Annotated in this window: 99 protein-coding genes and 1 pseudogene (1 of these 100 running past the window's edge); 49 read left to right on the top strand and 51 right to left on the bottom strand. The window is 55.6% G+C overall.

Features of this window, described 5'->3' with window-relative positions; translation table 11 throughout:
- From H6F57_RS01850 to H6F57_RS01840, 3 genes are all read left to right on the top strand, one after another.
- Window positions 1–152 carry the 3' end of a hypothetical protein gene (locus H6F57_RS01850; RefSeq protein WP_190630546.1) on the top strand. The gene continues 490 nt to the left of window position 1, outside the view, so the window shows 152 of its 642 coding nt (coding positions 491–642); its start codon lies beyond the left edge, outside the window; it ends in the stop codon at window positions 150–152.
- A 65-nt stretch (window positions 153–217) separates the two neighbouring features.
- On the top strand, window positions 218–1102 hold the full coding sequence (locus tag H6F57_RS01845) for a hypothetical protein (protein ID WP_190630543.1): 885 nt from the start codon (window positions 218–220) through the stop codon (window positions 1100–1102).
- A gap of 387 nt (window positions 1103–1489) precedes the next feature.
- On the top strand, window positions 1490–2041 hold the full coding sequence (locus H6F57_RS01840; RefSeq protein WP_190630541.1) for an opioid growth factor receptor-related protein: 552 nt from the start codon (window positions 1490–1492) through the stop codon (window positions 2039–2041).
- Window positions 2042–2054: 13 nt separating this feature from the next.
- Here H6F57_RS01840 and H6F57_RS01835 read toward each other — a convergent pair whose 3' ends face one another.
- The 4 genes from H6F57_RS01835 to H6F57_RS01820 form a co-directional block, all read right to left on the bottom strand.
- The gene (locus tag H6F57_RS01835) at window positions 2055–3746 is read right to left on the bottom strand and encodes an alpha/beta hydrolase (protein WP_190630538.1); all 1692 of its coding nucleotides are present in this window, start codon (window positions 3744–3746) and stop codon (window positions 2055–2057) included.
- 122 nt (window positions 3747–3868) lie between these two features.
- The gene (locus H6F57_RS01830; protein ID WP_190630536.1) at window positions 3869–5050 is read right to left on the bottom strand and encodes a hypothetical protein; all 1182 of its coding nucleotides are present in this window, start codon (window positions 5048–5050) and stop codon (window positions 3869–3871) included.
- Between the two features lie 122 nt (window positions 5051–5172).
- Window positions 5173–5613, bottom strand: a complete 441-nt coding sequence (locus tag H6F57_RS01825; RefSeq protein ID WP_242025004.1) for a VOC family protein — start codon at window positions 5611–5613, stop codon at window positions 5173–5175.
- A gap of 42 nt (window positions 5614–5655) precedes the next feature.
- Window positions 5656–7332, bottom strand: coding sequence for a hypothetical protein (locus H6F57_RS01820; RefSeq protein WP_190630533.1), 1677 nt, complete (start codon window positions 7330–7332; stop codon window positions 5656–5658).
- Between the two features lie 341 nt (window positions 7333–7673).
- On the opposite strand from H6F57_RS01820, the gene H6F57_RS01815 reads away from it, so the two are divergent.
- Window positions 7674–8030 carry an iron-sulfur cluster assembly accessory protein gene (locus tag H6F57_RS01815; protein WP_190630531.1) on the top strand — a complete coding sequence of 119 codons (357 nt, stop codon included), beginning with the start codon at window positions 7674–7676 and terminating at the stop codon, window positions 8028–8030.
- A 62-nt stretch (window positions 8031–8092) separates the two neighbouring features.
- Window positions 8093–8509, top strand: a complete 417-nt coding sequence (locus H6F57_RS01810) for a hypothetical protein (protein WP_190630529.1) — start codon at window positions 8093–8095, stop codon at window positions 8507–8509.
- A gap of 79 nt (window positions 8510–8588) precedes the next feature.
- Here the strand turns inward: H6F57_RS01810 and H6F57_RS01805 are convergent, their stop codons facing one another.
- Complete coding sequence (locus tag H6F57_RS01805; RefSeq protein WP_190630527.1) at window positions 8589–9242, bottom strand: DUF305 domain-containing protein; 654 nt, start codon at window positions 9240–9242, stop codon at window positions 8589–8591.
- A gap of 391 nt (window positions 9243–9633) precedes the next feature.
- On the opposite strand from H6F57_RS01805, the gene H6F57_RS01800 reads away from it, so the two are divergent.
- Window positions 9634–13632 carry a magnesium chelatase subunit H gene (locus tag H6F57_RS01800; RefSeq protein ID WP_190630524.1) on the top strand — a complete coding sequence of 1333 codons (3999 nt, stop codon included), beginning with the start codon at window positions 9634–9636 and terminating at the stop codon, window positions 13630–13632.
- Between the two features lie 126 nt (window positions 13633–13758).
- On the opposite strand, the gene H6F57_RS01795 is transcribed toward H6F57_RS01800, so the two are convergent.
- Window positions 13759–13944, bottom strand: a complete 186-nt coding sequence (locus H6F57_RS01795; RefSeq protein ID WP_190630521.1) for a DUF4278 domain-containing protein — start codon at window positions 13942–13944, stop codon at window positions 13759–13761.
- A gap of 495 nt (window positions 13945–14439) precedes the next feature.
- On the opposite strand from H6F57_RS01795, the gene H6F57_RS01790 reads away from it, so the two are divergent.
- The gene (locus H6F57_RS01790; RefSeq protein WP_190630519.1) at window positions 14440–15096 is read left to right on the top strand and encodes a class I SAM-dependent methyltransferase; all 657 of its coding nucleotides are present in this window, start codon (window positions 14440–14442) and stop codon (window positions 15094–15096) included.
- Window positions 15097–15242: 146 nt separating this feature from the next.
- Here H6F57_RS01790 and clpB (H6F57_RS01785) read toward each other — a convergent pair whose 3' ends face one another.
- The 7 genes from clpB (H6F57_RS01785) to uvrC all read right to left on the bottom strand — a co-directional run bounded on the left by clpB (H6F57_RS01785) (window position 15243) and on the right by uvrC (window position 26833).
- Entirely contained in the window at window positions 15243–17927 is a 2685-nt protein-coding gene (clpB, locus tag H6F57_RS01785) for an ATP-dependent chaperone ClpB (RefSeq protein ID WP_190630516.1), read from the bottom strand.
- A gap of 220 nt (window positions 17928–18147) precedes the next feature.
- On the bottom strand, window positions 18148–19752 hold the full coding sequence (locus H6F57_RS01780) for a diguanylate cyclase (protein ID WP_199294665.1): 1605 nt from the start codon (window positions 19750–19752) through the stop codon (window positions 18148–18150).
- Window positions 19745–20569 carry an alpha/beta hydrolase gene (locus tag H6F57_RS01775; protein ID WP_190630507.1) on the bottom strand — a complete coding sequence of 275 codons (825 nt, stop codon included), beginning with the start codon at window positions 20567–20569 and terminating at the stop codon, window positions 19745–19747. Before H6F57_RS01775 ends, H6F57_RS01780 begins: the two co-directional genes overlap by 8 nt.
- Before the next feature lie 550 nt (window positions 20570–21119).
- Window positions 21120–22148 carry an ABC transporter permease gene (locus H6F57_RS01770; RefSeq protein WP_190630506.1) on the bottom strand — a complete coding sequence of 343 codons (1029 nt, stop codon included), beginning with the start codon at window positions 22146–22148 and terminating at the stop codon, window positions 21120–21122.
- A gap of 124 nt (window positions 22149–22272) precedes the next feature.
- A complete protein-coding gene (locus tag H6F57_RS01765; protein ID WP_190630504.1) occupies window positions 22273–23940 on the bottom strand; it encodes an ABC transporter substrate-binding protein in 1668 nt (555 codons plus the stop codon).
- 117 nt (window positions 23941–24057) lie between these two features.
- Entirely contained in the window at window positions 24058–24537 is a 480-nt protein-coding gene (locus H6F57_RS01760; RefSeq protein WP_190630503.1) for an ABA4-like family protein, read from the bottom strand.
- Between the two features lie 397 nt (window positions 24538–24934).
- Complete coding sequence (gene uvrC, locus H6F57_RS01755) at window positions 24935–26833, bottom strand: excinuclease ABC subunit UvrC (RefSeq protein WP_190630499.1); 1899 nt, start codon at window positions 26831–26833, stop codon at window positions 24935–24937.
- A 311-nt stretch (window positions 26834–27144) separates the two neighbouring features.
- On the opposite strand from uvrC, the gene H6F57_RS01750 reads away from it, so the two are divergent.
- Entirely contained in the window at window positions 27145–27345 is a 201-nt protein-coding gene (locus H6F57_RS01750; RefSeq protein ID WP_190630498.1) for a hypothetical protein, read from the top strand.
- A gap of 122 nt (window positions 27346–27467) precedes the next feature.
- Here the strand turns inward: H6F57_RS01750 and H6F57_RS01745 are convergent, their stop codons facing one another.
- Window positions 27468–27878 (bottom strand): response regulator, encoded by a 411-nt coding sequence (locus H6F57_RS01745; protein WP_190630496.1) that lies wholly within the window; start codon window positions 27876–27878, stop codon window positions 27468–27470.
- A gap of 260 nt (window positions 27879–28138) precedes the next feature.
- Entirely contained in the window at window positions 28139–29326 is a 1188-nt protein-coding gene (locus tag H6F57_RS01740; protein WP_190630494.1) for an LL-diaminopimelate aminotransferase, read from the bottom strand.
- 246 nt (window positions 29327–29572) lie between these two features.
- Here H6F57_RS01740 and H6F57_RS01735 point away from each other — a divergent pair, with 246 nt between their 5' ends.
- Window positions 29573–31123, top strand: coding sequence for a GGDEF domain-containing protein (locus H6F57_RS01735; protein ID WP_190630492.1), 1551 nt, complete (start codon window positions 29573–29575; stop codon window positions 31121–31123).
- Between the two features lie 95 nt (window positions 31124–31218).
- Here the strand turns inward: H6F57_RS01735 and H6F57_RS01730 are convergent, their stop codons facing one another.
- The 4 genes from H6F57_RS01730 to sufR form a co-directional block, all read right to left on the bottom strand.
- The gene (locus H6F57_RS01730; RefSeq protein ID WP_190630490.1) at window positions 31219–31992 is read right to left on the bottom strand and encodes a PspA/IM30 family protein; all 774 of its coding nucleotides are present in this window, start codon (window positions 31990–31992) and stop codon (window positions 31219–31221) included.
- 149 nt (window positions 31993–32141) lie between these two features.
- Window positions 32142–32411 (bottom strand): hypothetical protein, encoded by a 270-nt coding sequence (locus H6F57_RS01725; protein WP_190630488.1) that lies wholly within the window; start codon window positions 32409–32411, stop codon window positions 32142–32144.
- Between the two features lie 269 nt (window positions 32412–32680).
- Window positions 32681–34120, bottom strand: coding sequence for a Na+/proline symporter (locus tag H6F57_RS01720; RefSeq protein ID WP_190630485.1), 1440 nt, complete (start codon window positions 34118–34120; stop codon window positions 32681–32683).
- A gap of 376 nt (window positions 34121–34496) precedes the next feature.
- Window positions 34497–35159, bottom strand: a complete 663-nt coding sequence (gene sufR / locus H6F57_RS01715; RefSeq protein ID WP_190630483.1) for an iron-sulfur cluster biosynthesis transcriptional regulator SufR — start codon at window positions 35157–35159, stop codon at window positions 34497–34499.
- Window positions 35160–35361: 202 nt separating this feature from the next.
- Here sufR and H6F57_RS01710 point away from each other — a divergent pair, with 202 nt between their 5' ends.
- From H6F57_RS01710 to H6F57_RS01675, 8 genes are all read left to right on the top strand, one after another.
- Window positions 35362–35721: a ferredoxin-thioredoxin reductase catalytic domain-containing protein gene (locus tag H6F57_RS01710; RefSeq protein WP_190630482.1), complete on the top strand. Its 360-nt coding sequence runs from the start codon at window positions 35362–35364 to the stop codon at window positions 35719–35721.
- A gap of 65 nt (window positions 35722–35786) precedes the next feature.
- A complete protein-coding gene (gene sufB / locus H6F57_RS01705) occupies window positions 35787–37226 on the top strand; it encodes a Fe-S cluster assembly protein SufB (RefSeq protein ID WP_190630480.1) in 1440 nt (479 codons plus the stop codon).
- A gap of 243 nt (window positions 37227–37469) precedes the next feature.
- Window positions 37470–38258 carry a Fe-S cluster assembly ATPase SufC gene (gene sufC / locus H6F57_RS01700; protein WP_190630477.1) on the top strand — a complete coding sequence of 263 codons (789 nt, stop codon included), beginning with the start codon at window positions 37470–37472 and terminating at the stop codon, window positions 38256–38258.
- 11 nt (window positions 38259–38269) lie between these two features.
- A complete protein-coding gene (sufD, locus tag H6F57_RS01695) occupies window positions 38270–39583 on the top strand; it encodes a Fe-S cluster assembly protein SufD (RefSeq protein ID WP_313933668.1) in 1314 nt (437 codons plus the stop codon).
- 28 nt (window positions 39584–39611) lie between these two features.
- On the top strand, window positions 39612–40883 hold the full coding sequence (locus H6F57_RS01690; protein ID WP_190630473.1) for a SufS family cysteine desulfurase: 1272 nt from the start codon (window positions 39612–39614) through the stop codon (window positions 40881–40883).
- Between the two features lie 125 nt (window positions 40884–41008).
- Window positions 41009–42760, top strand: coding sequence for a dynamin family protein (locus H6F57_RS01685; protein WP_190630470.1), 1752 nt, complete (start codon window positions 41009–41011; stop codon window positions 42758–42760).
- On the top strand, window positions 42757–42954 hold the full coding sequence (locus tag H6F57_RS01680; RefSeq protein ID WP_190630469.1) for a DUF4089 domain-containing protein: 198 nt from the start codon (window positions 42757–42759) through the stop codon (window positions 42952–42954). Before H6F57_RS01685 ends, H6F57_RS01680 begins: the two co-directional genes overlap by 4 nt.
- On the top strand, window positions 42951–44324 hold the full coding sequence (locus tag H6F57_RS01675) for an AtzE family amidohydrolase (RefSeq protein WP_190630467.1): 1374 nt from the start codon (window positions 42951–42953) through the stop codon (window positions 44322–44324). Before H6F57_RS01680 ends, H6F57_RS01675 begins: the two co-directional genes overlap by 4 nt.
- Window positions 44325–44378: 54 nt before the next feature.
- Here H6F57_RS01675 and H6F57_RS01670 read toward each other — a convergent pair whose 3' ends face one another.
- The gene (locus H6F57_RS01670) at window positions 44379–45269 is read right to left on the bottom strand and encodes a polyphosphate kinase 2 family protein (protein WP_190630465.1); all 891 of its coding nucleotides are present in this window, start codon (window positions 45267–45269) and stop codon (window positions 44379–44381) included.
- A gap of 192 nt (window positions 45270–45461) precedes the next feature.
- Between H6F57_RS01670 and H6F57_RS01665 the strand changes: the two genes are divergently transcribed.
- Entirely contained in the window at window positions 45462–46358 is an 897-nt protein-coding gene (locus H6F57_RS01665) for a DUF72 domain-containing protein (RefSeq protein WP_190630463.1), read from the top strand.
- A gap of 36 nt (window positions 46359–46394) precedes the next feature.
- Here H6F57_RS01665 and H6F57_RS01660 read toward each other — a convergent pair whose 3' ends face one another.
- Window positions 46395–46616 carry a DUF4327 family protein gene (locus H6F57_RS01660; RefSeq protein ID WP_190630461.1) on the bottom strand — a complete coding sequence of 74 codons (222 nt, stop codon included), beginning with the start codon at window positions 46614–46616 and terminating at the stop codon, window positions 46395–46397.
- 485 nt (window positions 46617–47101) lie between these two features.
- Between H6F57_RS01660 and H6F57_RS01655 the strand changes: the two genes are divergently transcribed.
- Window positions 47102–47380, top strand: a complete 279-nt coding sequence (locus H6F57_RS01655; protein ID WP_190630459.1) for a hypothetical protein — start codon at window positions 47102–47104, stop codon at window positions 47378–47380.
- Between the two features lie 89 nt (window positions 47381–47469).
- On the opposite strand, the gene H6F57_RS01650 is transcribed toward H6F57_RS01655, so the two are convergent.
- The gene (locus H6F57_RS01650) at window positions 47470–49203 is read right to left on the bottom strand and encodes an ABC transporter permease subunit (RefSeq protein WP_190630458.1); all 1734 of its coding nucleotides are present in this window, start codon (window positions 49201–49203) and stop codon (window positions 47470–47472) included.
- Window positions 49204–49223: 20 nt separating this feature from the next.
- On the opposite strand from H6F57_RS01650, the gene H6F57_RS27075 reads away from it, so the two are divergent.
- From H6F57_RS27075 to H6F57_RS01635, 3 genes are read left to right on the top strand one after another with little or no spacing between them, the layout of a single operon-like run.
- A complete protein-coding gene (locus tag H6F57_RS27075; RefSeq protein WP_199289931.1) occupies window positions 49224–49550 on the top strand; it encodes a hypothetical protein in 327 nt (108 codons plus the stop codon).
- Between the two features lie 16 nt (window positions 49551–49566).
- Window positions 49567–50961 carry an argininosuccinate lyase gene (argH, locus tag H6F57_RS01640; protein WP_190630455.1) on the top strand — a complete coding sequence of 465 codons (1395 nt, stop codon included), beginning with the start codon at window positions 49567–49569 and terminating at the stop codon, window positions 50959–50961.
- Entirely contained in the window at window positions 50961–52196 is a 1236-nt protein-coding gene (locus tag H6F57_RS01635) for a tetratricopeptide repeat protein (protein ID WP_190630453.1), read from the top strand. Before argH ends, H6F57_RS01635 begins: the two co-directional genes overlap by 1 nt.
- A 141-nt stretch (window positions 52197–52337) precedes the next feature.
- Here H6F57_RS01635 and H6F57_RS01630 read toward each other — a convergent pair whose 3' ends face one another.
- From H6F57_RS01630 to H6F57_RS01620, 3 genes are all read right to left on the bottom strand, one after another.
- On the bottom strand, window positions 52338–52982 hold the full coding sequence (locus tag H6F57_RS01630; protein ID WP_190630451.1) for a late competence development ComFB family protein: 645 nt from the start codon (window positions 52980–52982) through the stop codon (window positions 52338–52340).
- Window positions 52983–53337: 355 nt separating this feature from the next.
- Window positions 53338–55953, bottom strand: a complete 2616-nt coding sequence (gene clpB, locus H6F57_RS01625) for an ATP-dependent chaperone ClpB (RefSeq protein WP_190630449.1) — start codon at window positions 55951–55953, stop codon at window positions 53338–53340.
- Between the two features lie 185 nt (window positions 55954–56138).
- Window positions 56139–58238 carry an FAD-dependent oxidoreductase gene (locus H6F57_RS01620; protein ID WP_190630446.1) on the bottom strand — a complete coding sequence of 700 codons (2100 nt, stop codon included), beginning with the start codon at window positions 58236–58238 and terminating at the stop codon, window positions 56139–56141.
- 435 nt (window positions 58239–58673) lie between these two features.
- Here H6F57_RS01620 and H6F57_RS01615 point away from each other — a divergent pair, with 435 nt between their 5' ends.
- Window positions 58674–59234 carry a redoxin family protein gene (locus H6F57_RS01615; protein ID WP_190630444.1) on the top strand — a complete coding sequence of 187 codons (561 nt, stop codon included), beginning with the start codon at window positions 58674–58676 and terminating at the stop codon, window positions 59232–59234.
- Between the two features lie 92 nt (window positions 59235–59326).
- The gene (gene katG, locus H6F57_RS01610; RefSeq protein ID WP_242042919.1) at window positions 59327–61666 is read left to right on the top strand and encodes a catalase/peroxidase HPI; all 2340 of its coding nucleotides are present in this window, start codon (window positions 59327–59329) and stop codon (window positions 61664–61666) included.
- A 344-nt stretch (window positions 61667–62010) separates the two neighbouring features.
- On the opposite strand, the gene H6F57_RS01605 is transcribed toward katG, so the two are convergent.
- The 5 genes from H6F57_RS01605 to H6F57_RS01585 form a co-directional block, all read right to left on the bottom strand.
- On the bottom strand, window positions 62011–62757 hold the full coding sequence (locus H6F57_RS01605; RefSeq protein WP_190630442.1) for a DUF5677 domain-containing protein: 747 nt from the start codon (window positions 62755–62757) through the stop codon (window positions 62011–62013).
- Window positions 62758–63120: 363 nt separating this feature from the next.
- The gene (locus tag H6F57_RS01600) at window positions 63121–64191 is read right to left on the bottom strand and encodes a 3-deoxy-7-phosphoheptulonate synthase (protein ID WP_190630440.1); all 1071 of its coding nucleotides are present in this window, start codon (window positions 64189–64191) and stop codon (window positions 63121–63123) included.
- 99 nt (window positions 64192–64290) lie between these two features.
- Window positions 64291–64776 carry a GNAT family N-acetyltransferase gene (locus H6F57_RS01595; RefSeq protein WP_190630438.1) on the bottom strand — a complete coding sequence of 162 codons (486 nt, stop codon included), beginning with the start codon at window positions 64774–64776 and terminating at the stop codon, window positions 64291–64293.
- 370 nt (window positions 64777–65146) lie between these two features.
- On the bottom strand, window positions 65147–65755 hold the full coding sequence (locus H6F57_RS01590; RefSeq protein WP_313933665.1) for a CPBP family intramembrane glutamic endopeptidase: 609 nt from the start codon (window positions 65753–65755) through the stop codon (window positions 65147–65149).
- Window positions 65756–65988: 233 nt separating this feature from the next.
- A complete protein-coding gene (locus H6F57_RS01585; RefSeq protein WP_190630436.1) occupies window positions 65989–68160 on the bottom strand; it encodes a PAS domain S-box protein in 2172 nt (723 codons plus the stop codon).
- Between the two features lie 216 nt (window positions 68161–68376).
- Here H6F57_RS01585 and H6F57_RS01580 point away from each other — a divergent pair, with 216 nt between their 5' ends.
- Together H6F57_RS01580 and H6F57_RS01575 are read left to right on the top strand one after the other, a co-directional pair.
- Window positions 68377–69093 (top strand): response regulator transcription factor, encoded by a 717-nt coding sequence (locus H6F57_RS01580; protein WP_190630435.1) that lies wholly within the window; start codon window positions 68377–68379, stop codon window positions 69091–69093.
- A 111-nt stretch (window positions 69094–69204) separates the two neighbouring features.
- Window positions 69205–69600: a DUF2294 domain-containing protein gene (locus tag H6F57_RS01575; RefSeq protein ID WP_190630433.1), complete on the top strand. Its 396-nt coding sequence runs from the start codon at window positions 69205–69207 to the stop codon at window positions 69598–69600.
- Between the two features lies 1 nt (window position 69601).
- Here the strand turns inward: H6F57_RS01575 and H6F57_RS01570 are convergent, their stop codons facing one another.
- Window positions 69602–70030 (bottom strand): response regulator, encoded by a 429-nt coding sequence (locus H6F57_RS01570; protein ID WP_199289930.1) that lies wholly within the window; start codon window positions 70028–70030, stop codon window positions 69602–69604.
- A 420-nt stretch (window positions 70031–70450) separates the two neighbouring features.
- Between H6F57_RS01570 and H6F57_RS01565 the strand changes: the two genes are divergently transcribed.
- Window positions 70451–71935 carry a TldD/PmbA family protein gene (locus H6F57_RS01565; protein ID WP_190630431.1) on the top strand — a complete coding sequence of 495 codons (1485 nt, stop codon included), beginning with the start codon at window positions 70451–70453 and terminating at the stop codon, window positions 71933–71935.
- A 204-nt stretch (window positions 71936–72139) separates the two neighbouring features.
- Window positions 72140–73483, top strand: coding sequence for a TldD/PmbA family protein (locus tag H6F57_RS01560; protein ID WP_190630429.1), 1344 nt, complete (start codon window positions 72140–72142; stop codon window positions 73481–73483).
- Here the strand turns inward: H6F57_RS01560 and H6F57_RS01555 are convergent.
- Window positions 73480–74043 carry a hypothetical protein gene (locus H6F57_RS01555; protein ID WP_199289929.1) on the bottom strand — a complete coding sequence of 188 codons (564 nt, stop codon included), beginning with the start codon at window positions 74041–74043 and terminating at the stop codon, window positions 73480–73482. The two genes, H6F57_RS01560 and H6F57_RS01555, sit on opposite strands and share 4 nt — an antisense overlap.
- Before the next feature lie 50 nt (window positions 74044–74093).
- Between H6F57_RS01555 and H6F57_RS01550 the strand changes: the two genes are divergently transcribed.
- The 3 genes from H6F57_RS01550 to guaA all read left to right on the top strand — a co-directional run bounded on the left by H6F57_RS01550 (window position 74094) and on the right by guaA (window position 78138).
- On the top strand, window positions 74094–75101 hold the full coding sequence (locus H6F57_RS01550) for a hypothetical protein (RefSeq protein ID WP_190630425.1): 1008 nt from the start codon (window positions 74094–74096) through the stop codon (window positions 75099–75101).
- Window positions 75098–76222, top strand: coding sequence for a cobalt-precorrin-5B (C(1))-methyltransferase CbiD (gene cbiD, locus H6F57_RS01545; RefSeq protein ID WP_190630423.1), 1125 nt, complete (start codon window positions 75098–75100; stop codon window positions 76220–76222). Before H6F57_RS01550 ends, cbiD begins: the two co-directional genes overlap by 4 nt.
- A 368-nt stretch (window positions 76223–76590) precedes the next feature.
- On the top strand, window positions 76591–78138 hold the full coding sequence (guaA, locus tag H6F57_RS01540) for a glutamine-hydrolyzing GMP synthase (protein ID WP_190630620.1): 1548 nt from the start codon (window positions 76591–76593) through the stop codon (window positions 78136–78138).
- 41 nt (window positions 78139–78179) lie between these two features.
- On the opposite strand, the gene H6F57_RS01535 is transcribed toward guaA, so the two are convergent.
- The gene (locus tag H6F57_RS01535) at window positions 78180–78716 is read right to left on the bottom strand and encodes an AAA family ATPase (RefSeq protein ID WP_190630421.1); all 537 of its coding nucleotides are present in this window, start codon (window positions 78714–78716) and stop codon (window positions 78180–78182) included.
- Between H6F57_RS01535 and H6F57_RS01530 the strand changes: the two genes are divergently transcribed.
- Window positions 78715–78963: a UPF0175 family protein gene (locus H6F57_RS01530; RefSeq protein ID WP_190630419.1), complete on the top strand. Its 249-nt coding sequence runs from the start codon at window positions 78715–78717 to the stop codon at window positions 78961–78963. The two genes, H6F57_RS01535 and H6F57_RS01530, sit on opposite strands and share 2 nt — an antisense overlap.
- A gap of 341 nt (window positions 78964–79304) precedes the next feature.
- Here the strand turns inward: H6F57_RS01530 and H6F57_RS01525 are convergent, their stop codons facing one another.
- Window positions 79305–81293, bottom strand: a complete 1989-nt coding sequence (locus tag H6F57_RS01525; protein WP_190630417.1) for a protein-arginine deiminase family protein — start codon at window positions 81291–81293, stop codon at window positions 79305–79307.
- 550 nt (window positions 81294–81843) lie between these two features.
- Here H6F57_RS01525 and H6F57_RS01520 point away from each other — a divergent pair.
- From H6F57_RS01520 to H6F57_RS28225, 4 genes and pseudogenes are all read left to right on the top strand, one after another.
- Window positions 81844–82128: a hypothetical protein gene (locus tag H6F57_RS01520; RefSeq protein WP_190630415.1), complete on the top strand. Its 285-nt coding sequence runs from the start codon at window positions 81844–81846 to the stop codon at window positions 82126–82128.
- A 432-nt stretch (window positions 82129–82560) separates the two neighbouring features.
- Window positions 82561–83370 carry a deoxycytidine triphosphate deaminase gene (locus H6F57_RS01515; RefSeq protein ID WP_190630413.1) on the top strand — a complete coding sequence of 270 codons (810 nt, stop codon included), beginning with the start codon at window positions 82561–82563 and terminating at the stop codon, window positions 83368–83370.
- A gap of 44 nt (window positions 83371–83414) precedes the next feature.
- Entirely contained in the window at window positions 83415–83846 is a 432-nt protein-coding gene (gene dut / locus H6F57_RS01510) for a dUTP diphosphatase (protein ID WP_190630411.1), read from the top strand.
- A 176-nt stretch (window positions 83847–84022) separates the two neighbouring features.
- Window positions 84023–84221: pseudogene (locus H6F57_RS28225) on the top strand (DUF433 domain-containing protein).
- Between the two features lie 42 nt (window positions 84222–84263).
- Here the strand turns inward: H6F57_RS28225 and H6F57_RS01500 are convergent.
- From H6F57_RS01500 to H6F57_RS01480, 5 genes are all read right to left on the bottom strand, one after another.
- Complete coding sequence (locus tag H6F57_RS01500; RefSeq protein ID WP_190630408.1) at window positions 84264–84872, bottom strand: Uma2 family endonuclease; 609 nt, start codon at window positions 84870–84872, stop codon at window positions 84264–84266.
- Between the two features lie 178 nt (window positions 84873–85050).
- A complete protein-coding gene (locus H6F57_RS01495) occupies window positions 85051–85587 on the bottom strand; it encodes a GNAT family N-acetyltransferase (RefSeq protein ID WP_190630406.1) in 537 nt (178 codons plus the stop codon).
- 25 nt (window positions 85588–85612) lie between these two features.
- Window positions 85613–85855, bottom strand: a complete 243-nt coding sequence (gene nrtS, locus H6F57_RS01490) for a nitrate/nitrite transporter NrtS (RefSeq protein ID WP_190630404.1) — start codon at window positions 85853–85855, stop codon at window positions 85613–85615.
- A gap of 165 nt (window positions 85856–86020) precedes the next feature.
- Window positions 86021–87025: an NAD(P)/FAD-dependent oxidoreductase gene (locus H6F57_RS01485; protein WP_190630402.1), complete on the bottom strand. Its 1005-nt coding sequence runs from the start codon at window positions 87023–87025 to the stop codon at window positions 86021–86023.
- A 232-nt stretch (window positions 87026–87257) separates the two neighbouring features.
- Window positions 87258–87830, bottom strand: coding sequence for a peroxiredoxin (locus tag H6F57_RS01480; RefSeq protein ID WP_190630618.1), 573 nt, complete (start codon window positions 87828–87830; stop codon window positions 87258–87260).
- A gap of 254 nt (window positions 87831–88084) precedes the next feature.
- Here H6F57_RS01480 and H6F57_RS01475 point away from each other — a divergent pair, with 254 nt between their 5' ends.
- On the top strand, window positions 88085–88519 hold the full coding sequence (locus H6F57_RS01475) for a Fur family transcriptional regulator (protein ID WP_190630400.1): 435 nt from the start codon (window positions 88085–88087) through the stop codon (window positions 88517–88519).
- The gene (locus H6F57_RS01470; RefSeq protein ID WP_190630398.1) at window positions 88512–88772 is read left to right on the top strand and encodes a DUF6737 family protein; all 261 of its coding nucleotides are present in this window, start codon (window positions 88512–88514) and stop codon (window positions 88770–88772) included. The genes H6F57_RS01475 and H6F57_RS01470 overlap by 8 nt, the downstream gene beginning before the upstream one ends.
- Window positions 88773–88860: 88 nt before the next feature.
- Here H6F57_RS01470 and H6F57_RS01465 read toward each other — a convergent pair whose 3' ends face one another.
- Window positions 88861–89817, bottom strand: coding sequence for an SDR family oxidoreductase (locus H6F57_RS01465; protein ID WP_190630397.1), 957 nt, complete (start codon window positions 89815–89817; stop codon window positions 88861–88863).
- 76 nt (window positions 89818–89893) lie between these two features.
- Complete coding sequence (locus H6F57_RS01460; protein ID WP_073610864.1) at window positions 89894–89998, bottom strand: PetM family cytochrome b6-f complex subunit 7; 105 nt, start codon at window positions 89996–89998, stop codon at window positions 89894–89896.
- Between the two features lie 109 nt (window positions 89999–90107).
- Here H6F57_RS01460 and pdxA point away from each other — a divergent pair, with 109 nt between their 5' ends.
- Together pdxA and H6F57_RS01450 are read left to right on the top strand one after the other, a co-directional pair.
- Entirely contained in the window at window positions 90108–91190 is a 1083-nt protein-coding gene (gene pdxA, locus H6F57_RS01455; protein ID WP_190630395.1) for a 4-hydroxythreonine-4-phosphate dehydrogenase PdxA, read from the top strand.
- 124 nt (window positions 91191–91314) lie between these two features.
- Window positions 91315–93069 (top strand): ABC-ATPase domain-containing protein, encoded by a 1755-nt coding sequence (locus H6F57_RS01450; protein ID WP_190630393.1) that lies wholly within the window; start codon window positions 91315–91317, stop codon window positions 93067–93069.
- Here H6F57_RS01450 and H6F57_RS01445 read toward each other — a convergent pair.
- From H6F57_RS01445 to H6F57_RS01425, 5 genes are all read right to left on the bottom strand, one after another.
- Window positions 93056–94228 (bottom strand): glycosyltransferase family 4 protein, encoded by a 1173-nt coding sequence (locus H6F57_RS01445; protein ID WP_190630391.1) that lies wholly within the window; start codon window positions 94226–94228, stop codon window positions 93056–93058. The two genes, H6F57_RS01450 and H6F57_RS01445, sit on opposite strands and share 14 nt — an antisense overlap.
- Before the next feature lie 332 nt (window positions 94229–94560).
- Window positions 94561–95625, bottom strand: a complete 1065-nt coding sequence (locus H6F57_RS01440; protein WP_190630388.1) for a glycosyltransferase family 4 protein — start codon at window positions 95623–95625, stop codon at window positions 94561–94563.
- A gap of 153 nt (window positions 95626–95778) precedes the next feature.
- Entirely contained in the window at window positions 95779–96300 is a 522-nt protein-coding gene (gene uraD / locus H6F57_RS01435) for a 2-oxo-4-hydroxy-4-carboxy-5-ureidoimidazoline decarboxylase (protein WP_190630386.1), read from the bottom strand.
- A 53-nt stretch (window positions 96301–96353) separates the two neighbouring features.
- Window positions 96354–97514, bottom strand: coding sequence for a 5-(carboxyamino)imidazole ribonucleotide synthase (locus H6F57_RS01430; protein ID WP_190630384.1), 1161 nt, complete (start codon window positions 97512–97514; stop codon window positions 96354–96356).
- A gap of 200 nt (window positions 97515–97714) precedes the next feature.
- Window positions 97715–100000 (bottom strand): bifunctional (p)ppGpp synthetase/guanosine-3',5'-bis(diphosphate) 3'-pyrophosphohydrolase, encoded by a 2286-nt coding sequence (locus H6F57_RS01425; RefSeq protein ID WP_190630382.1) that lies wholly within the window; start codon window positions 99998–100000, stop codon window positions 97715–97717.
- Window positions 100001–100461: 461 nt separating this feature from the next.
- On the opposite strand from H6F57_RS01425, the gene patD reads away from it, so the two are divergent.
- From patD to H6F57_RS01410, 3 genes are all read left to right on the top strand, one after another.
- Window positions 100462–100803: a heterocyst frequency control protein PatD gene (gene patD / locus H6F57_RS01420; RefSeq protein ID WP_190630380.1), complete on the top strand. Its 342-nt coding sequence runs from the start codon at window positions 100462–100464 to the stop codon at window positions 100801–100803.
- 61 nt (window positions 100804–100864) lie between these two features.
- On the top strand, window positions 100865–101437 hold the full coding sequence (locus tag H6F57_RS01415) for a zf-TFIIB domain-containing protein (protein ID WP_190630378.1): 573 nt from the start codon (window positions 100865–100867) through the stop codon (window positions 101435–101437).
- A 112-nt stretch (window positions 101438–101549) separates the two neighbouring features.
- On the top strand, window positions 101550–103178 hold the full coding sequence (locus tag H6F57_RS01410) for an ABC transporter ATP-binding protein (protein ID WP_190630377.1): 1629 nt from the start codon (window positions 101550–101552) through the stop codon (window positions 103176–103178).
- A 101-nt stretch (window positions 103179–103279) separates the two neighbouring features.
- Here the strand turns inward: H6F57_RS01410 and H6F57_RS01405 are convergent, their stop codons facing one another.
- Window positions 103280–103606, bottom strand: coding sequence for a 2Fe-2S iron-sulfur cluster-binding protein (locus tag H6F57_RS01405; RefSeq protein ID WP_190630375.1), 327 nt, complete (start codon window positions 103604–103606; stop codon window positions 103280–103282).
- A gap of 119 nt (window positions 103607–103725) precedes the next feature.
- On the opposite strand from H6F57_RS01405, the gene cimA reads away from it, so the two are divergent.
- Window positions 103726–105444 (top strand): citramalate synthase, encoded by a 1719-nt coding sequence (gene cimA / locus H6F57_RS01400; RefSeq protein ID WP_190630374.1) that lies wholly within the window; start codon window positions 103726–103728, stop codon window positions 105442–105444.
- A 327-nt stretch (window positions 105445–105771) separates the two neighbouring features.
- Entirely contained in the window at window positions 105772–106137 is a 366-nt protein-coding gene (locus H6F57_RS01395; RefSeq protein WP_190630372.1) for a DnaJ domain-containing protein, read from the top strand.
- Between the two features lie 202 nt (window positions 106138–106339).
- Here the strand turns inward: H6F57_RS01395 and H6F57_RS01390 are convergent, their stop codons facing one another.
- The 3 genes from H6F57_RS01390 to H6F57_RS01380 all read right to left on the bottom strand — a co-directional run bounded on the left by H6F57_RS01390 (window position 106340) and on the right by H6F57_RS01380 (window position 108883).
- On the bottom strand, window positions 106340–107458 hold the full coding sequence (locus tag H6F57_RS01390) for a site-2 protease family protein (protein WP_190630369.1): 1119 nt from the start codon (window positions 107456–107458) through the stop codon (window positions 106340–106342).
- 288 nt (window positions 107459–107746) lie between these two features.
- The gene (locus tag H6F57_RS01385; RefSeq protein ID WP_190630367.1) at window positions 107747–108361 is read right to left on the bottom strand and encodes a ParA family protein; all 615 of its coding nucleotides are present in this window, start codon (window positions 108359–108361) and stop codon (window positions 107747–107749) included.
- A 156-nt stretch (window positions 108362–108517) separates the two neighbouring features.
- A complete protein-coding gene (locus H6F57_RS01380) occupies window positions 108518–108883 on the bottom strand; it encodes an EamA family transporter (RefSeq protein WP_190630366.1) in 366 nt (121 codons plus the stop codon).
- Window positions 108884–109095: 212 nt separating this feature from the next.
- On the opposite strand from H6F57_RS01380, the gene H6F57_RS27875 reads away from it, so the two are divergent.
- The 3 genes from H6F57_RS27875 to H6F57_RS01370 all read left to right on the top strand — a co-directional run bounded on the left by H6F57_RS27875 (window position 109096) and on the right by H6F57_RS01370 (window position 112284).
- Window positions 109096–109218 carry a hypothetical protein gene (locus H6F57_RS27875; RefSeq protein ID WP_277881769.1) on the top strand — a complete coding sequence of 41 codons (123 nt, stop codon included), beginning with the start codon at window positions 109096–109098 and terminating at the stop codon, window positions 109216–109218.
- 344 nt (window positions 109219–109562) lie between these two features.
- Window positions 109563–111434: a Mu transposase C-terminal domain-containing protein gene (locus tag H6F57_RS01375; RefSeq protein WP_190630363.1), complete on the top strand. Its 1872-nt coding sequence runs from the start codon at window positions 109563–109565 to the stop codon at window positions 111432–111434.
- 1 nt (window position 111435) lies between these two features.
- A complete protein-coding gene (locus tag H6F57_RS01370; RefSeq protein ID WP_190630361.1) occupies window positions 111436–112284 on the top strand; it encodes an AAA family ATPase in 849 nt (282 codons plus the stop codon).
- Between the two features lie 910 nt (window positions 112285–113194).
- On the opposite strand, the gene H6F57_RS01365 is transcribed toward H6F57_RS01370, so the two are convergent.
- Window positions 113195–114091 (bottom strand): tyrosine-type recombinase/integrase, encoded by an 897-nt coding sequence (locus tag H6F57_RS01365; RefSeq protein WP_190630359.1) that lies wholly within the window; start codon window positions 114089–114091, stop codon window positions 113195–113197.
- Between the two features lie 66 nt (window positions 114092–114157).
- On the opposite strand from H6F57_RS01365, the gene H6F57_RS01360 reads away from it, so the two are divergent.
- Window positions 114158–114622, top strand: coding sequence for a helix-turn-helix domain-containing protein (locus tag H6F57_RS01360; RefSeq protein WP_190630357.1), 465 nt, complete (start codon window positions 114158–114160; stop codon window positions 114620–114622).
- Window positions 114623–114956 lie beyond the last annotated feature (334 nt).

Raw genomic sequence — 114956 nt, 5'->3', positions numbered from 1 at the left:
GCCTAGCCCAGCTCAAGGGAGCGATTAACCCAGTCGCCAAACCCGCTGCGGCGCTGCCCCAGGCCCCCACCGCCGCTCGACCCAAGGACGGCTTTAAGTTGCCCAGGGTGAAGCTGCCGAGTCTGTCTCCCAGTCTTCAGCCTGCCTCCTAGGAAGTCAGCAATGCAAACGGTGATGACGGCAATCCAAAAACCAGGGCAGACCTAAGGAGTAAGTTGTGAGCAAAAAAATCTACGAAATTGTCGATAAGCTTCCCACTGGGGGCCTGACCGTGCGGGCTCTCAAGACCCTCGACACCTTTGTGCCAGGCCAATGGAATAACCTGGTGGGCTTTGACAACACCATCAAAACCGTCACGGGTGAAACCGACGAAGCCATGGTGCAGGCGATTGGCGAACGGGCGATCGCCCTTTTCAACGACAAAAAGCAGGGCTACCAGAGCGCCCTCTGGCTCTACGAAACCGTAGACTCGGCCTCGGGCCTGCTGGGAGCAGCGGCGCTAGCCAACCGCATTGGCCAAGACACCTTCCTGGGCTTTCTCAAAAACCTCTCCCCCAAGCCCGAAAAAGCCCAAACCATCGACCTGGTGGTGAAACTGGTGGCCGAGGTGGTGGCTTTCTGCAAAATTAGCGGCATCCCCGGCGACAGCCTGGGCGATTTTCTAGCCGCTCTGGGCGACTACAGCAGCGAGTCACTGGTGCGCATGGCCGCCCTAGTCAGCTTTGACGGCATCATTCCCCTAGGGGCTGACTTTTCGAGCAAGGCGCTCAACGCCATCAAAGGCATGGGGGCCAGCGATCTTGACAGCAACCAAACCTTCAAGGGCATCAAAAACGAAATTCCTGGCGGTAACGACAAAGCTAAGCTGTCGTTCATGACCGAGAGTTTTGAATCGACCAAGGGCTGGATGGATCGCTTTGTGACCGACCACAATATCACCCAGAGCGGTCTGGTCGACAACCTGGGCGGCTTTATTGAGGGCTCTAAGGGCAAGCTCGACTACCTGGGCGCGTTTCTCGACATGTCGGTGAAGTATTACGAGCACACCGGCACCCAAACCCTGGCCCGCCGCCTGATCGAGCGCGCCGTGGCGGAGATCTAACTCCCTAGCGTAACCATGCTTGGCAGAGACCTAAGCCTTGAGAACTAGGTGACAACCTGGCCAACCTGCTGGGCAGCGTGAGCGACTATATCACCTTGCTCAACACAGCCTTTGATATGAGTGGCAAGACACTCAAAGCCTCCTCACCGGCCAATTAAGCTCAAAAGTCTTGCTCCTGACGCCCGGCTGAATTCTCTCAGTCGGGCTTTTTTTGCGGCTACAGGTAGCTCCACGCCCTGCACGGAGAACACTATTGTCATGCTGCGGAGTAATTGGTAACGATGTAGATGAACACTATCTGTAAATACTCAAGTTTAAGTTCATTTGAGGGCTCTATTGGAATAGTCGCAGCCCAGAACAGTACATCTAGTTGTGAAGGGGTTAGCAATGAGTCAGGAAAAACAACTCACCGAGAAAATCGTACCGTTTTACTTAGGGGAGCAGCAAGATTCTCAAGGTCGCATGATTCAAGAGATGTGGGCTTGGAATTTTGAGGAATTAGAGTGCACTCATGATTTTATTCAGTGGCTATTTCCTTTGCCAGAAAGAAGCGCATTCAACTCTGATGCACCTATTGTCAATGACCAGGTAATCCAGGCTTTTCAAGGTGACTCGATACTACGTCAAAATCTACGGCGATCGCTCGCGGTGATGCTTCGGTTTTATGGTTTGCAACGTCAGGAAAGTAACGAAGGAAACATCGTTATCACCCAGTCGCAAGACTACCCAAACCGGCAATGGGAATGGGCGAACCCATTCAATCACAACTATCTTCGTATTACTCGCATCTTGAAGTGTTTGATGGGGTTTGGATTAGAGGATGAAGCCCAAGCTTTTTACGAGTGTTTGAGGCAGATCTATCAAGAAAGCAGCGATCGCATTGGAGATGAAACATTTCAGCACTGGGCAAATGCAGTCAAAGCTTCTGCATCGAGTTAAGTATTGCGATCGCCTATTCCCCCTTAGGTCGTTCCAGCGGGTTGAGTCTGTCGTTGAGGGGAGTATTCAACTGCTGATCGACCTCAACCCCAGCATTCACCATAAATAGGCGAAAGGGTTCGCCCTGGCTGAGGTAGCTGTCGTAGCCCGATCGCAGGTAAAGGCCATACTCAGGTCGGCGAGCCACGTAGCGACCGACAAAGGCTAGACCTAGGGCATTCATGTAGCGATCGATCACCTCCGGCTCGGCCAGGGTGAGCCCCGGCAGGTTAGACAACAGTCGCGATAGACCCGCGTCTAATGCCGAGACGTCAATGTGGGCCTGCCCTTCGATCAGCGCCAGGGAACGGTTCTCGGTGGTGTACCACGAAAAAGTGCGAAATTGCTCAAAAACGGCGGGGGTGGCGGGGTCGTGGCTGCCCGCAATCACCATCACGGGCACGTTTACCGTCGCTAGCCCATCGGGGCCAAAGACGCTGCTGTTGACCGGGTTGACTAGCAGCACCGAGTTAACCCGCGGGTCGCGAAAGCGGTAGGTTTCGCGAGGCAGCTCTAGCGCCTGACACTGCAACAGCAGCGACATATTTAGGTAAATGAAGTCGCCATCGCACACCTCTTGGAGATGGTCAAAGTTAAGCTCTGCCCCGGCCACTGCCAGAGCTGTATAGCCTCCTAATGAGTGCCCTCCTACCCCTACTTGATCAAGCTTGAGCCGCCCCTCAAACTCTGTGGGGTTGAGCCGCTCTAGCTCGTTGAGCACAAAGGTGATGTCGAGGGGCCGATCGATAAACTCCTGCACCTCAAACACATCGTTGCTAAGACCCGCCCGAAAGTCAGCCACCTGCTGGGCATCGCTGTCGGGGTGCTGGGGCAGCACCACCACAATGCCGTGGGAGGCCAGGTGGGAGGCCCACTGGTGCCGCGACTCAGGCCTAGAGGTCAACCCGTGGGAAAACACCATCACCGGAGCCTGACCGCGCCACTGGCGGGGGCGCACCACATCCATATAGAGCTGACGATCGCGCTGGGTATCGGTCAACTCAAACCGCTGAATTTGCACCCTCGCTGGGCCAGGAACGGTCAAATCGGCCAGATTGGCATAGTCAAGGGTAGGCTGCTGGGCGGCTTGGCTAACCGTGCTCTGCTCCAGTTGAACAATAGAATCAGTGGTGGCGTTGACGATGCGCTCGACGGCGCTGGCCACCGCCCGGGCATCGTTGATACTGATCTGCATGTCGGTGGGTAGCGATCGCACCACGTTGATAGCCGACAGCCCCTCCGGCGAAGTCGCTGCCTGAATCAGCGCCGCCCGCAACGACAGCTTGCCGTTGCCGCCAGCTCGGGTTTTGAGAATTACCCCCACCTGGTTCAGCAGCTCTTCACCCAGGCTGGTGTAGAGAAAACGAGACAGCAGCACCCCATCCACCTCTAGTGGGCGATCGAGGTTTTGACGCAGTTGCGCAACTTCGGCCTCGCTCAGCCCAACCAAATTGACGTAGAAGGCCAGGTCATCGGTGAGTTCTCCTGACTCAATAAGGGTTTCGAGGGAGCTGGTGCTCACCGATCGCTCTACCGGGCCGTAGCTAAAGAAAATTGCTTCCGCCGCCTGCACGGGCAGCCCGCTCAGCACAGTCAAGCCCAGACTTAGCCCTCCTAGAGCCAAGGTTCGAGGTCGCAGCCATCTCCCGACAGGTTGCCAGGTCATGCCGTCACTCCAAAAACGTTACTAAGAGCCGCTCCAGCTCAATTTTCACTCAAGATTCTGTCGCTTTAACTCTGCCCCTGAGCAGAGTTGAAGGGGCTGACCCCATGCATCCATTTGACCCACTACTGCGTGCGCCAATCCGCATCCGTCGACCGCAGCCGCCGCAAAATCACTATGTTTGGCCCCACCACCGGGTTGCGGGCCACTACTACGCCCTCGGGGTCGCGCAGTTGCAGGGTGCCAAATTTGAGCCCCTGGGCCTGGGCATAGATGTCTTGGGCAATTTCATTTTGCTGGTCACCGAGCAGGCCGTACCAAGCTTCGGCCACATTCACGCCTAGGGTATTTTCTGGCAGGTTCACTTCCACCGACTGAATCAACCCCGCCCCGTAGGAACGGCTGATGCTGCTAACTCGGTTTTGAATGTCGGTAATGAGGCTCTGCTCAGGCGTGGGTTCAACCACGGGGGCGGGTGCGGGAACGGCGGCTCGCTCCGCAGTAGGGACGGGGGCCGCAAATGGGTCCTCTACATCAGGTTCCGCCGCCGTTGTCTGAGGCAGGGGTTCTGAGGCCACAACCGGTTCGCCTCGCCTCGCGCCCAGAGGGTTCCAAAGGGCCAACAGCAGCATCAGCAGACCTAGGGCAATGGCGGTGAGCACGCCGTCTGAGAGCTTCCGCTGGAGATCGGGGGGCAGCTGCGATCGCACCCACCGCAGTCCTTTTTTCCACAGGGTTGCCCCCTCGGCCAGCAGCAGCAGCAGTTGGTCAACCACGCCTAGCTCCTTTGGTTGGTAGGGAATGCCGGTATCGGCCCAGACATCCTCTGCCGGGGACATTGGCCGCGCTCTTTTGGCGGCAACGGCTCTGTTAGGCATCTGACGCCGATCAATGTCGATGGGCTGGGGCTCTGGAGCCGTCACGGGCAGCGGGTCTTCTAAATTTTCTAAGTCGCTGTCGGTCCAGGGGGCTGCGTCTAGCGAGGCAGAGCGACCGTTGTTTGCGGCGGTGCTGTAGGGGGCAGTGTCGTCAGCCTGACCAGAGGCGCGATTGTCCTTCGGATACGTTTCACGATCCCCCACTACCGGCTCTGCTGGATCATCCTCCCCAACTAAATTTTGACTATTCAACCTGACAACCTCACCCTCGATCGCCTGAGGGAGGACAGCTTCCCCCTCAGCCTCGGCGCTGGGGTTGAAGCTGGTGGATAGGGATGGGTCAGCATCCCCTTGCCCCGATTGATCGGTGTGGCGCGGGGGCGGAATGGGCGGAATTTCTGAGGGAAAGTTGGGGTCTTGGGGTCTCATGGGTTAGCCCACCTGGCCACGATTACCGGCATACGCTGCGGGATACGCCCCAAAGGGCGTATCCCTTTCAATACTGCCACGTTTCCCAGGAATCTTAGGGCAGAAATCTGTGGGCCAAGCATTCAACCCGGCTCGGCCAGACCCTGGTGCAAAATTAGCCGATTGCCATCGGGGTCATAGGCATAGACCTCGCGGCCGTGGGAGGCCGTCAGCACCGGGGCGGGGGGCGCGTAGCCCAAGTCGGTGAGACGGGCGATCGCCCCCGCCAAATCTGTCACCTCCAAACATAGGCTCATCGCGCCACTGCTGGCGACAAACTGAGCTACTTGGTCAGCTTTAGGCTTAAAAATCGCTAGCCTCAGCCCCGGCAGCTGAAACTCGGCGTAGCGATCGCGCTGGTAGGGCCGGGCCGACTGATTGAGCAGTTCGCCATAAAAGCCTACCAACTGCTCAAAATTTACGCTGGCTAGGGCTACAAAAGCACTGGTGCAGCCTACAGATGCCTCAGCCAAAGCCTTCTCCACTAAGATTTTCTCGATGCTCCGTGAGTCAGCGGTGGGCATTGCCCACCCTACTCCTTGATCCATCTAGCCCTTCACCGCTCCCTAGTCCCGCTCCCACTCTGCTGCATACTGCAACATCAGCGGCGGCAGGTGCAAGTCCTTCGGTGTTTTACAGCGGGCTTCAAACACACCCAAAATATCCTTCACGCTGGGTTTGCCCTTGCTGCTGCCGGTAATGCCGCTGGCGATAATGACCGCACAGGCCCCCTTACACTCCTTCTGCCAGGTATTCCAGCGCTCTAGCAGGTGGCGATCGGTGCTGCCGTTGGTTTCATATTCGGCGAACAGGTGCAGTTCACCATCGCCGGTTTGCAGCATGCCCAGCTCAAAGGCCTCGCCGCTAAAGGGGTCGCTGCCGGGGTTAAAGCACACAGCCTGCACACCCTGGGCCTGTTGCAGCTGCTGAATTAAGGTCTTGGCCTTAGGACGCGAGGTCTGAATCAGCACCACTGGCAGATCGGGGGAGTCGGCGGTGCCATTGTGGGTCCATTTGCCCTCGAGACCCTGAAAGGCAATCGCTGAGTCATGGCGCAGATCGTTGAGCACCTGCTGCTGAAACTGGGTGAGGATAATGATGGCCCCCTCGGGCACATAGTCGTCGCGCAGTACCGGAAAATTAACCAGGCCTTCGGGGTCGTCGCCGAGGACATCATCGGCGTCGGCGGCCAGTTCTGCGGTCACTTCGGGCAGGGTTTTAACCGTTACCTTCAGCGGCGATGCGCCACCATTTTTCTCGGGGTTAGGGATTTTATAGCTACTCTGAAGCGCTTTGAGGGGAGGCTTTTCGAGCTGGGCCCGGTAACGAGTGATGAAGCGCTGCAGAGCCTCCAGCACCACCAAAAACGTGGCTCCTTCTTCGTCAGCCAGCTGGCTGCGCATGCCCTCTAGGGGGTGAATGCTGCCAAAGTCGGGCTGCACTGCCTCAGGGGCTGAGGCCAGCCAGCTCACAGGCTGGGGCATGTTGGGAAACGGTTCGTCGTCAAACAGCTCAAAGTTGAGAAACAGGCAGTCTTGCTCTAAAAAGGCCTCCTGCATCTGCTTGGGCGACTGCTGCCCCATCAGCACCCGCTGGCGAAACTGCTTGAGTGAGTCGAGGGAGCGATACATCAGCAGGCCATACTCTACGCCGCCCATGCCCAGCATTGACACGTAGAGGGTGTCGAGATCCCAGGTGTTTAGCTCCACGGCTAGCACCTGCTGCTCGTTGAGGGTGTTCCAGGGGGCGAGTTCCCAGATCTCCATGGCTTTGTCGATCATGGCCTCGGCATAGCGGGGGGGCAACTCGGCCTCGGTCATCTCGGCCGACTGCTGGAGGGCATTGAATAGCTCGTCGATCAGGGGCAGCTCGGGGGCGTAGTCAATAGCAATATCGAGCCCCTGGAGCGCCCCCCGCAGGTAAAACTGAATCTCGCGATCGCTAACCACAATCTTGTGCGGCCGCGCCGGGGCCAGGTTGCCCTGGGGTGACTCAATGGCCTGCAACAGCGTGCGCACCACTGGCTCATAGCCGCAGGTAGTGGGCACAATGGTCAGCCCTCGCACCGCGCCATGGCTGCTGTCAACCCAGAGAATGCAGTCGCTGGTTTCGGTATGGCGCTGGCGCAGGCCGGCGTCGTCATCCATCAAACCACCCACCGAACGGCGATCGCCCTCCCATACGCTGGCTACACGGGGCAGCCGCTTCAGACGATCGATGGTAATGCGGTTCAATCGAGTCATGGGCTAACGATAACGACAGATGGAACAGATGGTTAGGCGACCGCTGGCTTGAGCACAGCTTTGGTCAGCATAGCCAAGTTTAATCATCAACTGCCCACAGCAACTCAACCGCGAGCCCTTCAGTGCAGTCCCCTAAGTTGAGATACTGCACCTCAGCTAGCATCCCTCCCAGGGCAGGGGAAGCCCAGAGCGGCTGCTATAAACTATAGAAATTCTTGACGGTATCAGCTAAGCCTAGGCGACGAAAGTGTTAGATTTCAAAACAATTTAGGTTGCCCTGGCTGCGGTTGGGGTGACTCTGTCTATGATGGTAGAAGCTGTACTTACATCGAAAGGTTGCAATGGCTCAAGCCACCGAACAAACCCAAGGCATTTTGATGTCGGAAACGGCCCTGCGGCACGTTAAGGCCCTCCAACAGTCCCAGGGCAACAAAGAACTCTGTTTGCGGGTAGGGGTGCGCCAGGGCGGCTGCTCGGGCATGTCCTACACCATGGATTTTGAAGATCCCGCCAATATCAATGAGCACGACGAAGTCTACGACTACGAAGGCTTTCGCGTGATCTGCGACAAAAAGAGTCTGCTGTACCTCTACGGTCTCATGCTCGACTACAGTGACGCGCTGATCGGCGGCGGTTTTCAGTTCACCAACCCCAATGCCGTACAGACCTGCGGCTGCGGCAAATCCTTCGGGGCGTAGGGACATCCCACGGGGCTACATTCTGTGCTTTGCTGGATATCGCTTTAGATAGTTCATAGACTATGACTCAAACCGTAGAAACCCTGTTCGATGAAGGCATCGAGCGCTACAAAAAGGGCGAAGATCCCGCTGAGCTGATTCCCGTATTTAAAGAGGTGTGCGATCGCGCCCCCAAGAGTGCTGCTGCCTGGGCCTGCCTGGCCTGGCTCTACCTGTTGACCGACAAGCCCAATGCTGGCCTCAAAGCTGCCCAAAAGGCCGTCAAGCTCAACCCCCAAGACCCTCAAGGACGGGTAAACCTGGCGGTGGCTATGCTTGACGCAGGCAAGCCCGGCGTGCGCGAGCATGTCGAAATCGCTAGTCAAGTGATGACCGTCGCCGACGACCTGAAACAGGAAGTGATGGACAGCATCAATGACGGCCTGGTTCGCAAGCCCGACTGGAAGAGCCTGTCGCGCGTCAAGCAGTGGCTTGAGTAGTTAGATCAATAGGGGTTAGGTCTTGCTCCCTAACTTTTAAGAAAGCGCTCCCCCGATCGATCGGGGGAGCGCTTTTGACTTATTGCCCGTACCAGTCCTGTCGCCACTGCTCCATCTGATCGATCTCCGCCTGCTGAGAGGCAATGATCTCGTCGGCTAGGGCCTGCAGTTCAGGGCGATCGCTTTTTTCCTTCAAATCTTCCGCCATCGCCACCGCGCCCTCGTGGTGCGGAATCATCGCGTTGATGAAGCGTAGATCAAACTCCTCGTCGGCCCCGCCCAAATCCATATCCATGCGCATAGAGCTGATCATTTCCTCGCTCATGGCCATGTCGTGCTGCATTTCAGCGTGGTACATCATCGGCTCGGCGGGGGCATCGGGGTACCACTCGGCTCGCCAATCCTTCATTTGGGCAATCTCTACCCGCTGGGCCGCAATGATGTCTTCCGCCAGTTGCCGAATTTCGGGTCGCTGAGAATTCTCTAGGGCGGCTTCGGCCATCACCACTGCCCCCTCATGGTGGGGAATCATGCCGTCGATAAAGCGCAGGTCGTAGGTGGCGTCAGCGGGGCCCAGATCCATCCCGTGACCGCTGTGCATCATCTGCTCCTCAGCCCTGTCTCCAGTGACATGGCCTTCGTGCATGGCTTCCATGTTGCTAGTGCCGCAGGAGGCTAGCGGTACTAGGGTAGCTAGGGCTAGCATCGTCGCTAAAGGCTGTCTCAATCGCATAATTCATCTCCTAAATGCCTGATGGTTTAAGCCTACACATTCCAGCCCCCTGTAGAGTCAAGGGCTGAGAGAGCAAGCTATATTTCCTTCTTCAGTGTTTAATTAACACTTTGTTACGAAAATGAGAGGACTGATCTCGCTGTGCTGTAAATTTTGTTAACAAAGCCAAGGCTGATTTATTTCAAATTGTGTCACCTAAACGCCATAAGCCTTATCTAGCAAGGTTTTCTGATACAAACATGAAAGGCACCTTTGATTTTGCTTTCGTTACGAAATATTTCCTGTAGAGTTTGATGAAGCCTTTCTGCGGCCCGCCTCAATCGCTGTGACTCGATTCGGCAGCCGTAGCAGCCCCCAGCCTTAGCCAAAGCCACGAAAGGAGTTTTACTGCATGTTCACCCACGTCAAGCCCACTGTTCGCCACATTGCTCCCGATGATCTCAACGGGCGGCGTCTGGTCAAGGTGGTCTATGTGGTTCTAGAGCCTCAATACCAGAGCTCTTTGTCCTCGGCCATCCGGTCGATCAACGCCAACAACTCTCAAGTGGCCTTCGAAGTCAACGGCTACCTGATTGAAGAACTGCGCGACGCCAACAACTACGCGGCGTTCAAGCAGGATGTCGCCGAGGCTAACGTATTTATCGCCTCGCTGATCTTTATCGAAGACCTAGCCGACAAGGTCGTTGAAGCGGTTGCCCCTCTACGCGACGGCCTCGATGTGGCGGTGTGCTTCCCCTCCATGCCCCAGGTGATGCGCCTCAACAAGATGGGCAGCTTCTCCATGGCTCAGCTCGGCCAGTCGAAGAGCATGATCGCCTCCTTCATGAAGAAGCGGAAGGAGAAGTCGGGGGCAGGCTTCCAGGATGCCATGCTGAAACTGCTGCGCACCCTGCCCACGGTGCTCAAGTACCTGCCGGTCGAAAAGGCCCAGGATGCCCGCAACTTCATGCTCAGTTTTCAGTATTGGCTGGGTGGTTCCCCCGAGAACCTGGAAAACTTCTTTCTCATGCTGGCCGATCGCTACGTGATCACCGACAGCCAAATTGAGGGTGCCCCTCAGACCGAAAGCCTCGACTACCAAGAGCCCGTCACCTACCCGGACATGGGCATCTGGCACCCCATGGCACCGCACATGTTTGAGGATATTAAGGAATACCTCAACTGGCACGCCTCCCGCCGCGATATTTCTGAGGATCTCAAGGATCCCCTCGCGCCCACCATCGGTCTGGTGCTCCAGCGCACCCACCTAGTTACCGGAGACGAGGCCCACTATGTGGCCATGGTGCAGGAGTTTGAGTACCTGGGCGCGAAGGTGATTCCCGTATTTGCGGGCGGTCTAGATTTTTCTAAGCCCGTGAATGCCTACTTCTTTGACCCGGTAGACAACACCAAAACTATTGTCGATGCGGTGGTTTCCCTTACCGGCTTTGCGTTGGTGGGCGGCCCCGCCCGGCAGGATCACCCCAAGGCGATCGAAACCCTCAAGCGCCTCAACCGCCCCTACATGGTGGCATTGCCCCTAGTCTTTCAAACCACCGAGGAGTGGGAAGACAGTGACCTAGGCCTGCACCCGATTCAGGTGGCGCTGCAAATGGCGATTCCTGAGCTGGATGGGGCGATCGAACCGATTGTGCTCTCGGGCCGCGACGGTCTGACCGGACGGGCAATTTCGCTCCAGGATCGGATTGAATCTATCACCCAGCGGGCGATGAAATGGGCCAACCTGCGCCGCAAGCCCAAGCTCGACAAAAAGCTAGCCATCACCGTGTTCAGCTTCCCCCCCGACAAGGGCAATGTGGGTACCGCCGCCTACTTGGATGTATTCGGCTCCATCTACAAAGTGCTGGAGGCGATGAAGCAGAACGGTTACGACGTGCAGGATTTGCCTGAGTCGCCTCAAGCCCTGCTGCAAGAGGTGATTCACGATGCCCAGGCCCAGTACAACAGCCCCGAGCTGAACATCGCCTACCGCATGCCGGTGCGTGAGTACCAAGCTCTCACCCCGTATGCTGAACGCCTAGAAGAAAACTGGGGGCCACCGCCGGGCAACCTCAACACCGATGGCGAGAACATGCTGGTCTATGGCAAGGCCTTCGGCAATGTGTTCATCGGTGTGCAGCCCACCTTTGGCTATGAGGGCGACCCGATGCGGCTGCTGTTTTCCCGCTCCGCCAGCCCCCACCATGGGTTTGCCGCCTACTACACCTACCTGAACAAAATTTGGGGCGCAGATGCGGTGCTGCACTTTGGCACCCACGGGTCGCTGGAGTTTATGCCTGGCAAGCAGATGGGCATGTCCGGCACCTGCTACCCCGACAACCTGATCGGCAGCATCCCTAACCTTTACTACTACGCCGCCAATAATCCCTCTGAGGCCACGATCGCCAAGCGTCGGGGTTACGCCGAAACCATTAGTTACCTCACTCCTCCCGCTGAAAATGCGGGTCTCTATAAAGGACTTAAGGAGCTGAGTGAGCTGATCGGCTCCTACCAGGGCAACAAAGAGAGCGGTCGAGCGGTGCAGATCGTTAATGCCATCATCGAGACGGCGCGGATCTGTAACCTCGATCGGGACGTGGCGCTGCCCGAGGGCGATACCGGGGAGCTTTCTAATGAGGAACGCGACAACTTGGTGGGCAAGATTTACATCAAACTGATGGAGATCGAATCGCGCCTGCTGCCCTGCGGTCTGCACATAGTGGGCAAGCCGCCCACGGCCGAGGAGGCGATCGCAACGCTAGTCAACATCGGTAGCCTCGATCGCGAAGAAGAGGGCATCAAGAGCCTGCAGCGGATCATCGCTGAGAGCATTGGCCGTGATATTGATGATATCTACGGGAATAGCGATCGCGGCCACCTCGCCGATGTCCAACTCCTGTACGACATCAATCAGGGCGTTCGTGCCGCTGTTGCCGCCCTCGTCCACGAGCAGATTGACGCCGAAGGGCGCGTCTCCATGGTGTCGCGGCTGAATTTCTTTAACATTGGCCGCAAAGAACCCTGGATCAAGTCTCTCCATGAGGCGGGCTACAAGAACGTCGACACCGATGCCATCAAACCCTTGATGGAGTACCTGGAGTTCTGCTTGGAGCAGGTCTGTGCCGACAACGAACTGGGCGCCTTGTTGCAAGCCTTAGAAGGCGAATACCTGCTCCCTGGCCCCGGCGGCGACCCGATTCGCAACCCCGATGTGCTACCCACCGGCAAAAACATCCACGCCCTCGATCCCCAGTCCATCCCTACCACCGCCGCCGTGCAGTCGGCCAAAATCGTGGTGGACAGGCTGCTGGAGCGCCAGCGGCAGGAAAACGGCGGAGCCTACCCCGAAACCATCGCCACTGTGCTCTGGGGCACCGACAATATCAAGACCTACGGCGAATCCCTCGCCCAGATGATGTGGTTTGTCGGCGTCAAGCCCGTGCCCGACTCCCTGGGTCGGGTGAATAAACTGGAACTGCTCTCCCTCGAAGAGTTGGGTCGCCCCCGCATCGACATCGTGGTTAACTGCTCTGGGGTGTTCCGCGACCTGTTCATCAACCAGATGGCCCTGCTCGATCGCGCCGTGAAAATGGCCGCCGAAGCCGACGAGCCCTTAGAGATGAACTTCGTTCGCAAGCACGCCCTGGAACAGGCGGCAGAAATGGGGATTGGCCTGCGTGAAGCGGCCACTCGCATCTTCTCCAATGCTTCGGGTTCTTATTCCTCCAACATCAACCTGGCGGTGGAAAACAGCACCTGGGAAAACGAAGCCGAACTCCAGGAGATGTACCTGAAGCGCAAGTCCTTTGCCTTCAACTCCGACAACCCCGGTGTTATGGATAGCAACCGAGGCTTGTTTGAGTCGGCTCTGAAGACGGCAGATGCTACCTTCCAAAACCTCGATTCGTCGGAGATTTCTCTCACCGACGTGTCGCACTACTTCGACTCTGACCCCACCAAGCTGGTGGCGTCTCTGCGCGAAGACGGCAAGGCTCCGGCTGCCTACATTGCCGACACCACCACCGCCAATGCCCAGGTGCGCACTCTCTCAGAGACGGTACGCCTGGATGCCCGCACCAAGATGCTCAACCCCAAGTGGTACGAGGGCATGCTCTCCCACGGCTACGAGGGGGTGCGCGAGCTGTCGAAGCGCTTGGTTAATACTATGGGCTGGTCGGCGACTGCCGGGGCCGTCGATAACTGGGTCTACGAAGATGTCAACACCACCTTCATTCAAGACCCGGAGATGTGCAAGCGCCTGATGGATCTCAACCCCAACTCCTTCCGCCGCATGGTGTCGACCCTGCTGGAAGTGAACGGGCGCGGCTATTGGGAAACCAGTGACGAAAACCTGGAGAAGCTGCAAGAGCTCTACCAGGAAGTGGAAGACCGCATCGAAGGGGTGGAATAGACCCTATCGTTTAGCTGATATCCTTTTGCAAAGCCAGGACCCTTAAAGGGTCCTGGCTTTTTTGAGAACCGTTTTTTAGTTCTTGTGCGGTATGAGCCGATGGCCACTGCTTGTAGCTATAGGAGCTTACACCTGAGCCTGGTAAGAGCGACCCATAAAGCGAAGCGTAACTGGTGTAGTAGCCGCCACGGTGGCGCTGTGGTGTTTGCTGCTCCAGGCGACGCCCCGGTATTTGCCGGTTACTTCACCGTCGCGGGTTTCAACACTGGGCCACTGGCAATTGTATTCGGCACCAAGAAAACGTAGCTGCATAGGAGAATCCTGTTGTTAATGGGTGAATCTAAGCGAAGACGTGACCAATGCACTACAGGGCTGAGAAGAATTATGGCCTTGCTACGTTAAGAGGTCCTGATATAAAAATTAAATTGACAAATTTGTTACAGAAGTTTTTTCATCTTTTCTGAAAGAAATTTCTGAGCCTCTAAATATAGCGATGGCCACTGCGCTTAGGACGCGAATTACTGCCACTGACAAAAACAAGGGCGGCGCACTGGCGTATAGCCATCACTCTAAGGAGTTATGCAAAATGTCTTAGCTGAGCTGGCGATGGCTATAAAACACTACCCGCATTAAACACAAGCGAGGCTTGAAGAGAAAAGCCTGAAGAGTGGAGAAAGATACTGGCATGCTGGGTTAGCGTAGCTAATTCTTTGGCTACTGAGGCGGGCTGAGGTGTTAGGCTGCATGCACCTACAGAAGGTTTGAGAAGATGGCCATGGTCAGTAAGACTGAGCCTAGGAATAGGTCATGACCGGACAGCGGTGCCCGCTCTGCCACGGTGGGCAAGGGCAGGAAATCCACCGCGATCGCCCAGAACTGCGCCATCATCGCGCCTACTACCGCTGCGATCGCTGCAACCTAATCTTTGTGCGACCCGACAGCTTTCTTCCGTTCCAGGCCGAAAAAGCCGAGTACGACCTGCACCAGAACCACGCTCAAGACCTGGGCTACCGTCGGTTTCTGAGTCGCTTGGGGGATCCCCTGCTAGATTGTTTAGCCCCCAGTAGCCAGGGACTCGACTTTGGCTCTGGCCCAGGGCCAACTCTCTCGGTCATGCTTGAAGCGGCCGGTCACAGCGTCGCTCTCTACGATCCTTTCTACGCTGACGATCGCACGGTTTTTGCTCGCCAGTACGATTTTATTACCGCCACTGAAGTCATCGAGCACCTGCGCCAGCCTCGGATGGAACTCGATCGCCTCTGGAGCTGCCTCAAATCCGGTGGCACTTTAGGACTCATGACCAAACTTTCCCGTGACGATGCCGCCTTTGCTCGGTGGCACTATAAGAGCGATCGCACCCACATCTGTTTTTTCTCCGTGCAGACCTTTAATTGGCTGGCTGCCCGCTGGCGGGCAAAATTAACGATTCTGGGGCAGGACGTAATTCTACTGCGTAAGCAGTAGTGGACCTATGGTGGCTTTCTCCTTCAGAGACCCAGGTGAACAACTCCGCTCAGCCATTTCAACCGAATCGCACCTTGAGCGGAGCCGTAGGTATACCCGACCCAGGGAGGCTAGGTTGCGCCTGGGCTTAGGTGCAGATTGATGGGCTAACCCACCACCGACTCTACCTTAGTGGCTTCATCCTCTGCCGCCGCTGGAATTTCGGAAGCGGCGGGTTCGCGATGGTCAAATGCCAGTTTCCCATCCTGCAAGTCCACGGTGATGGTCGCGCCCTGGGTAAAGGTGGTCTCTAGAATTTTGGTGGCAATTGGGTTCTCCAGCAGCCGCTGAATGGCCCGCTTTAGGGGACGGGCGCCATAGACCGGGTCATAGCCGCTCTCGGCGATAAAGTCGATCGCCGGTTTGGTAATTTCCAATCCAATGGTCTGGTCGGCTAGGCGGCGCTGCACCCGCCGAATTTGCAGAGCTACAATCTTGCGTAGCTCGCTCTTGCGCAGCGAGTGGAAGAGAATGAGGTCATCCACCCGGTTGAGGAACTCGGGGCGAAACTGCTTTTGCAGCGCCTTGAGCACCTGGACGCGCATTTCGTCGTAGCGATCGTCGTCGCCCGCCAGCTCCAAAATGTGGTCGCTGCCCAGGTTGCTGGTCATGATCACCACGGTGTTGCGAAAGTCGACTCGGTGGCCCTGGGAGTCGGTGATGCGACCGTCGTCGAGCACCTGCAAGAGAATGTTGAACACGTCGGGGTGGGCTTTCTCCACCTCGTCGAGCAGCACCACTGAATAAGGGTGGCGACGCACCGCCTCGGAGAGCTGACCGCCGTCTTCGTAGCCCACGTAGCCGGGAGGGGCTCCTACCAGCCGCGATACGGCGTTTTTCTCCATGTACTCCGACATGTCGATGCGAATCAGCGCATCTTCGGTGTCGAAGAGAAACTCGGCCAGGGCGCGGGCCAGTTCGGTCTTGCCTACCCCGGTCGGCCCCATAAAGAGGAAGGACCCTAGGGGACGGCCCTGGTCGTTCATGCCAGCGCGGGCGCGGCGAATGGCGGCCGCCACAGCTTCTACGGCTTCATCTTGGCCGATCACCCGCTCGTGCAGGTGGCCTTCGAGCTGGAGCAGCTTTTGCCGCTCCGACTCCATCAGCCGGTTGACGGGGATGCCCGTCCACTTGGCGACGATTTCGGCAATGTCGGCCTCAGTGACCTGCTCACGCAGCAGGGTGTTGCCCTTGGCCTGCACTTCGACTAGCTGGGCCTCTAGGGTTTCGCGATCGCGCTGAATCTTCTCCAGACTGTCGTACTTGAGTTTGGCAGCCTTGTTGAGGTCGTAGGCGCGCTCGGCCTGCTCAATTTGTAGGCGAATTTGGTCTTCTTCGTCTTTGAGGGTGTGAATGGCGTCGAGGGCCTGCTTTTCGCTCTGCCACTGACCGCTGAAGGACTGCTGCTTGGCCTGGAGTTCGGTAATCTCTTGCTCAATGCGGCTGAGGCGCTGGCGCGAGGCCTTGGTCATGGAGCCGTTTTCGGCTTCCAGCGAGAGCTTTTCCATTTCGATCTGCATGAGGCGGCGCTCGATGCTCTCTAGCTCCTCGGGTTTGGAGGTGATTTCCATTTTGAGCTTGGCGGCGGCTTCGTCCACCAGGTCAATCGCTTTGTCGGGCAAAAAGCGATCGGCAATGTATCGATCAGAGAGCACCGCCGCCGCTACCAGGGCACTGTCGGCAATATCGACACCGTGGTAAGACTCGTAGCGTTTTTTTAGGCCCCGCAAAATGGAGATGGTGTCTTCAGCGCTGGGTTGGCCCACATACACCTGCTGAAAGCGACGCTCTAGGGCGGCGTCTTTTTCAATGTGCTTGCGGTATTCGTCTAGGGTGGTGGCCCCAATGCAGCGCAGCTCACCCCGCGCCAGCATGGGCTTGAGCAGGTTGCTGGCATCCATGGTGCCCTGGCCCGCCCCGGCTCCGACTACCGTGTGCAGCTCGTCGATAAACAGCACCACCTGCCCCGCAGAGTCGGTGACTTCCTTGAGCACCAGCCGCAGCCGTTCTTCAAACTCGCCGCGAAACTTGGCCCCGGCAATCAGCCCGCCGATGTCGAGAGAAATTAGCGTGCGACCCTTGAGCGATTCGGGCACCTCGCCGTTGATGATGCGCTGGGCTAGGGCTTCGGCAATCGCGGTCTTGCCTACCCCTGGTTCGCCAATCACCACCGGGTTATTTTTCGTGCGCCGCGACAGCACCTGAATCACGCGGCGGATTTCGTCATCGCGACCGATTACGGGGTCGAGCTTGCCGTCGCGGGCTAGCTGGGTGAGGTCAATGCCAAATTTCTCTAAGGCGTCGTACTGCTGCTCAGGATTTTGGTCGGTGACCTTCTGGCTGCCGCGCACCGCTTGCACCGCCGCCATCAGCTCGGGGCCTTCGACGTTGAAGCCCCGCAGCAGTCGCCGGCCGATGCGCTCGTCTTCCTGAAAACCCAGCAGCAGGTGCTCAACCGAGATAAATTTGTCTTTGAGGGTCTGTCGCGCCGCTTCGGCCCCATCGAGCATGCGATCGAGGCTCTGGCCCAGGTAGAGGTTGCTGTCGACGCCGGGGCGCACGCGGGCCTGGCGCTGGGCAAAGGTCTCTAGCTCGTCAAGAATCTGGTCACTGTCGAGGTTGGCCTTAGCGAGAATCTTGTGAGCCAGTCCGTCTTCTTCCTGATCGAGCAGCGCAATCAGTACGTGCTCGACCTCCATATATTGATGTTTGCAGCGGCGGGCCACGTCCTGGGCCTCAACGATGGCGTCCCAAGCTTTGGCGGTAAACTTATCCGGATCGGTTGGCTGCATAATCTCCGTGGGCGGGCAGGCTTGCGCTTTGCTTTTTGTAACGGTTGGACGTTCAGTATATCAGTTGGGCGCTGGGCTAGCTGTGCGGCCCTCTGGGGCCAGCATAGAGTGATTGCCCACCCAAACTGTTCAGCCCACTGCTCGTGGCCCTCTGCCTGCCAAACCTCCTAGGACAACTCATGGAGTTCTGGAGGTTAACTCAGGGGTGGTAGGGCAGACTTTATCTAGAGTCAGACATGATCGGGTCAAACACCACCGAGCGGTTGCGTCCCTGCTGCTTGGCTCGGTAGAGGGCCTGGTCGGCCTGCTGAATGAGCACCGTAGAGGTGAGTTTCTGAGAGGGGATGAGGGTACTGATGCCTAAACTAATTGTAATCTGGGAACCTACTGCTGAGGCATGGTGAGAGATGGCCAAGGCCGCGATCGCCTGATGGATGTGGCGAGCCACCGCGATCGCCCCTTTCTGAATCGTGTTGGGCAAAATGATCGCAAACTCTTCGCCACCGTAGCGAGCCAGCAGATCGGTGGGGCGACCTAACACCTTTTGGGCGGCCTGGGCAATGGCATAAAGGCAGTCATCGCCCGACTGATGGCCGTAGGTGTCGTTGTAGTACTTGAAGTAGTCAACATCAAACAGTAGCAGTGAGAGGGGCAGGCGATCGCGGCTGAGGCGAGCCCACTCCTGCCCGAGGCGATCGCTAAAGCGGCGACGGTTGGCAATTTGAGTCAGTGGATCGATGTGGGCCATCTGCTCCAGCAGATCCGTGGCGCGGCGTAGTTCAGCGTTGATCTGGGTCATTCGCACCTCGGTACGCTGGCGCTCTTGCAGTTCACTCTGCAACCGTTGAACCAGATCGGCCTGGTGAATAGCGATCGCCAGCTGCGCTGCAATGGATTCTACCAGCTCGACCTCAACCCCTTGCCAGTAGCGCGGTCCCGAGCAGTGGTGAATTACAATTAGCCCCCACAGGTCGGCCTCCTTTTTCAGGGGCACTACCAGACTGGCCTGCACCTGAAACTGGCTAAACAGCTGGCTGTGCTCGTCCAGCAGCCTCATTTCGTGAATATCTCGAATGGCCAGGGTGCCAGCGTTGTGGCGAATGCCTTGGTAGTGTTCGCCAAATCCGTGGTGCGGCACCTGGGCCACCATGACCGCGTCTACCCCTGGGGCCACCGCCTCCGACACAAAACTACCGCCTGCCGCCTCATCGGCGGTGGTGAAGCGGTAAATGCCTACCCGGTCAGCGGCCAAACACTGGCGAATTTCCTGGGCTGCGACGGCAAAAATTTGCGTCAGATCGAGCGATTCTCGAATGTGCTGGGTAATTTGCCCTAGCGCTACGGCCCGCTCGTACTGATGCTTAAGGGTCGCCTCGGCCTGCTTTTGGGCGCTAATCGCCGCCTCGGCCTGCTTTTTGGCTCGCAAAATTTCGTCTTCGTACTGCATGCGCTGGCGAATGGGAATCACCACACAGTCGTTGATGGCGTCTCCCTGGCGCTGCCGCCGCACCCCGTTGGCCAAAATGGGAATATCTTGCCCCGATCGCGATCGCAGCGAAAAGTAAATTTCTGTCACTGCCCCCTGCACTCGCAGCATGGGAAACACGTGGGTCTGATAAAAAATGCGGCTGGCCACGGGCAAAATAGCCACAATGTTTTTACCCTGTAACGCCGCCCGCTCCCAGCCGAGCAGCGTCAGCAGCGTGGCGTTGGCGTACTCAATCACGCCGTCGTCGCGCACTGACAAAAATCCGCAGGGAGCTTGGTCGAGCAATGGGTCTATGCCCTGGGGTGCAGACATTGGGGTAGAACTGCGGTTAACCATAGGCTGAACTCAGACTGGCCGCCTCCAAATAAGTTTTTATCAGCTGAATGGTTTCGTCGGGATGGCTCATGTGGGGACAGTGGCCTGTGGCTTTCATGCGCGTCAGGGTGCTGTGGGGCAAATGCTGATGCAGGTACTGCCCCACTTCATCGGGGGCGATCGAATCGTCTTTACACTGCAAAATCAGGGACGGCACCGGTACTCTGGCCAAATCGCGGCGGTTGTCGCCATAGAAAGTGGCTTTGGCAAAGCGCGTGGCAATGGCGGGGTCGGTGGAGCAAAAGCTCTCCTCAAGCTCTTGGGTGAGCTGGGGGCGATCGGCGTTTTGCATCACCACTGGGGCCAAAAAGTGCGCCCAGCCAATGTAGTTTTTCTCCATGATGTCGAGCAACTGATCGATGTCTTCGCGGTTAAAACCGCCGAAGTAGGATTCATCGTTGATGTAGCAGGGCGACGGGCCAATCATCACCAGCCGCTCAAAGCGCTCGGGGGCTGCGATCGCCGCCAACAGGCCAATCATGCTGCTCACCGAATGGCCCACAAAGATCGCCTGCTCTAAATCTAACGCCGCACAGATGTCCAAAACATCTTGGGCATAGCCCTGCAGATGGCTGTACCGCTGCGGATCGTAGGTAGCCAAATCTGATTGCCCAAACCCCACATAGTCAAACAAAACCAGTCGATAGTCGGCGGCAAAGGCAGGGGCCACAAACCGCCACATTTTTTGATCGCAGCCAAAGCCGTGGGCCATCACTAAGGGCTGCTGCCCTTGGCCCATTACCTTGACATTGTTGCGGCTTAAAACATTTACTGGCATAGCCTACCTTTGGGCTGAGCCCCACATCTATTTAGCGTGCCCAGTTGCCCAAAGGCGAAAGAAGACACGTGAATTTCTAAACCTGTCTTTAGAAGACTTAAATTACTGTTGATTTTCTCAACAATTAGTTGTCGATTTCGCAACCAAGGGTATTAAAAAATAGTCCTCACCTCACCGCTCTGCTCCTCCACTCCCAGGCTACACCTCGGATTTGCCAAACGGGGCAAAACGCTCAAAATGGCGGAGATAGCAAAAGAACGTAGGTAGAAGAGCGAAAAATTAACCAATGCCCGATCGGCTCGAATCCTACCATCTTGAGCTGTCTTACCCTAAATTTCACCCGATTGGCTGAATGTTTAGACCAAGTCGAATGGTAGTGCAGCTAAACGACTGGCTAGAAGAATTGGGGAAAGCCATAAGTCAGTCGGAGGCATTCTAGTCTTCTCGGGGGCAGAGCCTCACACTTTATGGTTCTTAACGTTTTACGCTTTTGGTGGGTTGCGATCGCAGCCATTCAGGCATCTAGGCAACTCAACTGAAGCCAGCCGGTTTAATAGCGAATTCGAGGGTCAATATAGGCATTCAAAATATCGATCGCAATGCTGATCACCGCCACAATCATGGCAAAAAACACCATCAGCCCCTGCACCACCGGGTAATCGCGCTGAGAGATCGCTTCATAGAGGCGGTTGGCCAGCCCCGGCCACGAAAACGTCACCTCCGTGAGCACAGCCCCCCCCAGCATGGAGGCAAAGGTCAACCCCAAGATCGTAATCACCGGAATCATCGCATTCTTCAGCGCGTGCACCAGCACAATGCGCCGCTCTGGAATGCCTCGTGCTCTGGCCGCCTCCACGTAGTCTGCTGCCAGAGTCTGCTTGAGGTTGACCCGCACCATGCGCTCAAATACCCCACTGATTAGAATCCCGAGGGTGAGACTGGGCAAAGCCAGGTAATACAGGGTGGTGAAAAATGCGCCAAAATCGAGTGTCAGCAGGCTATCGAGCAGGTAGAGTCCAGTCGGCCCGGTCGGAGGCGTGGCCCGCAGCGGGTAGCGGGTACCAATGGGGAACCAGCGCAGCTGCACCGCAAAAATGAGCTGCAAAATCATGCCAAACCAGTACATGGGAATGGCGTAGGTAACAATGCCAAACAGCCGTCCCCCCGCATCCAGCGGCGAGTTAGGGCGTGAGGCTGCCAGGGCACCGACGCCAACCCCCACCACCGTGGCGACAATCATACCGCACACCGTCAACTCGACTGTGGCGGGAAAGTGTGCCCGAATAATTTGCCACACGGTCTGTCCCTGGGTTGCCAGAGAAGACCCGAGATCCAGCCGCAGCAGATCCCCCAGGTAGCTTAGGTATTGAATGAACAAGGGCTGATCTAGCCCAAGCTGTACCCGCAGCGCATCCTTCGCCGCCGCCGGAGCCCGCGCCCCTAACAGCGCATCTACTGGGTCGCCCGGCGTCGCCCGCAGCAGCAAAAACACCACCGTAGTGATGGTCAAAATCATCAACGGGGCCAGCAGCAGCCGAGTGAAGATGTAGTAGCGCAGAGCGGCAGAGCGAGAGGCCATGGGGGAGTAGGGGAAAGTGGGAAAGAGAAAGTTTTGAGGGTTTAGTTTTGAGTTTTAAATTTTTGGCTGAGGCCCGAACTCAAAACTCAAAACTCAAAATTTAGAACTCACGGTCTTCTCCAGCTCATCCCCTCGAAATTTTCCACAGCAAAAACTGCTGCGTTGGCTCCACGGCCACACCTTCTATGCCGTCTTGGGCAAAGACGTAGTCTTTGTTTTGCCACAGGGGCACGTAGGGCACATCATCGACCATCATCTGCTGGAGATCGGCGATCACCTGCTGGCGGGCGGCGGGGTCTTGCTCGGCCTGCTGTTTAGCCACTAGCTGATTGGCTTCGGGGCTGTAGTAAAACGAGCCGTTGGCCTGGGAAGGCCCCTCTTCACAGAGATTGTTGCTGCCTGTTTCGCAGCTCATAAAGGGTTGGATGAAGGTGTCGGGGTCGTAGTAGTCGGGGTACCAGTTGGACAAAATGATGGGATAAATGCCTTTGCCCACGTTTTCCCAGAGGGTAGCCCCTTCAGTATTTTGCACGTTTACCGTCACCAACCCCGGCAGGCCTGCCTCGATCGATTCTTTGAGGGTGTTGGCGACAATGCTGCGGGTGGTAGAAGCCGAGGGATACCAGATCTCTAGCGTGAGCGGATTGGCCTCTGAGAACCCAGCTTCGGTAAGCAGAGTTTTGGCTTTGTCAAAGTCGCCGTCGCCGTAGGCGTCTTTAAACACCGGTTTAGCAATGTCAAAGCTGGCGGGAATCAGGCTGTAGAGGGGCTCAGCCTGACCCTGGAAGACGCGCTCGTTGAGCAGGGGGCGATCGACCATGGCGGCGATCGCCTGACGCACCTTAACATCGTCTAGCGGCGCAATCTTTTGATTGAGCGCCATGTAGTTAATCACATTGGTGCCTGCCTCGATCACCTGCCAACCGCCGGAGCTTTCTTCCCGCTCTAGGGCCGCCACCTGCTCGGGGTCGAGGGTTTGATAGGCAATGTCAAGGCCGCCAGTTCTAAAGGTGTTGTAGAGGTTGGCGGGGCTGGTAAAGATTTGAATATCGATGCCCTGGTTGGCTGGGGCATCGCCCCAGTAGTCGGGGTTGACGTCGAGTTTAATCGAGTCGCTGGTGAAGCCCGATAGCTTGTAGGGGCCGGTGCCCACAAAGCTGTCGGGCTTAAAGCTGCCCGTGCCAATCTCGTAGCTCTCAGGTGAGACCGGGGTGACGCCCGAAAAGCTCAGCAATGCTGGAAACGCCGCAAAGGGGGTTTTGAGGGTAAGGGTGAGTTCGGAGTCACTGGTAGCCTCGACGGTGGCAATTTTGTCGGACAGCAGATAGGCAGGGCGACCGCCATTTTCCATAAACCGCTGGACGGAAAAGGCCATCACCTCGGCATTGAAGGGGGTGCCATCGTGGAAGGTGACATCATCTCGCAGGGGAATGGTGTAGGTGAGGCCGTCTTCGCTGACGGTGGGTAGCTCAGTGGCCAGCTGGGGTACTAGGTCGGTGGTGCCGGGATCGTAGGTGTAGAGGCGATCGCCCAGGTTGTAGAGCAAAATGCCGGGAAAGGTCTCGTAGGCGTCGGCTGGGTCGAGGGTGCGGGCGGTCAGGGTGGTACCAATGGTAATGCGGCCATCACCGCTGCCAGCGGGGGCATCGGCAGCGGGTTGGTCGTTGCCGGCGCAGCCCAGGGCGATCGCAAATACTAGCCCAAACAGCCCTACAAACTGCACCACCCGCCGCCAAGGCTGCCGTGCCCAAATTCCCTTGCCTTTACCCATCCACGACACCAAAGAACTCATCAGGTTTTATCTAACTAACTGGCCAACACTGGGATAGTTGTATCACCCTTTGGGGACTAGGGGGAGTGGGGGAGTGGATGGGTAGGGGGTGGATGGGTAGGTTATCCTTCTTATCCTTTACCCCTCACTACCTACGGCCTCACTGACTTTTCCAGTTGCAAACCGCTGCCACACTGCGTCTGTGACCAGGTGTGACAGCAGACCTAGGGGACCTGCGAACAAGCACAGGGCGAGGGAATGGCGAGTGAATACGCCGCTTTCCTGGCCTTGCCAGTAGATCCAGCGGCCGACAAATAGGTCGAAGGCAAGAAAGTGGACCCAGCCGGTGGCGGTGACGTGGGGCTGGGCAAAGATGGCTGCTAAGTCACCCAGGCTGAGGTTGGGGTTAGAAAGGGCTTCGATGCCTTCGACGTTGGTAAAGCTGGTAATGAAGAGAAAGAGGTATAACCCGGCTAGGGCGGCAAAGGGGAGCAAGGAACCCATGACGGTGCGGGTGAGTTTGGTGTTGGGCACTAGCACCATCAGGGTCCAAAAGGGCAGCACGAAAAGGTTGGCACCGCTAAATAGCAGCTCTAGCAGGTTGGCATCGACGGTCATAGGAAGAGAGGTGTATAGAACTGTCTTTCAGTGTAAGCAGTTCCTGTAGAGTGCATTGGTGCAGCAATACGCTATCTACTCGAGCTACAAGTCCCATACCAAAAAACTGGGGAACCTAGCTACGGTAGGGTGGGCACTGCCCACCAAGCTGAGGGCCGTAGACCTCGGGACAAAGCCAGATTGACCGCTGGGGACAATCGAAATCTTCCCAGACCCCACTCGACCAGGGCCGTACCGCCGCCCTGGTCCCAACGGAAAGGAGGAATCGATCATCGGTTTAAACCCTTGTCTTGCAAATGGGTCTGCAAGTAACATTCAACTCTGCGGTTACAGCCCTCAGCTTGACTCTTCTCTCTTCCCCATCTCTCTCATCTTCCCCATCTCCTCACCTACTCCCTTACACCATCTCCTCAATCTCTTCAGCCTGGGGATGAAAGTACTCGTAGATTTGCTGGGCCAGCTGGGGGCCAATGCCAGGGACGGTGGCCAACTGCTGGGGGCTGGCTTCGCGAATGTAGTCGATGGAGCGGAAGGCAGCGAGCAGCTCTTTTTGGCGGTGCTGGCCCAGACCGGGGATTTCGGAGAGGCGCGATCGCCGCATTCGATCTGTCCTCTTTTTCCTGTGAAAGCTAATGGCAAAGCGGTGGGCCTCGTCACGCAGGCGGCGCAACAGCTGCACGCCGGGCTGCTCGGCTTCGGTGGGCAGCGGAATGGATTCGCCGGGCAGGAAGATTTCTTCGCGCTTTTTGGCTAGGCTAACGACGTTGATGTCTTGCAGCAGGTTGAGTTCTTTCAACACCTCTACCACCGCCGAGAGCTGGCCTTTGCCGCCGTCAATCATCACTAGGTCGGGCCAGTCGGGGTTGCCCAGGCGTTGCTTGGTGGGGTCGGTGGCGTAGCGGCGAAAGCGGCGGCGAATGACTTCGGCCATGCTGGCAAAGTCGTCGGAGTGGCCCGGTTTGACCTCGGGGTTTTTGATTTTGTAGTGGCGGTAGTGCTGCTTAGCGGGCATACCATCGACAAACACCACCTGGGAGGCGACGGCATCGGACCCCTGGATGTGGGAGATATCGTAGCCTTCGATGCGCTTGGGCAGGTCGGGCAGGTCGATCGCGATCGCCAGATCTTGCAAAGCCTGAATGTTGCGATCGGCGGCGGCCTGGGTACGGGCTAGCTCGTACTGAGCATTGCGCTCGACCATCTCAATCAGGTCGGCTTTGGTCTGGCGCTGGGGCACCTCGACGGAAACTTTGCGGCCCCGCCGCTGGGTGAGATATTGGGTCAGCATGTCGCCCTCGGGCAACTCGTGCTGAGCCAGAATCAGGGCTGGAATTTCGACCGCTTCCACGGTTTGGTAGTGATCCTCCAGCACCCGCTGGAGAATTTCGCCCGGCGTGCCTGACTCAGCATCGGCCGTGAAGCCTAGGCGGCCCACCAGACGGCCGGCTCGCACCTGAAAGATTTGCACGCAGGCGTGTTTGTCGTCGGCCGCCAGGGCGATCGCATCCCTCGACACTGTATCGTCGGGTAGGGCCACCTTCTGATCGGCACAGAGCCGCTCTAAGCCCCGAATTTGATCGCGCAGTCGGGCCGCCAGCTCAAACTTGAGGTCTTCTGCCGCCTTCTCCATTTGAGCGGTGAGAATATCCACCAGTTCGGTAGTGCGGCCTTGGAAGACCATGACGACGCGCTGGAGGGTCTTGTGGTAGTCTTCCGGCGAAATGAGCTGTTGGCAAACACCGGGGCAGCGGCCAATGTCGTAGTTGAGGCAGGGGCGATCGCGGTGCACCGGCTGGGGCCGCTGCCGTAGCGGAAAGATGCGCTTAACCAAATGCAGAGTGCTGCGTAGCAGGCCCACATCGACGTAGGGGCCGTAGTAGCGATCCTTCAGGCTCTTGCGCCGCTTGCGGGTGATAAAAATGCGGGGGTAGTCTTCCGACCAGGTGACGCAGAGGTAGGGATATTTCTTGTCATCCTTCAGCAGCACGTTGAAGTGGGGCTGATTCTGCTTGATTAGGTTGGCTTCTAGCGCCAGAGCCTCGGCCTCGGTATCGGTAACGATAAATTCGATATCGACGATTTGCATCACCATCACGGTAATGCGCGGCATGTGGCCGTGAAAGTCGCGAAAGTATGACCGCACCCGCGTGCGCAGACACTTCGACTTGCCGATGTAGAGCGTCTGGTCGCGGCCGTCTTTCATAAAGTAGACCCCCGGCTCTCTGGGGATCTCTTTGAGCCGCGCTTCGAGGCGCTCGGGGTCGTTAACTAGGGTAGTGGGTTGAACCGAAGTCACAGGCGCTAGGGGTTAAACCTTTGTACTAACCAGGATAGCGGCAATTTCATGCCGCAAAATTTTCCTGGGCAAACGGTTTCCCGTCACAAAAAGGAGTGATATGTTTGGATGACAGGTCGGCCCGCTACCGACCTCAGTATTTATGCAGAGTTAAGCAGGTTGTTTATATACCTGCTTCATAGGCGCTTTCGATCCCGGCTAGAACTGTAAAGATTGATTTTGTAAGCCATTCTTTCTGGAAACCTCTCGCCCTTGATGTAGTTAGTATTACATCCTGTTCCTGATCGTCACTGTCACTAGACCCTGCCCATATGACTCCCCAAGAATTTGAAACTCGCTATCGCGAGCAAATTAGAGACATTCTCAACCAGCTCCAATCGGCGATGGCGACTTCGTCCCAGCTTGAGCACACCATTACGGATATTGGCGCAGCCGTTCAGCTGTTGAGCCGAGATGTAGAGCGCTATCTGGCCGAGCAACAGTCGGGGTCGGGGGGCGGTAGTCTGTCGTAGCGTCGGTTCGCGTTTAAGCAAGAATTCAAGGAAACGTTGGCGGGTCGAAACGTTGAAAAATTACCGTTTCAACCCGCCAGCCTTTCGACTAGTAGGTCAAATCTAAGCTTAAACTCGGTTGCTCACTCTGACTGAGGCGATCGCAGAACAGTGTGAATCGCCTGGGTGAGCCGTTGAAGGGCAATGGGCTTAACTAGATATTGCTGTGCCCCCAATGCCAGGGCGCGCTGCTGGTCTTCGGCAAAGGCATAGCCCGACACAACGATGACGGGCAAATGTTGCCATAGAGCAGACGAGCGCAGCTGTTGGAGCAGGGTATAGCCATCAATTTCGGGCAGCCCCAGATCGAGCAGTAGCAGATGGGGCTGAAACTCTTTTAGATGCTGTTGTAGGTCTAGCCCATGGGGCAGCGCCAGCACGCTAAACCCAGAGTAGGTAAGGTAATCGGCAAAAAATAAACGGTTGCCCCTGTCGTCTTCTACCACAACGATGCGAAGCTGACCATCAGCAGTGCTGGATGGAGATGTCACCATTACCCTTAGATCCTACTCTGAGAACTGGCACCACCAGAACCGCGAGTCGTTCTGATTACCCAATGCGTTGCACCCTGGATACTAATTAATGGCGTAGCCCAGCATGAGGTCAAAGCTGGGCAACTTAATGCAATCCTTATCTGGATTACTACAATCTTAATCGGTGCTTTATTGCGGCTTTGATTGCTGTAACGACTTCTACGGATTTATTTACAGCACTACTTTGGCATTAAGCACCAATTGCGGCCCATTCTCTTGTCCTAAGGAACGTTGGTAGCGCTATCGGGCAAGAACTCAGCAATGCGGGCGATCGCCGCTTCTAGCACATCTGGCGGATGCACTAGGGCAATGCGTACATAGCCCTCGCCCGCCTTGCCAAAGCCCACGCCGGGGGCCAGGGCCACCCCGGTCTGCTCGACCAGGCGCAAGCAAAACTCCTTAGAGCGCTCACCCCAGGGGGCGGGCAGCTTGGCCCAGAGATACATGGTGGCCTCAGGTTTAGGCACTGCCCAGCCGATGCGGTTTAAGGCGGCTACCGCCGTGTCGCGCCGCTGACGAAAGGTGGCGACCATGTTGTGCACGGTGTCTCGGGGGCCAGTGAGGGCGGCGATCGCCCCCCGCTGAATGCCGAGATACTGATTGAAATCTACGTTGGCCTTGATCTGGCGCAGAGCGGTAATGATCGCTGCGTTGCCGATCGCATACCCCACCCGAAAGCCCCCCATATTGTAAGACTTCGACATGGTAAAGAATTCGATGGTACAGGTCTTGTCGGGGTCGGCCTGGAGGGCCGATACCGCTGGCTTTCCCGTAAAGGTCAGGTCAACGTAGGGAAAGTCGTGAGCCAGCACCAGGTTGTGCTGCTGGCAAAAGGCCACGGCCTCTTGCCAAAATTCCAGCGAAGCCGTGGCGGTGGTGGGGTTGTGGGGATAGCTCAGCACCATCAGCCGCGACTGCTCCAGCACCGCCAGCGGAATGTCGGCAAAGCGGGGTAAGAACCCATCCTCAGCGTGCAGGGGCATAGGATAAATCTGCCCGTTGGCCAGGTACACCCCCCCGGCGTGGGAGGGGTAGCCGGGGTCCATCAGCAGGGCAAAGTCGCCGGGGTTAAGTACCGCTAGGGGGAGGTGGGCCGTGCCCTCCTGGGAGCCAATCAGCAGCAGCACCTCGGTTTCAGGATCGACGGCTACATCAAACTTATCGGTATACCAGCGCGCGGCGGCTTCACGAAACGCTTGGGTACCTGAAAACAGGCAGTAGCCGTGAGTGCTGGGATCATTCAGGGCAGCGGCGATCGCCTCTAGCACATGGGGCGATGTCGGCAAATCTGACGACCCCAACGACAGATCAACAATCGATTGGCCCGTCGCGCGGGCCGCTGCCTTAGCCCGATCCATATCGGCAAACACGTTGGCCTGTAGAGGCCTCATCCGTTGGGCAATTTGCATGGTGCTGGGAAAGTTAGGTCAGTTTGCCGCTCGTGAAACAGAGTTGATCGGAGCTAGTTGATCAGGGAACACTCATTATAAAACCTTTGTTTTGCCCCGGTCTCTAGGGATGACTGAATCAGCCTCAGTCACGTGTTACCTCCCCTTACGCTGAGGTCAGCGACTGATAACCATCGGCATAATACAGTCATCAGCGATCGGGCCCTCTACAGCTTTAATGCTCTTTTATCCTGGTGGTTTCTCTACATGCACCAAGTTCAACCCACGTCGTTAGGAGATGCTTACCCAGCCCTGTGCAACTTCTTGCGGCTCGCCTCATTGACCTTGTCTGCCCCTCAGCTAGCGCTAACGGTTCAGGTAGGCGACGACTGGCGCCATGGCGGGGTGATGAACTACGGCCAAATGCCTGCTGTCACTCTGCGGGAGGTGCTGTCGAGCCAGCCGATGGAGGCAACATGCCTAGAATGCGATCAACTTTCCCTCAGCACCCATAGCCAATCGGGCCTACACCCTGAGGTCAGCCCAGTACCGGTGCTGGTGGGCCGTCTGCACAGCGCTGACTATCGGTATCACTTTACGATTTATGTGCCTGGGTTGGCTGTAGACCGGCTGAGCGAGGTACAGGTCAAAACCCTCCAGTACCTCACCCAGCAGCTGCTTTTGTGCCTGACTTTAGCCCAACCCTCTATCCCAGTGGCGCTGCCTAAGGTGACGCCCCAACTGGCCACGAGTGCGCCCCCCGACGGCGTCGATTTTTTGTCGCGGGTGGTGGCGCTCAACCCCGGTGGCGCTGTCTACGATCGCGTTCAGCACGGCCATCCCCGCTTGGCCGATCTGGTGGCTCAGCTCCAGTCGTGCCTGTCTTACAAACAGTTAGGCCAGCTGTTAGGCACCTTTTTACCCTATTTTTTCCCGCATCAGTCGGGGCGGCTGGTGCTGTTTTCGACCCCCCCTGACAGTTTTACAGTACTCACTGAGTGGGGCGATGCTAAACCCCTAGCTGTGGTAGAGCAGCAGTGTTGCTATTCTCAAGGGCAGCTTTTGGACCCGCCGTCTAGCATTGGCCAAGAGTGCAAACAGTGCCAGGTAACCCATTGCCCTCAGCAGATGACTAAGTGCATTGTGCTCGGCTTGATCAATGACACCACTTGTATTGTGCAGCTGGTGCAAACCGAGGCAAACCCTTTTACTTCGGTGCAGACGGCGCTGCTGAAAAAGCTGTCGGAGCAAATTTTGTTTGTGATGCAGCGGCTGCTGCTGCTCGAAGATCTGCAAGACCAGGCCCTAAAAGATCCGTTGACGGGGTTGCTCAACCGCCGCCATGCCGAGGCCGTGCTCAACAGCCTGTGTCAAGCCAGCAAACAGCAAAATATCAGTATTATTCTGATCGACATCGACCATTTCAAATCTATCAACGATACTTACGGACACCCGGCGGGCGATGCCGTGCTCAAGAATATCGGCATGCTGCTGCGGGGCCACGTGCGCGCTCAGGACATTGTCTGTCGCTACGGCGGTGAAGAATTTTGCATGGTGCTACTCGATACCACCCCTGAAGTCGCGCTAAAGCGAGCTGAAAAAATCCGTCGAGCCGTGAAGTACGTTACCAATTCATTCAACGGTCAGACGCTGCCACCAATCACGATCTCTTTAGGCGTGGCCAGCTTTCCCGACCACAGCGAAACCCCATACACCCTGGTGCCCCTAGCTGATAAGGCGCTGTACTGGGCCAAAAACCACGGGCGCGATCGCGCCATCAGCGTTGACCACATGCTCTCTAGTGCTGAGTGCTCTTAAACCCTTGGCCCTGGGTGACATTGGAGATTAGCAGGTGCAAGGTTTAGGATTCAAGGGGCTGCCTGTGACCCTAAACCTTGTACCCGTCTAAAGGTCTAATCAAGCTTGTCAATCTGCGATCGCAGTTGCTCTAGCTCGGCATCCACCTCGGTCGACTCGGTAGCGGGGATGGCTGTCCCAGCGGCGGGCAGCTGCGCCTGGTCGACCGTGCCCCCCGATAGCTGAGCCTTCATCGCCGCCAGTTCATCATCTACATCGCCACCAGCTTCGAGGGACGCAAACTGACTCTCCAGGTCGGCTCCGGCTAGCTCCACCGCCGCCTGGGATTTAGCCTCCATTTGCAGCACCTTTTCTTCCATGCGTTCAAAGGCCGCCATGGCACTGCCGGTGTTGAGGCTGCTGGTAGTGTTTTGCAGCTGCTCGTTGGCCTTGGCGGCACTGGCCCGAGCCTTGAGCATGTCTTTTTTGGTCTTGGCCTCAGATAGCTTGCTCTCTAGGCCAATCAGGTTGCGCTTGAGCTGATCAACGGTGGCGCTTTGGCCATCCAGCTGAGTCTTGAGGGCAACGGCGGTTTCAGCCTGGGTTTTCTTGCGCAGCAGCGCCTGTTTGGCCAGTTCGTCATCGCCTTTTTGTAGGGCGAGCTGAGCCCGCTGCTGCCAGGTGTTGGCCTCGCTGCTAGCCTTTTCGTACTGCTGCTGCACTCGCTTCTGGCTGGCGATCGCCCCCGCTACCGCCTGGCGCATCTGCACCAAGTCTTCCTGCATGTCAATGATGGCCTGTTCCAGAATCTTCTCTGGATTCTCCGCCGAACTCACCGCCGCATTCAGGTTAGAGCGAACCACTCGGCTAACGCGATCAAATAACCCCATGACGTGCTGCTTCCTTAATCTATGGTGTTGCGATGGTCTCTACTTAGTTTACAGAAAGTGAGGGAGGATCGGGTTCAAGGTGGGGGATCGAGGTTTAAGGTTTAGGGTCTAGGGCCATCCTTGAACCCTAAACCTTGAACCCTAAACCCTTATCCTTCCAAATTCTCCGCATCCCACTTCAACACAGACGCATTCACCCCTTGCTCGCGCTTGAGTTTGGCGTCTTTTTCAAACCACTGGACAATCTGCACGGCGGTTAGGGCTTCGATCGGGGTATTGGTATCGGCGGCAATGACTCGCAGCAGCTTGCTGGTGGAGATAGTGAGCCGGGCCAAAAATTTCTCGGGGGACGACAGCAGTGCTTTATCAACTTCCGCCGATTCTTCTGGGGTGAGAAATTGGAGCGATTGGTCAAGCATGGTTCAAGGCGGGGAAACGTCAAAGGACAACGATAGCGATCGCCGGATCGGTTAGGACAGCCTGGATCACCCTGGGTTGCGATGGCTGTAGCCATGGCGCCGCCTCGGTTTTTGCTGAGGGGTAAGGGCTCTGATCCTAAGTGCGGTGGTCGCTATATATCCATACTGTCAGACTCAATTGAGGTTAGCAAAAGCTTTAGAAAAAAGAGAAAAGCGGCTTCTGGGGTATCCCTGGAAGCCGCCTTTATTTGGAGAGGGTTGCTTTAGATCTACGTCTCAGGCAGAACTTTGGATGCTTTAGGGCTCGAACTGCCGAGCCAGGCCCCCAGTAGATAGCCCGCTGTACAGAGCAGCAGGCCGTAAATATTGATCCCCAGATCGACGGCGTACTTGCCGCTGCCCAGGCTCACCCAGGCTGGAAAGATGGGGGCACCGATGACGTTTTCGGTTACCCGTAGCACACCAAAGATCATCCCTGGCCAGAAAGCAAGGTGGAAGCTTAAGGCACCGGCTCTGGGCAAAAAGGCCAGCAGAAAGATGGGGGCCAACCCCATGACCATGGTGCCGCTGATGGTGGTGGCCAAAATGATCGCCGGGCCAATGCGATCGCCCATGTAAATACTCAGCAGAGGCACGTTGCCCAGCAGGGCGATCGCAACAATCCACCAGCGGCCAATGCGGGCCTGGCCTTCGGTGGGGGCACCCTTGCGGTGAAACCAGTCGCGCGCCCCGACCTTAGCCACACTCGAAAAGGTCGAGTCGAGGGTAGACCCAGCGCTGGTGAGCATAATGGCGTTAAACACCAGCAGCATGGGCAGACCAAACAGTGCTGGCACCGTTAGGCTTGGCGACCCCTCAGCTCCTACGGCGCGCGCGTATAGCCCCACACTGCTAAACAAAACGATAAAGCCGCCGCTGACGATGCCCGCCCAGATAAAGGCTTTAAACATGGTGCGGGGACCGGTGATAAACGCGCGATCGGTCATCACCGGGTCGTGGAAGGGGTAGCTAAAAATTTGTACAAAGGCTAGACCGCAGAAGGTGAGGGCAGCACTGCGGGTGTCGGCATCCACCACGGGTAGACCTTCACGGGCTAAGCCAGGGCCAATAGTGGCCAAAATCACCACTAGCAGCACGGCGGCCAAGACCATCTGCGCGCCATCGGTGAGCAGGCTGCTGCGCAGGCCTCCCAGTAGGGTGTAGTAAACGGTAAACAGGGTGACGACAGCCGCCGCTAGCCAATATCCAGCGCTGCCCTCGGGGCCAAAATATAGCGAGAAGACCTTGGTATTTGACCACACCTCGTTGAGCAGGCGAATGGCGATCGCCAGCAAAAACAGCCGCGAACAGACCTTGCCGTACTTGCTAACCAAAAACTCTGGAATCGAGCGATAGCCACCCCGGGTGCGGAGAAAATAGAGGGCGATCGCCGCCGTCACAAAGCTTAAGTAATAGATAGAGTAGCCAATGCCGCCCAGCACCCCAAAAGACTGGCCCAGGCTGGCCGCGTTGTCGATCGATTTGGCAAAAATCCAGGAGATGGCGGCGCTGGCCACCAGCAGCCACATTCCCGGAGCCTGCCCGGTGCTCGATTGGCCCTCAAAAAACTCCGGCGGGCTCACCCGATCGGGGGTAGTCTGGCGCACCAGATAGAGCAAAAATCCGCAGTATCCGGCGAGTAGAGCCCAGGTGAGGGTGTTTTCAACCATAGGTAGCGTCCCTAAAATAGCGTGACATGAGAATTGGGCTAATCAAAACTCTAGGCGGCAACGTCTAAGTCGTCTAGAACTCTGTCCTAGATTACGAACGGCCCCAGGCTGAGGATGAAATTATCGGGTTAGCGTCACAGGCAAGCACGATCTGACCACCCGTTCACTCGGCACAGGTCGTCCACCCCCCGGTCAGCAAAGCCGCCTGCAATGCTTGAGGCCGTGACACTGCCGCGATCGCTGCTAAGAATTGGTTGAGCGCTACCCTATCAGGGCTGACTGAATTTTTGCTGAGAGTAAAAGATTACAGCTATGGGAAGCAAAGCTCCGCCCTCAAGCTGGGACGACGCCATCTCCTATTTCCTGGTCGTGTCTTCTAGTCGCGCCCCTGCACCAGGTAGCCGCAGCGATGCTCACCCTTCACCAGCCAATGGGTGCGCTGCACTGTGCAGTCGGTTAACGCCACCTGAAACATCTCTAGCTCGTGGCCGCAAACGCTGGGGAACGACTCCGCAATGTGGGAAATAGCACAGTTATATTCGGTGATGATGTAGCCAGGGCCGGTCTGGCGCACATCGCCGTCGCTAACCTCGTGCCACTCAGACATATAACCCTCGGCCTGGCGAATCTGCACCAGCCGAGCCACCCGTTCGCCTAAGCTGCCAGTGCCGATGCGATCGCGATACTCCAGCGCCTTGCGCTCCCACTGTTTACGCAGCATGGTGCCCACCTGCTCTTGGCCCATGGTGGCGGACAGGGTATCAAGCAGAGAAATCGCAAACTCATCGTACTTAGCGGGGTAGCGATCGCGCCCCTTAGCGCTGATCTGATACAGGTGGTTGGGTCGCCCCATGCCCTCCTGCACCGCTCGATGCTCAATCAGTGCTTCTGCTTCTAAGTCTTTTAGGTGGCGACGAATAGCCTGGGCACTCACCTCAAAGTGCTCTGCCAAATCATGAGCTGTCGCTTCGCCCTGCCTGAGCAGGTACATCAAAATATCGTCTTTTGTAGAGGTAGAGGGTTGCTGCACAGAGGTCATGGCGTTGGCCCACAGTAAGACTTATAGAGGACATAGCCACAGCAGACTATACCTACTCAGACCAGGGCTATCCCAGTCCATCGGACGATAATCTACTTTGACAACCTTTATGTTGTTAAACTAGTCTAAGATTTAGTTAGACAACTTAAAAGTTGCTTTAATTGTATAAAATTATTGGGCTGTGTAGCGTACCAATCCTGCAATGACTGACCCTAACCCCAACCAAGCCACCGATAAGAATCTAGAGCTCATGCGCAACTTTGCCCAGAGCTACGCCAAGCGCACTGGCACCTACTTCTGCTCCGACGCTGGTGTAACGGCGGTGGTGCTCGAAGGTCTAGCCAAACACAAGGATGACCTCGGCGCACCCCTGTGTCCCTGTCGCCACTACGAAGATAAAGGGGCTGAGGTTAAAGCCATCTACTGGAATTGTCCCTGCATCCCTATGCAGGAACGCAAAGAGTGCCACTGCATGCTCTTTCTCACCCCCGACAACCCCTTCGCGGGCGAGCAGCAAGACATCACCTTCGAAACCATCCGCACCGAAACCAATAAGTTCTAGGCGATCGCCCGTTCCGCCAAATTTCTGTCTACTCCGATTGTGCAGCCCGTTCAAAGAGTCGCGTCATGAGTGCTTCCGTTCAAACCCTTGTTAGCCAGCCCTATAAGTACGGCTTCACCACCGACATTGAGTCCGACGCCATTCCTCGCGGCCTCAGCGAAGACGTGGTGCGCATGATCTCAGCCAAAAAGAACGAGCCAGCCTTCATGCTGGAGTTTCGGCTGAAGGCCTACCGCAAGTGGCTGACGATGAAAGAGCCTGCCTGGCCCAATGTTAAGTATCCGCCCATCGACTACCAAAACATCGTCTACTACTCGGCCCCTAAGACTCAGCCCAAAAAGCTCGGCAGTCTGGACGAAGTAGACCCCACCCTACTCGACACCTTCGAGAAGCTGGGCATTCCTCTGTCGGAGCAAAAACGCCTGGCTAACGTGGCAGTCGATGCCATTTTTGACAGTGTGTCGGTGGCCACCACCTTCAAAGAAAAGCTGGCAGAGTCGGGCGTCATCTTCTGCTCGATCTCCGAGGCGCTGCAAGAGCACGCCGACCTAGTGGAGAAGTATCTGGGCACCGTCATTCCCGTTGGCGACAACTACTTTGCGGCGTTAAACTCGGCGGTGTTTAGCGACGGCTCCTTTGTCTACATTCCTAAAGACACCCAGTGTCCGATGGATTTGTCGACTTACTTCCGCATCAACAACGGCGACTCGGGCCAGTTTGAGCGAACCCTGATTGTGGCCGAAGCGGGTAGCTCGGTGACCTACCTGGAGGGCTGCACCGCCCCCATGTATGACAGCAACCAGCTCCACGCTGCGATCGTCGAACTAGTGGCCATGGATAATGCCAGCATCAACTACTCCACCGTGCAGAACTGGTATGCGGGCGACGAAAACGGCAAGGGCGGCATTTACAACTTCGTCACCAAGCGCGGCCTCTGCGCCGGGAAAAACTCTAAGATCTCTTGGACCCAGGTTGAAACCGGCTCGGCCATCACCTGGAAGTACCCCAGTTGCGTGCTCGTGGGCGACAACTCCGTGGGTGAGTTCTACTCGGTGGCGCTGACCAACAACATGCAGCAGGCCGACACCGGTACCAAAATGGTGCATGTGGGCAAAAATACCCGCAGCACCATTATCTCCAAGGGCATTTCGGCGGCGAACTCAAAGAACAGCTATCGAGGCCTGGTGAAAATTGGGCCAAAGGCCACTGGGGCGCGCAACTACTCTCAGTGCGACTCGATGCTGATCGGCGATACTTCCAGCGCCAATACATTTCCCTATATTCAGGTGCAGAACAGCACTGCCCAGGTTGAGCACGAAGCCTCGACCTCCAAGATTGGGGAAGACCAGCTCTTCTACTTTGCCCAGCGGGGCATTTCGCCGGAAGATGCGGTGTCGATGATCATCAGCGGCTTTTGCCGTGATGTGTTTAACAAGCTGCCCATGGAGTTCGCCGCCGAGGCGGACAAGCTGCTGGCGCTGAAGCTAGAGAACTCGGTGGGATAGATGAGTGGATGGGTTGCCTCCCTCACCCCCAACCCCTTTCCTCGTGGGAGAGGGGAGCCAGAGTTCCCAGTAGGGTGGGCACCGCCCACCACTTGAGACTCTCCAAAAGTGGGAAATTCACCAACAGAGAATCTCTAAAGTCGACAGTGGATGGTGGGTATTGCCTACCCCACGAAGACGAAAATCTAAAATTTCAACGTGCAGGAGCATGGTGGGCGGTACCCACCCTACGGGAAAGGAACCATGATTAACGACAACAGCGAAATCATTCTCTCGGTGCGCGACCTCCGCGCCACTGTAGATGACACCGAAATTCTCAAAGGCCTCAACCTAGAGGTGCGGGCCGGTGAAATTCACGCCATCATGGGTCTCAACGGCTCGGGTAAGAGCACGTTCTCTAAGGTGCTGGCGGGCCATCCCGACTATGAGGTTACCGCTGGAGAAATCCACTTTAAAGGACAGGACGTTCTTGAGCTAGATCCCCACGATCGCGCCACCACCGGCATCTTCCTTGCCTTTCAGTACCCGCTCGAAATTCCTGGGGTGAGTAACCGTGATTTTTTGCGGGTGGCCTTTAACGCCCACCGCAAAGCTCGGGGCGAAGAAGAAATTGACGTGTTTGACTTCGATGACCTGATCGAAGAGAAGCTGGACTTGGTGAAGATGGATGTGTCGTTTCTCGATCGCAGCGTCAACGAAGGCTTCTCGGGCGGCGAGAAAAAGCGCAACGAAATTCTGCAAATGGCGCTGCTAGAACCGGCCCTATCTATTCTGGACGAAACCGATTCGGGGCTCGATATTGACGCACTCAAAACCGTGGCAGGTGGGGTAAACCAGCTGGCCAACGCCGACAACGCCGTGGTGCTGATTACTCACTACCAGCGGCTGCTCGACTACATCGTGCCTGATTTTGTGCATGTGATGGCCGATGGCCGCATTATCACCACGGGTGGCAAAGACCTGGCTAAGCAGCTAGAGTCGCGCGGCTACGAATGGGTGCTGGAGGAATTTCGCACGGGGATGACGGCGTAATGGCGAGTTCTGTGTCTGACGTGAGCGTGCTAAAAACGGCTGACCAGCGCGATGCTTACCTGAAGGGGCTGGTGCAGACCGCCCAGGCAGCGTTGCCCGAGAACCTGGCCCTGGCGGAGGTGCGATTGCGCGCCGCCTCCTTCCTCAACGAGCAAACCTTTCCCTCAACCCGGCAGGAAGACTGGCGCTTCACTGACCTGTCGGCAATGTTAGGCATCGACTTTGCCACCGCTGGGGAGCCTTCTGTCACTGAGGCTGATATCGCTGAGCTGCGCCTGCCAGAAACCGCTGGCGCTCAGGTGGTGGTCGTTAACGGACGAGTCAGCCGTGAGCTGTCTCAACTCAATGGGTTGCCAGAGGGGGCGATTGTTGGTTCGCTGGGCGATCGCCCCGAACTTCAAAGCCAATTGGCCGATCGCCTCGCCCAGACCAGCGGCAATCACGAAGTGTTTACAGCCCTAAACACCGTGGGCTTTGCCGATGTCGTGGTGGTTTGGCTGCCTCGCAACCAGGTGGTTGAAACCCCGATTCAAATTATTTACCTGTCCCAGACCCAAGGCGATGCTCTGCTCGTTCAGCCCCGTTGTTTAGTGGTGGCTGAGTCGGGTAGCGTCCTTACCTTAGTGGAAGACTACTGGGGCAATTCAACGGCAACCCACTTCACCAATGCCGTCACCGAGTTGTGGCTCGACGCCAACGCCCAAATTACCCATAGCCGCATCGAGCGAGAAGGGGCGGGCACCTTCCACATCGGCAAGACTGTGGTAACCCAGGCCCGCGATAGCCAGTACATCGGCACCGCTGCCGGGTTTGGGGCCAAACTGGCCCGCCACAACTGGGAGGTCTACCAAACCGGCGAGCAAACCACCACCAGGATCTACGGATTGGGGGCGATTACTGGCACCCAGCACACCGATACCCACAGTTTGGTGGCCCTAAGCCACCCTCATGGGACCGTGGAACAAGAGCACAAGGCCATTGTGGATGGCAAAGCCCACAGCGTTTTTAACGGACGCATGGCTGTAGCTCAAAAAGCCCAGCTCACCAATGCTAGCCAGCTCAACCGCAACCTGCTGCTGTCTGATACCGCTCGCGTAGATACTAAACCCCAGCTCGAAATCGTGGCCGACAACGTCAAGTGCGCCCACGGAGCGACGGTGAGCCAGCTTCAGTCGGACGAGATTTTTTACCTGCAAAGTCGCGGCATTAATGCTCCCCAAGCCCAGCGATTGCTGATCTATGCTTTTGCTATGGAGATTTTAGACAGGATACCGGTTGAAACGCTGCGATCGCGCTTAGCTGCCACCATCACTCAGTGGTCCTGACCCTCTACCCATCCACCCCCTCACTCCTATGACCGTCGCCCAGGAACTCACCCTCGCCGCTAAGGTTCGTGCCGACTTCCCGATTCTGCATCAGGAGGTGAATGGTCAGCCGCTGGTGTACCTCGACAACGCCGCTACCTCGCAAAAGCCCAAGGCGGTGCTAGACGCGCTACAGCACTACTACCAAAACGACAATGCCAACGTGCATCGGGGGGTGCACAACCTCAGCGCTCGGGCCACCGAGTCCTACGAGGGCGCGAGGGATAAAGTTGCGGCCTTTGTCAAGGCCACCAGCCGCGACGAGATTGTGTTTACCCGCAACGCCAGCGAAGCCATCAACCTAGTGGCTTACGCCTGGGGCATGAGCACACTGCAAGCAGGGGATGAAATCATTCTCTCGGTGATGGAGCACCACAGCAACCTGGTGCCCTGGCAGTTTGTGGCCCAGCGTACCGGAGCGGTGCTCAAGTTTGTGGGGCTAACCGCTGATCAATCCTTTGACCTAGACCAATACCGTGAGATGGTCAATGACAAGACTCGTCTGGTGACGGTCAACCATGTTTCCAACACCTTGGGCTGCATTAACCCAGTAGAAGAGATTATCGACCTTGCCCACCACCACGGGGCTAAGGTGCTAATCGACGGCTGCCAAAGCGCGCCCCACCTGCCGCTTAACTTGCCTGCCCTAGGCTGCGACTGGTTCGTTGCCTCGGGCCACAAGATGTGTGCCCCTACCGGCATCGGGTTCCTCTACGGCAAGCTGGAGGTACTGGAGGCCATGCCCCCCTTTATGGGTGGTGGCGAAATGATCGCCGACGTGTTTTTGGACCACTCCACCTACGCAGCGCTGCCCCATAAGTTTGAGGCAGGCACACCGGCGATCGCAGAGGCGATCGCCTTAGGGGCAGCCGTAGACTATCTCTCGACCCTGGGCATGGACAACATCGCTGCCTACGAGCACGAGCTGACGGCCTACCTGTATCAGCAAATACAGACCATTCCTGAAGTCACCCTCTATGGCCCGCTTCCCCAGGCTGACGGCAGCGGACGGGCTGCCCTGGCTACCTTCACTGTTGAGGGCGTCCACGCGCAAGACTTATCTACCCTACTGGATCAGTCGGGCATTGCCATTCGCTCAGGCCACCACTGCACCCAGCCGCTGCACCGTGTTTTAGACGTAGACTCCACTGCTCGGGCGAGTCTCTATTTCTACAACACCAAAGCCGAAATCGACAGCTTTATCGCTGCGCTCAAAGACACCATCGACTTTTTCAAGGGCGTGTTTGAAGACGACGATTAAGAATGGCCTATTTCTATCGGCTTAAAATAGGCCCAAACCTCTGACCATGCGGTACTTTGAGGGTAGGCGGGTGTTTTATGCTGTGCCCACTGGGGCGTGAATAGAGACGTTGGGGAAAAACTGCCGTGGCCAGCAAAATTGTTAACCAAGCGCTTCAGGTTTACCGGGCCGATTTGGATCATCTGCTGGAACGTGTGCAGGCCCTGGCTACCACCATTAACAACCCTGACTTGCAGCGCACCACCCACAGCCTGCGCCGCAACATCAACGAGCCATTTTTATTTGTGGTGGTAGGCGAGGTCAAGGCGGGCAAGAGCAGTTTTGTCAACGCCCTGCTCGACGCTGAGGTGTGTGCCACCGATATTGAGCCGTGCACCGACTCGATTCAGCAGATTATTTACGCTGAGCAAGAATTCGTCGAACAGGTCGAGCCTAACCTGCGCAAGATCGGGCGACCGATCCCCATTCTGCAAGACATTTCGATTGTGGATACGCCGGGCACCAACACGGTGGTGGCCGAGCATCAGATCATCACCGAGCGCTACATTCCCAATAGCGACCTGACGTTTTTCGTGCTGTTTGCCAAAAACCCCTACCAAAAAAGCGCCTGGGATTTTCTCGATTTTGTCAGCGCTGAATGGCGCAAAAAGGTGGTGTTCATTCTTCAGCAGGCCGATCTGCTGCGCCCCGCCGATCTGCAAACCAACATCGATCGGGTGAAAGAATACGCCTACCAGAAGCAGATCAAAGCGCCGATCATCTTTCCCACCTCGGCGGCGCTAGAGCAGGAGGGCGACACAGCCAACAGCGGTTTTGAGCCGGTGCGCCAATACATTCAAGCGATGGTGTCGTCGGGGGAGAGCTACAAGATTAAGCTGCGATCGGTGAGCCAGACCACCCAGCAGATTATTGACCTGCTGAATAGTGATGTGGAGGCGCTGAGTCGGCAGCTAGTTGCCGATCGCGCCACATCCCAGAGCATTCGCTCTAAGATCGATGCGGGTCGGGGGCGATCGCGCTACGAAATCAACACTCTGGCCGACCGCTTGGCAGCCCGCTACGAAATTATTTCGGCTCGCATTAAGCGCGACTTTCGCGAGAGTCTGTCGGTGCTGATGGTGATGCGGCGCTCCTTCGTCGGCATCTTCAACCATAATGAGTCGATGCAGGCCTGGATAGACGAGTTTCAGGAGCGCTGCGCCCGCGACCTACGCGAGTCGTTAGAAGAAGCCTCAAATGAGGGCGCGCAGCACTTTGTCGACGGCATTCGCCAGCTGTTTGATGGGCTCAACCAAGACCTGGAGAGCGTTAAAACCCAGCGCATTGAAAGCAGCCACATTTCGCTCAAGGTGCTAGAGCGTCGCCAAGAGGTGATCGAAAGCGTGATGGCGAAGGTTAAGAATCTGATGGCCGACCAGGGCTTTGGCGATGTGCTGTCTACCCAGGCAGGCGACATGGCCAACGAAATTGTCGGCGGCGCAATTATGGCGGTGGCGGGCACTATTCTGCACATCCTTGAGTTTACGATTGCCGAGGCCATTCTTAGCGCCATTGGCATTGCCTTTGCCGGGGTGGGGGTGGTGGTGCTGGCGATCGGCATTCTCTGGCAGCGCAACCGAATTATTGCCAAGTTTGAGCAGGCGCTAGACAGTGAAAAAGATCGCTTTCAGCAGGAGGTGGCCAGCCGCCTAAACGAAAAGCTGGGGCTGATCTACGAAGAAGTGGAGCGCATCTTTACCCAGTTCTATGACTACGTGGAGCGCGAAGAAGAGGCGGTACAGCCGGTGGTTGACCAATACACTGCGATTAAGCAGGAGGCAACGGCGTTGTTTAGCTCTAAGGTGTTGGGTGAAGCCGGGGCAGAGAAGCGGTCATGACGCCTGAGCCCTCGAACTCTTTTGACACCGCTACTTATGTAGATCTGATGGCGGCAACGCTAGGGCTGAGCCTTCCCGACGAGATTAAGGCGGGGGTAGTGGCGAATGTGGAGCATATTTTTGCGATCGCCCAACCTGTCCTCACGTTTCCCCTACCCGACACCGTAGAAAGCGCCGCCACCTTTGAGCCATGACCCAACCGCCCGATGCTTTGGCCTTGGTCGCTGCTATTAAAGCCGGAAGCCTATCTGCTGTGACTGTGTTGGAGGCAACGCTGGCGGATATTGCCGTGCGCAATCCAACCTTGAATTGTTTTACGGCGGTGACGGCGGCCAGGGCGCGATCGCAGGCCCAGGACATTGACGATGCGATCGCCGCAGGCGAAGACCTTGGCCCCCTGGCCGGGGTTCCCTTTGCGGTCAAAAATCTGTTCGACATTGAGGGCATCACCACCGTCGCAGGGGCCAAGCTTAATCAGGGGAATCCCCCAGCGATGCAGGATGCCACCGTTGTGGCGCGGTTAGAGCAGGCCGGAGCAGTGCTGGTTGGCGCGCTGAATATGGATGAGTATGCCTACGGCTTTGTCACCATCAACGCCCACTTTGGCACTACCCCCAACCCCCACGATCCCACCCGCATGGCGGGCGGGTCTTCTGGTGGATCGGCGGCGGCAGTGGCAGCAGGCCTAGTCCCCTTCACCCTGGGGTCTGACACCAATGGCTCGATTCGGGTGCCCGCCTCGCTGTGCGGAGTGTATGGGCTGAAGCCTACTTACGGGCGGCTGTCGCGGGCCGGAGCATTTTTGTTTTCGAACAGTTTGGATCATGTGGGGCCGTTGGCGCGATCGCTCCCCGACCTCGCCACCCTCTACGACGTGATGCAGGGGCCAGACCCTGCTGACCCCGTCTGTACCCAACGGCCCCCAGAACTCGTCACCCCATCCCTCACCCAAGGCATTGAGGGCCTGCGAATCGCTCAATTGGGAGGACACTTTGCTCGCGGGATGGAACCTCTTGTACGGGACGTGCTGGCTGAGGTGATCCAGTCATTGGGGATTTCTGAGGTGGTGGAATTTCCCGAAACCCACCGAGCCAGGGCTGCTGCTTATATCATCACCGCCTGCGAGGGCAGCCAACTCCACCTCGATCGCCTGCGGCAGAGTCCGATGGAGTTTGACCCGGCGACGCGCGATCGCTTCCTCGCCGGGGCCATGCTCCCTGCCGCCTGGTATTTGCAGGCTCAAAGGCTGCGGCGGTGGTACCGCGATCGCGTCCGCGAGGTCTTCCAGAATTACGATGTCCTAATCACCCCCACCACCCCCTGCGTGGCCCCGCCCCTCGACCAAACTACCCTAGACATTGACGGCGAAACCTACCCCTTGCGTCCTCACCTAGGCTTTTACACCCAGCCCCTTTCCTTTATTAGGCTGCCTGTATTGTCAGTACCCATTCACCGTCCGGGGCAACTTCCCGTCGGCATTCAACTGATTGCCGCCCCCTATCAGGAAGCGAAGTTATTTCGGGTAGCTGCGTGGTTGGTGGGCAAGGGAATGGTGAGAGGATGAATTTCTCCTCCCCCACCTTCCCCATCTCCCCACCCTTCCCATCCCCTCATCCTGCTACTCCTCACTCTCCAACATCACTCTCGCCTCATGCAGCCGCTCCATGTGGTTGTCCTCTAGCACAGGAAAGGCCAGGTTGAGGGACTTCAGCTTTTGACACACCAGGCTGGCCACCGCCAGTCGGGTAAACCACTTGTTGTCGGCCGGGATAATGTGCCAGGGAGCCCAGTCGGTGCTGGTGTGGGTAAACGTGCCTTCGTAGGCGGCCATGTAGTCCTTCCAATGGCCCCGTTCTTGCACATCAGCGATGGAAAATTTCCAGTTTTTCTCGGGGCGATCGATGCGTTCTAGAAACCGTTTCTTCTGTTCTTCCTTAGAGACGTTGAGGAAGAACTTCATCACCACGATGCCGTTGTTAACCAGATACTTTTCAAAGTTGTTGATCTCCTCAAAGCGCTGCTGCCAAATATCTTTGCCCAAAGTGCTCTGGGGTAGCTGCTGCTGGTCTAGCAACGCAGGGTGCACCCGCACTATCAGCACCTCTTCGTAGTAGGAACGGTTGAAAATGCCGATGTTGCCGCGCTCGGGCAGGGCTTTAAACGATCGCCATAGGTAGTCGTGATCTAGCTCTTCGCTAGAGGGCTGCTTAAAGCTAAATACCTGACAGCCCTGGGGGTTGACCCCCGACATCACATGTTTGATGGTGCTGTCTTTACCCGCCGCATCCATAGCCTGAAATATCAGCAGCAGTGCATAGGTGTTTTGGGCATAGAGCACATTTTGGTAGCTGGACAGTTCTTCAACGCTCTGCTGCAAAAGCTCTTTGGCCGTTTTTTTGTTAAAGCCGCCAGTAAAGCTGGAGTCAAAGTCTTTGAGCTTGACTCGGCGGCTAGGCTTAACCACCATCGAGTCTGGGTTGAGGGCAGCGAGAAACGAGTTAGAGTCCATGGACATGCTTAGTGGTGATCTTCCCCAGAGATGTGGTCTAAAGCATAGCTAACCTGGGCTGAGCCCGCCCTCTATGTGTCTCAACCCTTAACCTATCGACTCGTGCCCCACCCCTGGCATCCCCTATCGCTCCCCAGAGATAGCTGTGTTAGGTCAGAATTGGGAGACAACCGATAATCGGGGGCGGCAGCAATGGCGGGGGCTTATTTTACGGGGTGCGCGGTTTGGGCGTTTAAAGACTGGGTGGGTAGCTTTTATCCCAAGGGCAGCAAGTCAGGGGATTTTTTGCGGCTGTACGGCGATCGCATGACCGCCGTCGAGGGCAACACCACCTTTTACTCGATGCCCGACGCCAAAACTATCGATCGCTGGGCCGCCACCATGCCCCCCAGCTTCCGGTTTTGCCCCAAACTGCCCCGCGCCTTCTCTCACCAGGGCAAGCTGGTGCCCTTTGTAGAAGAGTCTCACCGCTTTCTGCAAACCCTCATGCCTCTAGGAAACCGGCTGGGGCCGCTGTTCATTCAGCTGCCGCCGACCTACAGCCCCGAGCAGCTGGTCGATCTGCGAGAATTTCTCACCCGCTGGCCTCGGCAAACTCATCCAATTGCCGTAGAAGTGCGCCACCGCGACTGGTTCTCCGAACCCCACAGCACTCGCCTAAACCAAATGCTGAGCAGCCTGGGCGTAGGTCGGGTGCTGCTGGATACCCGTCCCGTCTACGACTGCATCGACACCCCCGACGACGACCCTCAAATTGGCTCCGAGCGCAAGAAACCCAGAGTGCCGCTCCAGCCCGAGGTGACGGCTCCGTTCACAATCGTTCGTTACATCAGTCATCCCGACTTGGCCTACAACCAAACCTATTTCGATGAATGGGTGCCCCGGCTGTGTCAGTGGCTGAAGGTTGGTACCGACGTATATTTCTTTGCCCACTGTCCTCAAGAGGCCAGATCGCCAATGGTGGCCCGCGAGGTCTACCACCAGCTTCAGCAGGCTGGGGTTGCTCTGCCCCCTCTGCTATGGGATGTAGCCGAACAACAAAAAGCCGAGGAAGACAACTCCTCGGCCCAGCTCAGTTTGTTTGGATGAATAAATAACTCTAATTAGGCGACAGCTCAGCTATAGCTAGTCATTTTCCCAATCTTCGCGGCCCATGAGATCGCCAACGCGATCGCGCAGCAAAAACCCTGAAGACTCGAGCTCGGTTTCCACCAGCGCCCATTCACGAGCGGGGATGTGGCGGCAAAGCGTATAAATCGGTTGCTGACGGCTAACCACACCCTTTTGAACCAGCTGTCGAGCCTCGTCACGGATGAGATCGATGGAGTAGTGGAGGGACTGAAGCATAGCTAAACCCAGTAACGACGGAGGAGCTGCAAAGGTAAAAGTCAAGTAAGCCAGACAAGAATCTTTAGATTCCGTATCCTAGTTTACTGATAGTTTTAAGGATTTGGCTAGCAGCTCTTGCTTATTCTCGCCTTAATCCTTCAGCGGTGCCATTAACAAATGCTGTAATTTTCCCATTAGCACACTCTACAAGTGTGACAATGCTGTTACATGCAGTTTTTGTCAAAGTCTATGCGAATACCGCATAGCAAGGCGCTAGACTATCTCCTTAAGCCTTCCCTTAGCCCTGGCTTGGATCACAGCACCAGCGGCGCGACATTGCGACCCTTTAATTTTTTCGGAATCGTCCGGCTCGGTTAGGTAGTCTAGATCTAGTGCCGACACTGGCATTGCCTAGGTTAGCGGCTGGCCCGCTCCCTTGGCCTCCACCCAAGTCGCCGCCGGTGCCAACCTGCGCCATCCACCCTCTACCGGGAGAATCGGTCGTGAGCGTAACCGACGAACTCTTTCACCGGGCCAACGATTTATGCCGCCGCCGCGCCTACGAGCAGTGGCATCGGCGGCAGAGCAAGCAGCAAATTTTGCGATCGCAGGTCGGCTTTCAATCTCTACCGCCGGCTCGTCCCCAACCCTGCCAGGGCTGCACCAACTACCACGGCATCGCCTACGGAACTAGCCAAGCCAAGCGCTGTACGCTGGTGTGCGCAATCCATCCCCAGGGGTGGCAGGGGGGTGGGGGGTGTCCCGATTGGCGGAGTGAGTGAGGGTGGGGGGTAGGGAGTGGGGAGTAAATGGGTGACAGAGAATTGATTAGCGCCATCACCCTACCCCCTACCCCTCACTCTCCACCCTCTCACTCCCTTAAAATCCCCCGCAGCCGCTGACTCACTGCATCTACCCCAAAAGTCAGCACTACAAAAACGCCTAGCGTTATCATCACGCCGCTGTAGTCGAAGCTGCTGATCTGCTCGGTGAGCAAACGGCCTAGACCGCCGGCTCCAACCAGGCCGACGATCACAGTTTCGCGCAGGCAGACTTCCCAGCGGTAGAGAATGTAGGCCAGAAAGCGGCCTAGGTTTTGGGGCAAGATGCCGTAGGCCACGATCGCGCTGGGGTTGGCCCCTAGGGTGCTGAGGGCGCGCACGGGGCGATCGTCCAAATTTTCGTTCACCTCCGCCATTAGCCGACCCAGGATGCCGAAGTTGTGCAGGGCGAGGGCCAGCGCCCCCGGCAGCACGCCGGGGAACAGCATGTAGAGCAGCACCAGCGCCCAGATAGGGGCAGGAATGGCGCGGCTGATCAATAGCACGAGCCGACTTAGGCCCAGCAGCGTATAGGATACCCAAGCAGATCTTCCCCGCTGGCCAACGGGACGCAGCAGCCCCCCCGGCAGTAGAAAGTTTTGGGCGGCGGGCAGCGAGAAGAGTATGCCAAAAAGACCTGCTAGGGCGATCGCAACCATCGACATCGCCACCGTCAGCCAGGAGAGCCGGGCTAAATTCACCACCTCGGCCCAGGTCGGCAGGGGTGGCCAGCCGGTGCTCAACAATTCACCTAAGAGGCGCTGGGTGCGGGTCGACCACAGCACTCCTATATCCAGCCGCAGCCACCACCAGCTCAGGGGCACGGCCAGGATAGCCCCCATCCACGACAGCCGCAGAAACCAGTCTTGGCTAAGCGCTTTGAGGGCGGGTCGAGACGAGGTATTGCCTGGTTTGCGGTTAATGTCGAGGCGGCTAGTGAAGCCCATGCGGCGACGCACTACGGCACTCCAGGCATCCACCGCGCCGTTAAGCACAATCAACGCGTAGAACCCCGTCCACAGCTGCTCATAGCGCAGCGATTGCAGGCTTAAGAAAATCTCGTAACCCAGCCCCCCAGCACCGATTATCCCTAAAACGGCGGAGGCTCTGAGGGAGCATTCAAAGCGGTAAAAGGTATAGGAGAGCAGGTTGGGCAGCGCCTGGGGCAGCAGTCCGTAGACAAAGGCAGTGAGCGGCGGTGCGCCAGCATTGAGCAGGGCGTGGAGCGGTTCAGGAGGCGTCTCGTCTAGAATTTCTGAGAAGACTTTGGCGACGATCGCCCCAAAGGGAATTGCGATCGCTAACACCCCTACCAATGGGTTCAGCCCCAGCACTTGCAGCAGCACCAGCCCCCAGATCAGCTCGTGGATCGCGCGGGGAAAGGCCAGCAGCCCTCGCACTCCTAGCCATATACCTCGGCGTAAACCTCCAGCCTCGCCAGGGAATACCGTCTGCCACCACACGGCTGACGAAAGCAGCCCGCCCACTATCCCTAGTCCCACGCTGAGGGCTGTGCCCAGCACCGCATAGGCCAGGGTGACTAAAGCGGCGCGGCCCATTAGAGCAACAAACTCAGGGCTTAGATCAGGGCGCAGGCTGGCGGCCAAAAACTCTCGCAGTTGGGGCCACCCGCCTAGATTTATCAGGTCTATCCCTGGTCGCCCTAGTCCTGCCTGGTAGGCAGCCAAAGCCAGGGCCGCCAAAACCCCGAAAGCGCTGGCGGTTTTTGGGTTCCAGAGGCTCGGTCGCAGCGGTATGGTGATAGTCTGTTGGGTGTTAACCATGCTCAGGTCGTCACCCCGCTATGGATGTCATGCTCCAGACCCACGGTTTTCTTTCGCAAGATGCTTCTCTGCCCTCTATTGACCAGCTGCTGCGCCCCATTACCCTAGGCGATGGCGACAGTTTCAGCGGCTATTTTACCGGAGTTGAGCTACCTGCCGTGGCCGGAGTGGCCGGATTTACGGTAGATACAGAGGCGCTATCCCCAGTGCTGGCCCAGCAGTTTGACCAAGACATTTTGGGGGATATAGTCGAAATTTGGAGCAATTTTGTTGAGTCAGGACAGTTGTGGGCGCTGCTCTTCGGTATTGTGCTGGGATATTTCATTCGCAACCTGACCGCTTTCTAAACCAGACCGCACAATAATGCAAACGCCCTCTCCCCAAACCTGGAGCCAGCGCTTTGAAACAGCGCTGCATCCTGCGATCGCGCTCTTTAACGCCAGCATTGGCTTCGACATTCAGCTGATTGAGTACGACCTCACCGGCTCGGAGGCCCACGCCAAAATGCTGGTCAAAACAGAGATTATTAGCCCCGAGGAGGGCGATCAGATCGTCACCGGCCTAGAGACTATTCGCCAAGAGTACCGTCGAGGCGAGTTTAATCCCGGTGTCGAGGCAGAGGACGTACACTTTGCCGTGGAGCGGCGGCTGACGGAGATGATTGGCGATGTGGGCAAAAAGCTGCACACGGCGCGCAGCCGCAACGACCAGGTGGGCACCGATCTGCGCCTCTACCTGCGCGCCCAGATCGATGCCATCCAAGGCCAACTACGGCAGTACCAGCAAACCCTGCTGAGCCTCGCCGAAGAACATGTGGAAACCTTAGTTCCAGGCTATACCCACCTTCAACGCGCCCAGCCCCTGAGCTTAGCCCACCACCTGCTGGCCTACTTCGACATGGCCCAGCGTGATTGGGAGCGGCTCCACGACCTGCAAAAGCGGGTGAATATTTCGCCCCTGGGCTGCGGTGCCTTGGCGGGGACGACCTTTCCCATCGATCGCCAGTATTCGGCTGAGCTATTGGGGTTTGAGAAGGTCTACGGCAACAGTCTGGATGGGGTGAGCGATCGCGACTTTGCGATCGAGTTTGCCTGCGCCGCCAGCCTGATCATGGTGCACCTGTCGCGCCTGTCTGAAGAGATGATTCTTTGGGCGTCGGAGGAGTTTAGCTTTGTCACCCTCAACGACAGCTGCTCCACCGGCTCCAGCATTATGCCCCAGAAGAAAAACCCCGATGTGCCCGAGCTGGTGCGGGGCAAAACCGGGCGCGTCTTTGGCCATCTGCAAGGCTTGCTCGTGATGATGAAAGGCCTGCCTCTGGCTTACAACAAAGACCTGCAAGAGGACAAAGAGGCGATCTTCGACACGGTCAACACCGTACGCGGCTGCGTGGAAGCCATGACCATTCTGCTGGCTGAAGGAGTCAATTTCCAAGTGCTGCGCCTGCGCCAGGCGGTGAACGAAGACTATTCCAACGCCACCGATGTCGCTGACTACCTAGCCACCAAGGGTGTGCCCTTCCGCGAGGCCTACAACCTGGTGGGCAAGGTGGTGAAGACTTCCCTGGCGGCAGACAAGCTGCTGCGGGAGCTAACCCTAGAAGAATGGCAGGCCATTCACCCCGCCTTTGAAGACGATATCTACGCAGCGATCGCGCCCCAGCAAGTGGTCTCGGCTCGCAACAGCTACGGCGGCACTGGCTTTGACCAAGTGCACCAAGCGATCGCGCGGGCAAACCAGGCCCTAGGAGAAGGCTGATGATTAGCCTCTGCATGATTGTGAAGGACGAGGCCACTACCCTGGCCCGCACGCTTGAGTCTGTGCAGGGAGTGGTGGGCGAAATTGTGGTTGTCGATACGGGGTCGGTGGATGACACTGTGGCGATCGCTCAATCTCACGGAGCCAAAGTCCACAGCTTTGACTGGGGAAACGATTTCGCTGCCGCCCGCAATGAATCACTGCGCCACGCCACAGGAGACTGGGTGCTGGTGCTCGACGCCGACGAGGTGCTGCTGAGCGAAACTGCCCAAGTGCTGAAACAACTCGACCAGGGACAACCCTTGGGGGATATTGCCGCCGAAGACGTGCTGGCCGTGAACCTGCTGCGCCTAGAGCTGGGTGCTCCCCAGGCTCCCTACACCCTGATCACCCGCTGCTTTCGCCGCTTGCCCGAGATCACCTTTAACCGCCCCTACCACGAAACCGTAGATGACAGCGTGGCGGCGCTGCAAGCGCAGGATGCCCGTTGGCAGGTGGTTACCCTGGGTGAGGTGGCGCTGCACCACACCGGCTATGACCCGGCTGTCGTTGTGCAGCGGGGTAAGTTCGATCGCGCCCGCACAGCGATGGAAGGCTACCTGGCAGAGCATCCTAACGACGGCTATCTACTGAATAAACTGGCGGCCCTTTACGTCGAGTCTGACCAGGCTGAGATGGCCCTACCACTGCTCGATCGCGCCCTGGCCCAAGCCGGCACCTTAGATGAGCTGACCCGCTACGAGCTGCACTACCACCGCGGCCTGGCCCAGGCCGACCGACCGACCCAGGCCGCTAGCGACTACGAAGCTGCCCTAGCCGAAGCTGTGCCCCCTATGCTCAAGCTGGGCGCGTGGATTAACTACGGCAGCCTAAAAAAAGCCCAAGGTGATCTGGAAGGGGCCATTGAATTGTTTCAGCAGGCGATTGAGGTTGACCCAAATCTGGCGATCGCCCACTACAACTTGGGCACCGCCCACCGCGCTAGAGGGTATTTGGATGAGGCGATCGCCGCCTACCGCCAGGCAATCGCCCTCAACCCCAGCTATGCCGAGGCGCATCAAAATCTGGGGGTAGCTCTGTTCAAGCTAGGGCAACTGCCCGAGGCGTTGCAGTCCTTTAAGCGATCGATCGCCCTTTACGAGGTCACCGACCCTGCTACCGCTGCCGGTCTGCGCAAAGGAGTCAGTGCTTTGGGCATCTCACCTCTAATGCTGGCTCAGGCAGGCTTTATGTAGATGCGTAGCATCGCAAAAAGCTCTGCGTTGGGGTATGAGATGAAGAAACTTCTAGGAAAGAACTCCCCCTATTCAGAGGGTAGGTTCTGACCCAGAAATCATCTTGAACGTCTAAGCTGCGATCGCCTGTTCTAAGTCTCTCTATTTAGAGTAGCGATTGTCATGCCAGTCGAAATTAGAGCCTGACGGGGCTGAGCCAGAATTGTGGGTTTTCTTCCACGAAACCTCAGAGCCATAGGTGCCGGGTCGCCAGTGGTGACCGTGGTCAGGATCAGTGCCGGGGGCGGTTGCCTCAGGGGCATCGTTGCGGTAGCGGGTGCGGTGCGAAGGCTCTTGAGCCGGGGCGGCCGTAGGCGGTTGATCGCCACGACGGCCAAGCATGGATCGCAGGCGATTGATTACTCCGTCCCAATTGAGGTCAGGCTGCTTAAGCAGATCTCGTAGGGTAGTGAGGGCAATGCTGGCCGCGTCGTCTTGCTCGTTGCGCAGCGGCTCAGACGCCCGAATTGGGTCGACCTGCACAGCGGCAAAGGCCTGGCGAACCGCGCTTTTAATTTGGTTATGGAGTTCTCGCTTGGCTTTTTCATACTGAAGCTGCCGACCCTTCTCGCTAGAAGCGTAGAGCGACGGCAGGCGGTTGAGGGCGTAGGTCTCAACTTCTACCCGCTTAAGATACTTCAGCATGCGAGGTTGCATGGTTTTGACCTGCTTTTCTACCTCTTCAGAAACGAGCAGTTCCATTACATTCACGTAGGCATGTCTTGGAGCGTCGTGATCAATTTTCATAGGGAACCCCACTTGCATTGAATGAATCGGCGCAATGCCAGAAAACTCTGGTTTGCATAAGATGCTCCTGTTTGGTCACTCGCTGCCGAAATCACAAATCGAAATTAGGTGTGACGGATGATAGCTGCACTGAATGGCATACTGCTATAGCAACAGTGTGCCCAAATAGATTCCGGGAACCTACTGAAGAATATCTGAGCCTCTATACTAGCGCTGTCGGTGAAAATGCCCATGCAGCTATACTGCCAAAACTAGATGAAACCGCGCAACCGTAGCCCTTCAAAACGCTGCGGCTTGTTTCAAAGATTTACAGCATAGGGAAAGGGAAGGGCCGCTTTCCCTATGCGTCAGGCAGTTAAACCTTTAGCAGGTCGGCGTTAAGTCGTCTAAAGGCAAGCCGCTCATTTTCGACATCCACATGAATGGTGTCGCCTTCACCAAACTCGCCGCGCAGAATTGACTTGGCGATTTGAGTTTCCAGCTCGCGCTGGATGGCCCGCTTCAGCGGACGCGCCCCATAGACGGGGTCGTAGCCAACTTCAGCCAAAAAGTCGAGGGCTGATTCGCTAAGTTTGACTGCCATCTTGCGGTCTTCGAGCCGGTCTTCGAGCCGGGCAACTTGCAGTTTGACAATTTCCCGCAGCTGCGACTTGAGCAACCCGTGGAAGATGATCATTTCATCCACCCGGTTGAGAAACTCGGGCCGGAAGTTACCCCGCAGGGCATCCATCACCCGCGACTTCATTTCGTCGTACTGGGCGTCGTCGCCGGCCACGTCGAGAATGAATTGGGAGCCGATGTTGCTGGTCATGATGATGATGGAGTTTTTGAAATCCACCGTGCGGCCTTGGGCATCGGTGACACGGCCGTCGTCAAGAATTTGCAGCATGACGTTAAACACGTCGGGGTGGGCCTTTTCAATCTCGTCAAACAGAATCACCGCGAAGGGGCGGCGGCGAATGGCCTCAGTGAGCTGACCGCCTTCGTCATAACCGACGTAGCCCGGAGGTGCACCGATCAGGCGCGAGACGGCGTGCTTCTCCATGTATTCCGACATGTCGATGCGCACCAGGGCCTCTTCGGTGTCAAACAGATAGGCCGCTAGGGCTTTAGCTAGCTCAGTTTTGCCCACGCCAGTGGGGCCAAGGAAGATGAAGCTGGCGATCGGTCGGTTGGGGTCGGCGAGGCCAGCCCGCGATCGCTGAATCGCATCGGCCACCGCCGTCACTGCTTCCTCCTGACCGATCACCCGCTGGTGCAGTTCGTCTTCGAGCAGCAAGAGCTTCTGCATCTCCGACTGCACTAGCTTGCTGACCGGAATGCCCGTCCACTTGGAGATGATTTCGGCAATGTCTGCTTCAGTTACCTCTTCGCGCAGCAGAGTTTTGCCTGTGGTCTGGGTGTCTTTGAGTTTGGTGTCAGCTCCTTCCAGCTCACGATGAAGCTCCATGAGCTTACCGTTCTGTAACTTAGCGAGGCGTTCGAGATCATACTCACGCTCTGCCTGTTGCATCTCAATATTTACCTGGTCAATGCTTTCCTTAATAGCCTGAATGTGGTCAATTACATCTTTCTCAGACTGCCATTGAGCATTTAGGGCGCTCTGCTGTTCTTTAAGGTCGGCCAGTTCTTTCTCAATGCGCTCTAAGCGCTCCAGAGAGGCTGGATCAATTTCTTTCCTCAGCGACAGCCGTTCCATTTCAAGCTGAAGAATTTTGCGATCGAGTTCATCCAGTTCCTCGGGCTTTGAGGTAATCTCCATCTTGAGTTTGGCGGCAGCTTCATCCATCAGATCAATCGCCTTGTCAGGCAGGAAGCGATCGCTGATATACCGCGTTGAAAGTGTTGCAGCAGCTACTAACGCATTGTCAGAAATAGTTACCCCGTGGTGCAGCTCGTAGCGTTCTTTAAGGCCGCGCAAAATTGAGATAGTATCTTCTACCGTAGGCTGGTCAACGTACACCTGCTGAAAGCGGCGTTCTAGGGCGGCGTCTTTTTCGATGTATTTGCGGTACTCATCCAGCGTCGTTGCGCCGATGCAGCGCAACTCACCCCGAGCCAGCATGGGCTTTAGCAGGTTGCCCGCGTCCATGGCCCCCTGGGTGGCCCCGGCCCCCACTACGGTGTGAATTTCGTCGATAAAGAGAACGATCTGCCCTTCGGAATCGGTGACTTCTTTGAGCACGGCTTTGAGGCGCTCTTCAAACTCGCCGCGATACTTGGCCCCGGCAATTAACGCGCCCATATCGAGGGCGATCAGCTGGCGATCTTTAAGGGATTGGGGCACGTCGCCGCTGACGATGCGCTGGGCTAGACCTTCGGCGATCGCAGTTTTACCCACCCCCGGCTCACCGATCAGCACCGGGTTATTTTTGGTGCGGCGAGAGAGAATCTGGATGGTGCGGCGAATCTCATCGTCGCGGCCAATTACGGGGTCGAGCTTGCCTCGACGGGCGGCATCGGTGAGGTCGCGCCCATATTTTTCGAGGGATTGATACTTGCCTTCGGGGTTTTGGTCGGTCACTTTTTGGGTGCCTCGAATATCTTGAATGACCTGCTTGAGCTTGGCTTCGCTCAAGCCTAAATCTTGAAACAGTGCTTTACCAAAGCGGATGTCGCCAGGGTAAGCCAAAATTAGGTGCTCGATAGAAATATATTCGTCACCGTAGTCTTTTTTGTACCTGTCGGCCCGGTCAAGCAGGGCATCGAGCGATTTGCCCAGGTATACCGACGAGCCAGTGCCCGAAACCTTGGGCTGGCCGTTGATAAAGGCTTCAGTGCGATCGCGCAGCACCTGTCCGTTCACTCCCAGCTTGGCAAAAATGCTGCTGGCTAGACCGTCTTGATCAAGCAGCGCCAGCATCAGGTGGTCACTCTCGATCTGCTGCTGCTGGGACTGCTTGGCAATATCCTGCGATCGCACAATGGCATCCCAGGCTTTTTCAGTAAATTGGCTTTGGGTGGGTTGCATAGGCTTCGCTCTCTCGAACTACTCCATAAAATCTTCGTATGGTTGCATTGTAGGGAGAGTGGCCCGTCCAGCAGGATCGGTGTTCACGATTGTTCTCAGGCGGGTTGCCGCCAGCTGACACAAAAGAGTGCGTAGCCAGGCCATGCACTCTTTTGTGGTTGCATTTAAGCTAAAACAGCATCAATCTACCAAGGCCGCCAGTTGCCCCAGTCTTCGTTGAAGATTGAGGTGTTGGGGAACTTCGTTGGGTTGCCGCTGGCGTCTAGCTCGGTACGCAGCTGGTCAAGCAGCGGCTCTTGGCTGGGCAGGTCGTCCACTAGCTCGTAGGGCAGCACCCCGTTGCGCAGCGAGAAGTCGATGGTGTGGGCGGCGGCGGCCCCCACTGACCATTCAAAGGAATGCACCCGATAGGCGGCGGCAGCGATGGTGCTGGCGGCAATGCTCTTGCTGGCCACCAGCATGTTGTCGACCCGCTGGGGAATCATCGCCCGTAGCGGAATTTGAGCGGGGTAGGCCTGGCCATGGGCCTGGCGCACGCCGGGGCGCTCGATATTGCCGGGGGCCTCCGCCGGGTAGTCGCGCATGCAGGGGTGAAAGTCGATCGCATACTGGGCAATACCCACGGTGTCGGGGTAGAGGCGCGATCGCGTTCGAATCGGGAACTGGTTGGGGTCGGCATCGGGGTCAAAGGTGCTAACCGTGTCTAGCCCCGCCAGGTAGCGCCGCAGCGAAGTGTAGGTTTCCTCATCCAGGTTTTGCTGGTAGTACTCCGAGGTGAAATCGTTCCACGAAAAGTCGATTTCGCTGATCATGAACCCATTTTCGTAGCCATAGGAGGGCCGACCAATAATCCGCCGTGCCTCGCGAATGTAGGGATACTTTGACAGGCCGTGGGCCGTATTCATCGGCGAATCTAGCCCCTGCAAATAGACGTTATAGGGCTCAGGCTCTTTCCAAGAGTCGTCGATTTGCGAGTCGGTGGTGCCGGTGGTCAGCCAGTAGAAAAAGCCGATCGCATTCTCTTCGCCCTTGCGCAGGGTGTCGGCGCGCAGGCCGCCCAGCCAGCCGCCTGGCTCTAGCTGACCGCTGGCCGCCAGCTGCTCTTCGGTCAAAATCAGGTTATCCATCTCGGTGCCGGGGCGGTAGTCGTTGCCCCAGGTCCAGTTCTGCATCGAGATGTCGCCAACGCTAGGGCGAGACACGCCCGCAATGTTGCCCTCAGCCTGGGGCGAGGCATTCCACAGACGGCGGTAGGTAAAGACAAAATCGAAGTGGTCTTGGGCATTTTTCAGTGAGTCGCGCTCTTTTTCCCAGCTATAGTAGGGCTCGTAGGTAGCGTAGAAGTCAGGCACATCATAGGTTTGCGGCTCGGCGGTTCGCTCCATGGCAAAGGTGTAGGTGAAACCCTGGGTGCAGTAGGGGTCGCGCTCTTGCACGGGCGACGAAGGGTTGAGCGGCGACCTTGGGTCTAACCCCAGCTCGTAGGGCACATTGGCCAGGGCAATTAGCTCGCCGGTCTCGGTAGCCTCAACCACAAACCAGTCCACCTTGCTATCGGGTGCATTTCCCACCCGCTCTAGCTCGATGCCTGCGGGCACAAACTGAATAATCTCCTTCGACAGGCGGGCCGAGTCATCGTAGGTATAGGCGTCTTCGATAATCTCGGAGAGAAAGTCGCTGTTGAGGGGTGCTGTGCCCGGTGCGGGGCTGTGGCGAATCGCAACTACCTCGTCAATCTGGCTACCATCTGCGTTTAGGCTCAGGTCTTTGACTACCGTATTGGGAAACCACTTGAGTTCGCCGCCGCCCTCGCGCTCCGCTTCGGCCAGCATCTCCATCAAGATGGCGTTGGCATCGGCGGGCAAAAAGCAGGAGGCGCTCACCCAGCAACCGCCGGGGTTAAGCTTGCCGTATTTGCGCTCGACGCGATCGCGCAACTCCTTGTACCCCCGTGAATAAAACAGCTGCCGCCGCTGCTCCCGCGACTCATCCAGCGCCGTGGTGCCTTGGGATGAGATCTGGCCCCCTACCCAGTCGGTCAGCTCGGTCATGCAGACCGTGTGGCCCATCATCAAGCTTTCGTAAGCGGTTGCGGTACCGGCTAGACCGCCGCCCACAATCAGCAGCTCGCACTCGACAACCTGATCTGGGGTCTGGGGTAGCTGGGCGACGCGGGGCGACACCGACTCTTGGGCCTGGGCGTTGCCAATGGGGAGAGGTATGGAACCGGCGACCAGAGTGGAAGCTAAGAGGGGAGCGGTGAGGGCGCGAAAAAAGCGTTTCATAGCAGACCAAAGGGGCGTATCGATTGCATCCTCTAGCTTATCGGCTGTTTGGCAGGTTCGGCTATAGGTGGCGCAAGCTTGGGCATTGCTAAATCTAAATAAAAATATAAATCTGCACCTAGCCATAGATAGATTTCATTTTGTAGAGATATTACGTGTTGCAAAACACTTTTAGTTTTGGAGCACAAGAGCAGGGTGGTTAATTAAGCTTGCAGTATGCAAACTCGTAGTGAGTATGACTTAATACTCGCTTGAGTTTGTGAACCCGATTAGCACTCAGTAAAACTCCAGCCATGCTGAGCCAACTCGATAAATTTGACCGTTTTTGCCAATGCTGTGCGTAAGTTTGTGGCTAACGAGTCAGTCACTCTACTCATCAATCTCTTAGTTAAGAAGGGCCTAACTGATATTGAATGCGAGTAAGGAGCTGGGCACATGTTTTTCAACTATGAGGGCCAGCATGTTCCTCAAGTCAACTTTCGGATGTTTGCGGAGGTGGGTGGGTACGAGCTTTCAACAGCGGATCTGTTTGATCACAAAACCGTGGTGGCATTCGCTGTGCCAGGAGCGTTTACCTGTCCGCACTCTCCTATTCAACTGTTGGCTTACAACGAATATGCCAAGGTATTTCGAACCAACGGAGTCGATGACATTTTTTGTATTTCGGTGAATGATCCGTTCTCTCTGGCGGCTTGGGCCCAAGCAGAAGGAGCCGACCAGGTGCGCTTTATCCCCGATGTGACGGGTGAGTTTACCTGCCAGATGGGGATGCTAGTCAACCTTTCTACCAAAGGGATGGGATACCGCTCTTGGCGCTATTCCATGCTGGTAAAAGACGGAGTGATTGAAAAAATGTTTGTAGAACCAGACGGTTTTGAGGCGATGCCCGTTGTTTCTAATGCCGCCACTATGTTGAACTACATCAATCCAAAAGCTAGGCAGCCAGAGCAGACGGCTGTGCTGATGCAGATGTGGCGAACGATGCTTTCCGCTTAAGGAAAAACAGTCACGCAGAGAAGAAAAAACTCACCTAAACCACAATCAGGAAAGGAATTATGACGAGTAGCCCAATGAAATGTCCGTTCCCCATGAGTGGCAAGCTAATGGAAATCTGGCGAGCCATATCATCCGTTTTGGCATCATCAAGTAATGCGGATCGCGCGGAAAAGATTGAAACTGGTACGCCCCAGTCTGCGACACCCAATGCCGTCAGTAGCGTCAGCAAATGCCCGGTTCTGAGCGGACCTCAGCCTCGGCTTGGCACTTCAAACCGCGACTGGTGGCCGAATGCTTTGAATTTGAGCGTTCTCCATCAGCACTCAGCCAAAGCCAATCCGATGGGGGAGGCGTTTAACTACGCTGAGGAGTTCAAAAGTCTTGATTTAGCTGCCGTAAGGGTAGATATCTATGAGCTGATGACCACGTCGCAAGACTGGTGGCCCGCCGACTATGGTCACTACGGGCCGCTCTTCATTCGCATGGCGTGGCACAGCGCCGGTACCTACCGCATTGGCGACGGTCGTGGCGGCGCGGGTTCGGGTAGCCAGCGGTTTGAGCCGCTTAACAGCTGGCCCGACAATGCCAACCTCGATAAGGCGCGCATGCTGCTGTGGCCCATTAAACAGAAATACGGCAACAAAATTTCCTGGGCCGACCTGATGATCTTCACCGGCAACTGTGCCCTAGAATCGATGGGCTTTAAGACATTGGGCTTTGCTGGCGGGCGCGTGGACGTTTGGGAGCCAGAGCTAGATATCTATTGGGGCTCTGAGAAAGCCTGGCTCGGCAATGAGCGCTACGAAGACGATCGCGTGCTGCTAAATCCGCTTGCTGCCGTTCAGATGGGTCTGATCTACGTGAACCCAGAAGGGCCAGATGGAGAGCCTGATCCGCTGGGCTCAGGGCGCGACATTCGCGAGACCTTTAAGCGGATGGCGATGAACGATGAAGAGACCGTCGCCCTCACTGCGGGCGGGCATACCTTTGGTAAGTGCCATGGTGCGGGCGAAGCAACCCACGTCGGGCCTGAGCCGGGGGGTGCCACCATCATCGATCAGGGCTTGGGCTGGAAGAATGCCTTTAACACGGGGGTCGGCGTCGATGCAACCACTAGTGGTATTGAAGGTGCATGGACTCCCACACCGACCCAGTGGGACAACAGCTATCTCGAAACTCTGTTTAAGTATGATTGGGAGCTGACCAAGAGCCCCGCTGGCGCGTGGCAATGGAAGCCCAAGGGCGACGCTGGTGCGGGCACCGTGCCCGACGCCCACGATCCGTCGAAACGGCACGCTCCCATGATGACCACCGCAGACATGTCCATGAAGATGGACCCCGTTTATAACCAAATTGCCCAGCGCTACCGCGACAACCCGGATGAGTTTGCCGAGCAGTTTGCCAAGGCCTGGTTTAAGCTGACCCACCGCGATATGGGGCCGCGATCGCGCTACCTCGGCCCTGAGGTTCCCCAGGAAGAGTTTTTGTGGCAAGATCCTGTCCCCGCCGTTGATCATGACCTGATCGATGAGCAGGACATCGCCGCTCTCAAAGCCAAGATCCTTGAATCGGGTCTATCGGTCTCTCAACTGGTTTCGACCGCCTGGGCGTCAGCGTCCACGTTCCGCTGCTCTGACATGCGCGGAGGCGCGAACGGGGCCCGCATTCGGCTCGCGCCGCAGAAGGATTGGGAAGTCAACCAACCAGAGCAACTGGCCACGGTGCTGCAAACCCTGGAGGGTATTCAGCAGGAGTTTAACAACTCTCAGTCAGGCGGCAAGCGAGTTTCGATCGCTGACCTGATCGTTTTGGGCGGCTGCGCGGGCATTGAACAGGCGGCGAAAAATGCCGGTCATGACGTAACTGTTCCCTTCAAACCGGGACGCACCGATGCAACCCAAGAGAAAACCGATGTGGAATCTTTTGCGCCCCTGGAGCCGGTCGCGGATGGCTTCCGTAACTACACCACCGGCAAGCACAGCGAATCGCTCGAAGAGCTGCTGCTGGATCGGGCTCAGCTGCTGTCTCTGTCAGCCCCTCAGATGACGGCGCTGCTGGGTGGCCTGCGCGTTTTGGGTGCGAACTTTGGCGGGTATAAGCACGGCGTCTTCACCGATCGCCCCGAAACCCTGACCAACGACTTCTTCGTCAACCTGCTCGACCTGGGCATGACCTGGAAGGCGACCTCTGAGAATGAGTATGAGTTTGAGGGCAGCGATCGCAAAACCGGCGCACAGAAGTGGATCGCTACGCGCGTTGACCTCATCTTCGGCTCAAACTCTCAGCTCCGCGCTCTGGCGGAAGTCTATGGCGCTGCGGACTCGCAGCAGAAGTTTGTAAACGACTTTGTGGCGGCATGGGATAAGGTGATGAACCTCGATCGCTATGACCTGCGATCGGTCTTAGCGGAAACCTCTGCGAGGAGTTTCTAAGCGTAGCTTCAACTATGCTATTTAGAGACTAAAGGCACAAATGAAAGCGGCGTTTTAACTTACCTTGAAACGCCGCTCTCTGCTTTAAGTCTTGACACCAAAGCTGCTTAGAGGCCTAACCAATGTCCGAAAGAATTTACGAGACTATCAACCTCCAACAAGTTGAGCTGCATTCAAAGTAGATCTGGCATCTTGATGAATATTAGTGCTTGCCTTAAAGCCTAATGGTGCGGCTGAGCGGCGATAGAGAACCTTTGTGTCTCTACTAAGAACGCTCATTAGTCCGCTCCAGCCAAATTGTTAGACAACATGGCGCATTGCTCAATCAATCAAAATGATAGTGGCTAGTTATTTCTGAGTTGTATTTGAGGCAGCTCAAAATGTTTTGCATATTCATTCCACATAAAAAATAAGATTCCCCCTGCTGAGTAGGCTACGAATTCAGCATCAACCATCGGAGTATTGCACGGCTCAAATTTCAAAGTTGTTGAGTTTCCCTCCTCCATAACTATTTTAAGATCACGCATAGGCGATAAGACGACGTGAGCTTCCCAAGACATGACTTTATAGAGGGATGTGTCATTTCCTGCCACCTCTCTTTCCATATGAGAGCGGCTCATACCTGACCAGTGGAAACGTCTTCGTCTTCGCTGTTCTCGAATAGCGTCCATGATTTCTGGATGACTAGCTTCATAAGATGAAATAGTTTTTTGAATTCCAGCAATAGCGTCATTACTAAAATCAGATTTTCGCTGTTCAATAAAGTCCTCCAACTCCAAAATTGTATTGATGGAAAACCTTGCTGCATTTTGTTCAGGGTTGCCAGAACGCAATAGAAAGCTTAACTCTACCCAGAGTTCATAAAGGGAGCGATGTAGCGGTGGAGTTGCCTCGGCTTGTTCCTCCTGAAGTAACGTAACTATAGCCTTCGCATAAGATAGTCCAAGCCTAATGAAAGAAGTCACAACTACAAAAGATTCCAGTTCATCAACGGACTTTTGAGAACCCTTCAAGCTAGAACTAATTTCTGTAATGTGCTGCACTAGCCAAGCAAATCTATGTTGTTCTGACTCAAAATCTTCGATATCCATCCCAGGTAATTTGTAAAAATCTCGTCTCTAAAATGCCGTCTAACTATGTATTAAGTATCAGAACTGCTAGATAAGCGCCTGTTTTGGGGTGTTATTCATTAATCTTGACGGATAACCCCTGGGGCGAGGGGTCTTATCCGGCATAGTTGCCGGATAAGACCTTTTATCGGCTACTTATCTGTGCGTTGACGCGGAATCGAATGAGCGATTCCCGCCAAGAAGCTAAGGCAGGTGTAGGGTGCGATCGCAGCTTAGCCAACTTAGATCAACGAACTATCTCATTGTCGTAGACGATGGGTCTGGGTAATTTGTACGGTACAAAACTGGGTAGGGTGGCGATGACCCACCCTACAGGTAATGGAGCTAGCCCAAAGGTGCCGCTTGCAGCGATGGCTCTACCGCGCTGGCCAACTGGCGCAGCATAGCGGCCGTGGTGTCAAAATCCACACAAGCATCGGTAATGCTCTGACCATAGGTCAGATCCCGCAGGTTGTCGGGAATTGACTGATTGCCCGCCTTGATGTGGCTCTCAATCATCACTCCGAGAATGTGGCGCGAGCCACCACGCACCTGGACAGCGATGTCATCCAGCACGTTGGTTTGGCGATTGTGGTCTTTGTTGGCATTGGCGTGGCTGCAATCGACCATCATGCGGTGGTTGAGCTTGAGCTTGGCCATTTCTTCGGCGGCTTTGACCACGTGGTCGGCGCTAAAGTTGGGGCCATCTTTGCCGCCCCGCAGCACCAAATGCCCGTCGGGGTTGCCGGTCGTGGTGACAATGCTGGCCAAACCGCTCTGGTTAATGCCCAAAAAGTGGTGGGGGCGGCTGGCGGCAACCATAGCATTCATTGCGGCTTGCAGGCTGCCGTCGGTGCTGTTCTTGAAGCCAATGGGCATTGAAAGGCCCGAAGCCATTTCGCGGTGGGTCTGGCTTTCCGTAGTGCGAGCGCCGATCGCAGTCCAAGCAATCAGGTCAGCAATGTACTGTGGTGTCACCGGGTCGAGCAGCTCGGTGGCGGCGGGCAGCCCCATGTGGGCTAGGTCGAGTAGCAGCTTGCGGGCTAGACGCAGGCCAGTGTTGATGTCGTAGCTGCCGTCGAGGTGGGGATCGTTGATCAGACCTTTCCAACCGACGTTGGTGCGCGGTTTCTCAAAGTAGACCCGCATGATGATTTCGAGCTGACCCGACAGCTCATGGCGTAGGTTGACCAGCTTTTGGCCATACTCATAGGCGGCGTCGATGTCGTGCACCGAGCAAGGGCCGACGATGACGAGCAGACGGCGGTCTTCGTTGTAGAGAATGTGGCGAATGCGATCGCGCGCCTCAGCCACTAGCGTTGCCGCCTCTGCCGACATCGGAAACTCGTGGTGCAGCAGCGCTGGGCTGACTAGAGGGCGAGTCTCAACAACGTGAAGATCCTGGGTTTGGTGCATTGAATTTTGGCCTAATAGATATCGGCTCCACCCCGGAGCCGCCAATAAAATGGTAGCTTACCTTACCTCCCGGAGGAGTTATGGCCCGGAGATGAGTTCTTAACCAACCGTGATTTCGGCAGGCGCTTCTGTGGGAGAGCCAAGAGGAGGCAGCATCTCAATTTCGGCACTGTTATGGAGCACCATCGTGGTGGAAGCGTTTTCTTCAAAACCAATGCGCTTGTAGAACCCCTGCTGGTGAGTGGTCATCAAATACACCCGCTCCACTCGGCTCATGTGGGGGTGGGCCACCAGGGTTTCAACCAGCCTGCGGCCTAGCCCGCCGCCCTGGTAGTCGGGCGAAATCACCACATCCCAAATGGTGGCGCGAAATACGCCGTCGGAAGTGGCACGGGCAAAGCCAATCAGCGTAGCGCCATCCCATGCGGTGACAACGGGGTAGCTGTGGGCGATCGCCGTTTCCATATCCTCCCGCGTGCGATCTTTAGCCCAAAACGCCGCCGTCTGAAACAGCCTCACCAGCTGGTCTAAATCAGCGGTAGAAAACTGCTCAGCGTACTTAAACTGAATAGCGCTGCAATCCATCAACAACCTGCTCACATCCCAATTAGGGCTAAGGTTCAGTGGGGTTAGCTTAATCGCAAAAATTACGTTAGTTCTGTCGCTTAGCTAGCGAAGAACCACTCCGTCAGGGTAGACAATTCACAGCAGAATCAAGATCTACCGACTTACATATTTGCGGCAGCAAAGTCGAGGGTGCACCCAGCGCTATGCTCTTCAGACAGAATAAACAGAATTTTTGGATAACGGTATACCAAAACTCGAATTCTGTTGACATTGCCAGGAAGCTCTGACAACTGTATGCAGAAGGGGAATAGGGTGCAGGGTTTAGGGTATAAGGTTAAAGGTCTAGGGGTGCTCCTTAAACCCTATACCCGAGACCCTAAACCCCAAATCATGCCGTCGTGCTCTGCTGACGCAGTTTCCACATGACGCTAGAGACCAAATTTGTCACCGTATGGGCCACGATCGGCACCAGCAGGTTGCCGGTCAGCACCGCCCCGATCGCCAGCACCAGGCCAATCGCCGTGGCCCATGCCACGTAGGTCCACTGCTGCAAACTGCTCAGGTGCAGCACCCCAAAGCTGGCCGCCGACACGACAATGCCCAGGGTGTTCATGCCGATGGCGGGCAGCATGACGCCGCGAAACAGCAGTTCTTCGCTCAGCCCCGGCAGTAGCCCCAGCCAGATTAAGTCAGGCCACTGCAAAGGCTGAAGCACCAGGGTCAGATAGGTGTCTGCACTTTGGCGGTAAGCGGGCCACAGTCGATAGACCACGCCGCTGGCCAGGGTGATCGCCAATCCCAATCCTACTCCCAGCAGACCATCAATCCAAGACAGCCGCACCGGCAGCAGTTCCACCGAGTCAAAGTACAGCCAGGCTTTAGAAAGCAGCAGCAGCACCACCGCTGTGACGCCCATGGCCACCAGCACCTGCACTCGGGTCAGGGGTTCAAGCTGGGGATCGAGCTGCGGGTCTGGTCTGGGGGGCGGCTGGGTCACAGATAACTCAAGGCTGAGGGCATTGTTATCTTAACGAAGCGATCGGCGAAATCCGTTTTAATTCGTCAGCAGCGAGACAGGCAGCTCATCCAGCTAAAAGTAACAGGTTAGTGAGGGTCAAGGTTCCAGGTCTCGGGTTTATGGCCTACCTTGAACCTGACACCTCAAACTTTGAACCCTATACGGTTAGAGCCTGTCACAATCAACCTAGTCAAGCACTAGACGCTCCACAACTACGAGTTAGAGCCGATGAGGTCTTCATTCGCCTGGACGGGCGGAGTTTTGATGAAGGGCCAGGTGAAATAGAATGTTGTGCCTTCACCTACGGCAGAGGTCAGCCACACGCGGCCGTTTTCGGCTTCGACAATTTTTTTGACCACCGCTAGGCCAACGCCGGTGCTTTCAAAGTCGTCGCGGGCCTTGAGGGTTTGAAAGATGGTAAAAATTTTGTCGTGATACTGGGGGGCAATGCCGGGACCGTCGTCAGCAACGGCAAATTCGAGCCATTGGCCATTGTCTTGCCAAGTGATGCGCACGGTGCCACGATTGCCCTCTGGGCAGGCTCCGTCAGCGCAATGGTGGTGCTTGATGGCATTGTTGATCAAGTTGGCAAACACCTGCCCCAGAGCTGTTTTGTGGCTGTAGAGGGTGGGCAGATCGTTCGGCACCTCCACCCGAAACTGCTCCGGCGGGTCGAGGGAATCGATTACGTTGTCTAGCAGCAGGTTGAGGTCTACGGCCACTATGCTGCGCTGGCGACGGCCCACCCGCGAATATTCCAGTAGGCCGTTGATCAGGGCCTCCATCCGCTGGACGCGACTGCGCAATAGGTCGAGCTGACGGCGGTTTTCGGCCGGGATTTGCCCCTCCAAATCTTCGCCAATCCAGTCGGCTAGGTTAGAAATTGCCCGCAGTGGTGCCTTCAGATCGTGGGAAGCCACGTAGGCAAACTGATCCAGCTCAGCGTTGCGCTGTTCTAGCATGGCGGTGGTGTGGGCCAGCATCAGGTTAGTGTTGGCCATCTCGTCAGCCCGGCGCAGCAGCTCTTCTTGGGATGCTTTGCGATCTTCGATATCTTCGATAATGGCGATGAACGCCGAGGGGCAGTCGGCCTCGTCGCTTTCGACTGATGCGGTAACCAGCGTCCAGACGGGGGTACCGTCCTTGCGGAGGTAGCGTTTCTCAAACTGGCAGGGAGTTTGCTCGGTGAGCAGCTGGTGGTAGTAATACTCATCTTGCAGGCGATCGCCCTCGTAGGTAACCGATTGAAAAGAGCGACTAATTAACTCCTCGGGCCGATAGCCCAAAATATCGCAGAACTTTTGGTTCACCTGAATCCAGTGCCCTTGCCAGTCGAGGCGGGCCATGCCCACTGCCGCCTGCTCAAAAACGGCTCGAAACCGCCGTTCACTGGCCTGCAAATCTAGCTCGGCTTGCTTGGCGACAGTGATATCTTGCACTATGCCTACCAGGCATTGGGCGCGACCATCTTTAACCGCTACCACGCGACCATAGACACTGATCCAGTGCCAGGTGTCGTCGGGCCACTGCATGCGGTACTGCCCAACAAACTCGGTTTGATTGGCGATCGCATCATTTACCAACGCCTGAATTCCCGGCAAATCCTGCGGGTGTACCCGCTCAGCCCAAACCTCAGCGGTGTGGGAAACTGTGCCGGGCTCAAAGCCCATAATTCGCTCAGTCTGCGGCGACCAAACCTGAGTGTTGGTGTCGAGCTGCCAGTCCCAGGAGCCCATCTGAGCGGCGCTCAGGGCTAGATTGAGGCGCTCCGCCGTCTCTTCCAGGTCGGTAGTGGTGACTTGCAGCGTGAGGCGGGCCTGGCGCTCTTGCTCCAGCAGCGTTTCGATCTGCTGCTTTGCCTCTTCGAGCTGGGCGGTGCGACGCTGCACCCGCTCTTCTAGGGTTTGGTTGAGCTGGCGCACCTCCTGTTCGGCGGTGCGCAGGCTGGCTTCGGCCTGCTTGCGATCGCCAATCTCATCCTGTAGTGCCTGATTCATATCCATCAGCTGGGTGGCGTTGGGCATGGCCAGCGCCAGCGGCAGCCGAGGCACCAGCTCCAGCGCCGTGGCTAGCGACACCAACGCCGTCAGCGCTTTCATCGCCCCCGACACCCAATAGGTGGGAAACCACAGCGTCCACACCGAGAGCAAATGGGTAGCACCGCAGGCCGCAATAAAGGCCGCAAACAGCCAAAACAAAGGCCTAAAGGGCACGTCGGGCCGCTTTTGCACAAAGTAAATTAAGGCCCCAGCAATCATCCAGTACGACAGCGCAATCAGCGTGTCGGATAGCAGGTGCAGCCACACCAGGCCAGGCTGCCACAAATAGCAGTGTCCGTGGGGAATATATGGCCCTAATCGCAAAGACTGCCAGTATTCAACCATGGCCCTATCCCTATCGTGAGAGGTATTAATTTCGCAGACAGTTTTGACGCCATAACCATTTGGTAGAGCAAAGTCTATCGAGGGATATAGACCCTGTCTGGCCTAGGTCTGCCTAGCGGTACGTGCTGATGTTCTATAGTTAGTTCATAATCAGGTCACTCTGGGCGATGACGAGCCGCCTACAACCTTTTTAATGCCTCGTTAGGAGGCCATCTAATGACAGACATTCGCATTGTACTCATTGAAGACCACGACCTGACTCGACTAGGCCTCAAGGCAGCCCTGCAGCGAGTACCCGGCATGACGGTTGTGGGCGAAGCCGCTAACGGTGCTCGAGGACTGAGTCTGCTTGAAAGCGAGCGACCTGACATCGCCATCGTTGATATTGGCCTGCCCGACATTGATGGCATTGAGCTAGTTGAGCGCCTGCGTCAGAGCCAGAGCGGGCTCGAGGGCGACCCTACCCGTGTGCTAATGCTGACTATGCACGACAGCGAAGCCGCCGTTATGGCCGCTTTCGCCGCTGGTGCTGACTCCTACTGCATGAAGCAGACTGAGCTAGACGATCTCATTGTGGCGGTGCGAGAGACCAACGAAGGCAACTCCTGGATTGACCCGGCTGTGGCGAGCGTGGTGCTGCGCCAGGTGCGCAAGACCCCCGCAGGGGCGATGGCCATTGGCAATCGCACGGTCTCCATTGAGGCGATCGAGCCTGAGTTTGAGCAAATCTTAGAAACTTATCCGCTGACCGAGCGTGAACTAGAGATTCTAGAACTGATTGTGGGTGGGTGCAGCAATGCTGAGATTGCTGAGCGCTCCTACATCACGGTTGGCACGGTTAAGACCCACGTGCGCAGCATTCTCAATAAGTTAGGGGTAGACGATCGCACCAAGGCTGCCGTCCGCGCCCTGCGATCGGGGCTAGTGACCTAGGTGCCCAAGGGCACGGGCGTGCCCTTGGCAATGTGACACCTAATTAATCGTTTCACAGCTGGCTATACCCTTGAAGCAAGGCCTATAGTCGGCTGTCAATTACAGCACCCGATGGACACTACCCCCTCTACTTTGCTGCCAACGGCCGGTCAGATTCAGCGGCACTTAACTCAGCAGTTTCAGCGGTTATATCGCGAACAGCTCAACCACGCTACCGGCAAAATCACCTGCCAACTTATCGATGAAAAGCTGCTGCTGGTGATCGAAGATTCGGTCACTAAGCCTGAACAGCTACTTGTTGAAATCGGAGACACCGCCCTTGCCGAACAGGTGCGGGCTGATCTAGCAACTGTCCTGCGTCCCCAAATTATTCAAATTGCTGAGGAGGCCCTCGACCGCGAAGTGGTCGATATCCTAGCCGATGTAACCCTAGAGACAGGCCGCACCGGCATGGTCATTATTCTGTCTGAGCCGCCTGATTTGAGACCTGCTGCCAAGGCTTCCTAGCTTAGCCGACTGTCTGCCCCAGGCCGATAAAACGACCGATCAGCTGTTCGACCGACTGCACCAAAAAGGGTTTGCTGATGTAGTCATCGAACCCAGCCGCTAAAATCTTGTGTCGGTTGTCGCTACCCGCTAGGGCAGTCACAGCCACCACCGGAATGTTTTGGGTGTTGCCGTCGGCCCGCAGCTGCTTTAACAAGCTGTAGCCATCTACCTCAGGCAGATGAATGTCAGACAAAATCAAGGTTGGCTGCTGCTGCTGAGCGGCCACCAGAGCGGCGAAACCATCAGCAACAAAACAGGCTTGGCAAGACAGCTGCTCTAGAATGTAGGCCATCAGCGTGAGGCTATCGTCGTCATCGTCGACAACTAGCACCAGTGGTACTTGAGACGGCACAGAGTTCGACACGGGAGCTGTTGTTTGCGCAACCACAGGACTATCTCCTTGTTGGGGCCTAGGGGGGCAGACTAGTCGGCACTAGAAGCTGCTAGAGAGGCAGTCCACCCGTGGTCAAAAGAGCACGTAGAGGGATTGGCTTAGTAAAGATTTGGAGGTCTGCTCAAACCTTTAGCCGAGCAAAGCTAAAGCATAGCAGAGCTGCGAAGAACAAAAAAGCTTTTGTTTTTCTTAATCTTTGAGCTATCTTAGCACAGCCATTTTATGGATGCAGCTTTCGACAATAATTAATCCCTTAGCAAATAGAGGTTAGCAGTTGGCTAACCTGGTGCTGGCCGACCTGCCCTTGCCCGGCCTGTCTGTGGGCGGGTTCTACCCGGCTCCAATGCAGCAGGTTTGTTAGACTGTGGAAGTTCCAACGGGACGATCCCTCACCCCACCAAGGATTCTACTGGCATGACGGTTGCACCCTTCCCAACCCCGCTGCTTAAGACCAACGACCTGCTCCAGCGGGACTATGCTGCCCCTCGCGATCGCTTCGACAGCGCCTGGGAGGCCACCCTATCGACCCTGCTGGGTCTAGGCCGCGCCGCCGGGGCCGACTTTGTTGAATTTTTTCTAGAGCGCAACAACTACATTAGCTGCCAGGCCGAAGACGACGCGATCACCAGCCTGTCGCCCCGTTTGGTGACTGGGGCCGGAGTCCGCGTATTTCGAGACAAGGCCGACTGCTACGTCAGCACCAACGACCTCACCTTTAATGGCCTCAAGGCTGCCCTCGACAAAGCCCTCGCCATTATGGGGCTCACCCTGCCCGGCCCCCACACCAACCTGGCCGAAATCAACCTAGAGCTGCTGCGCGACTACGCCACCGCCAAAGGCAAAGACAGCTGGCTGAGCCAGTGCAGCTCGATGCAGGAAATGGGCGACGTGCTGCTGGCCGCCAACGGTGCCCTGGGCCAAAAGGCCAGCCACGTGCAGTCGCGCCGCGCCATCTATTTCCGCGACTGGCAAGAGGTGCTGGTGGCCGCCAGCGATGGCACCTTTGCCCGCGACATTCGCCTCACCCAGTCAGTGGGCTACAACCTGCTGTGTGCTGACGGCGAGCACCGCTCCTCCATTGGCCAGCGGGCGGGCGACACCAGCGACCCCGCCTTTTTACGCCAGTGGGATTATGCCACCGCCGCCGCCGACGTGGCTGAGTCGGCAGGCAAGATGCTCTATGCCGACTACGTCGAGTCGGGCAGCTACCCAGTGATTATGGCTAACAAGTTTGGCGGCGTGATTTTCCACGAAGCTTGTGGACACCTGCTGGAGACCACCCAGATCGAGCGGGGCACCACTCCCTTTATCGATAAAAAGGGCCAGAAGATTGCCCACGAAAACCTCACCGCCTGGGATGAGGGAATTTCTCCCGATGCCTTTGGCACCATTGATATGGATGACGAGGGTATGCCCGCCCAGCGCACCCTGCTGATCGAAAACGGCGTTCTTAAGAACTTTTTGAGCGATCGCGCTGGCTCCATGCGCACCGGCCACCCCCGCACCGGCAGTGGTCGTCGTCAAGGCTTTACCTACGCCGCCGCCAGCCGCATGCGCAACACCTACATCGCCCCCGGCGACTATTCGGTAGAGGAGCTGTTTGCCTCAGTCGAAAAGGGCATCTACTGCAAGCAGATGGGCGGTGGCAGCGTTGGCCCCACCGGCCAGTTTAACTTTGCAGTGTCGGAAGCCTACCTGATCGAAAACGGCAAAGTCACCAAACCCCTCAAGGGCGCGACCTTGATCGGCGAAGCCACCGAAATCATGGACAAGATCTCCATGTGCTCCAATGATTTGGACCTGGCGGCGGGCTTCTGCGGCTCCATCAGCGGCAGCATCTACGTCACCGTGGGACAGCCGCACCTCAAGGTTGACTCGATTACCGTCGGCGGACGGTAGAAGATGATGAGGATGGTGAGGGGATGAGGAAGGTGGGGAAGTTGGCATTCCGCTGGTGAACTGACCCCCTGGCCTTTTGAGAAAGACTGTCCCGGCTAGGAAACCTGCGGCGATCGCAGCTATCTCCCCCATCCTCCCCACCGCCCTCATCCTCCCTACCTCCCCCACCCCATCACCCCCCACCCCATTACACCCCCATTCCCTATGCCCACCATCCAAGACATCGCCGCCTACGCCGAGTCGAGCGCGAAGAAGCTCGGCATTGTTAAATATGACGTGTATGGGTCTTCTGTAGACGAGACCAGCGTACAGGTCGACAAGGGCGACCCTAAGCAGGTCAAAGCCTCAAATCGCTCCAGCGTGATTGTGCGGGTGTGGAACCCGGACGGCAAGGTAGGGGTGACCTCCACTAGCGACGTTGACCCGCTGGGGATGGATTTGGCGCTGCAAACGGCCCAGGAGGCGAGCGCTTTTGGGGTCGATGACCACATTCCCGACTTTAGCCCTGAAGCTGTGGTCCCCACTGCCGATGTGCAGGTGGAAACGATGCCGCCTGCCCCTGTGGGAGACTTAATTTCGACTCTGGTAGATGCCGAGAAGCAGCTGTTGGCGGCTCACCCGGCGATCGCCAGTGTGCCCTACAACGGCTTGGCCCAGCGGGCGATCGATCGCTTCTACCTCAACAGCGCTGGGGCACTGCGCCAGGAGGCTCGCTCCTACACCTCGCTGTATCTCTACAGCAAAACCGAGCAGGAGGGACGCAAACCTCGCTCAGCTGGGGCCATGCGGGTCAACCGGGGCCTGCCTCTGCTAGATATTGAAGGCTGCCTGAAGGAAGCTACGGAAAAAACCATCAGCCACCTCGACTACGACAAAGTGGCCTCGGGCAAGTACCGGGTGGTGTTTTCTGGGGAGGCATTTTTGAGCCTGCTGGGGGCGTTCTCAAACATGTACAACGCCCAGAGCGTGCTGGATAACCGCAGCCTATCTACGGCGGATTCGTTGGGGACGGTGGTGGCCTCGCCACTGCTGTCGGTGTATGACGACGCTCTGCACCCCGAGAATGTCAGCGCTGAAACCTTTGACGGCGAGGGCACCCCCACCCGGCGGGTACCGATTATTGAGCAGGGCGTGCTGACCCAGTTTCTGCACAGCGCGGGCACGGCAAAGCGCATGGGGGCCAGCCCCACGGGCCACGCTAGTATTGGCGCGAAGGTTTCTGTCGGCCCCAGCTATTACCAGGTGCTGCCGGGGGCTGAGGCCTCGACTGAGTTCAGCCTAGAGAATGCTGAGAACGTGATTTTTATTGATGACTTGCAGGCGCTCCATGCCGGGGTGAATGCACTTCAGGGATCATTCTCGCTGCCCTTTGATGGGTGGTTGGTGAATGGCGGCGATCGCACCAGCATTGAGTCGGCCACCGTCGCGGGAGACTTCCGCGAGCTGCTCAAGGCGATTGTCCACATTGAGCCTGAGGCAGAAATCACCCCTGGCGGTCTGTGCCCGCGCATCTGGGTCGATGCTCTATCGATCACTGGGGAAGGCTAGGAGGCCACCCAGTTCTGTACGCCCGCCTGCACCAGGCCAATGCCCACCTGCACCAGGGTAAAACCCGTGCCTGCTAGCAAGGCTGCTTTGATCAGGCCGATGTTGAGCCCGGCGCGGACGGCTGCGATCGCCCCCAGTAGCGTCCACCCCGCTAGGGCCAGGGTAATCGGTCGCCCCAGCAGTGGAATCACCGTCAGCAGGTTGAGCAACTGGGGAGTGTAGGCAAACCCTACCGGGATCAACAATTCTCGGTAGGGGGGCGTAGACGTCGCCATCAAGGTGTTGAGCTTCCAGAGGGCGTAGGTCCAAAGGTAGTACCCAGCTAGCACAGCCAAGCTGTTGACCAGCACCCCAGCCAGCAGCTGCGGCAAAGAAGGCCGGTAAAGCAGTAAAATGAGGCCGCTGCCCAGCCCGTGGGAGAAGGCGGCGAGCCCCACAATGCCTCGGGCAAACCGGGCCACTTTGGGGTAGCGGTGGCTGTGCTCATAAAAATCTTGGTTTAGCGTTAGGGCATCGGCTAGCACCTGCCTTAAGCCCCTGCTCGAATACCGCTGACCCATAGAATGTGTCCGTTATCGCTTGGCCCAGTCTACCCCTGGGGCTGCTGCCAATGAAATCTCTGCTGCAAAATCTAATCGCGCGATCGCTGGGTGACACCAGCAAGCTGTTGACCGCCCTAGGAATCTTCTTTTTGGCCTGGGGTACGGTCTCTCCAATTAGCACCCTGTCGTGGTGGCTGCGGGATGGCAACGGCCTGACTGAGCAGCGCCCAAACCTGCCTGACGGGGCCACGACGACCGAGGGGGGAGCACGGTGCTATTTAGTATTTTTGGCCGGAGTGGGCAATGTCTCCGACGTTGACCTCGACCCAGGAGAAGAAGCCTTTTTGAACCAGATGGCGGCCGCGGTGCCCAACTGCGCTGTGGTGCGGGGTGTGTTTCCCTACTCGGCAGTGAGCGACAATGTCGGCAGTCAGCCCCTCTTTCGCTGGCTGTGGCAGCTCAGCGATCGCCCCGGCCAGGAAGACAACCTGGCCCGCCTGATGCTCAAAATTCGCAACCTGTGGCGGCTAGCGCTTTCCGCCGACGATCGCTATGGTCAGGCCTACAACCGAGGGGCGGCGGCCACTATTCTAGAGCGCATGGCCGCGACTGAACCCATTGCTACCGACGAATCGCCAGTTCAACTAGTGCTAGCGGGCACCAGCGGCGGTACCCAGGTGGCGTTGGGAGCTGCCACCTACCTGCGCGAGTGGCTGCCGGTGGAGATCACGGTGCTATCGTTTGGGGGCGTATTCGACGGTCAGGAAGGGTTTGAGGCGGTGGAGCAGGTCTACCATTTCCACGGCGACAACGACTGGATTGATAATCTAGGGCTAATTCTGTTTCCCTCGCGCTGGGGCTGGACCGTGGGGTCGCCCTACAACCAGGCGTTGCGGGCCGGTAAGTATGAGGCGATCGCCAGCGGCCCTCACGACCACGACGGCGATCGCGGCTATTTCGGCCAAGATCCCGTGGCGGGGAGCCCCACCCAAGGCACTACTTACCTCGATCTCACCTTAGAGCAGGTTCAGGCTTTACCCCTCTGGCCCAACTCGACGACCGACGGTGCTCCATGAGTTCTGCTACGTCCTCCCCCCGCTCTGGCCATACGCTGCCAGTGTTTGCCTGTGCCGGGGCGATCGCGGCCCTAAAGTATTTGCTCAATGCGAGCGATCGCCCCCAGATCATCACCCTCGATCTGCTCAATCCGCCTCAGCCCGCCGACATCCCCATTGCACAGCTGGCCCCCCTGCCCAATGGCTCGGTGCTGGCCATCACTCACAGCGATCCCGGCGACAATTTAGATCTTACCCGCTATACCCCGCTCTGGTCAGTGGTGGCCTGGGGGGATGACGATCAGACTGATCTAATCCAGCTGGAGGGGGGTGAGGGCATTGGCAAGCAGCTTGAGCAGGATGGAGCACCAGCCATCTATCGCTACGCCAAAGCATTGATCACCCACAACCTGACGCCACTGATTCCTTCAGGAAAGACCCTCCGCGTCACCATTATTTTGCCCGAAGGCCGCGCCCTGGCAGAGCGCACCTCCAACGCTGCCTTTGGTGTAGTCGAAGGACTGTCGCTGCTGGGCACCGCCGGTATTTCTGAACCTCTCAGCGCACCGGGGCAACTCGATCAGTCGCGAGAAATCTTGCGGGACAAAGCTGCCCACCATGCTCACCTGGTCTTTTGCCTAGGCGAAAACGGGCTGGATCTTGCCCTGAAACTGGGCATCAACCCCGACTGCCGGGTTAAAACCGCCAACTGGCTGGGGCCCATGCTGGTGGAAGCGGGCCATCTGGGGGTGGCCGGCGTGCTGCTGCTGGGGTACCACGGCAAGCTGATCAAGCTGGCCGGGGGCATCTTTCACACTCACCACCACGTCGCCGACGGTCGCCAGGAAATTCTCGCTGCCTGCTGCGTTGGGCAAGACGTGCCGCTGTCGATCATTCAACGGGTACTTCAGGCCGAAACTGTAGAGGCCGGACTAGGGATTTTGCGGGAGTTTGATGGAGCGATGATGCGACGGGTGTACCAGCACATCGTTGAACGCATTGACGAGCGGGCCGCCGCCTACGTTCATGCTCACACGGGCCGTGCTCTAACAGTGGGGTCGATGGTGTTTGATCGCCAGCGACAGATCGTGGCCAGGAGCGATCGCGGCCAGACTCTGATCAATCAAGTTTTGATAGACTAGAAGGACTATTTTTTTACAAAAACCCATAGCAGTCTTTTATTTATTGATTCCTCCTGCCGTGCTAGGGCAAGGCGCGGCTGCCATTCCTAACCGTTTCTTACCCAAAAAGCATTCAGAGTTGTTCGCTTTAGTTGTTTAAGAGCCAAGCCAGCCTTGGCTTAGTAAGCTGACTCACCCCGCAGCATTTGTAGAATGCGTATCCTATGGCATCCTTAGGTACCCTCAACTTTTTAGGCCAGTAAACACCTACACCCTGATCGCACCGCACTCGAATTCACTATTATCCGCAGGATTAAGCCATCGTGACCCTTCAAACCGAACCCACTGCCAACCTTGGGGAAGCCTCGCTCCCAGACCTCAACCGCCAAATGCTGGTGATTCTAGACTTTGGCTCCCAATACTCTGAGTTAATCGCTCGCCGCATTCGCGAAACTGAGGTGTACTCGGAGGTGCTTTCCTACCGCACAACTGCCGAGCAGCTTAAACAGCTTAACCCCAAGGGCATTATCTTTTCCGGCGGGCCTAACTCGGTATACGACAACGGCGCACCCCACTGCGACCCCGCCATTTGGGACCTGGGCATTCCGGTGCTGGGCGTGTGCTACGGCATGCAGCTGATGGTGCAGCAGCTCGGCGGCCAGGTCGAGCGCGCTGACCGGGGCGAATACGGCAAGGCTGATCTCTTTATCGACGACCCCACCGACCTGCTGACTAACGTCGAAGACGCCACCACCATGTGGATGAGCCATGGCGACTCGGTGACCCGCCTCCCCGATGGTTTTGAGGTGCTGGCTCACACCCACAACACCCCCTGTGCCGCCGTTGCCGACCACACCCGCAAGCTCTATGGGGTGCAGTTTCACCCCGAGGTAGTGCACTCGAAAGGGGGGATCGCCCTGATTCGCAACTTTGTGTACCACATTTGCGAGTGTCAGCCCACCTGGACCACTGAAGCCTTTGTGGAAGACGCCATTCGCGAGGTGCGAGCGCGGGTGGGCGACAAGCGGGTGCTGCTGGCTCTCTCGGGCGGGGTAGACTCGTCCACCCTGGCCTTTTTGCTGCACCAGGCGATCGGCGACCAGCTCACCTGCATGTTCATCGACCAGGGCTTTATGCGCAAAGATGAGCCCGAGCGACTGGTGAAGCTGTTTGCCGAGCAGTTCCACATTCCGGTGATTCACGTTAAAGCGCGCGATCGCTTCCTGGCCCAAGTCGAGGGCGTCACCGACCCTGAAGTCAAACGCAAGCGCATCGGCCACGAGTTCATCCGCGTATTTGAAGAAGAGTCGAGACGCCTCGGCCCCTTCGACTATCTGGCCCAGGGCACACTGTATCCGGACGTGATTGAGTCTGCCGATACCAACGTAGACCCCAAAACTGGCGAGCGAGTGGCGGTGAAAATCAAGAGCCACCACAACGTCGGCGGTCTGCCTAAAGATCTGCAATTCAAACTAATAGAACCGCTGCGCAAGCTGTTTAAAGACGAAGTGCGCAAGGTGGGTCGCTCCATCGGCCTGCCCGAGGAGATCGTGCGGCGGCAGCCCTTCCCTGGGCCGGGCTTGGCCATTCGCATCATCGGCGAAATCACTAAAGAGCGGCTAAAAATTCTCCGCAACGCCGACTTTGTGGTGCGCGATGAGATTGCCAAGCAAGGCATGTACCACGACTTTTGGCAGGCTTTTGCGGTGCTGCTGCCGGTGCGCAGCGTGGGGGTGATGGGTGACCAGCGCACCTACGCCTACCCAATTGTGCTGCGCCTGGTCAGCAGTGAAGATGGCATGACCGCCGACTGGTCGCGGGTGCCCTACGATTTGCTAGAGACGATCTCAAACCGCATTGTCAACGAGGTGGAAGGGGTCAACCGAGTCGTCTACGACATCACCTCGAAGCCGCCTGGCACCATCGAGTGGGAGTAGGCTCTAAATTTGCTGTGAGTCGAGCAATCCATTGACTCGGCTCACAGCAAATGTTGCTTATAGGAGAGCAGCCATTTCTCGGCTGCTTTGGGCGATCGCAGATGCACAGGAGATAAGTGAGCGTACTCTGACTGCCGAAACAGGGCCGGATACTGCTTACGCTTTTTCCAGTAGGTGCGCAACAGCCAGACCAGAATTGAGTCGCGGCTGAAAAACGATTGGCGAAACGTCTCTCGATTGCCGTTCCAAAGCTCTTCTCGGTGGAGCGATCGTCGCCAGGTGCGCCGCAAAAGCCGCCCCATCACCAGCCCAAACGGGTAATCCAGAAATACGACCGTGTCGTCTCTGCCCCAAACAATGTCGCGCACGGCGCTGTAGTTGCCGTCTACAACCCAGCGATCGCCGCTCAACGCCGCCGTTACCCGATCGCGAAAGACTTGAGGCTCCGCAGGGGTCCAATTTGGCTCCCACTGCAAGGCATCTAGCTCAACGTGGGAGAGCAGGCAGCGCTGAGCAACCTGTCGCGCTAGAGTTGTTTTACCTGATCCCGTTGGGCCAACGATGGAGATTCGTGCCATGCAGTTGTCCATTCCCGAATCCATTATTCAATTCATTCGTTTGCTCGAGAGCCGCATCGAGGAAGAGCTTTTGAAAGAACTTGCCCTGGCCCTTTATGCCCAAGAGCTGCTGTCCTTTGGCAAGGCCCGTGAACTTGCCAGCCTTGACCATCGCCAATTCAGTCAGCTTCTAAGCGATCGCCATATCGTCCGACATTATTCAGAATCTGAACTTGAAGAAAATCTGGACTATGCCCGTCGTCAGTAACACCTCGCCCCTCTAAACAGTTGCTGGTGGTAGAAGTGGTCAGCCTTGGGGGCGACCACCGACTCTATATTATGGGTTGCCTCATTGAATATAGCCTGTCAAAGGCTGCTTAAATTTACACTGGAATTCTAGAGTAGGCTAGTTTCACTAGACGTTAAATCAGCCGTCCTTCCTTCCTTCTGATCTGACAGAGATAAAGATTGATCGATTTGAACTGCCCGCTTAGTTTCTAAAGTTGTTAAATCTCCTTTTTTCTAATTTCTCCACTTTTTCTCGCCCATTTTCGCAAGCGTTCATCAGGATTCGCGATCGCAAAGTGTGATCTAAAGCATGTTGTAACATTAGTTAAAGAATGTAGGTTCGATCTCCCACCATTTTTGACTGTAGGGTTGTCGGCTGGTGTTAGTGCCGCAGTGAATTTCTCCACCATCGCGAAAATACGTATCCCAATCATCGATAAAGTGACAGACTAAACCCAACGGTTCTAACAACCCCATAACATGCTTTTCAAACTGGCATTGGACCTCGACCTGGGGGCCAAAGGGTTTAGGAATCGCCAGCTGCTGCTGGAGTACCAGCATGTTGACCATGTTTGGGAAAAAAGATATTGCTCGGCCATCGTCCTCCTCTTCAAACAAGGCAGGCAAATCAACAATATCGTCTTCACCCAAACCTAATTCCTGCTTCAAAACCTCTCGGTTCCAGGTAATGTGCTCCTGAAAGCGCTGGTTTTGACGGGCCAGATCTGGATCATCAAGCACATCTGCCACGCTGGTATCGGCAGGCTTGTCGTCAATTTGCTTGCCCTGTCGCAGTAGGGCCTGCCCGTGGCCTTTTTGGCGCAACCCTTTAAGCAGGTCATAACACTTCTCAGGGCTGGCAAGAACCAGCTTAAAACCTTTCGGATTAGGAGCAGGAACAAAATTCATGAATTCGTCAACATGCCCGACGCTCAGCCAATCTGAAAAGATCTCGAAGGGGGCCTGAATTTTCTGAGCAAAGAAAAAGTCTCGCAAAACTTTTAACTTTCGACGCGGCTCCGGAATGATCTCTGGACGCGTTCCTCCAAATATCAAACGTCCAAACGGGTAAGTTACTCCTCTTGCCGTAACGGGCGGAGAAACCTCTAAATTTCCAAAAGAGTCTAGTTTAGTGGCTGAATGGCGACTTTTGCGAACTATATAGCCAAAGTCACTGCCTATAATCTGACGGTTAGTGAGGTGATCAAGTCCGCCATCGCGAGGTGAATCTAGCACAACATGGATGAATTTCCCAGGTGCTTGAGTATACCCGATTTCAATTTCATCTCTCATCCAGGGATCGTCTTTGTGATACTCATAGGGAACTGGATCGAGCTGTGCCTCGGCTTTAGCCACAACTTTCCTCAGATCCTCAATAAAATCTTCGTTCTCCCCCTCCGATAGGCGAGACACAAAGACCATCAGTGGAGATAACGTGTTTGGAGTTATCATCCAGGGAGCGACTCGGAACATGACGCGATCGCTGTAAAGATTTTCTCCATCTTTTGCCAGGCTTAACGTAATCTCAATCAACCCATCAAAATCAACATCTGGATAACTGAGCCCTTTTATGGCCAGCAGAATATCCCGATCGGTATTTCTGATTTTTGCCGCTGGTTTCTCTGGCCCAATCAGCTCATAGCCCATTTTATCCAGCTCGCCATAAATGCAAATTCGTTGGGCCGTATCTTGGCTGACGGACAGGTAAAGCTCGCATCCAGGGGGTAGATCACTTAAGCCAGCCCTGCGAATAACCATAAAGCTGGTATCTTTCAAATTCAGTAGTCTTTTGATCTCGCCATTATGCTGACTATCAGAATGAATATGGTCGCGATCGGTGTTGACTATTAAGATTGCCCCATTACCATTACGCCCCCACTGCCAAGTTCCCTTGTGAGGGTTATTGTCGTCAATAATTCCATCTCGATTTGCATCTACATCTAAACAGACCCGAAGACAGGTTAGCTGAAGCTGAATTTGGCTCAGCTGACTACCTGTATCGTCTAGAAACGTGATTTCTAAGGAACGATCGTTAAGGCGATCGCTAAAGGTTTTGGCTAGCAAGGAAAGGGTTGGAACTTGCTCAAGCAAAACCGATGTTGATACATCAATCTGCTGATTTGCCGCAGAATAAACTTTGATTTCTCCCTGGGGTCTGAGGCTGACAACGGAACACTCTGAAGGGGCCAACGTGGTCAGGGAAACTTGCAGTGGCTGCCCAGCAATTAAAATATCTTCATAGCTTCTGCTTTTTGCCTGAGAGTTTGGGGAGAACTCATTCGATATTTCAGGCTTAAATAGACGTTCCATGACTTTCAATCACAACCACACTGCAACGCCCTTAGCGTCTCATGGCTCATTTGAAGCTGCATCCCTCGGAATAGGGAAAGGTTTGGGCATGAATTGTATGGACTCTGGAGCTAATCCGCTCGCCCCATGTCCTGCCCGTGAATGTTTTCATCGTCTCGATGCTATAGCGTCGAGACGTATCGCCGACGCTCCAGCGTCATCTAGTCCAGGGCGCAGAAGCGCCAAGGGCGACGGTCACGCGCGGACAATGCTGTGCAGTCGCAACATTACACCCGGTTTCTCAGGAGGTAGCGATTTTGACTTGATTTGGGGGTTCCAATGGGGTATTTTACTGAGCTATGGCTGTGTGCGTGCAGTCTGCGCTTCCCAAAAATTTGGTCTAACGCCACTGGAAGGTGCTACCAACACCAACCAGCGGCTAACCTCGTCGACAGGAGTCGCTGTCTCGGAGGCTAAGGTGATTTTACCTGGCCGTCCTGAACTGCACATGTCTGGGGCGGCCAAGTTTTTGGGTTTCTTACCCGTTGTTACATTCGGAAGGAACCCGATTATGTTGTGTTTGCCATATTTGGTGTCGTCTGCCCAGAACCGGGAGGCGACCAATCCGCTGCTGCTGGCAAATCCGGATGCCCAGCCAGGGCGCGAGCGATTGCGCCATCTGGTAATTGGCTCACCCGAGGGGGTGCAAGGGGCGATTAATCACCTGCATCTGCTGAACTACGCCGAGCGCCTAGAGTGGAGCCGCCTGTTTACCATTCCCGACTCGGGGATTTTGATTACGCCAGAGCAGGGGGAAGTGTTTAGTTACCTGCTGCGGCATCGACAGTTGAGTTAGCGCTAAACCAGGCTTCTGGGCTCTCTCAGAGAATCTAGAAGCCTGACTTACCACTGCTTGATTGGAGAAACCGATCATTCCCATGACCGTTCCTCACTCTACCGCAGGGACTTCGGCTTCAATCTCTGTTAGTGCCTCGGTGGAGTAGGGGATTGGTGTGGAGCAAAAGCTCTATGAGGCAGAGTCGATCGCACCCCTGGCGTTTCCCGATTGCGAGATTGCTGTGCGGAAATTTTGCGATCGGGCGGACAGCGATAAAAAAGTATTGGTAAAACAGGACAAAGCCAGTCTTGTATTTCTAGTTATGAGCGTGTATTAACTTGAGAATATTTTCAGAGCTTGGAGGATAAATGATCAGCACTGCCTACCTACATTCCTCATATTTTGTGTAATGATATTATGTGCTTCGAATAATGCAACCTGCGAAATGTTATGTCTGCTTTGAGTAATACTGATATTGAAAGAGAACTAATTAAGGGAAATATATTGATATACCCTTTTAATAGAGAAAACATAAAAGGTGCGAGCTATAACTTTACTGTTGGCCAGTTTGCATACAAAATACCCGACACTCCAGGAGGGGAGCACGAGAAATGTTATGATTCTATAGCAAAAGAAATTACTATTCCTTCAAAATCAACTGTTATTGTTGCAACAGATGAGTCTATATGGGTTTCGCCTCAAATAGCTGGAACTTATCACTCTAAGGTTAGCTTAGTATCTAAAGGCCTAGGACATATTGGAACTACACTTGATCCCACATTTTTAGGTACATCTTTCATTGCATTGCACAATCTTTCTAGTCAACCGATAAAGCTAAAGCGAGCACATACTTTCGTTTCGGTTACCTTCTACTATTTAAGATCGAAAGCGACCAGCAGGTATCAAGAAGTTCATGACAATACTCCAGCGCGTCGTGGAATGTTTGAGAACATGGCTCGGAATGATGAAGGAGATCTTGAATGGCTTCGAGAAGACTTTAGAAAAGAAAAAGAACCTTTGGAGAGAAAATTAAAAGAAAGTGAAACCTATATAAAACTAAGAAGCTCCTATTCGAGATGGTCGCAAAATCTACGCTTACTTTTGCCATATTTAATCATTATTTTTCTAATAGGTGTTGGAAGTTATCTGAGTACTTCTTCTTTGAGCCAACGTTTTACATTCTTCACCGATAAAGCTGTTCCGGCTCTTCTAGGAGCTCTATTCGCTATTGTAGTAGCTGATATCAGACGAAAAAGCTAAGAATTCTCCATCCTGATAGAAATATTTGAAGTTGAAGTTTGACTATGAAAATCAAGATCAAAAAGCTTTCCGAAGACGCTATTATTCCTTCTTACGCCCATAAAAATGACGCGGGGATGGATTTATGTTCGATTGACGAGGTTGAAATCGCACCTGGTGAAACTCAGCTCATTCATACTGGCATTTCGATAGAACTGCCATCAGCAACAGAAGCTCAAATCCGACCTCGAAGTGGCTTAGCATTAAAGCACTCAATTACTATCCTAAACACCCCGGGCACTATAGATGAGGGCTATCGAGGTGAAATTGGCGTCATTCTAATAAACCATGGTAAAACAAGCTTTCATATTAGGAAAGGTATGAGAATTGCTCAAATGGTAATCAAACCAGTGATTTTCGTTGATGTTGAGGAGGTGGATGAGTTAGCCCAAACATTAAGAAATGAGGGAGGATTTGGCTCTACTGGCCTGTCATGAACTCATGATGAGCATGGTGAATATCACCTGTTAAAGTGATCGCTTTGTATGTGAACAGCGTAAGCCTCACCAATTAGTCAGTTGAATGTAGATATTATTATGGCAGTCTCAAACAATTAAGAGTTGATTAATGAGTCGCTCTATTCCAGGCCTGAATAACGGACAGGAGTAAAGCCATGCTAGGCTTCGATCGCATTACCTTCGACCCCAAAATCATGGCAGGGCAAGCCTGCATTCGCGGCATGCGGGTTCCTGTCTTATTAGTTTTGAACCTAGTGGCCAATGCCAGAAGCCTTTATTGAAGATTATCCTTACCTAAAACTTGAAGATATTCAACAATCGCTACAGTATGCCGCGTGGCTAGCAGTGGGCTAGAGCGATCGCCTAACACCGCTCACCCCACAATTACTGTCCAGCCTACCGTGGCATAACATTATCCAGCCGTAGCGTTAGCTGAGGCAACAATGGCGAATCAATCGTTTCACCCAGTCGATACTGCTGTTGTTGATAGTCTTCGCCAACCAACCGACACACCGTAAACGTCGGCTGCTTAGGGCTGCCAATAAACACCCGCCCTCCCAAACCCCGATAGTCCACAATCCAATATTCTGGAATGCCAAACAGGGCATACTCTTCTACCTTGCGAGCATAGTCTGTTTCCCAATTCGTGCTCACCACCTCCACAACCAGCTTTACCGAAGTGCCCAGGGTAATCACAGGCTCTCGTTCCCACAGAGGCTCATGTACCAGGGCTGGTTCATCGAGCACCACAACATCCGGGCGGCGAGCCGTAGCAATATCGGCAAAAGGACGCAGCAAACAAGTACGAGGAATCACCCACTGATGACCCTGGCGATCAATTTCAATGCTGAGCTGGCTGGCAACTTTTCCGGCAGTAGTTTCGTGGAAGCCGGTAGGTTCCATGTCAATCAGTTCTCCATCTGCCAGTTCATAGCGGGGGTTATTGCTATAGCGGGTGAGAAATTCGTCAACGCCAAGTATCAGCGACGATGAGGTCTGAGTCATAGAGAAGACTCCCAGAGCTGAGCGGTCATAGAACAATAGTAGGGAATTGAGAGAGGCTTTACATCAGCAGCCCGATCGCGCAAAACACAACACAGGTCAGGCAAATATAAACTGCGTTTAAGCTGAGGCGCTTTCTATTGTGCTTTAAGCAGTGATTGTCCGCCTGAGGCACCCACCGTCACAAAGATACTGTCTCCACATTTGGGGTCAAGCGCAATACAAGATGCTCCTCATCAAAATAGTTGCCCTCAACGCACAAAGCATCCCGCTCTACACCAAACGACTCAAACCCTCGTGAGATGTAGAGGGAACGCGCCGCCACATTGCTCGCCGTAGTGCTGAGAACAATTTGCCGCAGGCCCTCAAGCTCTCGGGCATAGGCAATGGCGCAATCGAGCAGGCTTGAGCCCACCTTTTGCCCGCGAAACTCAGGCAAAACATACATGCTCCAGAGAGACCCAACGTGCGATCGCTTCGGCCGGTGTTCGCGCGAAAACCCGAGCATCCCTATGAGCTGGTTGCGATCGCTAAAAGCACCAAAAACGCCACCAGCAGCATCGTGACTGGGGCGCAGGCGATCGGCAAAATCGGCTAGCGAGAGCTGCGCTTCCTGCTCATAGCTAGACGCAAAGGCTGTTGGCGCTTCCTTCAAGGCGTAGAGACGCAGATCGCGGTAGGCAACCACATCCTGAGCGTTGAAAAATCGTATTTCCATATTGAGGGGTTAGAAGATTTTTAATCTACTTTCCTGTGCCCAGACCTCCTCCTCGACCCATAAACTGCCCATGAATGCTGACCGCGTAGGGCACTAGATAAGTTAGCCCAGCCGAGATCCATCGCGCCTGGGTCATGGTGCGCGATCGCACCGCCGCACCATGGTTAATAGCAAAAAGTAATGTGCCAATGACAAAGGCCACTCGTACAGCCCGACTGGCCAGATATGGCGTTACCAGTGCTCTTAAGTAGCCGTTTACTGCTTCCATACCCACGTTCCCAAACCTTGTCTGTAGTAAAGGAATCTATAGCACCGGCTCGTCAAGCTTCTGTAACATGGCACCCAATATGCTGACTAAATAGGTTTTGGGAGCTACATCAAAAACCCCTCTCCTGGTGGGAGAGGGGCTGAAGTGAAGGTCAAGACCAGCGAGCTAAGACACCAGTTCTTTGGCCAGATTCGCTTCCCACTTACGCGGGGGGCTGGCGCGGCGAATGGTGCGCCAGATCTGGGTGGCGGCCAGGGTGCCGTCAGCCACGGCCACCGTCACTTGGTTGATGCCCTGCTTCAGGTCACCGATGGCAAAGATGCGATCGTGGGTCGTTTGACACATGGTGTTGGTCACCAGGTTTTCCCCATCCCACTCTAGGTTTGGAATGCCCTTGAGGTATTGGTTGTGGTAAATCGAGCCCATGTTGATCAGGCCGGTGGTAGCTTCGACCACGGTGCCGTCGGTCAGCTCTACGCCGCTCATCTTGTGATGCTCACCGAGAAACTTAGCGATCGGCGCTTCGTAGAGGGGGTAGCCGTAGTCGGCTAGCTTAGCCCGCATTTCATCGCCGACGGTGCAAAGACCGTGGGTGAGCACCGAGATGTAGGGGGTAAACCAGTCCAGCACAAAGGCCGCGTTGATCTGCGACTCTTTGCCAGCAATCAGCACCGCTTTTTGATCCCACATGTCGAAACCGTCGCAGATCATGCAGACGTGCAGGGTGTAGCCCGCGTAGTCGTAGACATTCTGCATGTCGTCAAGCTGGGGCAGCACGTCCATCACGCCGGAGGCCGCAATTAAATATTTGGCGCGAAACACGGGGTAAATGCTGTCAGTTTTGCCCACTTTGACCTGCACCGCCAGATGATCGCCCTCATCGACTACATCTTCGACGTAGCCACGCAGGTAGTCGGCCCCCCACTCTACCGCCTGCTTGGCCCCGTGGACGAGCATGTCGCGACCAGGAGTATCGGGGTTTACGCCGACAACGTTGCGAACTTCCTGCATCCACAGCGATCGCCCTTTACCCTTTTCGATCACCAGGCACTTGAGACCGTAGCGGGCCAGATAAATAGCTGCCGACAACCCTCCCATACCACCGCCAACCACGATGGCATCATAAACCTGGTCTATCCGTTCATGGAGATTTTGACGGGAGAGTTTCATAGCGGTGACTGATGGAGAGGACTGCGCTCGGCCTAAGCTGTAAGAACAGATCAGGCCATGTTTCTAGGCTAAAAGATTTGAAAAAATCGAAATGAGAATTGTTGAAGACCTACACAGGTGACTCGGACACAGCTCGTAGCTCGTGCCCGCTTAGCCCCCGATCTAAAAAGGCAAAGGGGATTGAATCAACCCCCTTTGCCTAAATACTCACCCAGAGTGAGCTAGAGGGCAATTAGCCGACGAAGGCTAAACGAGGCTCAGAGACCCCACTCGACTCGGTGCCTTTGATGTAGGCCATCATGGTGTCAGCATCAGACACTTCAAAGGGGTCAATGGGGCAGTTGTCGCCAAAGTCAGACTCAACGAAGATCTTTTCAATGTTGCCGTCGTTGACGAGCATGGAGTAGCGCCAAGAGCGCATGCCAAAGCCCAGGTTAGACTTGTCAACTAGCATGCCCATCTTGCGAGTGAACTCACCGTTGCCGTCGGGCAGCAGGAAGACGTTTTTAGCGCCAACCTTTTGGCCCCACTGGAACATCACAAAAGCGTCGTTTACCGAAACACAGATGATGCTGTCAACGCCGTGGGCCTTAAACTCTTCGTACAGCTCTTCGTAACGGGGCAGGTGGTTGGAGGAGCAGGTGGGGGTGAAAGCCCCAGGCAGGGAGAACACCACTACTTTCTTGCCAGCAAACAGATCGCTGGTAGTCGTGTCTTGCCAGCGGTAGGGGTTAGGCCCGCCCACAGACTCATCGCGCACGCGGGTCTTAAAGACGACGTCAGGTACGCGTCCAGTAGCAAGCATAGCAACCATAATTACCTCTTTCGTAGTTCTACAACAGTCAACTGCGTTTCCAGCCTTCGCTGCTTAACTCAGAATAATTCCAAGTTAAGAAACCTTTGATAAGCATATTAGCTCAAAAAACAGATCTTTTGTAAAGTTAGACTTATTCTTAGATGAGAATGCTAATCTGTTAAGGGTAGGTTATCGTAGTATGCTCAACCTCCGTCTGTGTTGGGCGGTGCTGTCGTAGCGCTGAAGTTCCGGAGCCAGGGAAAATGTTGTCCCAAGCTGATCAAATCGTCACTATGCTGAAGTCTCGGGGGCTGCGCGTCACCCCTCAGCGCTTTGCTGTGTATGCCAACCTGCTGGGCCGCTGTGACCACCCCACCGCCGACGATATTCTTCACGACCTCAACCAAGATGCCCCAACGTCGTCTCAGGCGACGGTCTACAGTTCGCTGCAAGCGCTGCGCGGTGCCAACCTTGTCCGCGAAGTGCTGCTTGAAGAGGGTGTGTGCCGCTACGACGCCAACATTGGGCCTCACCACCACTTTCGCTGTCAGAGCTGTGGGGCGATCGCCGACATTCCTTGGGAAACCCTAGCTAGCGTCAACCTGCAAACCCTCAGCCCCCGCTGGCAAGTCGAGGGCTATGAGGTGACGGTGCGGGGTGTGTGCGATCGCTGCCAACCCGCACCCTCTCATGACTGATCCGGTGGCTGAACCCACGCCCGTCACCAGCCCCTGGCAGTTGAAACCCTGGTGGTGTCAGCCTTGGTCAATTATGCTAACGGGGGTTGCGATCGTGGGCGGCAGCTGGCTGCTGCTCCACCGTCTCTGGCTAACAGCCCTGGTTGCGGCTCCCATCGGTGTGTGGATGGGCTTTTTCTTGGTACTCTGGCCGCGCCTCATGCGAGAAGCTGGGCTGCTAGACACTGCGCCGGTTGACCAGCAACCCCACTAATCTTTCTAACAGATTCTCCCGATCGGCAGGCACCTGATGTCGCTGCTGCCGATGCAGCCGCTCTAACCGCCACGCACAAAAGAAGGGCTTAAAAGGGCAGCTTTTTCTTGCTGGCTTTTTCGCTGTCGTAATCGAGTTCCTTCAGCTTTTTCATGATGCGGCTGAAGTACTCTTGCATGTAGTCTTCGAGGGTAGTGATTTCTTCCTTGGGAATGCCAAACGCTTGGTAAACCTCATCCATAGGGGCATCGAGGGGCTGACTGCCCGCAACGACCTCTACAAAGGCGAGGCGATCGGCAAAGTTCCAGCCCCACTGAAAGAACTGCGCCACCTTACGAATCGCCCGCAGCAGCTCAAGGGAAATGCGCGAGACTCTGGCCTCTTGACCACACTTGCGCTCGCAGAGACGCATGATTTCGTAGGCTCCCCAGGCGCGGGTGCCCGCTAAGGGAAAGCTGCGGTTCTCCGTTTCGGGCACCGACAGGGCTTTCACCGCAAACCGGGCGATGTCTTGGGTATCCATGTAGGCGATAGGAGCGGCTTCGCCCATGACCCAGATCGGCTGCTTTTCGAGAACGGGAATGGCGTACTGACCAATTAGCCCCTGGAGAAAGCCGCAGGGCTGCAAAATGGTGTAGCTGAGCCCTGACTCGGCCAAAAATTTTTCGGTGCAGCGCTTGACGTTCATCAGCGGCACGTGGGGAAATTTTTCGGAGTTAAGAATTGAGAGAAAGATAAATCGCTTGATGCCCGCGTTGCTGCTGGCTTTAATCAAATTGACTTTGCCCTGCCAGTCAACCTGCATGACCGACTCGGAGGGCCGGGCCGTAGAGGCATCGATGACTGCATCAACACCCTCAAGGGCGGGGGGCAAGGTCTCAGGTTTGGAGAGGTTACCCCGCACCAGCTCTACCCCCCACTCTCGCAAAAAGGCGGCTCGCTGGGCGCTCCTCACCAGGCAACGAACTTCGTGCCCCTCATCTAGGGCACGGCGGGCGATTTGCCTGCCAAGGGTGCCAGTAGCGCCAACGACCAATACTTTCATGAGGGAATTGATACAAAAGTTTAACTTCCTCTAAGAATATCAGATGGCTCCACTGGTTACACCCCTGAAGCCAAATCTACTCTTCGCCGCCCTGCACCCGCAGCAGCAAAAACCCAATCCCTAGACCCAATAGGGTCAGGGTAAAGATAATGATCGCCGTATTAAAAATTTCGCCGCCCATACGCTCTCCTTCCACAGCACTATAGTAATTGAGCCAGTTGCCCAGCCCGCCGGGGCTTATCCCCTGGCCGCCCTCATTTTAGACCAGTTTGGTATCACCCCCTGCGCCTATGACCACCCCTGCGCCTTCGGTTTCTAGTCTGTCTTTGCCGCGCCCTCGGTTGGCAATTCCCCTGGGCGACCCGGCGGGCATTGGGCCTGAAGTGATTCTCAAGGCGCTGGGGGCGAGGGATTGGGCTGCGATCGCAGACATCACCCTCCTGGGCACGCGATCGCTCCTGCACCAAACTCTGGTAGCTCTTCAACAATCTCCCTATGTCGGGCCGCTGCCAACTTTGAACTCCTTAGAATTAGTGGATATTTCGCCGCCGCTGCCTTTAGAAACGGTGACCTTTGGCCAATCCGGTGCCGCGACCGGGGCCGCCAGTTTTGCCTACCTGCAAACCGCCATTGAGGGTGCTGTGGCGGGGCAGTACGATGCGATCGTCACCGGGCCGATCGCTAAATCAGCTTGGAAAGCTGCCGGGCACCACTACCCCGGTCAGACGGAACTGTTGGCCGAGGGGGCCAAGGTAGAGCGGTTTGGCATGGCGTTTGTAGCCCAGTCTCCCCACACGGGCTGGTGGCTGCGCGCCCTCTTGGCTACCACCCACATTCCCCTGGGCCAGGTGCCTGAGGTGCTGACGCCAGAGCTACTCACCCAAAAGCTTGATCTGCTGATTCACAGCCTGAAGCAAGACTTTGGCCTAACGCAGCCCCGCATTGCCGTGGCGGGCCTCAACCCCCACAGCGGCGAAGGCGGGCAACTGGGGCGCGAAGAAGTAGACTGGCTGATTTCCTGGCTAGAGGCTCAGCGCCAGCGCTATCCCCAGGTGCAGCTCGATGGCCCGATTCCCCCCGATACCCTGTGGGTGCGCCCTGGACAGGCCTGGTTTGGCACCGAGAACAGGGCGCTAGAAACAGCCCACGACGCCTATCTGGCTCTCTATCACGATCAAGGGCTAATTCCGGTGAAGCTGATGGCCTTTGATCGAGCGGTGAATACGACTGTGGGGCTACCCTTTTTGCGCACCTCTCCAGACCACGGCACGGCGTTCGATATCGCTGGCCAGGGGATCGCTGATGCCAGCAGCATGGTAGCGGCGATGGCGGTGGCGGTGGCAATGGTGGGGCGGAGACGGGGAGAGTTTTGAGTGACTAATTTTGAATGTTGAGTTTTTGAATGAGGTAGGAACTCAGAATTCAAAACTGGGTTGTCTAGCCTATCTTCTATGGGGCGTGCGGTAATGTACTGGGGGATGGCATCTGCGGTGGGTTATGACAACTTCCAACGACCTCCACAACCAACTCCATCGCCTTGATGGCCAGAGCTACGGGGCATATAAGGCGCTTAGAGGGGAGTACGACTTTGGGAATTTTGCTTTGCACATTGACCATGTGCAGGGGGATCCTTTCGCGGCTCCGAGTCGGGTACGAGTAGTTGTGCCGCAGGTGGTGGCGGGGTTCCCCAAGAGCTTATGGGAATTGCCCTGTCGGGCGATCGCCCTAGCCGATTACCTAACCCGCGAGTTTGATCAGGCTACTCAGTCAGTGCAGCGTACATCGGGCTCAGGCAAAAGCGGACTAATTGGCATTGTGCACCCGAGTCAGACCATGCTCAATCGCAGTGCGGCTAGGGTGACCGGGGAGGTCGTGGAGCTGCGGTTTACTGTGGGTTTACCTGCCTTTGGGCGGCGGATTGCGGGGCGGCAGGCGGCGGAGCTATTGTGCCGATCAGTGCCAGAGCTGGTGAAGCATACTCTGATCTATGGGTCGCTAGATGGAGGGAAGATTCAACACCATGCCGATACGGCGGAGGATGCGGAGGCGCTGCGATCGCAGCTCCCTGCCCACAACCTCGTCGCCTTCGTCGCCGATGGTGCCATCCTCCCCCGGCGCAGCGGCGTGGATGATCGCCCGCTGGCGGATCAGGCAATTCCCTTTGAATCCCCGAAGTCGCTGCGGGTGACGCTGCGCTGTCCCCATGGGGGAGAGATTATTGGCATGGGCATTCCCCAGGGTATCACCTTGATTGTGGGGGGCGGCTACCACGGCAAATCGACCTTGCTGCGGGCGATCGAGATGGGCGTATACAACCATGTGCCGGGCGATGGACGACAGCAGGTGGTGACAGTGTCGGCAGCGGTGAAGGTGCGGGCGGAAGATGGTCGCAGCATTGCGGGGGTCGATATTTCGCCATTTATTGGCAGTTTGCCCCAGGGCAAATCGACGCAGAATTTCTCAACGCCCAATGCCAGCGGCAGCACTTCCCAGGCGGCTAACATCATTGAGGCGATCGAGGCGGGGGCGACGGCGCTGCTGGTGGATGAAGACACCTCGGCGACGAACTTCATGATTCGCGATCGCAGAATGCAGGCGCTAATCGCCAAAGATCGCGAGCCCATTACTCCTTTCATCGATAAGGTGCGGCAGCTCTTCACCGACTACGGCATTTCCACGGTGCTGGTGATGGGGGGCAGCGGTGACTACTTTGATGTGGCCGACACCGTAATCGCCATGGATGAGTTTTGCCCCCAGGATGTGACCGAGCGAGCTAAAGCCATTGCGGCGGAGTTTAAGACAGAGCGCGATCGCGAAGGTGGTCAGGCTTTCGGCAGCCTCACGCCTCGCATCATTCAGCCCGACAGCATTGATCCCAGCCAAGGCAACCGTAGCGTCAAACTCAGGGCAAGGGATGTTGACCAGCTCCAGATTGGGGCTGAGGCCATCGACCTATCGGCGGTAGATCAGCTGGTAGAGTCAGGGCAGGTTCGGGCGATCGCGGCCGCGATCGTCTACGCCCAGCGCTACCACATGACGACCAAGAGTCCTCTAGCTGAGGCGATCGCCGCCGTTATCGCCGACATCGATCAGTACGGGCTAGACTGTCTGTCCGAAGGGCCCATGGGCGATCTGGCTTGCTTTCGCAGTCTAGAGTTAGCTGCAACCATCAACCGGCTACGCACCCTCAAAACCACTACATTAACCAGTCAGACGGCAGCGCCACAACCTGCCAATCCTAAGCCAGCTTAGGATTGGCAGGTTCAGGGTTATCGACAGGCACCCCAGCCGCAACCCGGCGTAGCAGCTGAGTCAACTGATCTACGTGCCCTTCGCTAGTATGGTTAGCTAAAAAATATTGGTACGCCCGTTTGGCTTTGGCCTCTGCCTCTTCAGGATGGGCCAACACATACTCAATACAAGTTCGCAAACCCTGCACATCGCCCGGTTGAACACCCCAGACAAGATCCATTTCCGCCAGTTCCGTGGCTAGACCGACAGTTTTAGTAATAATAACGGGTCGGCAACAGGCCATCGCCTCCATCAGCACGGTTAGCCCTGCCGCAAACACGTTTTCAACCAAGCAAACAACTGTAATATCGGCACTGCGATACAAATCGCGCAGTTCGACCCAGTCAAAGTGCCGCATTTCCATGTTTTGTGGCACAGGTTTTGGAATGCGGCGCTGCTGTTTAGGCGAGGCGTTTGGCGAGACAGCACAAACTTTGACATCAAGATTAAGGTCTTGGGTCGCCGCCGCTAAAGTAATGTAGTCTCGATGCTCTAGGCCAGCACTACCAATCAATGGGCGCGGCTTGGCCATTGTGCCGTCTTCAGGAAAGAAAAATTGTTTATCAGTCTGCTCTTGCAAAACGACAACCTGGTCATTGGCCAGATTGAACATCTTCTTTAAGGTTCGCGCCTTCAATCCGGTGTTGACCGTGAAGGTGTGAATCATGCGGTACAGCTTAAGAGTATGAAAAACTAGCTTCAACGAGCGTCGCTCCGGAAACATAACGTTGGTGACTAGACGAGGTCGGTTTGCCCTAAATAGTAAGAGGACAGCGAGCGGCATCGCCATATCCTCACCACAGCAGTAGATTGTGTCTTGAGGTTTAACATGATCCAAAATTTCTTTGGCTAAAAACAAAGACGGCAGCTTACGACTTATTCTGCGAAGCAGCTGTTCTGAATATAGTTTTTTAGGAATCTTTGCTTGGATAGATTTAACTATGCCAAGTTCATCAAAGTCAGGTTGATGAATCCTGGCATCCAAAGCATCTTTGAGTTGCAGAACAGAATGTCGTGGCCCTTTGCCTTGAGCCGCCCGTTGAATAAACTGATCAAAATCAAACTTGGTACTGGTTACAATATGGAATGTGGCTGAAGAATCTGCTACTGGGTAAGCCATAACATCCAGTTAATTAAGGTACTATTGCAAACAATCTGGCTCAAATGCTTTCAGGAACTTAGAGGGCGTTTGAAAAGTCTTGCCTTGTTTAGTAAAAGGTTGAGATCCCTTTACCCAAGGGGATCTTTGAATTTGGTTACTCCCTCTTTGAAGGAAGCAGGGGGGCTCAGCAGGCAACTAAAAATCACCACGGCTCCCCTTTCAAACACCCTCTCAAACACGCTTGTGCAAAAGCCAGAAAATAGCGACTAGCCACTCTGGTTTTCGATGGTTGGCTTCATGTCGAGGCCAATTTTAGATTAGAAATTTCAGCTCTATAGACCTAATCAGGTTTACTTAGCCCACTGGAGTTTTGGGTTGCTGGGAGCCTTTCTAGCTCCAGCAACCTGATTGAGAATGCGCTCTAAATGTCGCCCTGCACAGGGGTCAGAAAAGTACTCTAGAGCATAGGCACGAGCATTCTCACCTAGTTTCTGGCGCAGGGCATCATCGTTCCAAAGGAGATCGATGGCTTTTGTCATGCTCTCTAAAGAGTTGGGTTCAACTAGCCATCCGGTTTCGCCGTGAATGATGTAGTCTTCGGCACCGTAGAAGTTAGTCACAATTAGCGGACGACCCATAATCATGGCTTCTACAATGGTCACCTGCCCGGCCGCTGTAATACTCTCTTTAGGCTGTAGCGGCACAATATTTAGTCGGGCCTGCTGGGCCAGTCGCAAACATTCGGCCTTGCTAATGCCAAAGGGCAATTCGACCTGCTCAGGGATGGTCATGCCCTCAACAGCACCCTTGCCCGTTGCGACCACGGTTTTAATATTGAGCTTTTTAACCGCTTCAAACAGGGTTGGAAAGTCGCGGTGGGCAGACCCGAGGGACGTGATAAAAGGCGTTTGCTGATCTTCTTCGTACTCGATGGGAATGTCTGGCACCTGATAGGGCAGAAACTCAAATCGGTCGGCGGGCAGTCCCAGCCATTCGCTATAAATTTCGATTTCGCGGCGGGTGTGCACCACAAAATAGTCAATATGACTAAGACTCAGCCGGGCCAGCTTGCGTCGTAGGCCAGTGCTGCAGGTGCCAACGTTAAACAACCAGGCTACGACCGGCTTCTTGGAGAACCTAAACATCTGCTGGAGACCAACTGCCGATGCCACCTGAGGAAACACGGTAATAACGCCTTCGGCATCCGAGCTGAGAGCGTCAGATGCCTGCTTCATATAGACAAACCAGTCGTCTACAGGAGTAAATTTAGATTTGCGGTCGTGCCACTTTGGTAGTGGCTTCTGCCGTGGAATGAGCTGAAACTCATGGTTGTTGCCTGGCACAAAAGGCTCTAGCCAACTAGCCGTTTTTATATTCTCAAGGTCGAAAAAAGGTGCAGCGATGGCCCATTTCATAAATACAATTCCACTAGCTGGCAGTAGGTAGTTTAACTATGTACAACATATATACATCAAGTCTACAATTCAAGCTTATTAGCGATGATACCTAGTGTATTTTTCATTTAACTAGGTTTAATCTTAAGGGTTTGGTAAACTTCCAACTGAGATTTAAGGAAGGCTAGGGCTGGAAGTGCCTTGAATCCAGGCTTCTAGACGCGATCGCGCAATTGTTTCGATTTCTAACAAAGCTGTCAAAATTTCCTCATCCGTAGAATTGCGTAATCGCTGGTCAAAATTTTCTAAGATAGACACTTTTGTGTGGCCTGTTACCGCAAGGATAAACGGGAAACCAAACTTATTTTTATAGTCTAGGTTGAGGCGCTGAAAAAGTTCGTACTCCTCGGCGTTAAGAGTATTGAGACCGGCTTGGCTTTGTTCTACCACAGAGGCCTCAGCCATAGCCACCCGTGTGCCCAAGTCAGGGTGAGCCTTAATCAAGGCTAATTTGTCTTCCGCCGATAGAGCTTGGGCGATCGCGACCATGCGCTGGTGTAAGTCTGCTACAGAGGTGAAGGGGCGCTGAGCCCAGACCTGAGCGGCAATCGCAGGGGTTTCTTCAAAGGCGGGGCCAACGGCGGTTACAAAGTCGACCTCGGCCATGGCATTGAGCTGGTCTAGGGTGTAGGGCATGGGTAGATGGGGCGCTGTCTTAGGTTCGTCAGATAGGTCAGTGGGCTGGTGGGCTACGCCCCGTACCAAACAGCCTCGATCGCAGCGGCAGCGTCTTTGGGGTTTACACCAGTAGCCAGCGACAACGTTATATGCCCCAGCTTGCGTCCGGGACGAATGGCTTTGTTGTACCAGTAGAGGGTAGCTTCAGGCCATTGTTTTAAAGTCTCAAGTTTGCTGTGGTGGCTGGCTTCGGGTTCGTCTAGCCCCAGCAGATTGACCATGACGGCCTGGGGGCAGTTGAGCGCGGTAGGGCCGAGGGGGCGATCGCCCACGGCCCGCAGCTGCTGCTCAAACTGGGAGGTCTCGCAGGCATCGAGACTGTAGTGGCCCGAGTTGTGGGTACGGGGGGCAATTTCATTGATTAGCACCCGGTCGTCTGGGGTAAGAAAGCACTCAATGCCGACGATGCCCACCAGCTGAAGCTGCTCCACCAGCGTGCGGGCAATGGTGGTCATTCTTGCTGCGACCTCAGGGTTGATCTGGGCAGGGGCAAAGACGCGGCGACAGATTTGCTCGACCTGCTGAGTTTCTACGGTGGGGTAAACGGCGATCTCCCCAGAGGTCGAGCGGGCGACCATAACCGCCAGCTCCTGTTTGAAGGACACAAACTCCTCTAGCAGCACTGGGGCGCGGTTAAACTTGTCCCAGATGGCGCTGAGCTGAGCCGCGTCTTTGACTACTGAGGTGCCGTAGCCGTCGTAGCCCAGGCGGCGAGTTTTCATCACTAGCGGAAAACCGATGGCCTCGGCCTTGGCGGTGAGTTCGGCGTCACTTTCGCCGCCCTCTAAAAAGTCGTAGCGGGGATTGGGTAGGCCGATACGGGCAAAAAACTCGCGCTGGTAGCGCTTGTCGAGCACCAGCGCCAACACGTCTAGGCCAGGGCGAAAGACTATGCCCTGCTGAGCCAGAACCTGAAGCCCCTCGCAGTCGATAAACTCGTTCTCAAAGGTAATCACGTCGCACTGGGCAGCGAGGGATGCGGTGGCGGTGGCATCGGCGACAGGCGCCAAAATGGTAGAGTGGGCGATCGCCACTGCCGGGTCAGTGCTCTGGGGAGTTTGTACCACCAGCTCTAGACCCAGCTTCTGCGCCGCTGGCCCCATCATCCAGGCGAGCTGTCCGCCGCCAATGACACCGACTCGCTGAATGAGGTTGGGGGTTGCCTGCTCCATGGTGCGCCTACCGTCGTGCAAACCCACATTATCCTACGGCACTTCAACAGAGTATTTTGTTGGTCAATAATCTCGTAGTCTGTCAGGGCAGCGGTGGAGGTTTAAGGTCCAAGTGTAGGGTTTAAGGCCGGCCTAAACCCTAAACCCTACACCCCAAACCCTAGGCAGTTAGAGCCTGTCACAATCAGCTTGGTCAAGTACTAAGCGACCTGACTCATTCGGCGAATTTTGAGCACGTCGGTCATTTTGCGAATTTGCCCAAAGGTTTGTTCGAGGTGGGCGTGATCTTTAACATCAAGCCCCAAATCAATCTCGGCGGTTTGGCCAGGAAAGGTTTTGACCTGGGCTTTGTGGACGTTGATTTGCAGATCTGACAGGTGGGAGAGAATGTCTTTGAGCACGCCCACGCGGTCGATCACCTCAATGCGCACCTCCACCGGGTAGGTGTGGCGAGAGCCGCTGTGGTCAACCGGGTTCCAGCTGACGGGGATGATGCGATCGCCCGGTATCTCCGCCAAATTCGGACAGCCCTGGCGGTGGATGGCAATGCCCCGGCTGCCCAACGATACGCTGCCCATAATCGGCTCTCCGGGCAGCGGGTTACAGCAGCCCGCAATGTGGTGCACCAGCCCCTCAATGCCTAAAATCGGATCTTTAGAGGGGGCGGGGCGGGGGCGGTGGGGGTTGGCGACAGCCCCCGCCAGAAACCGATCAGAATCTTGCAGCGACGACTCGGGCGACAGTGTCTCTAGGGGCTGCTTGGCCTTGATGGCCTCCCGCAGGCGATTGACAAACGAGTTGAGCGTCACCTCACCGTAGCCCAGCCCGGCCAGAAAGTCATCGACGCTTTGGTAGTTGCAGCGCTCGGCGGCCAGCTGAGCGGGTTCAGACTTGAGCAGGGCGTCAAAGCCGCTGCGGCCCAGCTCTTTTTCGAGCATGTCGCGGCCGCGAGCAATGTTTTCGTCACGGTGCGATCGCTTATACCACTGGCGAATGCGGTTGCGGGCGCTAGGAGTAACGACAAAATTGAGCCAGTCGAGGCTGGGATGGCCGTTCTTGTGGGTGAGAATTTCGATGATATCGCCATTCTCTAGCCGTGTGCCGAGGGTGACGATGCGGCCATTTACCCTGGCTCCAGTGCAGTGGTTGCCCACTTCGGTGTGAATGCGGTACGCAAAGTCTACGGAAGTTGCCCCCCGGCTCAACGGCACCACATCACCATCGGGGGTGAAGACATAGACATCTTCGTCAAACAGGTTGCCCTTGACGTTTTCGAGAAATTCTTTGGCGTCCTTGAGGTCGTTTTGCCACTCCAGCAGCTGCCGCAGCCAGGTGAACTTCTCGTCGTCGGCGTTGATCCGGGTGTTGGTCGATGCGCCGGTTTCTTTGTACTTCCAGTGGGCGGCGATGCCGTACTCGGCAATGTGGTGCATCTCAAGGGTGCGAATCTGCACCTCAATCGGCTTACCCTTGGGGCCAATTACCACCGTGTGTAGCGACTGGTAGCGGTTGGGCTTGGGCAGACCAATATAGTCTTTAAACCGGCCGGGAATGGGGCGAAAGGCGTCGTGGACAATGGCCAGGGCGCGGTAGCAGTCTTCGTTGCTGCCAACAATCAGGCGAATGGCGGCAATGTCGTAGATTTCGCTGAAGTCTTTTTGCTGCCGCTCCATTTTGCGGTAGATGCTGTAGAGATGCTTGGGGCGACTGTTGACATCAACCACCTGAATCTCGGCCTGGTGCATGCGCTGCCGCAGGGTTTCGGCCACTTGCACCAGCCGCGCCTCGCGATCGGCCCGCTTTTCGGTGACGTGGCGCTGCATTTGACGGTAGGCGTCAGGCTCTAAATATTTAAACGAGAGATCTTCCAGTTCCCACTTGAAGCGGCCGATCCCCAGGCGGTTGGCCAGAGGTGCAAAGATCTCCATGGTTTCGCGAGCAATGCGGCGGCGTTTTTCGTCGCTAAGGTGCTCTAAGGTGCGCATGTTGTGGAGGCGATCGGCCAGCTTCACCACAATCACCCGAATGTCTTGGGCCATGGCCAAGAACATGCGGCGAAAATTTTCGGCCTGGCGCTCGGTTTTGCTTTCGAAATTGAACTTCGACAGCTTGGTTACCCCTTCTACCAGCTGTCGTACCTCATCGCCGAAGTGGCCCTCCAGTTCCTCGGGGGTAATGTCGGTGTCTTCGACAATATCGTGGAGAAATCCTGAGGCAATCATGGCGCTGTCACCGCCCAGGTCGCGCAGCAGTCCGGCTACGGCAATGGGGTGACAAATGTAGGGCTCGCCCGAGGCGCGATACTGGCCTTTGTGTAGGGTGTAGGCAAACTCAAAGGCCTGGCAGACCAGCAGGTTATTAGACTTATCTTCTGGGTCTCGAACTGGGTCATCTTGACTGTCATCGTGGTGGGTTAGCACGCAGGTTTCGAGCCAACCGGGCAGGGTGCAGTCATCGGGTAGGGGAGGATGAACTGTTGCAGTCATAAGGGTGCCAGTGACCTTCAGGGATTGCGGATGGACTAGAAACGTGCCAAAAACAGAAATTTGTATTTGAACACTGTATTTAAGTCTGGGCAAGACTCAAAGAGTGGAGTTATTAATAAAATAAAATCGCCTGAGGAAAGATAGGAACGTCTACCGATCTATTTAAGTTTGGAGTAAAAAACCCAAACAGAAATCGTACAAACGTTCTGTCAACATTCCCAGGTAAGGGGCTACAACAAAGTAGCTCGCCGAGATAGAGATAACCTACACCATAACTTTGAGGAAAATCGCATCGACAGCCCAGGCCGCAATAAATACTTAAGGCTGACTGGGGGTTGATGGATAGTTATGTATTAACCTTAACATTTGTCCCCGATAAGGGGAATCAGCAATTTATCTCTAGCTATCGTAAAACTATTGTCAAGCCGCCACCGCTACGGCCCTAAAGGGGTGATCTATCCATGAAGAATGCCCTAGAAACCCTGCGATCGCACCTCCAAACCCTGGTTAGCCTAGTGCAGTCTGCCAACCCTGATGGGCACGCGCTACAGGCGCAGTTTTTGCTGGCTCAGCAACAGTTTCAGCACCAGATGCTGCCCCAAGGAGAAGAGCTGCCCAGCGCCCAGCCCGTGCTGACCGAAATTAACCGCACCCTGCGGCTGCTGGCGATGGATGTGGCGTTTTTGCAAACGGCTCGTCAGTCCACCACGGCCCAGCAGCGGCAACAGCAGATGCTCGAAAAACTGGGTCAATTGCTGACCTTCTGCCAGGCTTTAGAGCAGGCGATCGCCAACCCGACCTAATGCCCGTCCCAAGTGGTTTAATATTAGGGGTTCGTTGGGTTGATGGTTGGGAGTAGGTGCTTTGTATCAGTGCCCAAAGGAAGGAGAAATCGAACTGCAAGACAGTCAGCTAGCGCCGGAGCTAGCGGTCAAGGCTTGCCCTAGCTGTGGCGGCGCGTGGATTCCACCGGAGAACTACGCAGACTGGCAACGGCAACAAAATGACCCCGATGAGCCGGTTCAAGTGGCGGTGTTGCCCCTGTCGCTGAGCACCTCGTTTCAGCCCGCCGCGCTTGATAACCGGGCTGCCCTGTGCCCCGACTGCCGCAGCTACCTGGTGCGGGGGCGCATTACCCTCCAACAGGGGTCGTTTTATGTGGAGCGCTGCCCCAACTGCAACGGTATCTGGTGCGACACGGGCGAGTGGGAGATGCTGCACCAGCTCCAGTTGCAGAGTCACATTAACTACATTTTTTCCGCTGACTGGCAGGCCCAAGTGCGCGAGCTAGAGCACACAGAACGCGAACGCCAGGCCACCGTTGACAAGCTGGGCGCAGACATTGCCCAGCGCGTGTTTGAGCTAGCCGATCTGCTAGAGCAGCACCCCAACGGGGATTTTGGGGTAGCGTATTTGATGCGGCGGGTGGATCAGTAAGGAAGTTTTGAGTTTTGAGTGCTTAGTTTTGAGTTCTGAATTCGAGACATGAACTTAAAACTCAAAATTCAAAATTCAAAACTTGTACCCTAACCCACCACCCATTCTTTCCATGCCAGATTCCCTCCTTGCCCTCGAAAGCTTCTCGGTCACCTACCCAGCCCAGGAGGAGCGCGCGGTGGATCGGGTGTCTTTATGCCTGTCGCCGGGGGAAAAGCTGGGCCTCGTAGGTGAGTCGGGTTGCGGCAAGAGCACCCTGGGGCGGGCGGCGCTGCGGCTGTTGCCCAAGGCCACGGAGCTGCGGGGGCGGGTGTGGTTTAACGGGGAGTCGGTGCTCGACTTTAGCCCTCAGCGGCTGCGGCAGTTTCGGGGTGAGGCAGTTGCCTTAGTCTTTCAAGACCCGATGACGCGGCTCAACCCGCTGATGACCATTGGCGACCACTGCATAGAAACCCTGCAAGCCCATCGCCCTGGTGTATCCCACAGCGAGGCCAAGGCGCGGGCGATCGCAGTGCTAGAAAAAGTCAACATTCTCCCCAGCCGCTTTGGCCAGTACCCCCACGAGTTTAGCGGTGGCATGCGCCAGCGGGTGGCGATCGCCCTGGCAATGATTCTAGAGCCCAAGCTAATCATCGCCGACGAGCCCACCACCAGCCTAGATGTGACGGTGTCGGCCCAAATTCTCGACGAGCTGACGCGGCTGTGCGATGAACTGGGCACGGCCCTGGTGCTGATCTCCCACGACCTGTCGCTGGTGGCAGAATACTGCGATCGCGTCGCCGTCATGTACGAAGGCCGGGTGGTAGAGGAGGGCAGCGCTGCCACGGTGCTGCAAAGTCCTAAGCATAACTACACGCGATCGCTGGTGGAGTCGGCCCTGCAGATGCAGCAGGCCGAGGGGCTGTTCTACACCGCCGCCGCTGTAGAACCTATTTTGCGGCTGACGGATGTAAAACAGCACTACACCCTAGAGGCCAACCCGATCGCCCGGCTGTTGGGCGGTCAGGAGTCTAAGGTGATCAAAGCTGTGGACGGGGTAACGCTAGAGATTTACCCCGGCGAGGTGGTGGGGCTGGTGGGCGAGTCGGGCTGCGGCAAGAGCACCCTGTCGCGCACCATTCTGCAACTGGCGAAGCCCACCGCTGGGCAGGTGGTGTTTTGCGGCACCGACCTCACCACCCTCTCCCGCGAGGCCATGCGGCAGCAGCGGCGACAGCTGCAAATGGTGTTTCAAGACCCCCACGCCTGCCTCAACCCGATGATGACCGTGGGCAAAAGCATCGCCGACCCGCTGCTAATCCACGGGCTCGCCACGGTGATTGAGGCCGAAAAGCAGGCCCACGACATGCTCGCCCGCGTCAGCCTCAACCCCACCGCCGACTACTTTCAACGCTTTCCCGGCGATCTGTCGGGGGGCCAGCAGCAGCGGGTGGCGATCGCCCGCGCTCTAATCACCCATCCCAAGCTGGTAATCTGCGATGAGCCGGTGAGCATGCTCGACGCCACGGTGCAAACCCAGGTGCTCGATCTGATGATTGCCCTCAAGCACGAGTTTGATCTCACCTACCTGTTTATCACCCACGACCTGTGGGTAGCGCGGTTTATGTGCGATCGCATCGCCGTCATGCAGCAGGGCAAAATCGTAGAAATTGCCCCCACTAAAACGCTGTTCGAATCGCCCCAGCATCCCTACACCCAAACCCTCCTGCAATCGGCTCCGGTGCTGGCTAGGGAAGCCTAAGTAATCAGGTTGCTGAGCAAGATCTAGGCAAAAAACCTCGGCAAAAAACCATAGCGTTAGATACGAGTAGGATGCCTCAATAGGGGATTGGGGAGTAAAATTTACCAAACTGGGGTTTGGCCCTGGCCCCAGAAACCGTCGTATTTGGTGACGGCGATATCGCCGAGCACTCGGGTTTGGCAGGCGAGGCGCAGGTCGCGCGCGGGGTCGTGGGGAGGGAGTGACCGGCGGGCCTTGTCTTTCCAGTTGGTCGCTGACACCTCACCCTCGATCGCCACCGCACAAGTGCCACAGGTGCCAAGACTGCGGCAGTTGATCACCTTTGCCTGACTGTTGTACAAGTCCACACCGTTGGCCAGCAAAACCTGACGCAGGTTGGCCCCAGCCTTGCACTGCATGGTCTTTCCCTGGGCGGTGACGGTGGGCATAGCATTTCCTGGCGGACGAAGAATATCTACGTTTTATAACGCGATCGCCCTGCTGCCCTCAAGCATCCCCGGGCCAGGGCTTACTCTAGAGAACTGAATAGTTTAGGTCACCAGTGGCTATGGCTGAGCGCGATTGCACCCCCCTTCACATCTACGACACCACCCTGCGCGATGGGGCGCAGCGGGAGGGGCTAGCCCTGTCGATTGAAGACAAGCTGCGGATTGCGCGACGGCTCGATGCCCTGGGTGTGCCCTTTATCGAGGGCGGCTGGCCGGGGGCCAACCCCAAAGATGTGCAGTTCTTCTGGCAACTCAAAGAGACACCTCTCACCCAGGCCAGCATCACCGCCTTTTGCTCGACCCGCCGCCCCGGCAAAGTCGCCGCCGAGGAGCCCATGCTACAGCCGGTGCTGGCCGCCGGCACCGAGTGGATTACGCTGTTTGGCAAATCCTGGGATTTACATGTCACCACCGGCCTGCAAACCACCCTGGCCGAAAATCTAGCCATGATCGACGACACCATTCGCTACTTTCGCACCCAGGGTCGCCGGATCATCTACGACGCCGAGCACTGGTTTGACGGCTATAAGGCTAACCCCGACTACGCCCTAGAAACCCTCGCAGCGGCGGTAAAAGCTGGGGCTGAATGGCTAGCGCTGTGCGACACCAACGGCGGCACCCTGCCCCACGAAGTCGGCGCGATTGTGACTGCCGTGAACACCTGGCTCCAGCAGTTTTCAGAACCCCGGCCCCAGCTAGGCATTCACACTCATAACGACAGCGGCACGGCAGTGGCCAACGCCATGGCAGCAGTAGAGGCGGGGGCCACTATGGTGCAGGGCACTATCAATGGCTACGGCGAGCGCTGCGGCAACGCCAACCTCTGCACCTTGATTCCCAACCTGCAAATCAAGCTGGGCTACCCCTGCATTGCCCCAGCCCGACTCGAAACCCTGGCCGAGACCAGCCGCTTTATCAGCGAGGTGGTGAACCTGGCTCCCGACGACCACGCGCCCTATGTGGGGCGATCGGCCTTCGCCCACAAGGGCGGCATTCACGTCAGCGCCGTCGAGCGCGAGCCCAAAACCTACGAGCACATCAACCCGGCCACCGTGGGCAACAGCCGCCGCATTGTGGTGTCAGATCAGGCGGGGCTGAGCAATGTGCTGGTCAAGGCCCGCAGCTTTGGCCTAGAACTCGATCGCCACAACCCGGCCTCTCGCCAGCTGCTCAACCGGCTCAAAGCCCTAGAGCACGAAGGCTACCAGTTTGAGGCTGCCGAGGCCAGCTTTGAGTTGTTAATGCGCGAAGCCCTGGGCGATCGCCCCCGTTTTTTCGACCTCAAAGGCTTCTACATTAACTGTCAGCACCAGGGCAGTGGCGACGACCACAGCAGCCAATCGCTGGCCACGATCAAAGTCATGGTGGGCGAGGAAGAAATTCTTGCGGCGGCTGAGGGCAACGGGCCAGTGGCGGCACTGGATACAGCCCTGCGTAAGGCACTGCTGACGTTTTATCCGGCGATCGCGAACTTTCACCTTTCTGACTACAAAGTGCGCATCATCGACAGCGGTGCGGGCACAGCGGCCAAAACGCGGGTGCTGGTGGAGTCGGGCAACGGTGCCCAGCGCTGGACAACCCTGGGGGTTTCGACCAACATTATCGAAGCCTCCTATCAGGCCGTCACCGAAGGACTGGAGTATGGCCTGATGATGGAAACTGCGCGTCCCCACTGTGCGATCGGCGGCGAAATCGATCGGTTTGACGCCGATGCGGCCCTGCAAAAGACCCGTGAAACGGCTTTGGCTAAGCTCAAGCAAGAGCTGGGCTTTGAGTAAGTCCAGCTCTTGCTGAATAGAGATTCTGCCCTATGGAAACAAAGATTCGCATTGATGGAGGAAGCATCTGCGGGTTTGGAAGAATGATCTGCGGCGGTGGAAGAGCTTTCGCAGCACCGAATGAAAGGTTTAGGTAGTTGGAAAAACCTTTTGGGTTAGCGGAGAACAGGTTTTGATCGGCTGAAGAAGCTTCCGAGCGATCGCAAGCAGGAAAATGGGCCACTATGGCTTTCTAGTTATGGCGCTTTCCGGCCTGCATCAATCGTGCCGTTCAGTATAGTGAAAAAGAAGCTGGTTTTCGCCAGCGGGCAATTAGACAGCAAAACGATGCCAACCCCCCAAGAATCGACAGATTACTACGCAGTTTTAAAGGTAGATCGACAGGCGAGCTTGCTAACCATCAAACAGTCTTATCGAAAACTAGCCCGCCAGCTTCACCCCGACCTTAACCCCAACGATGTGGCAGCGACAGAGCAATTTAAAGCTCTAAATGAAGCCTACGAAGTGCTCTCAGATTCGGCAAAACGCCGCCAGTACGATCGCTATGGTGCCCACTGGAAAAAAGCCGAGAAAGGGTATGCGTCCACCAGCCACCCCAGCAGCAGGCCCAATGATGACTTTGACGAAATGGAATTTGGCCGCTTTGGCCGCTTCGAAGACTTGCTCGGGGATCTCCTAAACCGCTATAGCTAGAGTTTTGTCTACTTTCTAGCAGCCAGTTAGAGACTAGAAACCAGGTTTCTTCGCCATTCTCCAAGGTTTTCTGCAAGCCACTTAAATCTCGGTGGTCCATAAGCCATTTTCCGAAATACCCGATCGCAAAAACAAAACGCAGACCAGATTTGTCTGGTCTGCGTTTGAGCTGAGGCGCTACCTACCGTGCTCTAAGCAGCGATTAGGCCGCCTGGGGTGATTGCAGCAAATTCTGAATTGAGGTCTTCTCTAGCAGACCCGCCAGAGAGCCATCATTACCAATCACCGCTAGCGCCTGAATCTTCCGGGTTTCCAGGGTCTTGATGACCTCCATCAGCGGCTGCTCGGCACCCACCGTCACAATGTCACCAGCCGATTCCATAATGGCGGCGACGGTAGTCTCGGCCCACTGCTCGCGGGGCACCTGCTTCAGGGCATCGACCAGCACCGTACCTACCAGCAAACCTGTTTCGTCGGCCACCAAAAACTTGCGCCAGGCCGAAGGGGCAGCCAGCAGAGCATCGTCGGCAAACTCACGCAGAGACATAGTGGCCTCTACAACCGGGCTATCTTGCGCCAGGGCATCTTTAGCCGTCAGGCCAGCGAGGCGGCCTTGCACCGTACCAAACTGCGCGGTGCGGTTGGCATTTTGCAGCAGAAATAGGCCAATCAATAGCGTCCAAACGCTGCCCACCGGGCTGATGCCTAGAACAGAGCCAATACCCAGGGCGATCGCAGTCCAGCCCAGCACCTGACCTGCGCGGCTAGCAAACACCAGACCCTTGTGGGGCTGACCCGTAATCTTCCACACAATCGACTTCAGCACGTTACCGCCATCCAACGGCAGGCCGGGGATGAGGTTAAAGGCACCCAAGGCCAGGTTAATGTAAGCCAACAGCGACACAATGCCTGCGACCGGACCAGAGAGAGGAAAGACTAGCCCAGCTACAGAGAACAGACCAAATAGGGCAAAGCTGACAAGCGGGCCTGCGATCGCCACCTGAAACGCTCCCTCTGGTGTCTCAGACTCTTTCTCTAAAGTCGCCAAACCGCCAAACAAAAATAGCGTAATCGAGTTAACCCCAATGCCCTGACGCAGCGCCGCAAAGCTGTGCCCCAACTCATGGGCCAGCACCGAGGCAAACAGCGTTAGCGCTGCCCCCAGACCCAGCACCCACGGCAACGACCCACCCAGGGTCGGAAACGCCGCCGCCAAACCACTGCCGTACTGCCAGGTCACCAGGGCCAGCACCAAAAACCAAGACACATTCACATAAAAGGGAATACCAAACAGATTCCCCACCCGTAAGTTGCCGTTCATAGGGCACCTCTTAGTTAAAGCTCGAGGATAGAGAAGTGAATCTTGAGACGCATTTCCTATCCAATAGGCTTATTGTAACGAACTGTTAAAGAGTCTCTAATCCGTCAAAGGTGGTGACAACCGAAGGGATTGGGGCGGGTTAGTGCAGGAAAGTGGGAGAAGATGAGGGAGATGAGGAGGGTGAGGGAGCAGGCTAAGACAAAAGGCAAGAATCTAAGAACTTCCCCATCTCCCTCACCTCACCTATCTTCCCCATCTCCCTCGTCCCCACTTCCCGCCCCCATCTCCTCAACGTTCCATCTCCAGCGCGTAGGTCAAGATTTCCTTACCAACGGCCATATAGTCCTGCCAACCCACCTCGGCCTTGGGGTCTTTGACGTCGTAGACCGCCGTACCGGCCAGGGCAGCTTTTTGGAAGGCGCTATAGCGACGAATGCCCCCCACAAACAGCGGTAGGCCGGTGGTCATTAGCATGGTCCGTACCTCGGCTCCGGCCCGGCTTGGGTAAGGGGGAATCATAGTCAGCAAAATGCGGTAGGGGGCCACGGGTAGCTTTACCAGATGTTCCACCATTATGGCCAGGGCATCGAGGGCCAAAATATCGGGGGTGCTGGGCAGCACCAGCAGGTCGCAAGAGGCCGCCAGCAGGGCCAGGTCGGCAGCAATGGGGCGGGCCTGAGTATCGATCACCACGTGGCCGTGGGGAGCGGGAAGTTCTCTCGCCTGCCACTGATCAACCACTAAAAAGGGCAGCTCACCTCGGCTGGCCCAGGCTAAAGCCGACTGGTTGGGGTCGGCGTCGATCAGCAGGGTTTCGGCATAGCCCTGCAAAAAGGCAGCCAGATGAATGGCAGTGGTAGTTTTGCCCACGCCTCCTTTAAAACTGGCGACAGTCACAATCATGGCAGGGATGCAGGCATTGCAGGAGTCGAACCTAGCGGCTAAGGCCAGGGTTGATCGTATTGTCGGTGCTAGCCTGTCCGCCATCAAAGGTCGCCGCCGGGGGGCTGAATTCCCACCCTGAGCCTATGCTGATGGCTCTTTCTTAACCCAGCCCAGCTATGGGGAGACAACTAGAACCACACCACCCATAATCAACCCTAGCCCCACCAGCCGACCCAGGGAGAGATCTTCTTTAAACACCACTACCCCAATCAGCACCGAGGCTAAATAAATCATCGACGAAGCTGGGGCGGCCACGCTGAGACTGACTCGGGTGAGAACCAAAATATAGAGAACAGCTCCCACACCGTAGGCCATCAGCCCGGCCATCAGCGCTGGGGTGGTGGCAATGCTCAAAATGTGGTTGAAGGCGTTGGCACCCGTGACCTCGCCCAGTTGCAATGCTCCAACCTTAAGAAACAGCTGCCCTAGGGCACTGGCCAGTACCGCCACCAACAGCAGAGCAAATTCTTGAATGATCATGGGGGCTTCCTTAGGGCAAATCGGGGTGACAATCGCGCCCTAGGGGCGTATCTTAACGGACTTTAGGCCCGGCGAAAACCAGCAGTTCTCATTTTGGCGGAGGCATTCTCACCGTCTTGTTTGTCGTACCCATCTTGCGGTTAGACAAATTCAGAGACTAACGGAATTACCTCAGTCTGCCCCGGGCAGACGATGACGGGCGTGACCACGCCATGAAAGTACTGGATGTTCCTGTTGAGATGCTTTGCTTTGGCCTTGGCCACTCTCCGGTTCGTGATGGTGTCAGGGAGGCCGATAAACAGAAATTCGGTCCAAATTCTAACCAAAATGGCTAAAAGTGGCATAACCGCTCCTGGCGATATGAGTGTGCGAAAAACGACATCAATCTGCGAAGCGCGACATTTAATGTACGTCCGCACGCTAAATGTCGCGATTCGCAGATTGGTGTCGCAGGTTGTGACTACCTCCAACCCCTTTCGTTAAGGGCACTCTAGCAAATTCAACCTGCAATATAGGCATTTCGAAGCTTCGCAAAATAAGTGTCGCAAAATTGGTTTTCGCACAATAGATGTCGCGAATACCTGCCCCAGTCATTCGCAAATTAGGTGTCGCAAATGCTAGATATTTGAAGAGAGGAGTGGTACATTCGCCTCATAGACAAAAAAGGCTGCTTCCTCCCATGAGCGAGAGACAAGCTGAAGATTCGTCAACGTATCAAGACCCTGACAAAATTTTCCTTGACGAAACTGACTTTGATGCAGATCCATTCCAGATCGTAATAGAGTCTTCAGATCCGGTCAAACTGCGCTATCGACTAACTGAATGGTTAGCGGCGTCGCCTAATAGTAAAGTAAAGTCTCAAAGGAAAACCAAGGTTGAAGAGACTCTTAATCTATCGAGCCGCCAAGTAGAGCGGTTGCTGAAGCAGTACTTTAACAATGAACTGCAAGAAGATGCTGGAGTTGTGCGTTCAGATAAAGGAACTCACCGAATTGATGAATACTGGCGAGATTACATTCCAGAAGTCTACAAGAAAAGCTTAAAAGATAAGCATCCTCTCAAACCTGCTGAAGTTGTGCGTGAGGTTCAACGGCATGCCGTAGTTGATTTGGGACGTGAAGAAGGCGACCACCCGCATCCAGCAACTATTTACCGCGTCTTAAAACCTCATATAGAGGACTATAAGAAGAAGAAAAAAATTCGAAATCCTGGTTCTGGCTCTTGGCGTGTAGTAGAAACGCGAGATGGTGAATCTTTCAAGGCTAGTTTCAGCAACCAAATTATCCAATGTGATCATACCAAACTAGATATTCGGATCGTTGGGGCTGATGGCAAAGTTCTCCAATGGAGGCCATGGCTAACAACGGTTGTAGATACTTTTTCCGGATGTCTGATTGGTTACCGTCTTTGGCACAAACAACCAGGGGCTTATGAAGTCGGACTTGCCCTTAGGCATGCTATTTTGCCTAAAAATTATCCTGCAGAATACAAGCTAAATAAGGATTGGAATGTTTACGGCCCTCCTTTGCAGTATTTCTTTACAGATGGAGGTAAAGACTTAAGTGCATCAAAGCATATCAAGGCCATTGGTAAAAAACTGAATTTTCAATGTAAATTACGAGCCCGCCCCAATCAAGGAGGAGTAATTGAAAGACTCTTTAAAACAATTAATACCCAGGTTTTAGAACCATTGCCAGGATATCAGCCTAATAGATCAAATAAAGAACAGATAAAGAAAGCAGAAAAGGAAGCCTGTTTGACTATAGATCACTTGGATATGTTTTTGGCCGGTTATTTTTGCGATGATTATAACCATCAAGATTATCCGTACGATAAACGCTATACTCGCTACGAGATTTGGTTTCAAGGTATGGGGAAAAAGCTTCCAGAGCCTTTAGATGAGCGGGAACTTGACCTTTTACTAATGATACGGAAACAGGCAACTGTCCAGGCTCATGGAACTGTAGTTTTTAAAAACATAAACTATCGTTGTGATGAGCTGAAGTTGAAAAAAGGGGAGTATGTTAATCTCAGATATGATCCTGATCATGTACTAACTATGCTTGCATATAGTCAAGGTGAAGAATTTATCGGCTTTGCTCATGCCATCAATATGGATATGCAAGAGCTTACTTTATACGAGCTAGAGCAACTTAATAAAGAGTCGAATGCAAAGAGTAGGAGCCATTCAAATTATCATGCTCTATTAGCTTTAGACAATCGCAAGAATGTCGTTGAAGAGCGCAAGCTTGATAAAAAACAGCACCAACAAGCCGAGCAAAAAAAACTTCGGTCAAAAGACAAGGGCAAGTCAAATGTGGTCGAGAGCAGGGAAGCACGAAAAATTCAGTCTTCAAAAGCATCTGATTTGATAGAATTACTGCCTGAGCGTATTGACCATTCTCGACTTAAGCCTGTTGAGTCTACTATACCTGACCAAACAGAACCAAAGCCGATTAGCTCTGAACATGATAACGAAAAGAATACAGGCGAGAGTGAGCGCCATCGCCTCATCGTTTCCAGAAACAAACAGCTGAAGAGGATTTGGTGATATGACAAGTGTGCAACTCGCAACACATGCTCCAGTAGAGGTGCTACATCCAGCCCTCAATAGAACCGATTTTACTGCTAAGACTGCGGAGATTGAAGAGCTATTCAGGACAGCATTTATTCCCACAGATCGAGCATCTCAATATTTCAAATGGCTCGATGAACTTCGCTTGGTCAAGCAGTGTGGGCGGGTAATCGGCCCTCGGGACACAGGGAAAAGCCGATCATCGCTGTATTACCGAGAGGAAGATTACAAGCGAGTCTCTTGCGTTAAAGCATGGTCAAACTCAAGCTCCAAGAGACTATTTTCCCAGATATTGAAAGATATCAATCATGCAGCTCCTGAAGGTAAGCAACAAGATTTGCGACCTCGTTTGGCAGGCTGCATTGAACCTTTCGGGATTGAATTAATTATTATTGATAATGCAGATAATTTGCAAAAAGAAGCTTTTTTAGATTTGAAGCAACTTCATGAAGAGTCAGGTGTCCCTGTTGCTTTAGTAGGTGGTTGTGAACTTGACTCTATTCTAAATTTGTATGATCTCCTATCTACTTTTCCATCTCTCTTTGAGTTTGATCGTCTTGAAGAAGATGACTTTAAGAAGACATTGCGCACAATAGAATTTGAGATTCTCGCGTTACCTAAAGAATCTAATCTGGAAGGTGACTTATTTGAGATTCTGGCTTCTAACACCGGAGCTAGAATGGGCTCTCTTATTAAAATTTTAACTAAAGCTGTTCTCCACTCTCTAAAAAATGGGCATGGAAAAGTTGATCCAGGAATTTTTCTGAACATAGCTGAGAGATACGGGAAAAAGCATTTGCCCCGACAAGAGAAGGTGGTAAGTTGACGAGATGCAGAGATTTTGGTTCTTTACCAAGGCTAGTTGCTGTACAGCCCTACGAGAATGAAAGCATAAGTCATTTTCTTGGACGTCTTCGTCATCTTAAAGCTAATAGTCTGCCATCAGGATATGCTCTCGGACAACTGATCGGTGTAGGTGCGGCTGTTACCCGTTGGGAGCAGCTTTACTTTAATCCTTTTCCTGAAAATGAATCGCTGGAGATGCTGGCGGCTTTGTGCAGAATGGATTTTAGCCTACTGGAAGCAATGCTGCCTTCAAGGGATAGATCTATGCAGCCCAGGCCTATTATGCTCTGCGGAGCTTGCTATTCTGAGGTTCCTTGCCACCGCACGGAGTGGCAGTACAAAGCTGAGATGCCTATCTGCAATCACCACCATCTACAGCTTTTGAACAGGTGTCCTTGCTGCAAGAAACCCTTTCAAATCCCATCCCTTTGGGAGAAAGGTGAATGTCATCACTGTGGAATGCCCTTTAGGTCTATGGGTAAGAAGCAGAGGCATGTCAAAAGGCTAGGTTAGACAACTCAGGAATGCCGAGATAAGCATCAAGTGGCTTTCTCTTTGATCATAAGTATCTCGTTAACCAGGCTTTAGCAGTGCATTTCAAGCTGCAATGCTGTCTGCCAATGGATTGCCTTCAATGGCTAATCCGCATCAGTAAGGACTGCGGACACCGATCCCTATATTCGTATTCTCTAGTAACGTGCATTGAATTTCGAGTGCATGATTATTTTTGGCTCAATTTGGATCCATTCGCCACGTTATTGGGTGGCGATCCTTATTTTGCCTCACTTTACTGATGCAGAGTGCTGTCTATACTCTGCATCAGCAAAACCCTATAGAACTAAACGCTATGTAACCACACATATTTGCTAACGTTTTTAGCAGATCAATAATTAGCTTTGAGTTAACGCAGCAAGCGCCGCTTGAGCGACTGTTTCTGCCCGCTGCGATGTTACCTTTTGATAGCGCAAGGTTGTCTGAATGTTCTGGTGCCCCATTAACGCTCTTAATTCCTCGATCCCCATCAGGCCTACTCTCTCAGTGGCAAAGGTATGGCGCAGGTCATGCATCCGAATGCCCTCTAGCTCTGGACTTTGAGCGATTAAATCCGTCCAATCCTGGTAAGCCGTGCGATAGCTCATCCGGCTTACTTCTAGTGTGAAGGGCTGCTGGGCCGTAAACAGGGCTGAACAACCCGAGTGTCGCTCGTATTTTAGATAGCGCTCCAGAACCCGAGCCGCATCTTCGCTATAGAAGCACCACCGCCGTTTGTTGCCTTTGCCGACCACCTGAAACTTTCGCTGGTCGAGGTTCATGATTTCTAGATCAAGGGCCAGCACCTCAGCGATCCTTGCCCCTGTTCGATGTAGCAGATGTACCAGCGCATTCATCCGCAAATTTGGCACTACCACCTGATACAAGACCTTAAGCTGCTCTGGTGTCAGGTAGCGGATCACGTCATCCGTACCATGCTCACCTTTATCCCGGTCAGGCTTCCGCCGCTTCAATCGAGCGATTGGATTGGCTTTGAGATAGCCTTGCTCGACCGCGAAGTTAAACAACGCCTGGATAGTGGCTTGGTGTCGTTGGTGGGTGGTGTAAGCCAGGTTAGGCAACTCGCTGAGATAGTCCTGCAACGTTTGCCGGGTGATGATTTCAATCGGCATCTGCCCATACTCCTGTAAGAGGGGCAGCAATGCGGATTCGTAGGAGCGCCGGGTACTCTTTTCTAGTCCTGGACGTTGTAAGAATTCTACCGAAACACCAGCTAAGGTAATGACCGTTTTCATTTCAATTAGTCACCTTTATTTTGAGGTTAAGATAGCGTTTATACAAACTCTTTTGTCTATACTTTAATGCACCTTTTATCTCAAAACCTGGCTCCAACCCCTGGAGAAACCCTCGCAGCCTATGTGCAGCGGGGGCGGATGAGCCTGGGCCTGAGCCAAAAAGAGTTGGCGGAGAAGGCCGGGATCCATCCTCAAAGTGTAGGCAAGATTGAGCGTGGTCAAACCACACGGCTAAAGCAGAAGCCTAAAAGCGGTTTGGCCCATGCTCTGGGTATTTCAGTGGATTATCTGGATGCGGTCTGTCAGGGCAGGACTGTGGAGGAAATCGCAGCCCTCAAGTTTTGCCCCCAGTGTTGGGTGCCCGGCACATCACCCGATCCGATGTGGACGACTCCACGCTCAAAGCACTGCTTCGCCTGTGGGAGCAAGCTGCAAGACCGCTGTTCAGGCTGCCGGGAACCTATCGCCTCTCTCAAGTTCCGGTTTTGTCCCTACTGTGGGAAGTCGTATAAGGGCGGCGGCAGTGAGTGAGCTTCGACCTACTCACTGTGCTCTAAACAGATTGTTAGACACTGCGGATTTACTCCCCTGCTCTGTTTAGTCGCTAGTTGGCTGAAACCAACTCATTCCAGCGAAAGGCTTTCGAGCATCTATCCTCTATTAGCAGACCAGTACCCACAAGAGTCCCATCCAATTCCATGATGTGGGGCATGCAGGCTTTAGTTTGATATTTGCTTTGTATCAAGGCCTGAGCTCGACTTTATCCATTTGATCCAAAAAGGAAAGCAGCAAGCAGAATTCAGATGAGGGGCTGAGGAGCTTGCTGCGATGGAATTCATGGCGATGATGATAGCGTTTGCGCCGC

Source organism: Leptolyngbya sp. FACHB-60 (genome assembly GCF_014695775.1).
Classification (GTDB): domain Bacteria; phylum Cyanobacteriota; class Cyanobacteriia; order Phormidesmidales; family Phormidesmidaceae; genus Nodosilinea.
The sequence above is the reverse complement of the archived record's forward strand: the minus strand, read 5'-3'. Positions and strand labels throughout refer to the sequence as shown.

Bases quoted from the DNA above. Each gene is read 5' to 3' on its own strand.
- H6F57_RS01575 (WP_190630433.1), top strand. From the start codon at position 69,205: ATGGACACTACCCCCTCTACTTTGCTGCCAACGGCCGGTCAGATTCAG.
- H6F57_RS01745 (WP_190630496.1), bottom strand. From the start codon at position 27,878: ATGGTGACATCTCCATCCAGCACTGCTGATGGTCAGCTTCGCATCGTT.
- H6F57_RS01465 (WP_190630397.1), bottom strand. From the start codon at position 89,817: ATGAAAGTATTGGTCGTTGGCGCTACTGGCACCCTTGGCAGGCAAATC.
- clpB (WP_190630516.1), bottom strand. From the start codon at position 17,927: ATGCAGCCAACCGATCCGGATAAGTTTACCGCCAAAGCTTGGGACGCC.
- H6F57_RS01515 (WP_190630413.1), top strand. From the start codon at position 82,561: ATGTCTGCTTTGAGTAATACTGATATTGAAAGAGAACTAATTAAGGGA.
- H6F57_RS01560 (WP_190630429.1), top strand. From the start codon at position 72,140: ATGCCCACCATCCAAGACATCGCCGCCTACGCCGAGTCGAGCGCGAAG.
- H6F57_RS01615 (WP_190630444.1), top strand. From the start codon at position 58,674: ATGTTTTTCAACTATGAGGGCCAGCATGTTCCTCAAGTCAACTTTCGG.
- sufC (WP_190630477.1), top strand. From the start codon at position 37,470: ATGATTAACGACAACAGCGAAATCATTCTCTCGGTGCGCGACCTCCGC.
- H6F57_RS01780 (WP_199294665.1), bottom strand. From the start codon at position 19,752: ATGGTTAACCGCAGTTCTACCCCAATGTCTGCACCCCAGGGCATAGAC.
- H6F57_RS01375 (WP_190630363.1), top strand. From the start codon at position 109,563: ATGAGCGAGAGACAAGCTGAAGATTCGTCAACGTATCAAGACCCTGAC.
- H6F57_RS01445 (WP_190630391.1), bottom strand. From the start codon at position 94,228: ATGGCTTACCCAGTAGCAGATTCTTCAGCCACATTCCATATTGTAACC.
- H6F57_RS01405 (WP_190630375.1), bottom strand. From the start codon at position 103,606: ATGCCCACCGTCACCGCCCAGGGAAAGACCATGCAGTGCAAGGCTGGG.
- H6F57_RS01650 (WP_190630458.1), bottom strand. From the start codon at position 49,203: ATGGTTAACACCCAACAGACTATCACCATACCGCTGCGACCGAGCCTC.
- H6F57_RS01370 (WP_190630361.1), top strand. From the start codon at position 111,436: ATGACAAGTGTGCAACTCGCAACACATGCTCCAGTAGAGGTGCTACAT.
- H6F57_RS01485 (WP_190630402.1), bottom strand. From the start codon at position 87,025: ATGAAACTCTCCCGTCAAAATCTCCATGAACGGATAGACCAGGTTTAT.
- H6F57_RS01820 (WP_190630533.1), bottom strand. From the start codon at position 7,332: ATGACTCGATTGAACCGCATTACCATCGATCGTCTGAAGCGGCTGCCC.
- nrtS (WP_190630404.1), bottom strand. From the start codon at position 85,855: ATGGAAGCAGTAAACGGCTACTTAAGAGCACTGGTAACGCCATATCTG.
- H6F57_RS01430 (WP_190630384.1), bottom strand. From the start codon at position 97,514: ATGGAGCAGGCAACCCCCAACCTCATTCAGCGAGTCGGTGTCATTGGC.
- H6F57_RS01440 (WP_190630388.1), bottom strand. From the start codon at position 95,625: ATGAAATGGGCCATCGCTGCACCTTTTTTCGACCTTGAGAATATAAAA.
- H6F57_RS01565 (WP_190630431.1), top strand. From the start codon at position 70,451: ATGACGGTTGCACCCTTCCCAACCCCGCTGCTTAAGACCAACGACCTG.
- H6F57_RS01795 (WP_190630521.1), bottom strand. From the start codon at position 13,944: ATGCAGCTACGTTTTCTTGGTGCCGAATACAATTGCCAGTGGCCCAGT.
- H6F57_RS01390 (WP_190630369.1), bottom strand. From the start codon at position 107,458: ATGAACGGCAACTTACGGGTGGGGAATCTGTTTGGTATTCCCTTTTAT.
- H6F57_RS01710 (WP_190630482.1), top strand. From the start codon at position 35,362: ATGACTGACCCTAACCCCAACCAAGCCACCGATAAGAATCTAGAGCTC.
- H6F57_RS01840 (WP_190630541.1), top strand. From the start codon at position 1,490: ATGAGTCAGGAAAAACAACTCACCGAGAAAATCGTACCGTTTTACTTA.
- H6F57_RS01365 (WP_190630359.1), bottom strand. From the start codon at position 114,091: ATGAAAACGGTCATTACCTTAGCTGGTGTTTCGGTAGAATTCTTACAA.
- H6F57_RS27875 (WP_277881769.1), top strand. From the start codon at position 109,096: ATGAAAGTACTGGATGTTCCTGTTGAGATGCTTTGCTTTGGCCTTGGC.
- H6F57_RS01360 (WP_190630357.1), top strand. From the start codon at position 114,158: ATGCACCTTTTATCTCAAAACCTGGCTCCAACCCCTGGAGAAACCCTC.
- cimA (WP_190630374.1), top strand. From the start codon at position 103,726: ATGGCTGAGCGCGATTGCACCCCCCTTCACATCTACGACACCACCCTG.
- clpB (WP_190630449.1), bottom strand. From the start codon at position 55,953: ATGCAACCCACCCAAAGCCAATTTACTGAAAAAGCCTGGGATGCCATT.
- H6F57_RS01825 (WP_242025004.1), bottom strand. From the start codon at position 5,613: ATGCCCACCGCTGACTCACGGAGCATCGAGAAAATCTTAGTGGAGAAG.
- H6F57_RS01800 (WP_190630524.1), top strand. From the start codon at position 9,634: ATGTTCACCCACGTCAAGCCCACTGTTCGCCACATTGCTCCCGATGAT.
- H6F57_RS01380 (WP_190630366.1), bottom strand. From the start codon at position 108,883: ATGATCATTCAAGAATTTGCTCTGCTGTTGGTGGCGGTACTGGCCAGT.
- H6F57_RS01620 (WP_190630446.1), bottom strand. From the start codon at position 58,238: ATGAAACGCTTTTTTCGCGCCCTCACCGCTCCCCTCTTAGCTTCCACT.
- H6F57_RS01725 (WP_190630488.1), bottom strand. From the start codon at position 32,411: ATGCTTGACCAATCGCTCCAATTTCTCACCCCAGAAGAATCGGCGGAA.
- H6F57_RS01425 (WP_190630382.1), bottom strand. From the start codon at position 100,000: ATGACTGCAACAGTTCATCCTCCCCTACCCGATGACTGCACCCTGCCC.
- H6F57_RS01805 (WP_190630527.1), bottom strand. From the start codon at position 9,242: ATGCGATTGAGACAGCCTTTAGCGACGATGCTAGCCCTAGCTACCCTA.
- H6F57_RS01665 (WP_190630463.1), top strand. From the start codon at position 45,462: ATGGCGGGGGCTTATTTTACGGGGTGCGCGGTTTGGGCGTTTAAAGAC.
- H6F57_RS01480 (WP_190630618.1), bottom strand. From the start codon at position 87,830: ATGCTTGCTACTGGACGCGTACCTGACGTCGTCTTTAAGACCCGCGTG.
- H6F57_RS01730 (WP_190630490.1), bottom strand. From the start codon at position 31,992: ATGGGGTTATTTGATCGCGTTAGCCGAGTGGTTCGCTCTAACCTGAAT.
- H6F57_RS01495 (WP_190630406.1), bottom strand. From the start codon at position 85,587: ATGGAAATACGATTTTTCAACGCTCAGGATGTGGTTGCCTACCGCGAT.
- H6F57_RS01790 (WP_190630519.1), top strand. From the start codon at position 14,440: ATGACCGGACAGCGGTGCCCGCTCTGCCACGGTGGGCAAGGGCAGGAA.
- H6F57_RS01595 (WP_190630438.1), bottom strand. From the start codon at position 64,776: ATGGATTGCAGCGCTATTCAGTTTAAGTACGCTGAGCAGTTTTCTACC.
- katG (WP_242042919.1), top strand. From the start codon at position 59,327: ATGAGTGGCAAGCTAATGGAAATCTGGCGAGCCATATCATCCGTTTTG.
- H6F57_RS01605 (WP_190630442.1), bottom strand. From the start codon at position 62,757: ATGGATATCGAAGATTTTGAGTCAGAACAACATAGATTTGCTTGGCTA.
- H6F57_RS01630 (WP_190630451.1), bottom strand. From the start codon at position 52,982: ATGAAAATTGATCACGACGCTCCAAGACATGCCTACGTGAATGTAATG.
- H6F57_RS01770 (WP_190630506.1), bottom strand. From the start codon at position 22,148: ATGGCCTCTCGCTCTGCCGCTCTGCGCTACTACATCTTCACTCGGCTG.
- H6F57_RS01680 (WP_190630469.1), top strand. From the start codon at position 42,757: ATGACGCCTGAGCCCTCGAACTCTTTTGACACCGCTACTTATGTAGAT.
- cbiD (WP_190630423.1), top strand. From the start codon at position 75,098: ATGAGTTCTGCTACGTCCTCCCCCCGCTCTGGCCATACGCTGCCAGTG.
- H6F57_RS01775 (WP_190630507.1), bottom strand. From the start codon at position 20,569: ATGCCAGTAAATGTTTTAAGCCGCAACAATGTCAAGGTAATGGGCCAA.
- H6F57_RS01750 (WP_190630498.1), top strand. From the start codon at position 27,145: ATGACTCCCCAAGAATTTGAAACTCGCTATCGCGAGCAAATTAGAGAC.
- H6F57_RS01500 (WP_190630408.1), bottom strand. From the start codon at position 84,872: ATGACTCAGACCTCATCGTCGCTGATACTTGGCGTTGACGAATTTCTC.
- H6F57_RS01530 (WP_190630419.1), top strand. From the start codon at position 78,715: ATGCAGTTGTCCATTCCCGAATCCATTATTCAATTCATTCGTTTGCTC.
- H6F57_RS01385 (WP_190630367.1), bottom strand. From the start codon at position 108,361: ATGATTGTGACTGTCGCCAGTTTTAAAGGAGGCGTGGGCAAAACTACC.
- H6F57_RS01450 (WP_190630393.1), top strand. From the start codon at position 91,315: ATGACAACTTCCAACGACCTCCACAACCAACTCCATCGCCTTGATGGC.
- H6F57_RS01580 (WP_190630435.1), top strand. From the start codon at position 68,377: ATGACAGACATTCGCATTGTACTCATTGAAGACCACGACCTGACTCGA.
- H6F57_RS01660 (WP_190630461.1), bottom strand. From the start codon at position 46,616: ATGCTTCAGTCCCTCCACTACTCCATCGATCTCATCCGTGACGAGGCT.
- H6F57_RS01740 (WP_190630494.1), bottom strand. From the start codon at position 29,326: ATGCAAATTGCCCAACGGATGAGGCCTCTACAGGCCAACGTGTTTGCC.
- H6F57_RS01410 (WP_190630377.1), top strand. From the start codon at position 101,550: ATGCCAGATTCCCTCCTTGCCCTCGAAAGCTTCTCGGTCACCTACCCA.
- H6F57_RS01830 (WP_190630536.1), bottom strand. From the start codon at position 5,050: ATGAGACCCCAAGACCCCAACTTTCCCTCAGAAATTCCGCCCATTCCG.
- H6F57_RS01475 (WP_190630400.1), top strand. From the start codon at position 88,085: ATGTTGTCCCAAGCTGATCAAATCGTCACTATGCTGAAGTCTCGGGGG.
- H6F57_RS01635 (WP_190630453.1), top strand. From the start codon at position 50,961: ATGATTAGCCTCTGCATGATTGTGAAGGACGAGGCCACTACCCTGGCC.
- H6F57_RS01810 (WP_190630529.1), top strand. From the start codon at position 8,093: ATGACTCAAACCGTAGAAACCCTGTTCGATGAAGGCATCGAGCGCTAC.
- guaA (WP_190630620.1), top strand. From the start codon at position 76,591: ATGCTGGTGATTCTAGACTTTGGCTCCCAATACTCTGAGTTAATCGCT.
- H6F57_RS27075 (WP_199289931.1), top strand. From the start codon at position 49,224: ATGGATGTCATGCTCCAGACCCACGGTTTTCTTTCGCAAGATGCTTCT.
- argH (WP_190630455.1), top strand. From the start codon at position 49,567: ATGCAAACGCCCTCTCCCCAAACCTGGAGCCAGCGCTTTGAAACAGCG.
- H6F57_RS01675 (WP_190630467.1), top strand. From the start codon at position 42,951: ATGACCCAACCGCCCGATGCTTTGGCCTTGGTCGCTGCTATTAAAGCC.
- H6F57_RS01550 (WP_190630425.1), top strand. From the start codon at position 74,094: ATGAAATCTCTGCTGCAAAATCTAATCGCGCGATCGCTGGGTGACACC.
- sufB (WP_190630480.1), top strand. From the start codon at position 35,787: ATGAGTGCTTCCGTTCAAACCCTTGTTAGCCAGCCCTATAAGTACGGC.
- patD (WP_190630380.1), top strand. From the start codon at position 100,462: ATGAAGAATGCCCTAGAAACCCTGCGATCGCACCTCCAAACCCTGGTT.
- H6F57_RS01525 (WP_190630417.1), bottom strand. From the start codon at position 81,293: ATGGAACGTCTATTTAAGCCTGAAATATCGAATGAGTTCTCCCCAAAC.
- H6F57_RS01735 (WP_190630492.1), top strand. From the start codon at position 29,573: ATGCACCAAGTTCAACCCACGTCGTTAGGAGATGCTTACCCAGCCCTG.
- H6F57_RS01535 (WP_190630421.1), bottom strand. From the start codon at position 78,716: ATGGCACGAATCTCCATCGTTGGCCCAACGGGATCAGGTAAAACAACT.
- H6F57_RS01670 (WP_190630465.1), bottom strand. From the start codon at position 45,269: ATGGACTCTAACTCGTTTCTCGCTGCCCTCAACCCAGACTCGATGGTG.
- H6F57_RS01760 (WP_190630503.1), bottom strand. From the start codon at position 24,537: ATGACCGTCGATGCCAACCTGCTAGAGCTGCTATTTAGCGGTGCCAAC.
- H6F57_RS01600 (WP_190630440.1), bottom strand. From the start codon at position 64,191: ATGCACCAAACCCAGGATCTTCACGTTGTTGAGACTCGCCCTCTAGTC.
- H6F57_RS01815 (WP_190630531.1), top strand. From the start codon at position 7,674: ATGGCTCAAGCCACCGAACAAACCCAAGGCATTTTGATGTCGGAAACG.
- H6F57_RS01835 (WP_190630538.1), bottom strand. From the start codon at position 3,746: ATGACCTGGCAACCTGTCGGGAGATGGCTGCGACCTCGAACCTTGGCT.
- H6F57_RS01470 (WP_190630398.1), top strand. From the start codon at position 88,512: ATGACTGATCCGGTGGCTGAACCCACGCCCGTCACCAGCCCCTGGCAG.
- pdxA (WP_190630395.1), top strand. From the start codon at position 90,108: ATGACCACCCCTGCGCCTTCGGTTTCTAGTCTGTCTTTGCCGCGCCCT.
- sufR (WP_190630483.1), bottom strand. From the start codon at position 35,159: ATGACCTCTGTGCAGCAACCCTCTACCTCTACAAAAGACGATATTTTG.
- H6F57_RS01690 (WP_190630473.1), top strand. From the start codon at position 39,612: ATGACCGTCGCCCAGGAACTCACCCTCGCCGCTAAGGTTCGTGCCGAC.
- H6F57_RS01720 (WP_190630485.1), bottom strand. From the start codon at position 34,120: ATGGTTGAAAACACCCTCACCTGGGCTCTACTCGCCGGATACTGCGGA.
- H6F57_RS01520 (WP_190630415.1), top strand. From the start codon at position 81,844: ATGTTGTGTTTGCCATATTTGGTGTCGTCTGCCCAGAACCGGGAGGCG.
- H6F57_RS01585 (WP_190630436.1), bottom strand. From the start codon at position 68,160: ATGGTTGAATACTGGCAGTCTTTGCGATTAGGGCCATATATTCCCCAC.
- uraD (WP_190630386.1), bottom strand. From the start codon at position 96,300: ATGCCCTACACCCTAGACCAGCTCAATGCCATGGCCGAGGTCGACTTT.
- H6F57_RS01765 (WP_190630504.1), bottom strand. From the start codon at position 23,940: ATGAGTTCTTTGGTGTCGTGGATGGGTAAAGGCAAGGGAATTTGGGCA.
- H6F57_RS01460 (WP_073610864.1), bottom strand. From the start codon at position 89,998: ATGGGCGGCGAAATTTTTAATACGGCGATCATTATCTTTACCCTGACC.
- H6F57_RS01555 (WP_199289929.1), bottom strand. From the start codon at position 74,043: ATGGGTCAGCGGTATTCGAGCAGGGGCTTAAGGCAGGTGCTAGCCGAT.
- H6F57_RS01395 (WP_190630372.1), top strand. From the start codon at position 105,772: ATGCCAACCCCCCAAGAATCGACAGATTACTACGCAGTTTTAAAGGTA.
- dut (WP_190630411.1), top strand. From the start codon at position 83,415: ATGAAAATCAAGATCAAAAAGCTTTCCGAAGACGCTATTATTCCTTCT.